Raw genomic sequence first — 114,020 nt, 5'->3', positions numbered from 1 at the left:
CGCCGTCGCCGGGTTTTCCGGGGCGGACGGGGCAGGATGGGCGCATGGAGCGTTCGCGAATCGCGGTGGCCGGCGCGTCCGGTCTGATCGGCAGTGCCCTGGTGCGGTCCCTGGCCGCGGACGGGCACGAGGTGGTGCGGCTGGTGCGCCGTGCGGCCCGTGGCGAGGACGAGGTCCGCTGGGACCCCGAGCGGCAGTACGTGGACACGGCGGGGCTGGTCGGCTGCGACGCGGTGGTGAACCTGGCCGGGGCCGGGGTGGGCGACCACCGCTGGACGGAGGAGTACAAGCGGACGCTGCGCGACAGCCGGGTGCTGGGCACGGTGGCGCTCGCGGAGGCCGTCGCCGCCCTCGACACCCCACCGCGGGTCTTCGTCGGCGGCAGCGCGACCGGCTTCTACGGCGACACCGGCGACCGGGCGGTGGACGAGGACGCGCCGCCCGGGGACGGCTTCCTGGCGCGGCTGTGCGGGGAGTGGGAGGAGGCCGCCGCTCCGGCGCAGGAGGCGGGGGTGCGGACGGTGTTCGCGCGCACCGGGCTGGTGGTGGCGCGCGGGGGCGGCGCCTGGGCTCGGCTGTTCCCGCTGTTCAAGGCGGGGCTGGGCGGGCGGATGGGCGACGGCCGGCAGTACTGGTCGTTCATCGCGCTGCACGACGAGGTGGCGGCGCTGCGCCATCTCATCGACACCGAGACCCTGCACGGGCCGGTGAACCTGACCGCGCCGCAGCCGCTGACCAACCGTGAGATCACCGCCGCGATGGGCCGGGTGCTGCACCGGCCGGCGCTGCTGCCGGTCCCGGCGGCGGCGCTGCGGGCCGCGCTCGGGGAGATGGCGGGCGATGTGCTGGGCAGCGCGCGGGTGGTGCCGGCGCGGCTGCTGGAGTCGGGGTTCTCGTTCGCCTTCCCGGGCATCGAGGACGCGGTGCGGGCGGCGCTCTGACGCCTCGACTCCTTCCGTACGCACGGAGCGACTTCGCGCCCGTATGCGACCGCTGTGCGACCGTGCCCTGTCGATGCGCGACTGTTCTTGACCGAATAGGCCCCTAACCTCGTCCCGAACTCGGGTATTCCTCAAGCCGGTCGCGGGCATCACAGCTCCACCGGTCGCGCAACCCGTAGGAGGGGCACGTGCTTGAGCCCGCGTACCAGGTGGATGTCGTCGTGGTGGGGGCCGGGGTCGCCGGCCTGTCCGCGGCCCATCGGCTCACCAGCGCAGGAGTAACGACCGCAGTCCTGGAAGCCGCCCCTTACGTGGGCGGCCGCATGTCGACGGAGAAGATCGACGGTTTCCGGCTGGACCGGATCGGACAGCTGCTGTTCACGTCCTATCCGCAACTGCTGCGCGGCCCCGGTCTGGACGCGCTGGTGCTGCGTTCCTTCGCGCCGGGGGTCCTGCTGCACAGCGACGGACGCCACCACCGCGCGGGCGCCCCGGCGGCCCAGGGGAGCGGGCGGAGCGCACGGAGCGCACTGCATGCGGTGCGCGCCCTCGCAAGCGCCCCCCGGGCTCCCCTGCCGCTCCCCAAGGGCCGTGGCAGGGCCCTGCGTTCGGTGCCGCCCACCGGGTCCCGGCCGGCCGCCGAGGCCGGCCCCGCCGCCCGGCCCGGCACCGCGCTCGCCCTCGACGCCCCGCCTCCGGGGCGTCCCGTCCGTTCGCCGCGGACGGACCTCTCCCAGCCGTTCGGCATCGGCGCGCCGCTCAGGCTGCGCGCCGCGCTCACCCGGATCGCCGCCACCCCCGTCGACCGGCTGCTGTCCCGGCCGGAACTGACCGCCGGCCAGGCGCTGGCGGCCCGCGGGCTGCCCGCCCGGACCGTCGACGGCTTCCTGCGCCCGCTGCTGGCCGCGCTGCTGTGCGATCCGGACCTCACCACCTCCAGCCGGTGCGCGGACCTGGCGCTGCGCGCCTTCGCCGGCGGCCGGCTGTGCCTGCCGGAGGGCGGCGCGGAGGTCCTGCCGGAACTGCTCGCGCGTACGCTGCCGCCCGGCACCGTGCACACCGGCGTCCGGGTCACCTCCGTCGCCACCAACGCGGTGACCACCGCCGAGCACGGCGAGATCCGCTGCCGCGCGGTCCTGGTCGCCACCGACGCGCGCACCGCCGCCGAGCTGCTGCCCGGGCTGCGGGTGCCGGACTTCCACCCGGTGACGGTGGTGCACCACACCACGGACGAGCCGCCGGCCACCGGCGCGTACCTGCTCCTCGACGCCGACCGCGGCGGCCCGGTCGCGCACACGTCCGTGGTCAGCCGCGTCGATCCGGCCCGCTCCCCCGCCGGCCGGACGCTGGTCTCCTCGACGGTCCTGGGCGATCCCCCGGCCGACGTCGACACCGCCGTACGCCGCCATCTGTCCCGCCTCTACGGCACCTCGACCACCCGCTGGGAGACCCTCGCCGTCCACCACACCCACGAGGCCGTCCCGGCCATGCGCCCCCCGCACGACCTGCGCCGCCCCGTCCGCCTCCTGGCCGGCCTGTACGTCTGCGGCGACCACCGCGACACCAGCACCCTCCAGGGCGCCCTCCACTCGGCCCACCGCGCCGCGGCGGCCGTCCTGACCGACCTGGGCACCGGCCGCCCGATGCACACCGCCGACCCCCTCCCGACGGCCCCACGAGCAGCGGCAGCCTGAACACCGCCCCGGCACCCGCCCCGGTCGGGGGTGGGGCGGGCGCCGGGTCGGGCGAGCACGGGGCCGGGCGCCGGGTCGGGCGGGGGCACCTGGCCCGGCGAGCGCCGGGCCGGGCGCCCGCCCCGGCCAGGTGCGAGCCGCCGACCGGGCACGGACACCGGCCGCCGGGCCGGGGGCGGCCCCGGCGGGGGTGCCAGACCGGAGCCGGGCCCCGGACCCGGCGAGGCGGCAGGCGGACACAGGCGCCGGGCGCCGAGCCCGGGCAGGCGCGGGATGGCGAACCGAGACAGGGCCAACGGAAGTGCCAGACCGGAGCCGAGCCCGGACCCGGCGGGGCGTCAGGCCGGACACAGACGCCGAGCCCGGGTGGGGTGCGGGACGGCGGGACGGGGCGGCCCGGCGGGGCAGGCGGAGGTGCCAGACCGGAGCCGGGCCCCGGACCCGGCGAGGCGTCAGGCGGACACAGGCGCCGGGCGCCGGGCCGAGTGTGAGCCGCCGGGCCGGGCTCCGCCCTGTACTCGGCCCATCGGGCCGCAGTGGCCGACCCGGCGGCCGGCGGCCGACGCACCGACGGCCCTACGGGCAGCAGGTCAGCCTCAGCCCTGGCCCGGCGCCCGCCCCGGACCAGGGCGGGGCAGCCGCCGAGCCGGACCCGAGCGCCGGGCCGGGCAGGAACCGGACCGGGCGCGGGCCGCCCGGCCAGGCGCGAGCCGCCGACCGGGCACGGATGCCACGTGCCGGGCATCCGTGGGCGAGCCACCGGCCGGGCGGGGGCACCGCATGCCGGGTCGGGCGTGGGTCGCCGGACCGGGCACGGACGCCCGACCAGACGCGGGCCATCGGGCCGGACACCGGCCGGGCGCGCAGGGTGCCCGGCCGGGTCGCGGCCGTCGTGTGGTCAGCCCAGGGCCGTCACCTTGTCGCGGTAGGTGCGGACCGGGGCCGCGTCCTTGTACGGCTCCAGGCGGCGTTCGAAGTCGCGGACGTACTCGTGGGCGCGGACCGAGCGCATGTCGGCGGCCTGGGCCGCCGCCTCCGCGCCGAGCCGGCAGGCCTGGTCCAGGTCGCCCAGGCCCAGGCGGGCGCCGGCGAGGACGACGCGGCAGAACAGGCGGCTGCGGGCGTACGCCGGGGCGCGCAGCTGGAGCGAGCGCTCGGCGTACTGGGCGGCGGCCCGGTGCTGCTGGAGGTCCCGGTGGCAGTGCGCCAGTTCGTGGGCGAGCTGCGCCTCGTCGAAGGAGCGCGCCCAGAACGGCACCTCGTCGCCGGGCCGGGCGGCCTCCAGGGCGCGTTCGGCGCGGGCGACGGAGGCGGTGCAGGCGCGCACCTCGCCGAGCACCCCGTGCCCGCGCGCCTCGGCGGCGTGCAGCAGTGCCTGCACGGCGGGCGGCGCGGTGGTGCCCAGCCCCTGCTGGGCGACCCGGGCCAGCTGGACCGCCTCGCGTCCGTGCGCCAGGTAGACGGCCTGCCGGCTCATGGTGACCAGGACGTAGGCGCCGTAGGGCCGGTCCCCGGCGGCCTGGGCGAGCCGGAGCGCCTGCACGAAGTAGCGCTGGGCGAGTCCGTGCGCGGCGATGTCGTACGACGTCCAGCCGGCCAGCCGGGTGAGGTCGGCGGCGGCCGCGAACAGCCGGCGGCCGGTCTGCTCACCGTAGGTGCCGCGCAGCATCGGCTCGCACTCGTGCTCCAGGTAGCGCACGAGGGCCTGGCGGGCGTGGCCGCCGCCGTACATGTCGTCCAGGGTGCGGAACAGCTCGCCGACCGAGCGCAGCGCGGCGATGTCCCCGGCGGTGACCCGCTGCCCGCTCTCGCGCTCGGGCCGGGAACGGTCGGCCCGGCCGCGCTGCCGGGGCACGCCAGGCACCCCGGCAGCGGGGCCGGGCGCCCCAGGCACCGCAAGCGGCGCGCCTGGAGCCGCCGCCGACGCCGAAGACGGCCCCGGCGGGGGCGCGGCTCCCGGGCGGCCCTGTGCCGGGACGCGGGCGGCGGCGGCCGCCGCCTCGCCGGTGCGGGCCACCCGGTCGTCGGCGCGCCCGATCAGCCAGTCCCGGCTGGGGACCACGAGTCCGGCCGGGGTGAAGGCGATCTTGCGCAGTTCGGCGTGGCTGCCGGAGTCCTTGCGCCACAGCCCGCTGACGATGTCGACGGCCTCCTCGGGCGCGGCGGCGAACTCCAGCCCCGCGTAGACCGGCGCGCAGGCGTCCAGGCCCAGGTCCTGGGCGCTGAGCCGGCGGCCGAGGCGCCGGGTGAAGACCTCCGCGATCAGGGCGGGGGTGGTGCCGCGGGGCTGCTGGCCGCGGAGCCAGCGGGTGACCGACGTCTTGTCGTATCTGAGGTCCAGCCCGTGTTCGAGGCCCAGCTGGTCCACGCGGCGGGCCAGACCTGCGTTGGAGAACCCCGCTTCTGCGATGAGCGCGGCGAGCTGGCGGTTGGGAGTGCGCTGCGCGGGTCGTTCCGTCATCTGCGGTGCGGTCTCCTGCCTTTCGGGCCCGCACGCGCTCGCGTGCTGCCCGGATTGCCTGTGAGCAGCCCTTATGGCCTCATGAACGGCGCGAATGTAGCGGAGAGTGAGCAGCCGACCGCGCTCTTCCGACCGCATTCATCCGATCGTGTGAGGATTGCCCGCGGGGCTGACGCGCGCCGGCCGGACGTACAGTGGCGTGGGCACGTTACGTGCCTTACGACCTTCCAGGGAGGCGCTTGCCGTGAGTGAGCTGCGGTTCGTCCGCATGGGATTCGGTGCCGAGGCCGTCGACTACCGGGCGGCCTGGGACGAGCAGCGCCGGGTGCACGCCGCCCGGTTCGCGGACGAGGTCCCCGACACCGTGCTGCTCCTGGAGCACCCGCCGGTCTACACGGCCGGCCGGCGCACCCAGGACAACGAGCGCCCGCTCGACGGCACGCCCGTCATCGACGTGGACCGCGGCGGCAAGATCACCTGGCACGGCCCGGGCCAGCTGGTGGGCTACCCCATCCAGAAGCTGCCCCGCCCGGTGGACGTGGTCGCACACGTGCGCCGCCTGGAGGAGGCGCTGATCCGCACCTGCGCCGAGTTCGGCCTGGAGACCACCCGGGTCGAGGGCCGCAGCGGCGTGTGGGTGCTCGGCGACCCGGTCGAGCGGCGGCCCGCGCTCGGCGGCCTCTCGCTCGACTTCGACCCGCGCCTGGCCGACGAGGAGTTCGACCCGCGCCTCGACGGCCCGGAGTACGCCCCCTCCAACGCCGGCCAGCGCCGCGAGGACCGCAAGATCGCCGCGATCGGCATCCGGGTGGCCAAGGGCGTCACCATGCACGGCTTCGCGCTCAACGTGAACCCGGACAACAAGTGGTTCGACCGGATCATCCCGTGCGGCATCCGGGACGCCGGCGTCGCCTCGCTCGCCGCCGAGCTGGGCCGCGACGTCCCGATCGAGGAGGTGCTGCCGGTCATCGAGCGGCACCTGCGCGGCGTACTGGAGAACGCCGACCTCAGGCCGCGCGAGATCGAGAAGGCCACCGCCTGACCGCCACGCCCGGCCAGGCCACCGGGCGGGCCGCGCGGGCCCGGCGGCGGGAATGATCGCCGCGGGCCGGGCGTTGGCCTCACCGGCAGGCAGGGCGCAATGAACACGGGCGTACGCTGGGTACGCCGAAGAATCGAAGCTACAGGGAGCCGACGTGTCCGCAGTCGCACCCGACGGACGCAAGATGCTGCGCCTGGAGGTCCGCAACAGCCAGACCCCCATCGAGCGCAAGCCCGAGTGGATCAAGACCCGGGCGAAAATGGGTCCCGAGTACACGAAGATGCAGAACCTCGTGAAGAGCGAGGGCCTGCACACGGTCTGCCAGGAAGCCGGCTGCCCGAACATCTACGAGTGCTGGGAGGACCGCGAGGCGACCTTCCTCATCGGCGGCGACCAGTGCACCCGGCGCTGCGACTTCTGCCAGATCGACACCGGCAAGCCCGAGGCGCTCGACCGTGACGAGCCCCGCCGCGTCGGTGAGTCCGTGGTCACCATGGACCTGAACTACGCCACCATCACCGGCGTCGCCCGCGACGACCTGGAGGACGGCGGCGCCTGGCTGTACGCGGAGACCGTGCGCCAGATCCACGCGCAGACCGCCGGGCGCGAGGGCGGCCGTACCAAGGTCGAGCTGCTCGCCCCCGACTTCAACGCGGTCCCCGAGCAGCTCGCCGAGGTCTTCGAGTCCCGCCCCGAGGTCTTCGCGCACAACGTCGAGACGGTGCCGCGGATCTTCAAGCGCATCCGCCCCGGCTTCCGCTACGAGCGCTCCCTGAAGGTCATCACCGAGGCCCGCGACTTCGGCCTGGTCACCAAGTCCAACCTGATCCTCGGCATGGGCGAGACCCGCGAGGAGATCAGCGAGGCGCTCCAGCAGCTGCACGGCGCGGGCTGCGAGCTGGTCACCATCACCCAGTACCTGCGCCCGAGCGTGCGCCACCACCCGGTGGAGCGCTGGGTCAAGCCGCAGGAGTTCGTGGAGCTGAAGGAGGAGGCCGAGGAGATCGGCTTCTCGGGCGTGATGTCCGGACCGCTGGTACGGTCCTCCTACCGCGCGGGCCGGCTGTACCAGATGGCCGTGGAGAAGCGCGGCGCCTTCGTCGCCTCGCAGGCCGTCTGATTCCGTCTGACCACCCGTCAGGTTCCGCTTCCGGTACGGCGGCCGCACCGTACGGCGAGCGTGTGAATTTGCGCACAAGAACCTACTGATGAGTAGTGGCCGATACGACGCGGCCCCGGCCGTCGCCGCAGTTGAGGGCGCCGGCCGGGGCCGCGTCAGCCTTCCGGCCCCCGCGGCCGGGCCTTCACCGGCGTTTGACCGGCCGGTCACGCCCTGGTAACACCAATCAGTGACCCTGGACTCACACCACGTACACCCGGAGCCTTTTGAGGGGGGCACTCCGTCATGCAGGCCGCGCCCGTTCGCGCCACACCCATCCCGTCCTTCACGGACGCACTCCGTGCGGTCGAGTCGCTGCTGATGAGCGGCGGCCAGCGCACCGCCCGCCGCAACGCCTGGACCTCCGTCCTGGAGGACCGCCGCCGCGCCAAGGACCGGGTCGAGGCGCAGCGCGTCCTCGACCGGTTCCCCGCCGTCCGTCCCTGAACCGGCTGCGTCGTCGGTCACTCCCGGGGCCACGTAGACTTCGTGGCATGGCGAGGAAGGAAACCGCAGCCGAGGCTGCCAACCCGGGGCGACTGAAGCAGATCGCCCTGACGTACAAGATGACCCGCAAGGCCGACCCGAAGCTCGGTCTTGTGCTCGCGGCTGTCGGCATCGTCGTTCTCGGTGTCCTCGTCGGGATCGGCTTCTTGCTCGGACACCCCATCTACCTGGGCATCCTGGGCCTCCTGCTCGCCTTCCTCGCGATGGCGATCGTCTTCGGACGCCGGGCCGAGCGGGCCGCCTTCGGGCAGATGGAGGGGCAGCCGGGCGCCGCGGCGGCGGTGCTGGACAACATCGGCCGGGGCTGGACGACCACCCCGGCGGTGGCCATGAACCGCAGCCAGGACGTGGTGCACCGCGCGGTCGGCAAGGCCGGCATCGTGCTGGTCGCCGAGGGCAACCCGAACCGGGTGAAGTCCCTGCTGGCCGCCGAGAAGAAGAAGATGAACCGGATCGTGGCGGACGTCCCGGTGCACGACGTGATCGTGGGCACCGGCGAGGACCAGGTCGAGCTGAAGAAGCTGCGCACGACCATGCTCAAGTTCCCGCGCGTGCTGACCGGCCCGCAGGTCACCACCACCAACGACCGGCTGCGCGCGCTGGGCGACCTGATGAGCAACATGCCGTTGCCCAAGGGCCCGATGCCCAAGGGCATGCGGATGCCGAGGGGCGGCCCGAAGACCCGCTGACTTCCCGCGTACGACGAGGGGCGCCCGGATCACTCCGGGCGCCCCTCGTCGTACGCGTGCGGAGGGCCGTACACCGCCGCGCGGGCGCTACATGCGGACCTCGACCGTGCCCGCCAGCCGGTCGTGCAGGCCGCGGCCGTCGCGGTCCCAGACCAGGGCCGGGATCGCCACGCACAGCAGGACCGTGCGCAGCAGGGCGCGCAGGGGCCGCACGCCGCCGCTGCCCAGGGCGACCACGCGCAGGCCGAACAGACGCTTGCCGGGGGTGCAGCCGACGGTGCCGACGGTGAGGACGCCGAGGGCGAAGAAGATGAGCAGCGCCCAGTTGCCGGTGGCCTGCCGGTAGCCGTGGGTGATCAGGCCGTATGCGATCAGCATGCACAGCGCCCAGTCGACGGCGACGGCGCCGAGCCGCCGTCCCGGGCGGGCGATCGAGCCGGGCCCTTCCTCCGGCAGCCCCAGTCGTTCGCCCCGGTAGCCGAGGTCGGCACCGGCGTCTTCCATGGCCGCGCGCGGCCCGGAGAGCCACGATCCCACTGCTTGCCTGTTGTCCACCCGTCCACGGTACTGCGAGGCCGGCAGCGGGCAGGCCGCCGGGGTGTCCGCGGACGTGACCCCGCCCCGGTCGGTTAACTTCTGCGAAACAAACGGGTCACGCCCGGGAAATCACCCGTCCCTAGGGTCGAGGCATCGTGTGCCACCCGCACTGGCCGCACCAACGATCTACCACCCCGGCGGGACGGTCGGGAGTAGGAGGAGCTGGATGTTCCAGAACGCCGACGACGCAAAGAAGTTCATCGCGGACGAGGACGTCAAGTTCGTCGACGTCCGGTTCTGCGACCTGCCGGGCGTCATGCAGCACTTCACGTTGCCCGCCGCGGCGTTCGACCCCGACGACGAGCAGGCGTTCGACGGGTCCTCGATCCGCGGCTTCCAGGCCATCCACGAGTCGGACATGGCCCTGCGGCCCGACCTGTCCACCGCGCGGATCGACCCGTTCCGCCGGGACAAGACCCTCAACATCAACTTCTTCATCCACGACCCGATCACGGGCGAGCAGTACTCCCGTGACCCGCGCAACGTGGCGAAGAAGGCCGAGGCCTACCTCGCCTCCACCGGGATCGCCGACACCGCGTACTTCGGTCCCGAGGCCGAGTTCTACGTCTTCGACTCCGTGCGCTTCCGCACCGCCGAGAACGAGTCCTTCTACCACATCGACTCCGAGGCGGGCGCCTGGAACACCGGAGCGCTGGAGGACAACCGCGGGTACAAGGTCCGTTACAAGGGCGGCTACTTCCCGGTCCCGCCGGTCGACCACTTCGCCGACCTGCGTGCGGAGATCTCCCTGGAGCTGGAGCGGTCCGGCCTCCAGGTCGAGCGCCAGCACCACGAGGTGGGCACCGCCGGCCAGGCGGAGATCAACTACAAGTTCAACACGCTGCTGGCCGCCGCCGACGACCTCCAGCTCTTCAAGTACATCGTGAAGAACGTCGCCTGGCGCAACGGCAAGACGGCGACCTTCATGCCGAAGCCGATCTTCGGTGACAACGGCTCGGGCATGCACGTGCACCAGTCGCTGTGGAGCAACGGCGACCCGCTCTTCTACGACGAGGCCGGTTACGCGGGCCTGTCGGACACCGCCCGCTACTACATCGGCGGCATCCTCAAGCACGCCCCGTCGCTGCTGGCCTTCACCAACCCGACGGTGAACTCCTACCACCGCCTGGTGCCGGGCTTCGAGGCGCCGGTCAACCTGGTGTACTCGCAGCGCAACCGCTCGGCCGCGATGCGTATCCCGATCACCGGTTCGAACCCGAAGGCCAAGCGCGTCGAGTTCCGCGCCCCGGACGCCTCCGGCAACCCGTACCTGGCCTTCTCGGCGCTGCTGCTCGCCGGCCTGGACGGCATCAAGAACAAGATCGAGCCGGCCGAGCCGATCGACAAGGACCTCTACGAGCTGGCTCCCGAGGAGCACGCGAACGTGGCCCAGGTCCCGACCTCCCTCGGCGCGGTCCTGGACCGCCTGGAGGCCGACCACGAGTTCCTCCTCCAGGGCGACGTGTTCACGCCGGACCTGATCGAGACGTGGGTCGACTACAAGCGCGCCAACGAGATCGCCCCGCTGCAGCTGCGTCCGCACCCGCACGAGTTCGAGCTGTACTTCGACGTGTGATCCCCGACGTGTGACGGAAAGGCCGCCCCCCGTGTCCCGCACGGGGGGCGGCCTTCGCTTCCGTTGGACCTCGGGCCCGGCGCCGGTGTCAGACCACGATCACGACGACGCTGCTCGGATAGGCGCCGAAGCCGTAACCGTAGCCGTAGCCCGGCCCGTAGTAGGCGCCGCCGCGGTGGCCGTAGCCGCAGTTGCCGTACCAGCCGCCGCAGCCGTGGCTCGCGGCGGTCTTCACCGTGGCCGGTGCGGCGGCCGAGGCCGTGCCGGCCGTGCCGATCGCCGCGCCGCCCGCCAGCAGGAGGCCGGCGACGGACAGTGCGGTGAGACGCCTCGCGCGTGGTGCTTTCATGGAAAACCTTCCCTTCCACCCACTCGCTCGTTCGCTTGCTCGGGGGACGTGACGGAAGGCCGCGGCCGCGGCGCGATCACTCCCCACCGAGGCTAACCGGCGCCCGGCCACTCGGCATCTTGGGCCGAACGAGGGAGATCCGCCCCGGACGGGGCAACGGGGCGCGCGCCGGGGCGTCCCCCGTGCCGTGCAACCTTCCGGCCCCTCACGGGTCTCCTACAGACGGGACACGGTCCCTTGCCGGTGTCGAGGAGCGAAGAGGTGACGGGGATGACCGAACAGGACGACTTCCAGCGGGAGTTCGATCACAGCTGGGTGGCGGCCGCCGAGCACAAGGAGCCCTCCGCGCGGGCCCGGATGCTCGCCGCCCGCTGGAAGGACAACCCGCCCGGCCCGGTCCCCTTCCGCGGCGACCCCGGCCCGGCCGCCCCCCGCCGCTCCTCCTGGATATCCACGACCGTGGTCGTCGCCGGCGTGGCCGCCCTGATCCTCCTCATCGGCTACGCGCAGACGCGTTCCATGTACTGAGCCGCCATGGAAACGGAAGAGATCGCCGACCGGGACACCCCCGACCCCGCCGCCTGGCCGGCGCTGGACGCCTCCGTACGGCAGCACAGCCTGTACCGGCTGCCGCCCGGCGCGCCGGCTCTTCTGCTCCCCGGCGCCCTGTCCGCCGCTCCCGCCACGCCCGGCGAGGAGCGGCTCGCCCTGGAGCTGTGCCATCGCGACGGGCGGCGCCGGGAGCGTGCCGTGCGCCGCGCGGCGGCGTATCCGGCCCTGCTGCCGCTGGTCGTGATCCGCGCCACCGACTGGGCCGCCCCGGTGCGCGAGGCCGCCCGGGCCCTGCTGGACGAGGTGCTCGACGGCGACACGGCCGTGGCCCTGGCCCCGCTGATCCTGCTCATGGGCCGCCGCGAGCGCGGTGGCGCCGCCGTCGAACTGCTGGACCGCGCCCTGCGCCGGGCACCAGCCGGACGGCTCGGTGTCCTCCTCGGCCATCCCGAGCGGACCGTACGCCGCTTCGCCCACCGCGTCGCCCTGGCGGAGGGCCGGCTGTCTCCCGTGGAGCTGGCCGCCACCGCCGCCCGCGACGCGGATGTCGTCGTCCAGACCCTGTGCGGCGAGGCGGCCGTGGCCGCCCTGGCGGACGGAGATGCCACCCCGGCCTGCGACGACGTCCTCGCGCACCTGCTCGGCGCCCGCTCCCCGCAGGTGCGCGCGATCGGTGTCACGGCGCTGCGGCGGACCGGGCGGGCCGCACGCGCGACACGGTTCCTGGCCGACCGTTCGGCGCTGGTGCGGGCCTGCGCACGCTATGTCGTACGCCAGGACGGCGCGGACCCGCCGCCCTGGTACCGGGAGCGGTGCGCGCGCGCCGGCGACCGGGCACTGCCGCCCGGCGCGGTGACCGGGCTGGCGGAGTGCGGGGAGCGCGCCGACGCCGCCCTGCTGCTGCCGCTGCTGGCCCATCCGGCGCCCGCGGTACGGGCGCGGGCGGTGGCCGGGCTGCGCGCGCTGGACGCGACGGACACGGCCGCGCTGACGCCGTTGCTCGACGACCCGGCGCCCGCCGTCGTCCGCGAGACGACGACGGCCCTGCTGCCCTCGGCGCGCTCCCTGGACGCCGGTGCGCTGACCGCGCGCCTGGCGCCGGACCGGCCCTGGTACCTGCGCGTGGCCGCGTTCCGGCTGCTCGACGCGTGCGGCGGGCTGGTGCGGCTGCGGGCCGCGGTCGCGCTCCTGGAGGACCCGGACGAGCGGCTGCGGCAGTGGGCCGAGCAGTCCGTGCGGAGCTGGTACCCCACGGCCGACGTGCCGCGCGGGGCGGTGGAGGCCGGCGAACTGCTGGCACGGTGCCGTCATCTCCTCGGCGATCACGCGATCCGGCGGCGGCTGTGGGAGGCCGGTCTCGACGGGTGAGGCCCCACGGCCCGGGTCTGCCCTCTTCCCCCCGGTCCCGGCCCTCCACCTCCCCGGCCCTCCCGCCCCACCCGCACGTTTTGCCGCTCCCAGAGTTGATCGGGACCCCTTCATGGGGGCCGGCAGGTGCACACTGGAGGGCGGGACGAGTGCCTGACTGCGGGGTGATGCAAGATGCAGAGCCGCTTCCGGAGCGACCGGCGGCTGACCGTGCGCATGGGGGTCACGCTGTTCCTGCTCGGGTTGCTGTACGTGGCCTTCGTGGCCGCGCTGATCGTGCTGCTGAAGTCGTGGGTCCTGGTCGTGGTGGTGGCCGCCGGAGTGCTGGCCGCCCAGTACTGGTTCTCCGACCGGATCGCGCTGTTCGCGATGCACGGCCGGGTGGTGGAGCGCGAGGAGTATCCGGAGCTGCACGCGGTGATCGACCGGCTGTGCGCCATCGCGGACATGCCCCGGCCCACCGTCGCCGTGTCCAACATGGACATGCCGAACGCGTTCGCGACCGGCCGGAACCCGGACAACGCCGTGGTGTGCGTGACCACCGGGCTGCTGCGCCGGCTGGAGCCCGCGGAGCTGGAGGGCGTCCTCGCGCACGAGCTGTCGCACGTGGCGCACAAGGACGTCGCCGTGATCACGGTCGCCTCGTTCCTCGGCGTGGTCGCGGGACTGGTCGTGCGGTTCGCCTTCTACTCGGAGCTGTTCGGCGGGCGGGGCCGCAAGGACCAGAACACCCTGGCCGTGTTCGCGGTCGTGATGGGCGTGTCCGCGGCCGTGTACGCGATCAGCTTCCTGCTGATCAGGGCCCTGTCGCGGTATCGCGAGCTGGCCGCGGACCGGGCGGCGGCCCTGCTCACCGGGCGGCCCTCCGCGCTGGCCTCGGCCCTCACCAAGGTCACCGGTGACATCGGCCGCATCCCCTCGGAGGACCTGCGCACCGCCCAGGCGTTCAACGCCTTCTACTTCACCCCGGCGCTGGGCTCCGAGCCCGGTCTCTCCCGGTTCTTCTCCACCCACCCGAGCCTGGAGCAGCGGCTGGCGCAGCTGGGGCGGATCTCCGCCGAGCTGGGCGAGGCCGCGGCGCCGGGGAAGGCGGGCTGAGGATGGGGTTCCTTGACATCCTGCTCGGCCGTACCAGACCCGCCCCGCCCGATCTCGACCAGCTGTTCGGGCTGCCGTCGGCGGCGGTCACGCTGCAGGCGGCGGCCGGTCTCACCCCGACCGGGCAGGGCGCGGTGTGCTTCGCCAGCGTCGAGGGCGGGGCCTTCGAGCAGACCCACCGCGAGGTGCAGGCCCTCCTCGACGCGGACGCCGACCGCACCGGCCCGCCGGTGGAACTGTCCCAGGACTCCTACGGCTACTCCTGGCTGCTCTCCCGCCGCTCCCCCGACCAGCTGCCCGAACTCGTCAACGACCTGCACGCGGTCAACAGCGCCATGGAGGTCAACGGCTTCGGACCCCAGCTGCTGTGCTCCCTGGCCGGCTTCCACGACGGCGACGGCACGGGCCGCCGGCTCGCCCTGGTGTACCTGTACAAGCGGGGCACCTTCTACCCGTTCGCCCCGCTGCCCGGCCAGGACCGGCGCCGCGACAACGCCCTGGAACTCCAGGTGAAGGCCGCCCTCGCCGACGACCTGCGCGTCGAGCAGGACCTCGGCCGCTGGTTCCCGGTGTGGGGCGCGCCGGGTCTGTGAGCGGCCGGGCGCGACCGGCGGGGCGCCGCGTGTCCGTACGGCCGGACCGCCCCCGGCTGTCAGTGGGGTCGGCGAGGATGGCCCCGAGCAGTCTCATGGGCGTACGGGCGGAGGGCACACGCGCATGCACGAGCACACGCACCGGGAGCACCGGCACATCGACGCGGCCGAGCGGCGGGCCAGGCTGGCCCTACGGCACCGGCTGGCCCCGCGGGCGCGGGCGGCGGGCCCCGAGGAGGTCGCGGACTCCCTGGTGGCCCTGCACGGCACGGACCCGGCGACGGTCCACCTGGGGGTGGGCGCCCGCCTGGCCGACCCGGAGAAGACGGTGCCGCGGACCGAGCGGGCGCTGTACGAGGACCGCACGCTGGTGCGGATGCACGGCATGCGGCACACGGTCTTCGTCTTCCCGGCGGACCTGACCGGCGTGGTGCACGCCTCGACGGGCCTCGCCGTCGCCGCCCGCGCCCGGGCCGCCCTGCTCAAGGACATGGCGGCGGCGGGCGCCCCGGACGCGGCCTGGCTGGCCGAGGTCGAGGCGTCCGCGCTCGCGGCGCTGGCCCGGCGCGGCGAGGCCACGGCGACCGAACTCGCCCGGGACGAACCCCGGCTGCGCGAGCAGTTCGCGTACGCCCCCGGGAAGAGCTACGAGGGCGTGCACACCGTCTCCTCGCGGCTGCTGCGCCTGCTGGGGGTGGAGGGCAAGGTGGTGCGGGGCCGGCCGCTGGGCTCCTGGACGTCCTCCCAGTTCCGCTGGGCGCTCGCGCCCGCCCGTCCGGAGCTGGACGTCGCCGCCGCCCAGAGCGAGCTGCTGCGCCGCTGGCTGGCGGCGTGCGGCCCGGCGACGGAGGCGGACCTGAAGTGGTGGACGGGATGGCCGGTGACGCAGGTGCGGCGGGCGCTGACGGCGATCGGCGCGCGGGCGGTGGCCCTCGACGAGGGGGCAGGGTACGTCCTCGCCGACGACCTGGAGCCGGTGGCCGCGCCGGGGCCGTGGGCGGCGCTGCTGCCCGCCCTGGACCCGACGGCGATGGGCTGGCAGCAACGCGACTGGTACCTGGCGCCCGGGCTGCGGCCCGCGCTCTTCGACCGCAGTGGCAATGTGGGCCCGACGGTGTGGTGGGACGGCCGGGTCGTCGGCGGGTGGGCGCAGCGCCCCGACGGCGAGATCGCCTGGCGGCTGCTGGAGACGGAGGGTGCGGGCCGGGAGGCACAGGCGGCGATCGCCGCGCAGGCGGAGGAGCTGTGCGCCCGGCTGGGCCCGACCCGGGTGACCCCGCGCTTCCGCACCCCGCTGGAGAAGGAGCTGGCCGCGTAGGGCGGGGGCTCCCGGCCGTGACGTGCCCGGACCCCGCCCCGCGCGAGGCGGGGCGGGGCGGGGCGTCCGGTGGTCGGTGGCCGGGTCAGCGGGTGTAGCGCAGCAGGGCGCGCACCATGCGGCACGTGGTGTCCGACGGCGGGTGGACGCCGATGAGTTCGGCGGTGCTCCGTATCGTCTCGTCGCGGGCCTGGCCCGGCACATGGACACCGGAGTCGAGCAGGGCGATGGCGAGCCGCATCGCCTTCAGGCGGCGGTTGTGCGAGACGTACCACTCACGCGGCCGCCCGGGCGGCAACGGGCGCTTGGCCACGGGCGCGTAGGGCAGGTCGAGCGGAACGGAACGCTTCGCGGTGGACTGGGTGGGCGACGGCTTCGGCTTCAGTGCGGCAGCGGGCACAGGCATCCTCCTGGCGCGAGGGGGTGCCGCCGCGAGGCAGGACTACGGCGACACCCTCGAACACTGCTTCCATTCTACTGCCGGGCACTGACAATCGGGGGGTCGCCGGCCCTCTCGAATGCCCTGGTGAGGAGGGGATTCGCCGTCGTGTCACGCCCGTTCCGCAAGGTGCCGGCGGGGCGGCAGGAAATCGAACACGGCCTCACTGGGACGGCGGCTGGATGTAGTCCTCAAGGCGGGCCACGGCGAACCCCTGCTCCTGTATGCGCTTGAGCAGGTTGGCGAACATCGTCGTCATCGAGGTGCCCTTGAGTTCACTGGGCCCGCGGAAGTGGGCGAGGATGATGTCGCCGGGACGCAGCTTCTTGTCGCCGGTCTGGTACTGCATGTCGCTGATCTGCATGGACTCCCGCCACCAGACGATCGCCCGGGGTCCGCACTCGTCCACCGCGGTCTTCGTGCCCGCGTTGTAGGCGCCGTAGGGCGGCCGGAACAGCAGCGGCGCGGTGCCGTACTGCCGGGTGAGGATCTTCTGGTCGCCGCACACCTCCTCCTTCTGGCGGGCGAGCGGGACGGTGTTCATGGCGGGGTGGTGCAGAGTGTGGTTCTGGATGTGGTTGCCCATCTGCTGCAAGGGCTTGAAGTACGCGTAGTCGGACTTGATCGCGTCGTTCATCAGGAACATCGTGACCGGCACCTTCAGGTCCCGCATCATCGTGAGGAACCGGGGGTCCTTCTCCTGGCCGTCGTCGAGGGTGACGAAGACGACCTTCTGCGAGGTCGGTATGTGCGCGAAGACCGGCACGGTGCCGTGCGCGGAGAGCTTGACCGGCTTGTCGGCCGGCGGCTCGGGGGCGGCGGGCAGCGGCTTCAGGCCCCATTTGTGCCAGGCCGCCGCGGTGTCCGGGGTGGCCTGGCGGGTGCCGCCCGGGTCGACGGCGGGGCGGGTGGGCGCCCCGGACCCGTCCCGGTCGCCGCCGCCCCCGTCCCCTCCGCCGTCGCCGCCCGTGCCGCAGCCGCCGGCCGCGAGGGCCACCGCGACCGTCCCCGCCAGTGCCCCGTAGAACCTTGTCCGCCCGTAGTGCCGCTTCACCGCGCCGGTCTCCCCTGAACTGCTGTCGTACTGCTGTTTGATGCTGGTCCCGGGAAACGGTACGCGGACGCGCCGGACAGGTGTTCGGTGGCTACCGTGGGCCGCATGGAGATCTGGATCAACCCGGCCTGTTCGAAGTGCCGCAGCGCGGTGAGCCTGCTCGACGCCGAGGGCGCCGAGTACACCGTGCGCCGCTATCTGGAGGACGTGCCGGGCGAGGACGAGATCCGGTCCGTGCTGGACCGGCTCGGGCTGGAGCCGTGGGACATCACCCGCACCCAGGAGGCCGCCGCGAAGGAGCTGGGCCTGGCGGACTGGCCGCGGGAGGCCGGGGCGCGCGACCGCTGGATCGGCGCGCTGGCCGCCCACCCGAAGCTGATCCAGCGTCCGATCATCACGGCCGACGACGGCACGGCGGTGGTGGCGCGGACGGAGGAGGCGGTACGGGACGCGCTCGGCCGGGGCTGAGCCGTACCGGCGCCGGGCGGGCCCCGGCCTCGTGCGGCCCCGGCCTCGTGCAGGCCGGGTCGCGGTCGGGCCGGCCCGCGATCGGGCCGGGTAACACGGGTAACACGGGGTTCACACTCGGGCAACGGACGGGAAACCGCCTGTTGACATGCTCCGGGTACCAACCGCGACCGCGGTGCCCCGGCGCCGCGGCATCCGCGCGCGCACCCCGGTGAGACCCGAAGGAAGTGGCCCGTGAGCTTCAAGGCTGAGTACATCTGGATCGACGGCACCCAGCCGACGGCCAAGCTGCGGTCCAAGACGAAGATCCTCGGGGACGACGCCAAGGGCGCCGCCCTGCCGCTGTGGGGCTTCGACGGGTCCTCCACCAACCAGGCCGTGGGGCACGCCTCCGACCGTGTGCTCCGGCCGGTCTTCAGCTGCCCCGACCCGATCCGCGGCGGTGCCGACATCCTCGTGCTGTGCGAGGTGCTGGACATCGACATGACCCCGCACGAGTCCAACACGCGGGCCGCGCTCGCCGAGGCCGCCGAGCGGTTCGCGGACCAGGAGCCGGTCTTCGGCATCGAGCAGGAGTACACCTTCTTCAAGGGCGCGCGCCCGCTGGGCTTCCCCGAGGGCGGCTTCCCGGCCGCGCAGGGCGGCTACTACTGCGGTGTCGGCTCGGACGAGATCTTCGGCCGTGCCGTCGTCGAGGCCCACCTGGACAACTGCCTCACGGCGGGCCTGGGCATCTCCGGCATCAACGCCGAGGTCATGCCGGGCCAGTGGGAGTTCCAGGTCGGCCCGCTGGCCCCGCTGGAGGTCGCCGACCAGCTGTGGGTGGCCCGCTGGCTGCTCTACCGCACCGCCGAGGACTTCGGCGTCTCCGCCACCCTGGACCCCAAGCCGGTCAAGGGCGACTGGAACGGCGCCGGGGCCCACACCAACTTCTCCACCAGGGCGATGCGCGAGGGCTACGACGCGATCATCACCGCGTGCGAGTCGCTCGGCGAGGGCTCCAAGCCGCTGGACCACGTCAAGAACTACGGCGCCGGCATCGACGACCGCCTCACCGGGCTGCACGAGACCGCCCCGTGGGACCGGTACTGCTACGGCGTCTCCGACCGCGGCGCCTCGGTGCGCATCCCGTGGCAGGTCGAGAAGGACGGCAAGGGCTACATCGAGGACCGCCGCCCGAACGCCAACGTCGACCCGTACGTCGTGACGCGGCTGCTCGTCGACACCTGCTGCACCGCGCTGGAGAAGGCCGGGCAGGTCTGACCCGGCACGGCTCGCCTCGCCTCGGGGGGCGCCCACCGTCAGGTGGGCGCCCCTTTCGCGCGCCCTCGACGGGGGTGTTGTCAGTGCCGGATGCCATCGTGGACGCATGGAGATCGACACGGTGCTCGACGTCAAGGTCGAGGCGGAGACCGGGCGGACGTACCCGCGCGTCACGGCGGGGCGGCTGCGGGAGCTGGTGCGCGGGATCGGCGGGGCCGGGGACCGCTTCCTGGTCCTGCAGCGGATACCGGACCTGCCGGACGTCTTCGCGCAGGTCTGGCACGAGGACGGCGGGGAGTACCGGCTGGAACACCGGTGCGGCGAGGACGAGTTCCGGGGCACCGGCCTCGCGGACCCGGACCGGGTGGCGGACCTGCTGACCGGCTGGGCGCGGCAGGCGGCCGGCTGGGACGCGGGCGCGCACTGGCGGCCGGTGGACATCGGGCCGCGCGTGCCGGTGCCCGAGCTGCCCGACGAGGTCCGCGCGCAGGTCGAGGAGATGGTGCGGCTGCGGCTGCGCTGCGGCTACGACTCCCGGCGGGAGCTGGCCGAACTCGCCGAGGAGTACCTCGTGCGCGGGGACGAGCGGCCGGTCTCCGGGGCGCAGGCGAGTCGCCTGGTGGACCGGCTGTGGCGGGAGCGGCTGGCCGAGCAGGCCGGCTGGGCGGGCGTCACCGACCCCGACCGGGTCGCGCTCGCCTTCGGCGCGCTGGAGGAGACCGGCATCACCGCCCGGGAGCACTTCGCCTGCTGCCGCGGCTGCGGCCTGGCCGAGATAGCCGCCGAGCGGCCGGACGCGCGGGGTTTCGTCTTCTTCCACCGGCAGAACGCCGAGCGCGCCGCGCTGGGGCACGGACTGAGCCTGTACTACGGCGGGTTCGACGACTCCGCCGCGACCACGGCCGCCGTCGGCCGCGAGGTGGTCGCCGCGCTCACCGCCGCCGGTCTGTCCGCGGTGTGGGACGGCGATCCGGAGCGGGCCGTCGCGGTCACCCCGCTGACCTGGCGTAAACGCCTGGTGGGGTGAGGTGGGGCGGGCCGGGTTCCGGGCGGGGAGGCGTCCAAGCAGTGAGAGGAGGGTCCTGTCCTGGCGCGGTGTCTGCTTCAATGGAGCCATGGCCAGCTTCCAGGAGTTCACCGCGACGGGTCGCCATGACCTCGAGCCCTTCTGGCCTTCCCGTCAGCACCATGACTTCGACCGGGTGTGTTGCCGCGCGACGAACGCGCGGGCCCTCTAAAGCCGTACACCCCGGCCTTCGGCCAGCGCGAAACGACGCACGTCCCTCGGCGCGCCCGACCACGAACTCGCGGCCGTCGTCGTCCCTGCCGGCGAACCTCTCGCGCGAAAGAGCTGACCTCTCATGGCGACCACTCGTTCCCTGACCACCGCTCCCCTCCCCGCCCCCTCCGTCCCGTCCGCCCCTTCCGCCGGTGCCGCGCGGCACCGGCTGCGGGCCGTGGACCGGGACGAGGTGGTCCAGGTGGCGGACCTGCTGCCGCCGGGCGCCACCTGGCTGCCGGCTCCGCAGCACACCCTGCCGACCCTGCCGGGCCGGCCGCCGATGATCGGCTATCTGGTGCTCGTCCCCGCCGACCAGCAGCCGCCGTTCGCGCCGGTCGCCGTCCCGGACCAGCCGGTGGCCGCGCCGCAGGAGACCGGCGCGGGGGCCGGTGCCGCAATCGGCGCCGCAGCCGGTGCCGTGGCCGGTGACCCGCTCGTCCGGATCGACCCCGTACGCCGCACCGCCGCGGTGGGCGGACGCGAACTCGACCTCACCTACCTGGAGTTCGAGCTGCTCGCGCATCTGGTCGCGCATCCGCACCGGGTGCACACCCGCGACCAGCTGGTCACCACGGTCTGGGGCTACGGGCACGTGGGCGACGGCCGCACCGTCGACGTCCACATCGCCCGGCTGCGCCGCAAGCTCGGCGCGGACCACCGCAAGACGATCCAGACCGTGCGCAGGGTGGGCTACAAGTACACCCCGCCGACGGGCCGCTGACCGGCGGCGGCCACGAGCGGCCCTCCCACCGCCCATGTCCTCTGCCGAGGGCAGAAACCAGTTCCGTACCGCACCCGCGGCGGGCACAGTCGTCGGTATGAGACTTCTGGTGCTGGGTGGTTCGGATTTCGCTGGACGGGCCGTCGTGGAGGCGGCGGTCGCACGGGGGTGGGAGGTGACGGTCCTGAACCGGGGGCGGCGCCCGGTGCCCGTCCCGGGGGTGCGGGCGCTGCGCGGCGACCGCACCGCGCCCGACGGGCTCGCCGCCCTCGCGGCGCACGACGGCGAGTGGGACGCGGTCGTCGACACCTGGTCGGCGGCGCCCCGCCCGGTCCAGGACGCGGCGCGGCTGCTGCGGGGCCGTGCCGGACGGTACGTGTACGTGTCGACCTGCTCGGTGTACACCTGGGCGCCGCCCGCCGGGTACACCGAGGGGGCGCCGCTGGTGGAGGGCGCGGCGCCGGACGCGGACGCGACCGACTACGCCCGGGACAAGCGGGGCGGCGAGCTGGCCGCGATCGGTGAGTTCGGTGAGGACCGTGCGCTGCTGGTGCGCTCCGGGCTGATCCTCGGGCCGTACGAGAACATCGGCCGGCTGCCGTGGTGGCTGGGCCGGATCGCCCGCGGCGGTCCCGTCCTCGCGCCCGGGCCGCGGGACCTGCCGTTGCAGTACGTCGACGTGCGCGACCTCGCCGAGTGGATCCTCGGCGGGGTGGAGCAGGAGCTGAGCGGGCCGTACAACCTGATGAGCCCGCGGGGGCACGCCACCATGGGCACGCTGCTGGACGCGTGCGTCGAGACCACCGGCACCGGGGCCGACCTGCGCTGGACCGACCCGGAGACCGTGCTCGGCGCGGGTATCGAGCCGTGGACCCAGTTGCCCGTGTGGGTGCCCCCGGGCAGCGACATGCACGACGCCCTGCACGCGGCGGACGTCTCCCGGGCCGTCGCGACCGGCCTGCGCTGCCGTCCCGTCACCGAGACGGTCGCCGACACCTGGCGCTGGCTGACGGCCGTGGGCGGTGTCGTACCGCAGCGCCCGGACCTCCCCACGGTGGGCCTGGACCCGGCGGTGGAGGCGAAGGTGCTGGGGGTCGACCGGATCTAGGACTCGGGCCTCTCCGGGCGGGGGGTGGTGCCGGCACCACCCCCCGCCCGGGGGCCCGGCCCCGTGACGTGCCGGTGCGGGGCGGGACAGACTGACCGCATGGACACGAAGAGCGCGGGCGACGGCACCGTCCCGGCGGCGGGGAACGCGGCGGCGCGCACGACGGGGGCGGCGGGGGCCACGGGGGCGGCAGGCGCGGCGGGGTCGGTAGGAGCGGCGGGGTCGGTAGGAGCGGCGGGGGCAGCAGGGGCAACGGAGTCGGCGGGCGCGGCGGGGGCAGCGGGACCGGCAGGCGCGGCGGGGAGCGCAGGCGCTGCGAGAGCCGCAGGAGCAACGGAGCCGGCGGGGAGCGCAGGGACGGCCGGGACGGCAGGCGCGGCAGGAGCAACGGGCGCAGCCGGAGCGGCGGGGAGCACAGGCCCGGCGAGAGCCGCAGGAGCAACAGAGTCGGCGGGGAGCGCAGGGACGGCCGGGACGGCAGGCGCGGCAGGAGCGGCGGGCGCAGCCGGAGCGGCGGGGAGCACAGGCCCGGCGAGAGCCGCAGGAGCAACAGAGCCGGCGGGGAGCGCAGGGACGGCCGGGACGGCAGGCGCGGCAGGCGCGGCGGGAACGGCAGGAGCAACGGGAACGGCCGGAGCGGCGGGGAGCACAGGCGCGGCGGGAGCCGCAGGCGCAACGGAGCCGGCGGGGAGCGCAGGGACGGCAGGGACGGCAGGGACGGCGGGAGCCGCAGGGGCGGCGGGGCCGACCGGAGCGGCGGGGAGCGCAAGGGCAGAGGGAACGGCAGGGGCAGCGGGCGCGGCAAAGGCGGCGGGGAGCATGGCCGATCGGGCGCGAGCGGTGGGGACCGCCGGGCTGCGGGCGCTGGGGCTGGCCGCCGTCTCGCTCGCCGGATCGCTCACCCTGTTCGTGGCGTCCGTCCTGTCGATCGTGTTCGTCCCGCTCGGCGTCGGCATCGTCACGACCCCGCTGGTGCTCGCCGCGGTGCGGGCGTTCGCCGACTGGCGGCGGATCGTGGCCGCCGAGTGGGGCGGCGTGCGCATCCCGCCCACGTACCGGCCGCTGCCGCCGGACGCCGGTTCCTGGCGGCGCACCCTGATCCTGCTCGGTGACCGGGCGGTCTGGCGGGACCTGGGCTGGCTGCCGGTGGACATGACGGCCGGGTTCGTGACCACGCTGCTCCCGGCCGCGCTGCTCCTCTACCCGCTGGAGGGTTTCGCGCTGGCGGCCGGCGTGTGGCGGGTGGTCACCGACGGCACGCACATCGGCTACTGGTACGCCTTCGTGCCGATCTCCGGCCAGGGCACCGCGCTGGCCGCCGCCGCGCTGGGCGCGGTGCTCCTGGTGGCGGCCTGGTTCCTGATCCCGCTGCTGCTGCACGCCCACTTCCGGCTCACCCGGGCGGTGCTCGGCCCGGACCGGGGCGAACTGGCGGAGCGGGTGCGGGTGCTGACCGAGACGCGCCGCGACGCGGTGGACACCTCCGCCGCCGAGCTGCGGCGCATCGAACGCGACCTGCACGACGGGGCGCAGGCCCGGCTGGTCGCGATGGGCATGGACCTGGGCACCGTGGAGGCGCTCATGGACCGCGACCCGCGGCGGGCCAGGCAACTGCTCGCCCAGGCCCGGCAGAACTCCGCCGACGCCCTGGTCGAACTGCGCGATCTGGTGCGCGGCATCCATCCTCCGGTGCTCGCCGAACGCGGACTGGGCGACGCCGTACGGGCGTTGGCGCTGCGGCTGCCGGTCGACAGCGAGGTCACCGTGGATCTCGGCGGCCGGCCCGACGCGCCGGTGGAGTCGGCGGCGTACTTCGCGATCAGCGAGGTGCTCACCAACGCCGTCAAGCACGCCGAGGCCGAGCGCGTCTGGATCGACCTGCACCACGCCGACGGCATGCTGCGCGCCGCGGTCACCGACAACGGCAGGGGCGGCGCGGTGATCGGGGCCGGTTCGGGGCTGGCCGGGGTGGAACGCCGACTGGGTACATTCGACGGCGTCCTGGCCGTCAGCAGCCCCGCGGGCGGCCCCACCATGGTCACCATGGAGATCCCGTGCGCGTTGTCCTAGCCGAAGACCTGTTCCTGCTGCGGGACGGACTGGTCCGGCTGCTCGAAGCCCACGGCTTCGAGATAGCCGCGGCCGTCGGGTCCGGCCCCGAGCTGGCCCGGGCGCTGGCCGAGCTGGAACCGGACGTCGCCGTGGTCGACGTACGCCTGCCGCCGACCCAGACCGACGAGGGCCTGCAGTGCGCGCTGCGGGCGCGGCGGGACCGGCCGGGGCTGCCGGTGCTGGTCCTCTCCCAGCACGTGGAGCAGCTGTACGCGCGCGAGCTGCTGGCCGACGGCAGCGGGGCGGTGGGGTACCTGCTCAAGGACCGGGTGTTCGACGCGGCGCAGTTCGTGGACGCGGTGCGGCGGGTCGCGGCGGGCGGTACGGCGATGGACCCGCAGGTCATCCAGCAGTTGCTGGCCCGGCGGGCGGGTCCCGGGCGGTCGCTGTCCCGGCTGACGCCCCGCGAGCTGGAGGTGCTGGAGCTGATGGCGCAGGGCCGGTCGAACACGGCGATCGCCGCCCAGCTCGTCGTCACCGAGCGGGCGATCGCCAAGCACACCTCGAACATCTTCGCCAAGCTCGGTCTGGAGGTCTCCGACGACGACAACCGGCGGGTGCTGGCGGTCCTCGCCCACCTCGACCGCGACCGCTGACGACCGCGACGACCGCTGACTACATCTGACGACCACTGATGACTACTGATCACTACTGAGGTACGGCAACTCGGCTGTGCCGTACGGCGGTTCGTGTGCCGTGTGAACACCTCCGGGGCGGCGTCCGTATGCAAGGGCGCCGCTTCACTCCTGTCGGGCGCCCCGATGCCGCCCCGCACGGAAGTCAGAGGAGTTCCATGGGACGCAACACACGAAAACGCCGTACGTCTCCGGCCGCCAGGGCCGTCGCCGCGGCGGCGGCGCTGGCGCTCGGCGGGGGCGGCCTGGTCTGGGCGAACTTCTACGCCTCCGCGCACGAGTCGGACGACGGCGTCCGGGGCGCCCGGACGGAGGCGGCGAGGGCGCAGGTGGCGACGATCTCCTGCCCGGACATCGGGCAGCGGCTCAGCAGCGTGCCGCGGCAGGCCCGTACCGAGGTCGACGGCGAACTGGCCACCCTGGACCGGCAGATCACCGACGCCTACCAGCGGCTGGCGACCACCCGGGACGCCCAGGCCAGGGACGCGGACTTCGTCCAGAACAGCATCCTGGGGCCGCTGGGGGACCGGCGGAAGGTGATCGTCGACCGGATCGTGCTGGAGGTCGGCCGGGCCGGCGGCACCACCCCGGCCGGCCTGGACACCCTCACCACCTGCACCGGCACCCCCGCCGCCCCCGCCACCCCGGACAGCACGGACTCCGGCGGACAGGGCGACGGGCCCCAGGGGAACCAGGGGGCCCAGGGCACCGGGACCCAGGGCACCACGGGCGACGACGGCCGGCAGACAGGCGCCGGGCAGTCCGGCAACGGCCCCTCCGCCGCCGACTTCGTCGACATCACCCGGGTCCGGTCCGACGTCCCGGCCAAGCCCCGCCGGACGCGCGACGCCTCCACCGGCACCTTCACCACCCGCTGCGGGGTGAACGCGAACAAGAACCACAACACCGACAACGTGATCGTGGCGCCCGGCGTGACCAACGGCGCGCACCACCTGCACGACTACGTCGGCAACCAGAAGGTGAACGCGTTCTCCTCGAACGGCACGTTCCTGCGGGGCGGCACGAGCTGCCGCGACGCGGAGGACCTGTCGGCGTACTACTGGCCGGTGCTGCGGGTGCAGGACGGCACCCGGGACTTCGACCAGAACGCCGACGGCGGCGGCAAGGAGGGCAACGCCGGACGGGTCCTGGTCGCCAGGCAGGCGCAGATCACCTACGTCGGCAGCCCGGTCGGCAAGGTGGTGGCGATGCCGCAGTTCCTGCGGATCATCACCGGTGACGCCAAGGCCTTCACCAACGGCACGGCGAACGCCAACGCGCACTGGAGCTGCACCGGCTTCGAGAGCAAGGTGCAGCTGACCGACAAGTACCCGATCTGCCCGCGCGGCAGCGACGTGGTGCGCACGTTCGCCTTCCAGAGCTGCTGGGACGGGCAGAACACCGACAGCGCCAATCACCGCACGCACGTGGCCTTCGCCGGTGCCGGCGGCCGCTGCCCCGGCGGTTTCGAGGCGATCCCGCAGCTGACCATGCGGCTGGTGTACAGCGTGCCGCGGCCGACGGTGCGGGGCGGCCGGGTGATGAACGCCTACGCGGTCGACGGCTTCCCCGAGCAGTTGCACAAGCCGGTCACCGACCACGACGACTTCATCTCCGTGACGAAGGGCGGCCTGGCGGGCCGGATCGCCGGGTGCCTCAACCAGGGACGGTCGTGCCAGTGACCCGCGTGACCCGATGACGCGGGCCGGCGGCGGACATCCCGTCCGCCGCCGGCCCGCGCCCTCCGGTCCCCCGCGCCCCGCCGTGCTCAGCCGCCGTGCCCGGCGTGCGCCCGGTGGTCGGTCCCGGCCTCCACGTCGCCGCCGAGGGTGGCGCGCAGCGCGGTGACCACGCCGTCGTCCCCGACGGCGACCCATTTGCGGCCCACGAGGTAGTACCCGCCGTAGTCCTCGGCCTGGTCGATCCACTCGCGCTGGCCGCGGTCGGTGGCGAAGGTGGCGAGGACGAACCGTCCGGTCCGGCCGGCGCAGATCGCCTGGCGGATCGTGTCGGCGTCGGTCTGGATGTCGGGCCTGCACCGCACCGCGGCGGCCAGGCTCTCCAGGCTGCCGGTCGCCACCGGCGGCGCCTCCCGCTCCGTACCACCGCCACCCTCCGCCCCACTGCCCGCACCACCGGCCACCCCACTGCCCGCACCACCGGCCGCCCCACTGCCCGCGCCACCGCCCGAGCAGCCGGCCAGCGCCAGCGCCGCCGCGGCCGCCGCCGCCGCGAGTCCCGGTCGGGTCACCCTCATCTGGTCCTCCGGTCGCTGGAGCATGCCGTGGCCGCCCCGGCAGGGGGCCGCGCCCTTCGATACGGCCGCGCGGCCCGCGCTGCTCAATTCCCTGGCAGCTCCCGGACGTACGTGCGAAAGTGGGCCGGTGGATCAGCACTGGGAAGACCGCGTGGCCGCCGCCTGGGCCCGTTTCGAGGAGTTCGCCGGCTCGGCGCCCGCGGAGGACGACTTCGCCGCGCGCGGGGCCGGGTTCCGGGCGGAGATCGACGCGCTCGTCGCCGAGCTGCCCGACGACAGCCCCCTCGGACCGTTCGAACAGGGCTGCGCCTGGGACTCCACCGGCCACTCGGACCGGGCCGTCCCGCGCTACCGGGAGGCCCTGGCCCGCGGGCTGAGCGGCTACCGGGGCCGCCGCGCCAGGATCCAGCTGGCCAGCTCGCTGCGGAACACCGGGCACGCGCGGGAGGGCGTCGAGCTGCTCACGCCCGAACTCGACGGCCCCTCCGACGAACTGGACGACGCGGTACGCGCCTGCCTGGCCCTGTGCCTGTCGAGCCTGGGCCGCGACCGCGAGGGCCTGTCCCTCGTCCTGGGCGCCCTCGCCCCCCACCTGCCGCGCTACCGGCGTTCCATGGCCGACTACGCCCGCGCGCTGACCGGTTCGGCCGACTGACCGCACCGGTCCGACCGCGCCGGGCCGACTCCACCGGGCGACGTGACCAACCACCGGTTTCGCTCGTTCTGCTGAACGTGCAGTCACAGGATGTCGCCCCGCGCCCCTCGTCCTCCTCCGAGCCGGTCGTCGACGCCGAGCAGGCCGAGGCCGCGCTCGTCGAGCACTACCCGCGGCTCGTCAAGCTCGCCTACCTGGTGCTGCCACCGGACCTCGGGCGCAGCCGCCGCGTCCTGACCGCACACTCCCTCGTGCAGCGCGCGCTGCCCCGGGGCCGCGCCACGGCGTCCCCGGTCCCGGCCCCGGCGCGGGGGTACGACAGCGCGGGGCCGGGCTACGCGCTGCTCCGCCTCCAGGTGCTGCGCACCGCGCTGGCGGCCGACCGGCCGCGCGGACGCGGCCGGTGGCCCCGTCCCTCCCGGCTGCCCCCGCTGCTCCCCCAGGTGTGGGGGCTGCGGCTGTTCCCGCGCTCGGGCGGAGCCGACGAACTCGCCCTCGACCAGCAGTTGGCGTCCCTGTCCGCGGCGGCCCGCGCGGCCTACGTCCTGCGGGTCCTGGAACGGCTCCCGGACACCGCCGTGCGCCAGGTGCTGTCGGCGGTGGGCCTGTCCGACCCGGGGACCGCGCAGCGCGCCGCCGACCGGCTGCCCGCCCAGTACGCGCTGCTGGAGTCCCCCGAGTTCGACCCGTGCTCGCTCCAGGCCCGGCCCACCGATCTGGTGCGGCGCAGGCAGCACACCAAGGCCGCGCTCGCCGCCGCGGCGGCGCTGGCCGTGTGCGGGGTGCTGGTCGCGCTGCCCGGCGACGGCTGGGGCCCGGACGGCGCCGCCGCCCCCGCCTACGCGCGGAACCCGTCCGCCGAGGCCGCCCTGGACCCGGCCCGGCTGACCCGGATCGCCCCCGCCGCCTGGCGGACCGCCACGCGCCAGGACTTCTCCGCCTGGCCCGCGCGCGGCGACCTCACCGGCGACGCGGACCTGCTGCGCCGGGCGCTGGCCGTCTGGGCCCGGCCCGGCGGTTCCGTGCACGTCTCGGCCACCACCGGCACCCCCTCCGGCGGCCCCGCCGGACCGCCGCAACTGCTGTACGCCGGTGAGGTGGACGCCTCCCGGATCGTCCTCCTCTACGACGGCCTGCGCCTGGTCCGCTACGCCGAACCGAAGGACTCCACGGCCGGGGCCGCCCTGGACTTCGCCCGTGCCGACGGGGCGAGCGGCGCGGAGGCGGCCGCGGTGGTCCTCGACCGCTCCGACGGCAACGTCCGCTACCTGACGGCGCCCTGGGTGACCAAGGCCGCCGAGCGGGACCTCATGAGGGCCGCGTCCGCGCCGCTGGACCTGGCGCTGCACGACGGCGTCACCGGACCGCTGGCCAGCCAGGCCCAGCAGACCGGCGCCTGCACCTCGTGGCAGGTGCTCCAGCTGACCGACGGGTCCGGCGCGCACCTGCTCAGCGACCTCGGCGAGCTGGTGCCCGCGCGCCTCACCACCGGGCGCCCGGCGGCCCCGCGCGACGCGTCGGGCGCGGCGGGGCTGCGCGCCTGGGCGCCGTTCGCGTGCTCGCTGGGCGCGGTGCGCGGGCAGGGCGTGCGGTCGGTGAACGCCTGGCAGTTCGCCGAGCAGCCGCTGCCCGGGGCGAGCGGCACGGCGGCGTGGGTGTGCACCCGGGCGGAGACCTGGCGCGGCCAGGACGCCCAGGCGCTGGCCCAGTTCCGCGCGCCCGGCGGGAAGTACGGGGCGGTCGCGGCGAAGGCCGAGGACGGGCCGGCCTGCGGGGTGCGCGATCCGCATGTGCTGGCCGGGGTGCTGTGGAAGTCGCAGCGGGGCCACTGGTACCTGCTCGCGGCCGGTGACGCGCACACCGCGTCGATCACCGCGACGGGCGGGGCCGCCGCGCAGGCCCACGGGCAACTGCTGGCGGTACGGGCCGAGCAGGGCGTCCAGGCCCAGCTGACGGGCAAGCTGGACGACGGCCGCTCGCTGGGCGTCCTGCACTAGCCGCCCCGCCCGGGGACCGGGAGTTCTGCTGACGTCGGCGTCAACAGGCCCCCGCCAGGGGGTTCCCGCCCGCGCTACCCGCCAGTACATTGACGCCATGTCTAACACGCAGGACCGGGCACCGCAGGACCGGGTAGCGCAGGACCGGGTGCCGCTCAAGGCGCGGAAGGTCTCCTTCTCCTGGGACGGCACTCCGCTGCACTGGGTGCCCGGCGACCCGTTCACCTCGCACACCATCAACGTGCTGCACCTGCTGCTGCCGGCCGGTGAACGCTGGTTCGTGCACGTCTACAAGCAGGTGCTGCCGTACATCCGTGACGAGCGGCTGCGCGAGGACGTGCTCGGGTTCATCGGGCAGGAGGCGATGCACTCGCAGGCCCATGACGAGGTGCTGCCGCATCTGAAGGAACTCGGGCTCGACCCGGCCCCCTACACCGCCCAGGTGGACTGGCTGTTCGAGAAGCTGCTCGGCGACCGCACCCTGCCGCCGGGCGCGGCGCGCCGCTGGTGGCTGATGGAACGGGTGGCGCTGATCGCGGCGATCGAGCACTACACCGCCTTCCTCGGCGACTGGATCCTCAACGCCGACGCGCTCGACCGGCGCGGCGCCGACCCCACCATGCTGGACCTGCTGCGCTGGCACGGCGCCGAGGAGGTCGAGCACCGCTCGGTCGCCTTCGACCTGTTCACGCACGTGGACGGCGGGTACCGGCGGCGGGCGCGGACCTGGGCGACGGCGTTCACCGCGCTGGTCTTCCTGTGGCAGCGCGGCGCCCGCTTCTTCATGGCGAACGACCCGACGCTGCTGGACGGCAGGGCGAGCTTCCGCGACTTCCACCGCAGCGGCCGCCAGGGCACCCTGCCCGCCACCGGCGCGATGCTGAAGTCCATCCCGACCTACCTCAGCCGCTCCTACCACCCCTCGCAGGAGGGTTCCACCGAGCAGGCCGTCGCCTATCTCGCCACCTCCCCGGCGGCCCTGGCGGCCGAGAGAGCACAGCACGAGACGGCACCGAAGGAGACCCGGTGATCCCGAAGTCGCGGGCCGTCGTGGTGGTGGCGGGCGCCGCCCTGCTGGCCCGGCGGGCGCTGCGCCGCCGTATCCAGGTCTCGCCGCTGTGGCCGCTGCCCGCCCTGGCGGAGCCCGTCTCCGGGCGGCCCCGCTCGCGGGCGCTGCGGCTCTCGGTCGCCTCCCGCGAGACGGTCGCCGAGGGGGTCGTACGGCTGCGTCTGGCAGGCCGCGGCCTGCCCCGCTGGGAGCCGGGCGCGCATCTGGATCTGGTGCTGCCGTCCGGCCTGGTGCGGCAGTACTCGCTGTGCGGCGACCCGGCGGACGACTCCTCGTACACCGTGGCCACCCGGCTGGTCGAGGACGGGCGGGGCGGCTCGCGCGAGATGCACGAGCGGGTGCGGCCGGGCACGGAGCTGGAGGTGCGCGGCCCGCGCAACCGCTTCCCGCTGGCCGAGGCCCCTTCGTACGTCTTCGTCGCGGGCGGTATCGGCATCACCCCGATCCTGCCCATGCTGCGGGCGCTGCCCGAGGGCGCCGAGTGGCGGCTGCTGTACGGCGGCCGGAGCCGGGCGTCCATGCCGTTCCTGGAGGAGATCGCCGAGCTGGACGCGGACGGCTCGCGGGTACGGGTGGTCGCCGAGGACGAGGACGGCCGCCCCCCGCTCGACGCGCTGCTGGCGGGCCTCCCCGAGGGCACCGCGGTCTACTGCTGCGGGCCGGAGGGGCTGATGGCCGCGGTCGAGGAGCGGCTGCCCGAGGGGACCGCGCTGCACCTGGAACGGTTCGCGCCACCGGCCGCGACGGAGGGCGACGCCGCCTTCGAGGTCGAACTGCGGCGCAGCGGACGGACGGTGACGGTCCCGGCGGGCACCACCGTGCTGGCCGCCGTCCGCGCCGAGCTGCCCGCCATCGCGTACTCCTGCGAGCAGGGTTTCTGCGGGACCTGCCGGCAACGGGTGGTCGAGGGTGAGGTGGACCACCGGGACGAGCTGCTGACGGACGCCGAGCGGGACGACTCGATGCTGATCTGCGTGTCCCGGGCCCGGGGCGAGCGGCTGGTCCTGGACATGTGAGGCGGGTCCGCGCACCGCACGCCGGTCCGGACCCGTCGCGGCCGGAACCGATCGGTAAAGTGTTCGTATGACTACCGGGGTTCGCCGCAGGATGGGAGTCGAGGAGCGCCGCCGGCAGTTGATCGGCGTCGCCCTCGAACTGTTCAGCCGCCGCTCGCCCGACGATGTCTCCATCGACGAGATAGCGTCGGCCGCGGGCATCTCCCGCCCGCTGGTGTACCACTACTTCCCCGGCAAACTCAGCCTGTACGAGGCCGCGTTGCAGCGTGCCTCGGACGATCTGGCGGGCCGGTTCGTGGAGCCGCGCGAAGGCCCGCTGGGGGCCCGGCTGCTGCGGGTGATGGGCCGGTACTTCGACTTCGTGGACGAACACGGGCCCGGTTTCTCGGCGCTGATGCGCGGCGGCCCGGCGGTCGGCTCGTCCCGGACCAACGCGCTCGTCGACTCGGTGCGGCAGGCCGCCTACGAGCAGATCGTCGCGCACCTCGGCGTCCGCGAGCCGTCCGCGCGGCTGGAGCTGGTGGTCCGCTCGTGGATCTCGCTGGCCGAGTCGACGGCGCTGCTCTGGCTGGACGGCCGGCGCATCCCGCGCGCCGAGCTGGAGGTCCAGCTCGTGCACGACTTCGCCGCGCTCGCGGCGGTCAGCGCCGCCCACGACGAGGAACTGGGCGCCCTGCTGCGCGAGATCTTCCGCCAGGAGCCGGCCGACGGCCCCTTCGGGGACCTGCTCGGCCGGCTCCTGCGGCTCGCCTCCTAGGGCGTTCCCGCGTTCTCAGGCGTCGTACTTCCGGTAGGACGCCTCCAGGTCGCGTACCTCGGCGGAGGCGTGCAGCGCCGTTCCGTCGGCCGGCTTCAGGTGCGCGCGCAGCGCGTCCAGGACCGCTTCGGCCAACCGTGCCTTGGTCTCCTCGGTGCGCCCGGCCAGCAGGCCGATGCCGATATGCACGATCGCGTGCCCCTCGGTGTCCGGGCCGACGACGGTGTCCTCGGTCCGGCGGAACTGCGTCGTGCACGCCTGCGGCCGCGCCTCGGCGATCTCCACCGTCCGGGCGTGCACCTCGCGGGCGAAGGCAGCGCGGTCGAAGACGTCGGCCAACTGCCCGGAGTAGTCGACGGTGATCTGCGGCATGGGCTCTCCTGATGCGTGTTGCGGCGGTTCGGGCGGCGGTGACGGGGTCACCCTATTTCGTGAACACCGCGACCGTCCGGGCCGGTACCGTGAACGTGCCGGTCGTGGGCCGGTACGCCGAGGTCTTCACCACCGGGTCCGCGCCCGCCGCCTGTGCCGGGTGCAGCCGGTAGGGGGCGTGGGCGAGGGCGGTGACGCGCTGGCGCTGCCGCTGCGGGGTGGCGTTGAACACCACGACGAGGTCACCGAGCCGCATGGTGATCACGCCGGGGGTCTCGTCCTTGCCGGACAGCGGGAAGGACAGCTCGCTCTGCACCCGGCCCGCCGTGCCGAGCGAGAACGCCTGCTCCGTCGTACGGATCTTCAGCAGGTCCCGGTAGGCGGCCGAGGTGCCGTCGATCTGCGGGCAGCCGACCTTGACCGAGGCGAGCAGCGGGGCGGCGTAGCGCCACTTGTCCTGGTTGCCGGCCGCCCTGGGCAGGCCCCGGCCGAAGCCGTTGCCGTCGGCGCAGTTCCAGTGGATGGCGTTGAACCAGTCGCCGCTGTCGAAGGAGTCGCGGTCCAGCGACTTCGAGCGCAGCCGGTCGGTGCCCGCCTGCGACAGGGACGGGCCCTGCGAGAGGGTGGCCGTGGCCATCGCCAGGATCTGCATCCGGGCCCGGTCGGCGGCGGAGGTGTCCTGGGGCAGCTTGTAGGCGAGCGCGTCGAACAGGGACTCGTTGTCGTGCGCGTCCGCGTAGGCGAGGGCGTCGCCGGGCGCGGCCGCGTATCCGGCGGGCGAGCCGTTGTAGTCGACCCCGGCGCCGGTGACCTCCTTGCCGCCGGTGTCCGTGAAGCGGTACGCGGCGAGGTTGCCGGTCAGCCCGACCTTGATCAGGTCCTGGTAGTGCAGCAGCCGGGCCCTCTGCTCGGCGGGAGTGCCGTTGGCGGGCGAGGAGTTCGGGTCGGTGTAGAGGCCGGAGGCGAAGCCCTGGACGCCGGGGTCGGAGTCGAAGGGGCTGCCGCCGCGCACCGCGTCGCGGGCCCGGTCGGAGAAGGTGGCGATGCCGGTGCCGGCCATGTTCCGCTGGGTGGCCTGCACGAACCGGGCGTCGTCGGCGACCTCCCCGAAGTTCCAGCCCTCGCCGTACAGGATGATCTTCTTGCCGTCGACGCCGTCCTTCCGCGGGGTGAGCGCGTCGAGGGCCTTGCGGACCGCGAGGATGTTGGCCTTCGGGTGGTGGCCCATGAGGTCGAAGCGGAACCCGTCGACCTTGTACTCCCTGGCCCAGGTGACGACCGAGTCGACGACCAGCTTGCCCATCATCGCGTTCTCGGGCGCGGTGTTGGCGCAGCAGGTGCTGTTCGCCACCGAGCCGTCGGCGAGCAGCCGCTGGTAGTAGCCCGGTACGACCTGGTCCAGGACGGAGGTGTCCGCCTGGCCACTGGCCGCCGTGTGGTTGTAGACGACGTCCATGACGACCCGCAGGCCGTCCTGGTTGAGTGCCTGCACCATCTGCCGGAACTGGCCGGTGCGGGCGGTGCCGTCCGGGTCGGTGGCGTAGGAGCCCTCGGGGACCGTGTAGTGGTACGGGTCGTAGCCCCAGTTGTAGGCGTCCTTCGCGGCGGTCCTCGCCACGCACGCCTGCTGCCGGTCGGAGTCGGCCGGGTAGGAGGCGAGGTCGCAGTCGGGTTCGGCCTGGCCGGCCTTCTTCTCGGGGACGGTGGCGAAGTCGAAGGCGGGCAGCAGGTGGACGTAGGACGTGCCCGCCCGCGCCAGCTCCCGCAGGTGCCTGGAGCCGTCGCTGTCCTTGTCGGTGAAGGCGAGGTAGGTGCCCCGGTGCTTCGCCGGGACGGTGCGGTCCGCGACCGAGAAATCCCGGATGTGCAGTTCCTGGATCTGCGCGTCGCGCGGCGGTACGGCCCGGGGCTTGGCCAGGTGCGACCAGCCGTCCGGGGCGAGCGCCGGGTCGGCCAGGTCGGTGACGAGGCTGCGTTCGCTGTCGGCGGTCAGGGCCACCGAGTAGGGGTCGGTGACCTTGTTGGTGACGATCTCGCGGACGGAGGGCGCCCAGACCTTGACCACGTACCGGTAGGGCTTGCCCTTCCAGGAGGCGGGGCCGGTGACCGACCAGACGCCGGTGGTGTCGTCGCGGCGCATGGCGGCCGACCTGCCGTCCAGTTCCAGGGCCACGCTCTGCGCGGTGGGCGCCCATACGCTCAGCGTGGGCCGGCCGTGGTGGAAGACCGGGCCGAGCGCGGCCTGCGCCGCGCCGGGGTAGAGGTCGTCGAGCGCGCCGGCGATCTGCACACCGGTCGCGGCCAGCACGGCGCCGTTCGCGGCGCGCTGGGAGGCGACGAGCTGGCCCCGCAGTGCCTGGCGCACCCGGCTCCGGTCGCGCGGGTCGACGGTCCAGGCGGTGGAGTCCTTCAGGTGCGGGAACTTCGCCTTCTGAGCGTCGGTGAGCGTGGTCTTCGTCAGTCGCAGCCACCGCTCGTCGTCGCCGGTCAGGGCCCCGTCCTTGACGGTGATGGAGCCGTCGTGGGAGGAGAGCAGCTGGGTGGAGGCGGCGCCGGCCACGCCGTCCCAGGCCACGGTGGAGCGGTCGATCCAGACCGCCTTGGACGTGGTCAGGTCGAGGGCGGCGGCGCTGCCCGCCGACTGCGGCAGCAGGGGCTCGTCCCGGCCGCTCAACAGCCACACCTCGTGCCCGTCGTCGGCCTTGAGGTCGAGGGACTGGTCGGTGGGCAGGTCCTTCTCGTCGCCCTTGTGGAGGATGTAGCCGAGGCTGGTGGCACCCGCGGCGAGCGGGACCTCGAAGACGGCGCCATAGGGGTCAGTCTTCACCGGCTTCAGCGGCGCCGACCAGTCGGTGGGGTGCGCGGCGCCCGTCCACACGTGCAGGCCCCAGCCGTCGTAGTCGCCGTCGGCGCGGTGGTAGTGGACGACCGCCCTGGTGGTGTCCGGCGCGGGGTACGACGACGGCCGCTGGGTCTGGACGTCGGCCTGGCCCTGCTGGACCCAGACCTCGCCCGTCCGGGTGACGTCGATGTTCCGGTCGGCGCCGACGTCCTTGTTCCCGTTCTTGTCCACGACCAGGAAGCCCACGTTCGAGGCGCCCGGCCTGAGCTTGACGTAGGCGAAGGCGCCCCAGGCGTCCCGGCCGGTGAAGGGGTGCCCGGCCGGCCAGGTGGTGGCCTCGCCGTCCGCGAGGTCGCCCCAGGCGTACAGGTTCCAGTCGGTGTAGTCGCCGTCGGCGCGCCGGTAGTGGACGACCGCGTGGTCCCGTGCGGACGCGGTGGGCGGCGCGGGGGTGGGCGGGGTGCCGCTGGTGCCGCTCGCCGTGGCGCTCGCGGTGTGCCCGGCCGGGTCGACGACGACGGCCTTCCAGCGCAGCGCCGTACCGGCCGGGACCTGCGCGCCGAGAGTCTGGGTGACCCGGTAGGGGGCGTGGTCGGCGGAGCCCAGCACCTGCCACTTCGCATCGCCGGCCTGGGCGGCGAAGACGACCCGGTCCAGCTGTCCGCCTCCCCCGACGTCGGCGCCGACGGTCACCGTGCCGGTGGCTCCGGCGGCCGGGGCGGTCAGGGTCAGCGACGGTTCCGCGGTGGGCGCGGCGAGCGGGCCGGCCGCCTTGTAGACGACGGCGGACTCGGCCGGGACGGTGACGGTGACCCGGCGGTCGCTGCCGGAGGCCAGGGTGCCGCCGGCGCCGTAGATCCCCCGGTACGCCATCGCCGCCGACCCGGTGGTGAAGGCGGCCGTCCGCGGCCCTTCCGCGTTGTTGAGGGCGACCACGTACTCCTGGCCGGTGCGCGCGTCCGTCCGGGTGAAGGCGTAGATCCCGGGCCCGTCGGCGGCGTACCGCTCGCTCTGCACGCCGTCGGCCAGGGCCGGTTCGGCCCTGCGGAGGCGGGAGAGGGCGGCGATGTCCCGGTAGAGCGGCGCGCCGGGGTCGTAGGAGTCGTCGGCGTGGGTGCGGCCGGTGCCGATCTCGTCGTCGTCGAGGTAGTCGGCGACCTTGGAGGCGAACATGGTCTGGCGGGCGTCCTTGTCGCCGCCGGAGCCGGTGAAGCCCTGTTCGTCGCCGTAGTAGACGACCGGGTTGCCGCGGCTGAGGAACATCACCTCGTTGGCGAGCCGGTCCTTCTTGAGGATCTCGGCGTCGGTCGCCTTCGGGTTGTCCTGCTTGAGGAAGTACCCGATGCGGCCCATGTCGTGGTTGCCGAGGAAGGTGACCTGCTCGTAGGCGTTGGCCTTGTCGGTCGTGTACTTGTAGTCGTCGCCGAGGACGCCCGCGAGCTTTCGCGCGCTCGCGCCCTGGGAGGCGTAGGCGCGGGCGGCGTCCTGGAAGGGGAAGTCGAGGGTGGCGTCGAGGCGGCCCCGGGTGACGTAGGGGGCGGTGACCGAGGTGTCGGTGTCGTAGGTCTCGCCGAACAGGAAGAAGTCCTTGCGGCCGTGCGCCGCCGCGTACGCGTCCAGGGCGGTCGCCCACTGGGTCCAGAACGCCATGTCCACGTTCTTGACGGTGTCGATGCGGAACCCGTCGACGGCGAAGTCCCGCACCCACCGCTCGTAGATCTGCTCCATGCCGCGCACGACCTCGGGGCGCTCGGTCCACAGGTCGTCCAGGCCCGCGAAGTCGCCGTAGGTCGCGGACTCGCCGGCGAAGGTGGAGTCGCCCCGGTTGTGGTACATCGTCGGGTCGTTGAGCCAGGCCGGGACCTTGCTGCCGCCGGTGACCGTCGAGGTGTACGGGAAGGAGGCGGCGGAGACGGCGGGGAAGCCGCGCGTGCCGTCCGCGTAGGCGGCGTCGTCGAAGGGCCTGCCGTCCTTCGTCAGGTAGGGGAAGGCGCCCTTGGCGCGGTAGCCGGAGGACGCCTCCCGGTGGCCGACCACGTCGGCGGTGTGGTTGGTGATGACGTCGAAGAAGACCTTCATGCCCTTGGCGTGCGCGGCCGAGATGAGGGTCCTGAGGTCCTGGTTGGTGCCGAAGTGCGGGTCGACCTGGGTGAAGTCGGTGATCCAGTAGCCGTGGTAGCCGGCCGAGGCGTCCGTGCCGCTGCCCTGCACGGGCCGGTTCTTGAAGATCGGCGCCAGCCAGATCGCGGTGGTGCCCAGGCCCTTGATGTAGTCCAGCCTGCCGGTCAGGCCCTTGAGGTCGCCGCCCTGGTAGAAGCCCTTGTCGGTGGGGTCGTAGCCGGTGCTGAGCCGGGAGCCGGTGAGGCCGCCCCGGTCGTTGGACGCGTCGCCGTCGGCGAAGCGGTCCGGCATGACGAAGTAGAACTGCTCGCGGGTGTCGCCGTGCCGGGCCGGCTGGGCGGCGAGGGCCGCGTCGGACGGGGGCGCGGGCGGGGCGGCGGCCCGGGCGGGCGGGGCGGCGAGGGGCTGGACGAGGGCGGCGGCGAGCGCGAGGGCGGCGAGGGCGGCGACGCGTCCCGCTCGCCCGCCGCGCCTGCCCCGGCCGCCCTGTCGGCGGCTGAGGAAGCGGCGCCCGCCGGGCGCCGGCCAGGTGGCTGTCACAGGGGTCAACTCCTTGCGGTCTCGGCTGAGTCGGGCCCGGCCGGCGCCGCGGTACGGCGGGCGGCCGACGCCGGCGCGAACGTACCGTCGCTGGAAGGCTTGCAGCAAGAGGTCTGCAAGGCGCGGCAAGCATTTGCAACGACAGCCCGGCCGGACCGCCGTCCGGCCGCTCCCGACCAGTCCCGGACATCTGCTGGTCACGAGAACGTCACGCTTACCGGATCTTGCGGAAAATTTCTTGCACCGTCTTTCGCAAGGGATTGCAGGCTTGCTACGTTCCTCCCGCGCCCGGCGGCCGTCGGTCCGGGACAGACGGCACCCGCGGTCCTCCCAAGGGAAGATCCGGGCACCCACACCTAGGAGTTCATATGCGACGTGGCATATCGCTCGCCGCCGCGGTCACCGTGATCGCCCTGTCCGCCACGGCCTGCGGGGGGTCGGACAACGACTCGTCGGGCAAGCCGAAGGACCCCAAGGACGTCTCCGGGACGATCACGTACTGGGACACCTCCGACGCGGCGACCGAAGCCCCGACGTACCAGGCGCTGGTCAAGCAGTTCGAGGCCAAGTACCCGAAGATCAAGGTGAACTACCAGAGCGTCCCGTTCACCGACGTCGAGCAGAAGTTCAAGTCGGCCGCCAAGAGCGGCAAGGGCGCGCCCGACGTGGTCCGCACCGATGTGGGCCTGATGGCCGAGTACGCCTCGCTGGGCTACATCGCCCCGCTCGACGGCACCGCGGCCCTCACCGACACCTCCGACTTCAACGCGACGCCGCTGAACACCGCCAAGTACAACGGCAAGACGTACGGCGTCCCCTCGGTCACCGACACCCTGGGCCTGCTCTACAACAAGAAGCTGCTCCAGCAGGCGGGCATCGCCAAGCCGCCGGCCACCTGGGACGAGTTCCTCGCCGACGCGAAGACCATCAAGCAGAAGACCGGGGCGTACGGCACCTACGTCAACCCCGACTCCTACTTCCTGCTCCCGCTGCTCTACAGCAACGGCGCGGACCTGGCCGACCCGTCCGCCAAGAAGATCACCATCAGCGACGCCGCCGCCGTCACCGCGCTCACCACCGCGAAGAAGATCAACGACGAGGCGTCGATGAAGGTCGACTTCGCCAACGCCTACCAGAACATGCAGACCGCCTTCAAGAACGGCAAGGTCGCCATGCTCATCCAGGGCCCCTGGTCGGTCACCGACGACCTGACCGGACCGGCCTTCAAGGGCGACGCGGCCAACCTCGGCTACGCGCCGGTCCCGGCCGGCGCCGGCGGCAAGGCGCAGGCCCCGACCGGCGGCCACAACCTCGCGGTCTACCAGGGCTCCGGCCACCTGGACGCCAGCTACCTGTTCACGCAGTTCATGACGTCCACGCAGAGCCAGATCACCATCGCCAAGGCGACCGGCACCCTGCCGACGCGCAAGTCGGCGTACACCGCCGACGTCACCGCGAACGCCGAGATCGCCGGCTTCAAGCCGATCCTGGAGCAGACCGCCCGCCCGCGCGTGGCCCTGCCGCAGGTCGGTTCGCTCTTCACCCCGCTCCAGCAGAACTACGTGAAGATCCTCCAGGGCGACGAGTCGGTCAAGGGCGGCCTGGACGCCACCTCCAAGGAGTTCCAGCAGCTCCTGCCCGGCTACTCCGCCGGCTGACCGGGGCCCCGCGCCCCAGCCGAACGGCAGCCGAAGGACCCGCGGCCCCGGGGAAGGGCCTCCCCGCCGCCGCCCCGACCCGGGGCCCCCGGGGCCGCGGAACCACCCCGCCCGAGCCCGCGAAAGAGCCGATGAGGATGACGACCGCAGCGAGCACCGGACCGACCGACACGACAGCGCGCGACGAGCAGGCCCGGCGCCCGCGCCCCGCCCGCGCCTCGGCGCTGAGGCGGTCCTGGGACACGTACTGGTACGCCTGGGCCATGGTGACCCCGGTCGCCCTCGTCATCGCCGTCCTGGTCCTGTATCCGCTGGGATACGGCCTCTACCAGTCGCTGACCGACGCCAACGAGTCCAACGTCGCCACCACCATCGGCGCCTTCCACCGCCCGGCGACCTACCGCTTCGTCGGCCTGGACAACTACTGGCACGTGCTCTCGGGCGCGGACGGCGACTTCTACCCGCGCCTGGTGTGGACGGTCGTGTGGACCGTGTGCTGCGTGGTGCTCCAGGTGGGCCTCGGCATGGCGCTCGCCGTGCTGCTCAACCGCGAGATGCGGGCGCGCGGCTTCTACCGGGCGATGCTGGTCCTGCCCTGGGCGGTGCCGTCGTTCATCGGCGTCTTCGCCTGGCGGCTGATGCTCAACTCCCAGTACGGCGTCTTCAACGACGTCATCACCGCCTTCGGGCTGCCCGCGCAGAACTGGCTGGGCACCCCGCTGGCGCAGAAGGCCGCCGTCATCATGGTCAACGTCTGGATCGGCGTCCCGTTCAACATGGTCGCCCTGCTCGGCGGGCTCCAGTCCATCCCCAGGGAGCTGTACGAGGCGGCCGAGATGGACGGCGCCTCCCCCTGGCAGCGGTTCGTGAACGTCACCCTGCCCGGCCTCAAGCCGGTGTCGAACACCGTGATCCTGCTGGGCTGCATCTGGACGTTCAACATGTTCAACGTCATCTACCTGCTGCTGGGCAACAACACCACCGGCGACACCGACATCCTCGTCACCTTCGCCTTCCACAAGGCGTTCAACGGGATCTCGGACTACGCGGGAGCGGCCACCTACGGCATCATCATCCTCGCTCTCCTGCTGGCCTTCTCGACCTTCTACCGCCGCAGCACCCTGAAGTCCGAGCAGGCGTAAGGAGCCCTCGTCATGACCGCAGCACCGCACGAGCCCGGCCCCGCCACGCCCGCGCGCCCCCTGCCCGCCGCCGCGCGCCCCCGCAGGGTACGCGGCCGCCAGGAGCGCGGCCCCTGGGCCTCCGCGGCCCTGCACGGCACGCTGATCCTGGCCACGGTGATCGCGGCCTTCCCCGTGGTGTGGGTCCTGTTCATCTCGCTGGGCCCGAAGAACGCCTGGCAGGAGCCGGGCCAGGTGCTCTCCCACCTGAGCCTGCGCAACTACAGCGACGTACTGGCCCATTCGGACCTGGCGAAGTGGTTCCTGAACACCGTGATCGTGGCGGGCGGCACCACGCTGCTCGGCGTGTTCCTGGCCTCGACCGCCGGGTACGCCGTCTCCCGGATGCGGTTCCCGGGCAGCCGGCAGCTGATGTGGACGTTCCTGGTCACCCAGATGTTCCCCAGTATCGTACTGATCGTGCCGCTGTACCTGCTGATGTCCGAGTTGCACCTGCTCGACAACTACCTCGGGCTGATCCTGGCGTACGCGACCACGGCGGTGCCGTTCTGCGCCTGGATGATGAAGGGCTACTTCGACACCATCCCCAAGGAGATAGACGAGGCGGGCCGGGTGGACGGGCTCACCCCGATCGGCACGTTCTGGCGGCTGATCCTGCCGCTGGCCCGGCCGGGCCTGGCGGTGACCGCCTTCTACAGCTTCCTCACCGCCTGGGGCGAGGTCGCCTACGCGACCCAGTTCATGCAGTCCGACCACTACACGCTCGCCGTCGGCATCCGCACCTTCGCCCAGGACCAGCGGCCCGACTGGGCGTGGACCTCGGCCACCGCGATCATCATCACCATCCCGGCGGCCCTCGTGTTCATGCTGGTGCAGCGCAGCCTGGTCTCCGGGCTGACGGCCGGCGGCACCAAGTCCTGAGCGCCGCGCGCCCCACCGCACCCGCCTCGCCGGCGCCTTCGTCGTTCCCCTCGCACCCTTAAGGGAATCCATGACCCAGCACGTCACCGACACCGTCCCCGCCGAAGCCCCCGCGACCGCCCCCGGGCGCCGGGAGTGGTGGCGCGAGGCGGTCATCTACCAGGTCTACCCGCGCAGTTTCGCCGACGGGAACGGCGACGGCATGGGCGACCTGCCCGGCATCCGCGCCCGCCTGCCGTACCTGCGCGACCTGGGTGTCGACGCCGTCTGGCTCTCCCCGTTCTACGCCTCCCCGCAGGCCGACGCGGGCTACGACGTGGCCGACTACCGGGCCGTCGACCCGATGTTCGGCACCCTCACCGACGCCGACGACCTGGTCCGCGACGCGCACGCGCTGGGCCTGCGGGTCATCGTGGACGTCGTCCCCAACCACTGCTCGGACCAGCACGAGTGGTTCAAGCAGGCGCTGCGCGAGGGCCCCGGCTCACCGCTGCGCGAGCGCTTCCACTTCCGCCCCGGCAAGGGCACCGGCGGTGAACTTCCGCCCAACGACTGGGAGTCCATCTTCGGCGGCCCGGCCTGGACCCGGGTGGCCGACGGCGAGTGGTACCTGCACCTGTTCGCGCCCGAGCAGCCCGACTTCAACTGGGACCACCCGGCCGTGCACGACGAGTTCCGCTCCATCCTGCGGTTCTGGCTGGACCTGGGCATCGACGGCTTCCGCATCGACGTGGCGCACGGCCTGGTCAAGGCGGCCGGACTGCCCGACATCGGCCACGACGAGCAGGTCAAGCTGCTGGGCACGCAGTCGGTGCCGTACTTCGACCAGGACGGCGTGCACGAGATCTACCGGAGCTGGCGGCGCATCCTGGAGGAGTACGCGGGTGACCGCATCGCGGTCGCGGAAGCCTGGACACCGACGGTGGAGCGCAGCGCCCTGTACCTGCGCCCCGACGAGCTGCACCAGGCGTTCAACTTCTCGTACCTGACCACCGGCTGGGACGCGGCCGGGCTGCGCGAGGTCATCGACCGCTCGCTGCGCGCCATGAACGCCGTGCACGCGCCGGCCACCTGGGTGCTCTCCAACCACGACGTCGTACGGCACTCCACGCGTCTGGCGGACGGCGACGGGGCGCGGGGGCCGCGCCGGGCGCGCGCGGCGACCCTGCTGATGCTGGCGCTGCCCGGCTCGGCCTACCTCTACCAGGGCGAGGAGCTGGGCCTGCCCGAGGTGGTGGACCTGCCCGACGAGGTGCGCCAGGACCCGGCGTTCTTCCGCAACGCGGGCCAGGACGGCACCCGCGACGGCTGCCGGGTGCCGATCCCGTGGTCGGGGCAGGCGCCGCCGTTCGGCTTCGGCCCGGCCGAGGGCGGCCCGAGCTGGCTGCCGCAGCCGCCCGGCTGGAAGGACCTGACCGTCGAGGCGCAGGACGGCGACCCGACCTCGACGCTGGAGTTCTACCGCAGCGCGCTCGCCGTCCGCCGCGACCACCCGGCGCTCGGCGCCGGCCGCCAGATCACCTGGCTGGACACCCCCGAGGGCGTGCTCGCCTTCCGCCGCGACACCGCCGAGGGCTCCTTCGTCTGCACGGTCAACCTCACCGCCGACCCGGTCCCGCTGGCCACCCCCGGCAGGGTGCTGCTGGCCAGCGCCGACGTCGAGCCGGGCGCCGGGCGGACCGTGCTGCCCGGCGACTGCGCCGTCTGGTGGGCAGTCTGAGATGCACCCGGTACAGTCCACTCCTGTGACCACACGGCTTGCCGACATCGCTGCCCAGGCGGGGGTGAGCGAAGCGACCGTCAGCCGCGTCCTGAACGGGAAGCCGGGCGTCGCCGCGACCACCCGCCAGACCGTGCTGGCCGCCCTCGACGTCCTGGGCTACGAGCGTCCGGTCCGGCTGCGGCAGCGCAGCGAGGGCCTGGTCGGCCTGATCACCCCGGAGCTGGAGAACCCCATCTTCCCGGCGCTCGCCCAGGTCATCGGCCAGGCGCTGACCCGGCAGGGCTACACCCCGGTGCTCGCCACCCAGACCCCCGGCGGGTCCACGGAGGACGAGCTGACCGAGATGCTGGTGGACCGGGGGGTCGCGGGCATCATCTACGTCTCCGGGCTGCACGCCGACACCACCGCCGACATGGAGCGCTACGACCGCCTGCGCGCCCAGGGCGTGCCGTACGTGCTGGTGGACGGCTTCTCGCCGAAGGTGCAGGCGCCGTTCATCTCCCCCGACGACCGCGCGGCCATGACGCTGGCCGTCACCCACCTCGTCTCGCTGGGCCACACCCGCGTCGGCCTGGCCCTCGGCCCGAAGCGGTTCGTGCCGGTGCAGCGCAAGATCGAGGGGTTCGTGCGCGCGGTGCAGGACCAGCTGGGCCTGGCCCCGGACACCATCGAGAAAGAGCTGGTCCAGCACTCCCTGTACACGCTGGAGGGCGGTCAGGCGGCCGCCGCCGCGCTCATCGCGCGCGACTGCACGGCGGTGGTCTGCGCCAGCGACATGATGGCGCTCGGCGCGATACGGGCGGCCCGCGAGCGCGGCCTGGAGGTCCCCCGGGACTTCTCCGTGGTCGGCTTCGACGACTCCCCGCTGATCGCCTTCACCGACCCGCCGCTGACCACCATCCGCAAGCCGGTCCCGGCGATGGGCCAGGCCGCGGTGCGCACCCTGCTGGAGGAGATCGGCGGCACCCCGGCCCCGCACAGCGAGTTCGTGTTCATGCCGGAACTGGTGGTCCGCGGCTCGACGGCATCGGCCCCGAAACCCACCGCCTGAACCCCTCGCGATCACGGGCGGACCACGCCTTTTCTGGCAGACTCTCCCACCATGGGCGATACGACCGTGACGCGACCGGAAGGTCCCGGAGCCGTCACGGACGACGGCCGCCGCACCCTGGCCCGGCGGCTGCGCACCCCCCGCCGGCCCCGCCTGTGGTTCGAGATCCTGCTGATCGCGGTGAGCTACTGGACGTACTCGCTGATCCGCAACGCGGTACCGGAACAGAAGGCGGCGGCCCTGCGCAACGCCGCGCAGGTCTGGCACACCGAACACGTCCTGGGCATCGCCGTCGAGCAGTCGCTCAACCACGCCGCGAACGCGACGACTTGGCTGATCATCGGCATGAACTACTACTACGCGACGCTGCACTTCGTGATCACGATCGGCGTCCTGGTCTGGCTGTACCACGCCCACCCGGGCCGCTACGCGGCGGCCCGCCTCGCCCTCTTCGCGACCACGGGCGTGGCCCTGCTCGGCTACTACCTCTACCCGCTGGCACCCCCGCGCCTGACCGCCACCGGCTTCGTGGACACCGTCCAGGTCCACCACACCTGGGGCTCCATGGCCTCCGGCGACCTGAAGCACATGTCCAACCAGTACGCGGCGATGCCCTCGATGCACATCGGCTGGTCCCTGTGGTGCGGCCTGACCATCTTCGCCCTGACCACCCTCCCCTGGGCCCGCGTCCTGGCCGCCCTCTACCCGGCGACCACCCTGATCGTCATCATCGCCACCGCCAACCACTTCTGGCTGGACGCCCTGGGCGGCACAACATGCCTGGCCATCGGCATCACCACGGCAAAAGCCTGGTACGGCGCCCTCCCGCACACCCTCCCGAGAACCCCCCTCCAGCCGACCGCCTGAGCCACGAGCGACCACCACGACGGCGGGAGGGCGGCAACGGCGAAGAGGGGCCGCGGGGGTGCGCCCAAGGCCCGCCGCTTACAGCGCCCCTCACCACCCTCACCGATGACACTCACGGCCGTACGTCAAGGGCGGCGGGCCGGGCGCACCCCCGCGGCCCCGACCCCCCACGGACACCAGGCCCCTCGGAGGGACACCTCACCCCCCGTAGAACAGCGCCTCAGCAACCCCCCGAGCCCGCCGGGCAGTCCGCCGGTAAGCGTCGAGCATGTCCCCCACATGCCCCGGCCCGTACCCCAGATACCGCCCCACCGCCGCCAGCTCCCGAGGCTCCGAGGGAAACGTGTCCCCCGCCCGCCCCCGCACCAGCATCACCGCGTTCCGCACCCGCGTGGCCAGCACCCACGCCTCGTCCAGCACCGCCGCGTCCTCCTCCCCCACCAGCCCCGCCGCCAGCGCGGCCCCCAGCGCGGCCCGCGTCCGCGTGGTCCGCAGCGCGGCGACCTGCGCCCCGTGCCGCAATTGCAGAAGCTGCACGGTCCACTCCACGTCGGACAGCCCGCCCGGCCCGAGCTTGGTGTGCAGCTTGGGATCGGCGCCGCGCGGCAGCCGCTCGGCCTCCATCCGCGCCTTCAGCCGCCGGATCTCGCGCACCGCGTCCTCCCCGAGCCCGCCCGCCGGGTACCGCAGCGGATCGGCCAGCTCGGTGAACCGCCGCCCCAGCTCCGCGTCCCCGGCCACCGGCTCGGCCCGCAGCAGCGCCTGCGACTCCCACACCAGCGACCACCGCCGGTAGTACGCCTCGTACGACTTCAGCGTCCGCACCAGCGGCCCGGACTTCCCCTCGGGCCGCAGCCCGGCGTCGACGAGCAGCGGCGGGTCCGCGCTCGGCACCTGCAGCAGCCGGCGCAGCTCGGAGACGACGCGGTTGGCGGCCTCGGCGGCCTCGCGTTCGTCCACCCCGTCCTGGGGTTCGTGCACGAACAGGACGTCCGCGTCGGACCCGTAGCCCAGCTCGTGCCCGCCGAACCGCCCCATGCCGATGATGGCGAACCGGGTGGGCAGCATGTCCCCCCACCCCTCGCGCACCACGGCCCGCAGCGTGCCCGCCAGCGTCGCCGCCGTCAGATCGGACACGGCACCGCCCACTTGGTCGACCAGCGGCCCTGGATCGGTCTCGGCGGGCTGCGCCTCGGTGCCGTAGGAGCCGACGATGTCGGCGGCGGCGGTACGGAACAGTTCGCGCCGGCGCACGCCGCGCGCCGCGGTGACGCCCTGCTCGGCGCTGTCGGCGCGGCCGACCGCGGCCAGCACCTCCTGCTCCAGCTGGGCACATCCGCGCGGCAGGAGCCCGCCGCCCTCCCCGCCGCCGTCCCCGAGCAGCGCGACCGCCTCGGGGGCCCGCATCAGCAGGTCGGGGGCGAGCCGCCCGGCCGACAGCACCCGGGCGAGGTTCTCGGCGGCGGCCCCCTCGTCGCGCAGCAGCCGCAGGTACCAGGGGGTCTTGCCGAGCGCGTCGGAGACCTTGCGGAAGTTGAGCAGCCCGGCGTCCGGGTCGGCGGAGTCGGCGAACCAGCCGAGCAGCACGGGCAGCAGGGTCCGCTGGATCGCGGCCTTGCGGGTGACCCCGGAGGCCAGTGCCTCCAGGTGCCGCAGCGCGGCGGCGGGGTCGGCGTACCCCAGCGCGACAAGCCGCTCCCGGGCCGCCTCGGCGCTCAACCGCGTCTCACCGGAGGCGAGTTGGGCGACGGCGTCGAGCAGCGGCCGGTAGAACAGCTTCTCGTGCAGCCGCCGTACGACGCCGGTGTGCCGTTTCCACTCGCGGGTCAGCTCGGCGGCGGAGTCGCCGCGCAGCCCCAGGGAGCGCCCGAGGCGGCGCAGGCCGGCCTCGTCGTCGGGCAGCAGGTGGGTGCGGCGCAGCTGGTGGAGCTGGATGTGGTGTTCGACGAAGCGCAGGAAGCGGTAGGCCTCGTCGAGCTGCACGGCGTCGGCGCGGCCGACGTAGCCGCCCTCGGCGAGGGCCTGGAGCGCGTCCAGGGTGGTCCCGCTGCGCAGCGTGGCGTCCGCGCGCCCGTGCACGAGCTGGAGCAGCTGCACGGCGAACTCGACGTCCCGGAGCCCCCCGGGCCCGAGTTTGAGTTCGCGTTCGACCTCGGCGACGGGGATGTTCTCGACGACGCGGCGGCGCATCTTCTGCACGTCGGCGACGAAGTTCTCCCGCTCGGCGGCCTGCCAGACCAGCGGGGCGAGCGCGGCGGTGTACTCGGCGCCGAGCCGTTCGTCCCCGGCGACCGGGCGGGCCTTGAGCAGCGCCTGGAACTCCCAGGTCTTGGCCCACCGCTGGTAGTAGGCGAGGTGGCTGCTCAGGGTCCGCACGAGCGGCCCGTTGCGCCCCTCGGGCCGCAGGTTGGCGTCGACGGGCCAGATGCTGCCCTCGACGGTGGTCTCGGAGCAGATCCGCATCAGGTGGGAGGCGAGCCGGGTGGCGGCGCGCAGGGCGGCGGTCTCGTCACCCGCCGCACCACCGGCACCACCGGCACTCCCCTCGCCGCCAGTGCTCTCGGCGGCCTCGGCGGCCTCGGCCACGAAGACGACGTCCACGTCGGAGACGTAGTTCAGCTCGTGGCCGCCGCACTTGCCCATGGCGATCACGGCGAGCCGGCACCGCGCGGCGTCCTCGGGCGCGGCGGCGCTCGCGATGCGCAGGGCGGCGCGCAGCGTGGCGGTGGCGAGGTCGGCCAGCTCGGCGGCGGTCTCGGCGACGCCGATGGTGCCGCACACGTCCCGGGCGGCGATGGCCAGCAGGCAGCGGCGGTAGGCGACGCGCAGCGCGAGCGGGTCGCCGGCCTCCGCGAGGCCGCGCTCGAACTCCTCCACCCCCGGGTGCAGGTCGCGGGGCTCGTAGGTGACCAGGACGCGCCAGTCACCGGCGTGCCGGGCGAGGTGGTCGCCGAGCGCGGCGGAGGCGCCGAGCACGCCGAGCAGCCGGTCGCGCAGCGGTTTGGCCGCTATCAGCGTGTCGAGCAGTTCACGCCGGGCGGTCGGGTCGGGCTGCGCCTCCAGCAGCCGTACCAGCCCGCGCAGGGCGAGGTCCGGGTCGGCGGTGCCGCCCAGCGCCTCCAGCAGCACCGGGTCGTTGCGCACGGGGGCCAGCTCCGGGCCGTCCAGCAGCCGCTCGGCGGCGGAGGCGTCCGTGAAGCCGTGCCGCAGCAGCCGAGTGAAGGTACTGCTCCTGCGCCCCGGCGCCGTCATCCCGGCCTCCTGTCGGATCGAGGTGGTCCTGGCCAGAGCGTAGCGGGAGACGCCTGCGGCGGCTGCGGGGCGGCCTGGTCTCCCGCAGTGTCCCCGAGGGTGTCCCCGGCCGCCGGACCGGGCACACCGGGCCGGGGATGCCGCCCGACCGGGCACACCGGGCCGGGGATGCCGCCGGGGACGCGCGGCAGCAGTTCACCTGCTCTTCACCCGCTGGGCCGGGCCCGGCGGCACGGCGCCACTTTGGCGTGTGCATGCTCTCCCCGCCATCCCCGCCCGCCGTGTCTCTTCACTCCCCGGAGGTAACCGTGTCCGACAGTCCCCGGACGTCCGGCAGTCCCCAGGCGTCCGACAGCCGTTGCGGCAGTCCCGAAACCCCTGACGGCCCCGTCCGTCCCGGCAGGCCCGGCGGGCGGGCGTCGCGCCGCGGCCGCGCCACCCTGGCGTCCGCCGTGGCCCTGGCGGCCGCCGCGGCCGGCCTGTGGACCGGCCTGGGCGGCGGCGCCCCGTCCGCGCAGGCCGCGACCGCGGTACCGGCCCCGGACCACGTGGTCGTCGTGGTCTTCGAGAACCACGCCTACAGCCAGGTGATCGGCTCCTCCGGTGCCCCGTACCTGAACTCGCTCAAGTCCGGCGGCGCGAGCCTCACCCAGTCCTACGCCGAGACCCACCCGAGCCAGCCCAACTACTTCGCCCTGTTCTCCGGCTCCACCCAGGGTGTCACCGACGACAGCTGCTACACGCCCGCCTTCTCCTCGGCCCCGAACCTGGCCTCCGAGCAGCTCGCCGCAGGCCGCAGCTGGGCCAGCTACAACGAGACGCTGCCCAGCCAGGGCTCGACGGCGTGCAGCAGCGGCAAGTACGCCCGCAAGCACAACCCGTGGTTCGGCTTCAGCAACGTACCGACGTCGTCGGCGAAGACGTTCGCGCAGTTCCCGACGGACTACGCGACGCTCCCCCAGCTGTCCTTCGTCACCCCGAACCTGTGCAGCGACATGCACGACTGCTCGGTGTCCACGGGTGACACCTGGCTGAAGAACAACCTCGGCGCGTACGCCACCTGGGCGAAGACGCACAACAGCCTGCTCGTCGTCACCTTCGACGAGGACGACAAGCTCAGCGGCAACCGCATCCCCACCGTCCTGTACGGCCAGCCGGTCGCGGCCGGCTCGACCAGCGCCACCACCTACAACCACTACGACCTGCTGCGCACCCTGGAGGACACGCAGCGCCTGAGCACGCACGCGGGCAACGCGGCCGGCGCCCACGACATCACCGGCGTCTGGGCGTCCTGACATGTACGTAGCGGACAGCCGCGCGGGCACCCCGGGTGCCGCGCACGCACCGGCGTCCGCGGAAGGCGCCGCCCGGCCGGGTCCCGGGCGGCGCCGCGCCGCGATCGCCCCCACGGTCCTCGCCCTGGGCACGGTCAGCCTGATCACCGACGTGTCCTCGGAGATGGTGACGGCGGTACTGCCGCTGTACCTGGTCACGGGCCTCGGGCTCTCCCCGCTGGGCTTCGGCCTCCTCGACGGCGTCTACAACGGCTTCTCGGCCCTGGTCCGCCTGGCCGGGGGCCACCTGGCCGACCGAGGCAGGGGCGGTCACAAGTGGGTGGCCGGGCTGGGCTACGGCATCTCGGCGCTGTGCAAACCGCTGCTCCTGCTCGCGCACGGCCTCACCCCCATCGGCCTGGTCCTGGCCGCCGACCGCACCGGCAAGGGCCTGCGCACCGCCCCGCGCGACGCGCTGATCTCCCTGTCCAGCACCCCCGCGACCAGGGGCCGCGCCTTCGGCGTCCACCGCGCGATGGACACGGCGGGCGCGCTGCTCGGCCCGCTGGCGGCGTTCTGGATCCTGCGGGCGACGGTGGACGGCTACGACGCGGTCTTCACGGTGAGCTTCTGCGTGGCGGCGGTGGGAGTACTGGTCCTGATCCTGTTCGTCCCGTCCGGCAGGGACGGGCACCCCCCGACGAAGCCCCCGCACAAGACACCCACCCTCTCCCGCCCCACCCTCCCTCGCCCCACCCCCTCCCGGCCCCCCACCCTGCGCGCGGCCCTGGCCCTGCTCCACCACCGTGACCTGCGCCGGATCACCCTCTGCGCCCTCCTCCTGGGCCTGGCCACGGTCAGCGACTCCTTCGTCTACCTCCTGCTGCAACGCCGCCTGGGCGTCCCCGACCGCTGGTTCGCGCTGCTCCCGCTGGGCACGGCGGCGGCGTTCCTGCTGCTGGCGGTCCCGCTGGGCCGGCTGGCGGACCGGGTGGGCCGCTGGACGGTCTTCGTGGCGGGCCACGGCGCCCTGCTCCTCGCGTACGCCCTGCTGCTCACCTCCTGGCACGGCACGGCGCTGCCGTACGCGGTCCTGCTCCTGCACGGCACGTTCTACGCGGCGACGGACGGCGTCCTGATGGCGGCGGCCTCCGAGGGCGTACCCCCGGAACTGCGCTCCTCGGGCCTGGCCCTGGTCCAGACGGGCCAGGCCACCACCCGCTTCGTCTGCTCGCTGGCCTTCGGGGCGGCGTGGACCCTGTGGGGCGACCGCACGGCACTGACGGCATCGGCACTGACCCTGGCGGCATGCGCCGTGCTCTCCTTCTCCCTCCGCCCGAAAGGCACGGCACCGGCATGACGGCACGCGCCCGCATCCTGACCCTGCTCGCGGCGGTACTCGCCCTGGCGGCGGTGGCGGTGACCTCCGTGCTGCACGCGTCGGCGCGCGCGGACCGCCGCGACCAGCCGCAGGCGGGCGGCCCCCGGGTGTCCCCGGGCGAGGTGACCCTGACGGCCCCGGGCCGCATGGTCTTCCGCAACATGGCGTGGGGCCCGCACCGCGACGAACTGACGACGGTCCCGTCCACCGACCCGGCCGCCCCGCGCACCGCCTCGGGCGTGAAGTGCCTGCGCTTCTACGCCGCCGCGGGCACCGGAGTATGCCTCCAGTCAGTGCACGGCCCGGTCTCGGACACCTACCGCGCCCTGATCCTGGACGCCCACCTGACAGAGCGCGCGCGATACGACGTCCCCGGCATCCCGTCCCGCGCCCGCGTCTCCCCCAGCGGCCACTTCGCGGCATGGACGGCGTTCGTGGGCGGAGACTCGTACGCGGGCACGGACTTCTCGACCCGCGCGGCGATAGTGGACGTCCGCACGGGGAAACTGACCCCCACTCTGGAGACCTTCCACATCATCAAGGACGGCCACCCGTACACGTCCCCCGACGTGAACTTCTGGGGCATCACCTTCGCACCGGACGACCGCACCTTCTACGCCACACTGGCGACCAAGGGCAAGCCCTACTTGGTGAGAGGCGACCTGACCGCGAACACCCTCACCACGATCCACCAGAACGTCGAATGCCCCTCCCTGTCCCCGGACGGCACGCGCATCGCCTACAAAAAACGAGTGCCCGGTGCACCGAAGGACGCCCCCTGGCACCTGTACGTCCTGAACCTCCGCACGATGCGCGAAACCCCCCTGGCAGAACCCAGAAGCGTCGACGACCAGGCGGTCTGGCAGAACACCAGCACCCTCGTCTACGCCCTGCCCGGCGACTACGGCGCGGACCTGTATTCGGTCCCCGCCGACGGCACAGGGCGGGCTCATCGCATCAACACGGCAGCCGCGTCACCAGCTTATCTGGCCTGAGCCGAATCTGCGGCGATCTCCATGCCGTTCGCACACTAACGAGTGAACATCCGACTTCGACTCGTTCGGCACCCAAGGCAGCCTTTACGATCGGCCGGCAACGCTCAACGCGACATATCTCAGCTTGCCTTGGGCACATCGACGAACCTGTACGGGAATCCTCATATGCACATTGAAGTATGCATGGTCACCCCTGAGCTGGCACGGGACTGGCTTCGCAGGAACATCAGCAACCGCCCCTTGAGCAGGCAGACAGTCACTCAGCTGGCCAAGGCGATCGAGCGGCGCGAATGGAAACTTACTCATCAAGGCATCGCATTCGACGAGAACGGCAATCTCGTGGATGGCCAGCACAGGCTCCAAGCAGTAGTCAAGGCCGGTATTCCTGTGGAGATCCTCGTAGTGCATGGCGTGCCTCGGTCGGCTTTCACAGTCATGGACACAGGACGCAAGCGCACTGGGCGAGATGCTCTCTCTTTGGCAGGAGAGGTGAACAGCAACCACCTTGCGGCAGCACTCCGTGGCCTTCAGATGTACTATGCCTCGCCTGACGCCAACTGGTCGGGAAGCTCGGCAACAGTTTCGAATGATCAACTGCTCACTATCTTGGAGCAGCACCCGGACATGCGGGAGTCCATCAATCGCGGAATGGCTCTGCACAAGGCGACCAGGCTTACGGTGACAGCCGCTGCGGTCGGGTGGTACATCACTACGAAGGAACGCCCTGACGTGGATCAGACACCCTGGACCGAGGGCCTGGTCAGCGGAGCGGGCTTGACCGAGTCGGATCCTAGGCTGATTCTGCGCAACACCATGCTGGGCATGGCAACCGGCCAGCGTCACCGCAGGAAGGACGACTCTCGTGAACACCTGCTGTATTACCTCAAGTCGTGGAACGCCTGGGTCGAGGGCCGCCCTCTGAGGCTTCTGCGCAGGTCACCCGGCGAGAAAATGCCGAAAATCACCAGGCGGTCCTGCACCGAACAGACCCTGTACAGCGACGTGTCCTGAATACGACATGCCTCTACGCTCAAGACTACGAGCGCAGGGACGGCGAGCGGCGTGGACAGTACAGGATGTCAATAGTGCGACGAGGGTGCCAGCAGGTCATGTCGGGTGGTCAGAGCAACAGCTTCATGTCTCGTCGAGAGGAATAACGAGTGAGCGGTTACGAAGAGGTCCTGAAGGTCGCACGCGGCCGCAAGTCGGATTACCTGCGCGTGCGCGACGAAAAGCCGATGCGTGGCGGCCAGGCCGACGTGTTCAAGGCCGTGCACAAGCCGACCGGTGTCGTGGTGGCCCTGAAACAATTACGTGCACCGGGTAGGCATCAAATCGAGCGAATGGCACGAGAGATCGAGGTAGGTCGACTGCTCGACGGCCACCCCCACGTCATGCCCATCCTGGACGCGGATCCCGGCAACAGGTGGTTCGTGATGCCCTACGCCGAGCTGACCGCGGAGGGTTTGACCCCTGACGAGCGGAGCGAAGACGCTCTGTATCCCTTGGTACGAGCCGTGTGCTCGGCACTCGCCGAAGCGCACGCGCGAGGTTGGGTCCATCGTGACCTCAAACCCTCCAACATCCTGCTGCTCAACGGAGTGTGGGTCATTGCCGACTGGGGAATCGCCCGTGGGCCACGGGGGCATACTCCGGCCCATCAGCTCACCCGTATGGGCGTGTCCATCGGCTCCGAAGGATTCGCTCCTCCGGAGCTGTCCGTTGATGCGCACAGCGCCGGCCCACAGGCTGATTTATACAGCCTTGGTCAGTTCATCGGCTGGTGGTTCACGGGGAGGAACCCACGGGCCAACCGCGCGCTCCTTCCCGACTGGGGCCCATGGCGGGCCATCGTACGCGGTGCGACTCGGGAGGATCCTGGCAAACGTCCGCCGTCCGTCGAGGCGTTCCTCGCGTTGATCGCACGGGAGGTCAGTGCCTTTGCCACATCCGACCACAAGATTCTGCTGTCGCTGCGGCGAGATGTGGACCACGGCTCGCCTGACGCCGTCGAAAAGCTCGTCTCACTGGCTGATACCCATATCGACGATGCCGACTTCTACTGTGACTTCCTCGTACACGTCGATCAGGAAAAGCTTCTTCCCGCACTTCTCGCGGATCCCTCGCGGGCCACGGGGATCATGCGTGCCATGGCCTCCCTGACGTGCAACCGAAGGCCGCAGACGATGTCTGTGGTCGAGACCACCGTACTCTGGTTGTTCACGACTGCTCAGGCGGCGGCCGAGGTTGGTCAGCTACCACTGTTCGAGGAGTGCCTGGACGGCATGTTCCATCTGGACGCGCAGTGGAATGCCTCCCTCGCCCAGCAGCGAATCCTTTCTTGGCTCTCCACTGTCTCCGGAGACGTAGCGAGTTCCACCGCGGACATACTCAAGAATCACCCGGGGTCTGCGATCCACTTCGCCGGCTTGACCGAAAACGTTCGTGCTGATCGCCGCGTTGCCTCCGTAGTACACGACGTGATTGCGGCAAGCTCACTCGGCGGGTTCTCCACGCACGCTGCGCACTGCAACGGGTGACGCCCGTTGGCTGCATTCACCACTGCAATACCCGAAAAAGTCGTCGTGCACTGCTGTCGGAGCCGGTGGGGGGACGGTCGCGGACCGTCCCCCCACCGGTTCGGCGTTGAGTCGCCCCTGCCTGCTCTACAGCACCGGCAAATGCTTCCGCAGCTCAAAAGCCGTGACCTCGCTCCGGTACTCCTCCCACTCCTGCTTCTTGTTGCGCAGGAAGAAGTCGAAGACGTGTTCGCCCAGGGTTTCGGCGACGAGGTCGCTGTTCTCCATGAGGGTGAGGGCCTCGCCGAGGTTTTGCGGGAGGGGTTCGATGCCCATGGCTCGGCGTTCCGCGTTGGAGAGGGCCCAGACGTCGTCCTCGGCGCCCGGGGGGAGTTCGTAGCCCTCCTCGATGCCCTTGAGGCCCGCCGCCAGGAGGACCGCGTAGGTCAGGTACGGGTTCGCGCCGGAGTCGATGGAGCGGACCTCGACGCGGGCCGAGCCGGTCTTGCCGGGCTTGTACATGGGGACGCGGACCAGGGCGCTGCGGTTGTTGTGGCCCCAGCAGATGTAGGAGGGGGCCTCGCCGCCGGCGCCCGCCGTGCGCTCCGAGCCACCCCAGATGCGCTTGTAGGAGTTGACCCACTGGTTGGTGACCGCGCTGATCTCGGCCGCGTGGCGGAGCAGGCCCGCGATGAAGGAGCGGCCGACCTTGGAGAGCTGGTACTCCGCGCCGGACTCGTAGAACGCGTTCCGGTCGCCCTCGAAGAGGGACAGGTGCGAGTGCATGCCGGAGCCGGGGAACTCCGAGAACGGCTTCGGCATGAAGGTCGCCTGGAGGCCCTGCTCCAGCGCCACCTGCTTCATGACCAGGCGGAACGTCATGATGTTGTCCGCGGTGGAGAGCGCGTCGGCGTAGCGCAGGTCGATCTCCTGCTGGCCGGGCGCCCCCTCGTGGTGGGAGAACTCCACCGAGATGCCCATCGACTCCAGCATGGTGATCGCCTGGCGGCGGAAGTCCATGCCGATGGCCTGGGGGGTGTGGTCGAAGTAGCCGGAGTTGTCGGCGGGGGTGGGGCGGGAGCCGTCCAGCGGGCGGTTCTTCAGCAGGAAGAACTCGATCTCCGGGTGGGTGTAGAAGGTGAAGCCCAGGTCGGAGGTGCGGGCCAGGGCCCGCTTGAGGACGTAGCGCGGGTCGGCGAAGGACGGTGAGCCGTCCGGCATCAGGATGTCGCAGAACATCCGGGCCGTGCCGGGGGCCTCCGCGCGCCAGGGCAGGATCTGGAAGGTGGACGGGTCGGGCTTGGCGATCATGTCGGACTCGTAGACCCGCGCGAAGCCCTCGATGGCGGAGCCGTCGAAGCCGATCCCCTCGTCGAACGCCTGTTCAAGCTCGGCGGGGGCCACGGCCACGGACTTCAGGAAGCCCAGCACGTCCGTGAACCACAGGCGTACGAACCGGATGTCGCGCTCTTCCAAGGTCCGGAGCACGAACTCCTGCTGCTTGTCCATCTTCCGCTTCCCCATCCTTGCTGGTCAGGCCGCCTGTGTCCGTATGTCGTCCCGGGAGGCGGTCGGGCACCCGAGCATCACACCACATCCCCGTTTCGCGCGCGTTGCGGACCTTGATCGCGCCGCTCCGCCGTCGACCGCCCTGACGCCCATCTTGCCCTCTTCGGTGCTTCCTGGGCCCCCGGTTTAATTTGCATCTCAGATGCAAGTTTTAATGGCCTCTGGAACAGTCGAGCGACCGAGTCACCGAGGAGTCCACCATGCTGTCCGAGCAGTCAGCAGCCACCGTCCGCGCCACCCTGCCCGCCGTCGGCGCGGCCATCGGCGAGATCACCGAGCGTTTCTACGCCCGCCTGTTCGACGCCCACCCGGACCTCCTGCGCGATCTCTTCAACCGCGGCAACCAGGCCTCCGGCGCGCAGAAGCAGGCCCTCGCCGGGTCCATCGCCGCCTTCGCCACCCAGCTGGTGGCCCACCCCGGCCGGCGCCCCGACCTCATGCTGGAGCGCGTCGCCCACAAGCACGCCTCGCTGGGCGTCCTGCCGGAGCAGTACCCGGTCGTCCACGAACACCTGTTCGCGGCCATCGCGGAGGTGCTGGGCGACGCGGTCACCCCCGAGGTCGCCGCCGCCTGGACCGAGGTCTACTGGCTGATGGCCAACGCCCTCATGGCCATCGAGAAGCGGCTGTACGCGCGGAGCGGGCAGACCGGCTGGCGCACCTGGACGGTGGTCGAGCGGATCGAGGAGACCGCCGACGTGGCCACCTTCCGGCTGCGCCCCGCCGACGGCGGTCCCGTCCCCGGTCACCGCGCCGGCCAGTACGTCTCGGTCGGCGTCACCCTCCCCGACGGCGCCCGGCAGATCCGCCAGTACAGCCTGACCGCCGCGCCCGGCTCGGCCGTACGGCAGTTCGCCGTCAAGCGGGTGGACGGCGACGCCACCGCCCCCGGCGGCGAGGTCTCCGGTCACCTGCACGCGCACGTGCGGGTGGGTGACGTGCTCCAGCTCTCCGCCCCCTACGGCGATCTCGTCCTGGAGGACCTGACGGGCCTGACGGGCCTGACGGACACCGGCGTGCCGCTGCTGCTCGCCTCCGCCGGTATCGGCGTCACCCCGATGGTCGCCCTGCTGGAGCAGCTCGTCCGCGACGGCCACCGCGCCCCGGTGACCGTGGTGCACGCCGACCGCTCCCCCGCCGCGCACGCCCTGCGCTCCGACCAGGAGGCGTACACGGCCGAGCTGGCCGACGCCGAGACCGTCTTCTTCTACGAGCGGGACGCCGAGGGCGCCGGGCGGCCCGGCCTGGTGGATCTCACCGGCCTCGCGATACCGGCCGGCACGCGCGCCTACCTGTGCGGTCCGCTGCCCTTCATGCGGGCGGTGCGCGCGCAGCTCCTCGCCCGGGGCGTGGCCCCGGCCGACATCCACTACGAGGTGTTCGGGCCGGACCTGTGGCTGGCCAAGGACGCCGGCTGACGCCCGCCGGCTTGCCCGCCGGCCGCCGGAAGCGGCCTGCCGCTCAGGCGCCCGGGGTCTGCCGGGCGCTGGGCAGGCCCAGCAGCAGCGGTCCCGTGGGCGCGGCGACCATGTCGGCGACGGTGAGCGGGTCGAGGGCGGCGTAGAACGCCTCCTGGGCTCGCCGCAGGGCGCCGCGCAGCCGGCAGCCGGCGTTCAGCGGGCAGGGGGTGGCGCCCTCGCAGTCGACGACGTCGCCCTCGCCCTCCAGGGCCCGGACGAGCGCGCCGACCGAGGCGCCCCGGCCCGCCCCGGTGAGGGCCAGGCCGCCGCCCCGGCCGCGGCGGGCGGCGAGCAGGCCGCGGTGCTGGAGTTCGGCGACGACCTTCGCGGCGTGCGTGTACGGCACGTTCATGTCCGCCGCGACCTCCCGGGTCGTCGGGCTGGACTCGCCCGCGACCGCGAGCCGCATCAGAACGCGCAGCGCCATGTCCGTGGAGCGCAACAACCGCATGCGGCCAGCGTAGAAAATACGCATCCACCGTTCAACTTATCGCCGCTCCCCGGTCCCGCCCGCGCCTCCCCCGGCCCCGCGCACGCGGCGACCGGGCAGGCGCCACCGCGGCGGCCGTGGTCGTCGCGCGGTGGGCGTGGCCGTCGCGGCGGGCGTGGTCGTCGCGGCGGGCGTGGTCGCCGGGGGTGGGTGCGGTGCCGGTCGGGTCCCGCTCGGGCGACGGCGCCGCCGCCACTCCCCCGGCGGTACCGGCCACTCCCGCCGCTGACTCCGGGGGCCGCCGCGGACTCCGCAGACACCGCAGACACCGCAGACACCGCAGACACCGGCGGACTCCGCGGACACCGCAGACTTCGCGGACACCGGCTCCGCCCGCGACATGGCGGTCCGTCACCAGGCACGGGGCACGGGCACGGGGCGCGGAGCGCGGCGCCCGGTTCCTGACACCCGGCCACCGGTATCCGGGGAACGAAGAGCGCAATTCCCCTGCAAAGCACCGCACCTGACGGTTCCTTGGGTTTCTCTTGGCCTGCCCATTCCCCTGGCATGCACGGTTCATCAGGAAGAGTGGCACTCGATCGTGTGATCCATTCACGGGCCACACCGCCGCGGCCATTTCGCGGGTCATACGAGAACCAACCACTCATTGCGTCGTATGCGATCCGCATCGCAGGGGGTTCTATGAGATCCAACCGCGCCACCGTGCGCACCGGTGTGAGCCTGGCAGCGACACTGCCGATGGTCGCCGGTGCGCTGGTGCTCGGCATACCCGCGGCCCACGCCGCGGGCCACCCGGGCCGGGACGCCCTCACGGGCACCAAGCCCGCGTGGGCGACGGCCAAGGCGGACAAGGGCGCCACCGCGAACAGCGCCCCGGTCAACGCCCGGGTGTACCTGGCCGGCCGCGACGCCGCCGGTCTCGCCGCGTACGCCAAGGCGGTCGCCGACCCGTCGTCGCCGTCCTACGGCAAGTACCTGAGCGCCGAGCAGGCACAGGCGCGTTACGGCGCGACCGGCGCCCAGGTGAGCGCCGTGTCGTCGTGGCTGAAGTCGGCGGGCCTGAAGGTCACCTCCGTCACCCCGCACTACATCGCGGTCTCCGGTGACGTCGCGGCGGCCGAGAAGGCGTTCGGCACCCAGCTGCACAACTTCGCCAAGGGCGCCGGCACCTACCGCGCGCCGGCCCAGGCCGCCTCGGTGCCCGAGGGCCTCAAGGGCGCGGTGCTGACCGTCACCGGCCTGGACAACGCTCCGCACAAGGCGGACCACAAGGACCAGCTGCCGCCGCCGGACGCGGTGTTCAGGAACTCCGGGCCGTTCTCGTCGTACTACGGCTCGAACATCGCCACGACGCTGCCGTCCGCCTACGGCCAGAAGATCCCGTACGCCGTCAAGGGCTACACGGGCAAGCAGCTGCGTGCGGCCTACGGCGCCGGCAAGTACACCGGCAAGGGTGTGCGGATCGCCATCACCGACGCCTACGCCTCGCCGACCATCGCCTTCGACGCGGCCTCGTACGCGAAGAAGAACGGTGACGGGGGCTGGAAGACCGGCCAGCTGCACCAGTCGCTGCCGGCCCAGTACACCCGCACCACCGAGTGCAAGGCGGCCGGCTGGTACGGCGAGGAGACCCTCGACGTCGAGGCCGTGCACGCGGTCGCGCCGGACGCGGACGTCACCTACGTGGGCGCCGCCTCCTGCTACGACGACGACCTGCTCGACTCGCTCAGCCGAGTGGTCGACAACCACCTGGCCGACATCGTCTCCAACTCCTGGGGCGACGTCGAGGCCAGCCAGACGCCGGACCTGGCCGCCGCCTACGACCAGGTGTTCCAGTTCGGCGCGGTGGAGGGCATCGGCTTCTACTTCTCCTCCGGTGACAACGGCGACGAGGTCGCCAACACCGGTACGAAGCAGGTCGACACCCCGGCCAACTCGGCGTGGGTGACCGCGGTCGGCGGTACCTCGCTGGCGGTCGGCAAGAACGACAAGTACCTGTGGGAGACCGGCTGGGGCACCGACAAGGCGACCCTGTCCGCCGACGGCAAGAGCTGGACCGGCTTCCCCGGCGCCTACACCTCGGGCGCGGGCGGCGGCACCAGCAAGAACGTGCCGCAGCCGTACTACCAGAAGGGCGTCGTGCCCAGCGCGCTGGCCACGGCCAACAGCGCGGCCGGCAACCGCGTCGTCCCGGACATCTCGGCGATCGCCGACCCGAACACCGGCTTCCTGGTCGGCCAGACGCAGACCTTCCCGGACGGGTCGCAGCAGTACGCCGAGTACCGCATCGGCGGCACCTCGCTGGCCGCTCCGGTGATCGCGGCCGTCCAGGCCCTCGCCCAGCAGGCCGGTGGCGGCCAGGCGATCGGCTTCGCCAACCCGTCCATCTACGCGAAGTACGGCTCGAAGCTGTACCACGACGTGGTGGACCAGCCGACCGGCAAGGAACTCGCGGTCGCCCGGGTGGACTTCGTCAACGGCATCGACGCCTCCGGCGGCCTGGCCTACTCCGTGCGCAGTCTCGGCAAGGACAGTTCCCTGAAGGCCGTCAAGGGCTACGACGACGTCACCGGCGTGGGCTCGCCCGCGAAGGGCTACGTCGACTCCTACCGTCGCCACTGACCCGCGCTCCCCTCACGCTCCACCGTCGTGCGCCCGTCCCTCCTCCCCGAGGGGCGGGCGCACCCGCGTGCGCGGCCCGCACGGCGCCGCACACCGCGCCCCCCCTCCCCTCGCATCGCGCCGCCCCGCCCCCCCATTGCGTCGCTCTGACGATTACACTGGGGCGCGTGCCTCGACTACGTCTCGCCCTGAACCAGATCGACTCGCGCGTCGGCGACCTCGCCGCGAACGCCGAGGCGGTCGTCCGCCGGACCCGGCACTGCGCCGAGCGCGGAGCGCACCTCGTGGCGTTCCCCGAGATGATGCTGACCGGGTATCCCGTGGAGGACCTCGCGCTGCGGTCGTCCTTCGTGGAGGCGTCCCGCGCCGCGCTGCGCGGCCTCGCCGCCCGGCTCGCCGCCGAGGGCCTCGGGCACCTGCCGGTCGTCGTCGGCCACCTCGACCGCTGCGAGAGCGCCCAGCCGAAGTACGGCATGCCGGCCGGCGCCCCGCGCAACGCGGCCGCGGTGCTGCACGGCGGCGAGGTGGTGCTGGCCTTCGCCAAGCACCACCTGCCGAACTACGGCGTCTTCGACGAGTTCCGCTACTTCGTGCCCGGCGACACCATGCCGGTGCTGCGGGTACACGGCGTGGACGTGGCCCTCGCCATCTGCGAGGACCTGTGGCAGGACGGCGGGCGGGTGCCGGCCGCCCGCACCGCGCGCGCGGGACTGCTGCTGTCCGTCAACGCCTCCCCCTACGAGCGGGAGAAGGACGACACCCGCCTCGATCTGGTCCGCAAGCGGGCCGAGGAGGCCGGCTGCACCACCGCCTACCTGGCCATGACCGGCGGGCAGGACGAACTGGTCTTCGACGGCGACTCGATCGTGGTCGGCGCGGACGGCACGGTGCTCGCGCGGGCGCCGCAGTTCACCGAGGAGTGCCTGGTGCTCGACCTGGAGCTGCCGGCCGCCGCGGCCGACGCGCCCGAAGGGGTGGTGGACGACGGGCTGCGCATCGAGCGCGTGGTGCTGTCCGAGGAGCCGCCGCCGGCCGGTGAGCCGCTGCCGCCCCGTGAGCGGGCCGAGCCCCTGGACGACGACGAGGAGGTCTACTCGGCGCTGGTCACGGGCCTGCGCGCGTACGTCCGCAAGAACGGCTTCCGGTCGGTGCTGATCGGCCTGTCCGGCGGGATCGACTCCGCGCTGGTCGCGGCGATCGCCTGCGACGCGGTGGGCGCGGAGCAGGTGTACGGCGTCTCGATGCCCTCGAAGTACTCCTCCGGGCACTCCAGGGACGACGCGGCGGAGCTGGCCCGGCGCACCGGCCTGAACTTCCGTACCGTGTCGATCGCGCCCATGTTCGACGCGTACATGGAGTCGCTGGGCCTGACCGGGCTCGCGGAGGAGAACCTCCAGTCCCGGCTGCGCGGCACGCTGCTGATGGCCCTCTCCAACCAGGAGGGGCACCTCGTGCTCGCCCCGGGCAACAAGTCGGAGCTGGCGGTGGGTTACTCGACGCTGTACGGCGACTCGGTGGGCGCGTACGGGCCGATCAAGGACCTCTACAAGACGTGGGTGTTCCGGCTGGCCCGCTGGCGCAACCGGGCCGCGGCCGGGCGGGGCCAGGTGCCGCCGATCCCGGAGAACTCCCTCAGCAAGCCGCCGAGCGCGGAGCTGCGCCCGGGGCAGGTCGACACGGACTCGCTGCCGGACTACCCGGTCCTCGACGGCATCCTCGACCTGTACGTGGACCACGACAAGGGCGCCGACGAGATCGTCGCGGCCGGCTACGAACCGGAGCTGGTGGCGCGCACACTGCGGATGGTCGACACGGCCGAGTACAAGCGCCGCCAGTACCCGCCGGGCACCAAGATCTCCGCCAAGGGCTTCGGCAAGGACCGCCGGCTGCCGATCACCAACGGCTGGCGCGAGCGGGCGTAGCCCGGGTCCCGCCCGGAGCGGGAACGAGAGCGAGCGCAGCCCCGCCGACGGGGGAGGATCGGCGGGGCTGCTCCCGTGTTACCGCGGTGGTCCGGTGGGCCGGGCGGGCGTCAGTGGACGGAGTGCTCCTCCAGCGGGAACGTCCCGCCGACGACGTCCTCGGCGAACGCCCTGGCCGCGTCGCCCATGACGGCGCGCAGGTCGGCGTACTTCTTCACGAACTTCGGGACGCGTCCCGGGGTCAGGCCGAGCATGTCGGTCCACACCAGGACCTGCGCGTCGGTGTCCGGTCCCGCGCCGATGCCGACGGTCGGGATCTGCAGGGACCGGGTGGCCTCGGCCGCCAGCTCGGCGGGGACCAGCTCCATGACGACGGCGAAGGCGCCCGCGTCCTGCACGGACTTCGCGTCCCGCAGCAATTGCTGGGCCGCCTCCTCGCCGCGGCCCTGGACGCGGTAGCCCATGGCGTTGACGGACTGCGGGGTCAGGCCGATGTGGGCCATGACCGGGATGCCGGCCTCCACCAGGAGGCGGATCTGCTCGTGCGAGCGCTCGCCGCCCTCCAGCTTGACCGCGCCGACGCCCGCCTCCTTCACCAGCCGGGTGGCCGAGCGCAGCGCCTGCACCGGGCCCTCCTGGTAGCTGCCGAAGGGGAGGTCGGCGACGATCAGGGCGCGCTGCGTGCCGCGTACGACGGCGGCGGACAGCACGGTCATCTCGTCGAGGGTGACGGGCACCGTGGTCTCGTACCCGAGGTGGCAGTTGCCCGCGGAGTCGCCGACCAGCATCACGGGGATGCCGGCCTCGTCGAAGACGGAGGCGGTCATGGCGTCGTAGGCGGTGAGCATGGGCCACCGCTCGCCGCGTTCCTTGGCGAGGGCGATGTCGCGGACGGTGATGCGGCGCGTGCCCTTGCCCCCGTACAGCGCCTTGCTGCCGTCGGAGGGCGTGTTCCGGGCAGCCGAAAGCTGCGTCATTGCAACGGCTCCTTCAGTCATCTCGAGGCGCCCTGACGGCGTCCCCGGACTCCCCTCCATGGTGGCACCTCGCGCGCGGGGCGGCCAGAGGGGGCCTTTGTGCGGCACGTCTCGGTGCGGTTCGGTGAGGTTCGGTGCCGCCGGGTCCCGGTCGCTCCCCTCGATCGGCTGCCGTCCACAGGTCCGAACGTAAGGTATGAGTAAATCATTTCCGATACGAGACGGTCTCGTATCGCAAGTACCCTAGGCTCGTCGGCATGACTACTCCTGCCGACCGGGCCGCCCCGGGGCACCACGTTCCGGAGGCGGTGCACCGCCGCCGCTGGGCGATCCTCGGCGTCCTGATGCTGAGCCTGCTGATAGTGGTGCTCGACAACTCGATCCTGAACGTCGCCATCAAGACCATCTCCACCCCGGCCCCCACCGGCCTGGGCGCCACGCAGAGCGAGCTGGAGTGGGCGATCAACGCCTACACGCTCGTCTTCGCCGGCCTGCTCTTCACCGCCGGCCTCATCGGTGACCGGGTGGGCCGCAAGAAGGTGCTGCTCGGCGGTCTCGTCGTGTTCGGCGTCGGCTCCGCGCTGGCCGCCGAGTCCGGCTCCCCGGGCCAGCTGATCGCCTTCCGCGCGCTGATGGCCCTGGGTGCCGCCTTCGTCATGCCGGCCACCCTCGCCGTCCTCATGAACGTCTTCGAGCGCGAGGAGCAGCCCAAGGCCATCGGCATCTGGGCCGGCGGGGTCGGCCTGGCCATCGCCATCGGCCCGATCACCGGCGGTCTGCTCCTGGACCACTTCTGGTGGGGCTCGGTCTTCCTGATCAACGTGCCGATCGTGATCGTCGCGCTCGCGCTGATGGTGTGGCTGGTGCCCGACTCCCGCGACCCGCGCCCGGGCCGCCTCGACCCGATCGGCGTCGTGCTGTCCGTGGTCGGCCTGGTGCTGCTCGTCTACGGCATCATCAAGGGCGGCGAACTGGCCGACTTCACCAACGGGACCGTGCTGGCCACCATCATCGCCGGTGTCGTGGTCCTCGCCGCCTTCATCGTCTTCGAGAAGCGCAGCAACCACCCGTCGCTGGACGTGACGTACTTCAAGAACAAGGTCTTCTCGGCCGCCATGGCCGCCATCGCGCTGGTCTTCTTCGCGCTGATGGGCGTGACGTTCTTCGCGGTGTTCTACACCCAGAGCGTGCGCGGCTACTCCCCGCTGGAGTCCGGCCTGCTGATGATCCCGCTGGCCGCCGCGCAGATGATCTTCGCGCCGCGGGCCCGGCTGGTCGTCGACCGCTTCGGCTACAAGGTCACCACCACGGCCGGCCTGGTGGTGCTGGCCGGCATGCTGGCCGCCTTCGCCGGGTTCGAGACCGGCACGCCGATCTGGGTGCTGGAGGTCGTCTTCTTCCTCATGGGCACCGGCATGGCGCACATCATGACGCCGACCAGCGTGGTCATCATGCAGGCCCTGCCCCGGGAGAAGGCCGGCTCGGCCTCCGCGCTGAGCAACACCTTCCGCCAGGTCGGCGGCGCGCTCGGCATCGCCGTGCTCGGCTCGGTCCTGTCCACGGCCTACCGCAACAGCATCGAGGGCCACCTCGGGCCGGTCCCGGCCGGCCTGCGCGACACCGCGGGCGAGTCCATCGAGGCCACCCTCGGCATCGCCCAGAAGCTCGGCCCGGCCGGGCACTTCCTGGTGGACCCGGCCAACGCCGCCTTCCTGCACGCCATGCACGTCACCGCTCTGTGCGGCACCGTGGTCGCGCTGGCCGGCGCGGTGGTCACCGCCGTCTTCCTGCCGGGCCGGCCGCCGGCCCGCACCGAGGGCGAGGAGGAGCCGGAGCTGGTGGCCGCGATGGAGTAGCGGCCGCGGGGAGCACCCGGCGGAGCAGTCGGAGAAGCACGGGGCGGAGCAGTCAACGGGGGGACGGCCGGCCGGCGGCGGGGGACCACCGCCGGCCGCGGCCACCGGAGGACAATATTCCGGTACGACCTTCCGGTACGACGAGAGGACGTCTCAAGTGAGCCTTGCCGACAGCCCCACCGCCCCCGGGGCCCCCGCGCGCGGGCGCCCCCGGAGCGAGGCGGCCGAGCGCGCCATCATCGAGGGCGTGATGAAGCTGCTGGAGGACGGCGTACCGCTCGCCGAACTCTCCATCGAGCGCATCGCCCGCACCGCGGGCGTCGGCAAGGCCACCATCTACCGCCGCTGGAGCGGCAAGGAGGAACTCTTCGTCGACGTCCTGCGGGCCGCCGAGCCGCCCGAACCGGAACTGCCCGGCACCTGCCTGCGCGACGATCTGGTGGCCCTGCTGGAACAACTGCGCCAGCGCGGGCTGATGAGCCGCTCCTCCGCGATCCTGCACAACGTGTACGCGCAGATGAAGTCCAGCCCGAGGATCTGGTGCGCGTACCACGCCACCGTGGTGGAGCCGCGGCGCCGGCTCCAGATGGAGGTCCTGCGCCGGGGGCAGCAGCGCGGTGAGCTGCGCGCGGACCTCGATGTGGACGTGCTCAACGACCTCTTCGTCGGCCCCATGCTGGTGCGCACGATCATGCGCCCCGACGCCGATCTGCCCGAGGGCCTGTCGGAGCAGATCGTGGACATGGTGCTCGCGGGGCTGCGGCCCGCCGGTCCGGCGGCGTGAGGTGCGCGAGTTCGGCGGCGTGATGGGGCGCGAGGTCGGCGGCGTCATGTGCGCGTTTCGTCACAGATCCTGCTGAGGGCGCCGTGACCGGAACTGCGCACCGCGACTTGTTCGTCCTCGTGCCCGTACGGCCGTCGTGGACGGCGGGAACGGAACCGATCATCCCCTAGGGTCGTAGACCACGGGGGGATCGGTGTGCACGGCGGGCAGTGAGGCAACGGTATGGCGCAGCAGGCGTACTTGACGGAGACGGACGACGGCGGCTCGGGACCCGAGCGTCCGGGAGACCGGCTCCGGCGCCTGGCACAGCGCCTGTTCGGCGGCTGGCGCGGCGACCCGAGGATCTGGCGCCGGGGCATCGTGCCGGCGGTCCTCGCGGTGCTGCTCGCGCTGGTGATGCTGGTGCACTCGCACATCCCCAACCGGATCGGCAACCTCGGCAGCCTCACCGAGACGTTCCTGCCCTGGCTCGGGCTGCTGGTGCCGGTGCTGCTGGTCGCCGCGCTGGTGCGCAGGTCGGCGACCGCGCTGATCGCGCTGGTGCTGCCGGTGACGGTGTGGCTGAACCTGTTCGGCGGGCTGCTCACCGACAAGGCCGGCGGCCAGGGCGATCTGACGGTGGCCACGCACAACGTCAACGCGGACAACCCGGACCCGACCGGCACCGCCCGCGCGCTGACCGCCTCCGGCGCGGACCTGCTCGCGCTGGAGGAGGTGAAGGCGTCGGCGGTCCCGGTGTACAAGGACGCGCTGGCACCGGCGTACAAGTACCACGCGGTGGAGGGCACCGTCGGGCTGTGGAGCAAGTACCCGCTGAGCGGGGTGCGGCCGGTGGACATCAGGCTGGGCTGGACGCGGGCGCTGCGGGCCACGGTGGCCACGCCCGAGGGGCCCCTCGCGGTGTACGTCGCCCACATGCCCTCCGTGCGGGTGAAGGTGAACGCCGGGTTCACCGCGCAGCAGCGGGACCAGAGCGCGGACGCGCTCGGCACGGCGATCGCGCACGAGCCGCTGCCCCGGGTGGTGCTCCTCGGGGACCTGAACGGCACCATGAACGACCGCTCGCTCAACGCCGTCACCGCGCAGATGCGCTCCACGCAGGGCGCGGCGGGCAGCGGTTTCGGGTTCAGCTGGCCGGCGTCGTTCCCGATGGCGCGGATCGACCAGATCATGGTCAGGGGTGTGGAGCCGGTAAGCTCCTGGACGCTGCCGCGCACCGGCAGCGATCACCTTCCGGTCGCGGCGCGTGTGAAGGTCACCACATCGGCAACCGGCTCGTAACCTGCCGGAATACCGGGCCTGAGAGACTTTGTTTCGTAGCTGAACATAGCAAGCAGTTCACTGTACGGAACCCACCTCGAAAGGTCCCTCATGCCCCTGGCCCTGCTCGCCCTCGCCGTGGGCGCCTTCGGCATCGGCACCACCGAGTTCGTGATGATGGGGCTGCTGCCCGACGTCGCGGACGACCTGCACATCTCGATCCCCGCCGCCGGGCATCTGGTCTCGGCGTACGCGCTCGGCGTGGTCATCGGCGCCCCGCTGCTGGCCGCGCTCACCGCGAAACTGTCCCGCCGCACCGTCCTGATCGGCCTGATGGCCCTGTTCGTCGTCGGCAACGCGCTCTCCGCGCTCGCCCCCGGCAACGGCTCCCTGCTGGCCGCCCGGTTCCTGAGCGGGCTGCCGCACGGCGCCTTCTTCGGGGTGGGCGCGGTCGTCGCCACCGGCATGGTGCCGCCCGAGCGCAAGGCCCGCTCGGTGTCCCTGATGTTCCTCGGGCTGACCGTCGCCAACATCGCCGGTGTCCCGGTCGCCACCCTCATGGGCCAGCACCTGGGGTGGCGGGCGACCTTCCTCGGGGTGAGCGCGATCGGGGTGGCGGCGATCGCCGCGCTCGCGCTGCTGATCCCCCGCGACCACGCGCACGCCGCCCCGGCCTCCGGGCTGCGCGGCGAGCTGGCCGCGCTGCGCTCGCTGCCGGTCTGGCTGGCGCTGGCGACCACCGTGGCGGGCTTCGGCGCGCTGTTCGCCGCCTACAGCTACGTCACCCCGATGCTCACCGGCTCCGCCGGGTACGCCGAGTCCAGCGTGACGCTGCTGCTCGCCCTGTTCGGCGTCGGCGCGACCGCCGGGAACCTGCTCGGCGGCCGGCTCGCCGACCACTCGATGCGCGGCGCCCTGTTCGGCGGGCTGGCCTCCCTCGCGGTGGTCCTCGGGCTCTTCCCGGTGCTGATGCGGGCCGAGTGGAGCGCCGCGCTGGGGGTGGCCCTGCTCGGCATGGCCGCCTTCGTCACCGGCTCGCCGCTCCAGCTCATGGTCATGGAGAAGGCGTCCGCCGCCCCGTCCCTGGCGTCCTCCGCCAACCAGGCCGCCTTCAACCTCGCCAACGCCGGCGGCGCCTGGATCGGCGGCCTCGCCCTCGCCGCCGGCCTCGGCCTCACCTCCCCGGCCCTGGCCGGCGCCGCCCTGGCCGTCCTCGGCCTCGCCGTGGCCGGCGCGGCCCATCTGGTCGACCAGCGCCGCACGCCCCCTGCGGCGACGGGCCGCATCGTGGCGAGCCACGTCCTGCCGGAGGACACGGGGGCACTGCGACGCTGAGTCGCCGTCGCCGTCGCCGTCGCCGGGACGCGCCTACCGGGCCTGTCGGTGGGGGCGGCGGCACGGGGCCGGCTGTGCCTCCCCGGCGCCGACTGGTTCCGTGCGGGCCGCCGCCGTGGGCCCGGCGGAGGCCGGCAGGGCCCACGGTTCGCCGCCGCCGGGCGGCCCCACCGGAGGGCGGCCCCACCGGAGGGCGGCCCCACCGGGGGGCGAGCCCCGTCCTCCCCGAGGACACGGAGGCCCTGCGACGCTGAGCCGCCCTCGCCGCGGGGCGCGCCGACGGGACCTCGCCAGCAGAGGACGGCAGCGCCAGGCTCGGCCCCCTCCCCTGCGCCGGCCGGCCCTCGCTCCGGCGGACCTCACCGGCGTGTCGGTGAGGTGTCGGGCGCCGCGTCGGCGGGATGTCGGTGGTTTGTCGGTGCGGGGTGAGAACTTCTCGGCATGACGCGAATCGACAAGAACCCCGGCGGCGCCGGCCACGCCGTGACGGTACGGGGGCTGGTCAAGCACTACGGCGAGACCAAGGCCCTGGACGGTGTGGACCTGGACGTGCGCGAGGGCACCGTGATGGGTGTGCTCGGGCCGAACGGGGCCGGGAAGACCACCCTCGTCCGCATCCTGTCCACCCTGATCACCCCCGACGCCGGGCAGGCCACGGTGGCCGGCTACGACGTCGTACGCCAGCCCCGGCAGCTGCGCCGGGTGATCGGGCTCACCGGCCAGTACGCCTCCGTCGACGAGAAGCTGCCCGGCTGGGAGAACCTCTACCTGATCGGGCGGCTGCTCGACCTGTCCCGCAAGGACGCCCGCGCCCGCGCCGACGAGCTGCTGGAGCGCTTCTCGCTCACCGAGGCCGCCCGGCGCCCGGCGAGCACGTACTCGGGCGGCATGCGGCGGCGGCTGGACCTGGCCGCCTCGATGATCGGCCGGCCCGCCGTCCTCTACCTGGACGAGCCGACCACCGGCCTGGACCCGCGCACCCGCAACGAGGTCTGGGACGAGGTCAAGGCGATGGTCGGGGACGGGGTCACCGTCCTGCTGACCACCCAGTACATGGAGGAGGCCGAGCAGCTCGCCACCGAGCTGACCGTGGTCGACCGCGGCAAGGTCATCGCGAACGGCGGCATCGAGGACCTGAAGGCCAGGGTCGGCGGCCGCACCCTGCGCGTGAAGCCGGCCGACGCGGGCGAGCTGCGCCCGCTCGCCGGGATGCTCGACGAACTGGGCATCACCGGACTGGCCTCCACCACCGTCGACGCCGAGGCCGGTTCCCTGCTGGTGCCGATCCTCTCCGACGAGCAGCTGACCGCCGTGGTCGGCGCGGTCACCGCGCGGGGCATCACGATCAGCTCCATCACCACCGAACTGCCCAGCCTGGACGAGGTGTTCCTGTCCCTCACCGGCCACCGCGCCAGTGCCCCGCAGGACCCCGCCCCCGCCGACGCCCGCGAAGAGGTCGCCGTATGAGTGCCGTCACCACCGCCCCCGCCCTCCAGGGCGACGCCCGGATCCCGCTGCGCGGGCACCTGCGGCACACCGGCGCCCTGATCCGCCGCAACCTGCTGTGGATCCGCCAGGACCCGGAGTCGATGTTCGACGCGATCCTCTTCCCGGTGATCTTCACCCTGCTGTTCGTGTACGTCTTCGGCGGCTCGATCGGCCAGTCGCTGGGCGGCGGCCAGCAGCAGTACGTGCAGTACGTCGTCCCCGGCCTGATGGCCATGATGGGCATGAACATGGCCCAGGGCGTGGGCACCGGCTTCAACCAGGACTTCAACACCGGTGTCATGGACCGTTTCCGGTCCCTGCCGATCGGCCGCGGCTCCGTGCTGTTCGCCAAGATCTCGGTGGAACTGCTGCGCATGCTGTTCGCGACCACGGTCCTGATGATCGTGGGCGTGCTGGTCGGCTTCGACATCACCCACTGGCCCGGCCTGTTCGCCGCGGTGGGCCTGTCCACCGTGTTCGGCTCGGCGCTGATGTGGGTGTTCATCACGCTCGGCGTGACGATGAAGAGCGCCCAGTCGGTGCAGGCCATGGGCTTCCTGGTGCTGATGCCGCTGCAGTTCGGCTCGTCCATCTTCGCGCCGACCGCCTCGATGCCGGGCTGGCTGCGCTCCTTCACCCACTACAACCCGCTCTCCGCGCTCGCGGACGCGGCCCGCGGCCTCATGGTCGGCGGCCCGGTCGCGCACGGCCTGTGGGTGACGCTGGCCTGGTCGGTCGGGCTCACCGCGGTGATGGCCCCGGTCGCCATCCACAAGTTCCGCACCAAGAGCTGACCATACGGCGGCTGCGGTCCGCGTCAGACCAGGGCGGTGGCCTCCGCGCGAGAGAGGCCGCCGCCCTCGTCGTACGCGGCCCGGTACTCCCGCTCGCCGAGCGCGGCCCGGGTCCGCTGCTCGGCCTGCTCGCGGACATGGCGTTCGGGGGCCGAGGGGTTGTGGCCGGGCGGCAGCAGGGCGTCGGAGGCGCCCAGGCAGCGGGCGGCGTCCCGGGCCCTGGCGCCGCCGTCCACCCCGGCCAGGGCCAGGGCGCCGACGGCCAGGTAGTGCGAGCGCATGTAGGGGGAGATGGCCTCGGCCAGCGGGTCCCCGGCCCGGGCCAGCGCCTGGCGCGCATGGACCAGGGCCTCCTCGTCATGGCCCTCCGCCACGTCCAGCCAGGCCTCCAGGCCCAGGATGAAGCCGTCGAAGACGACGAAGTAGGACAGGGCGAAGTCCTCGCGCAGCCGCCGCACCAGCTCGCGCGCCTCGGGCGCCCGGCCGGTGATGGCGAGCCAGCTGGCCAGGAACAGCCGGGCGGCCGGCATCGCCTCGTGGTGGCCGGCGGCGATGGGCTGGTCCAGCACCCCGCGCAGGATCCGCTCGCCGCGCTCGGCCTCGCTCGTCTCCAGCAGGGCGCTGCCGAACCGGGCGGTCAGCATCGCCGCCTGGGCGGGGGCGCCGATGCGTTCGGCGTGCTCCACGGCCGCCTCGTAGTCGGCGGCGGCCTCAAGGTGGTGGCCGGCCCGCTCGCGGGCCTCGCCGCGCGCGGAGAGCGCCTCGGCGGTGCCCCACGCGTCCCCGAGGCGGCGGTAGATCTCCAGCGCCTCGTCGGCGTCGCGCTCCGCGTCGCCCGCCCAGTCGGCACGGTTGGCCAGGAGGTTCGCGCGCATCTGGAGCGCCCCGGCCAGTTCCCACTCGAAGCCGGGGGTGGTGCGGCAGGTCTGCACGGCGGCCTCGATGATCTCCCGCACCCGCTCCACCTCGCCGGTCATCAGCACCGCGAAGAACCACAGCATGCCCGGGGCCCGGCAGGTCTGGGGCATGCCGGGCTCGTACACGTCGGTGATGGCGCGCAGCTTGCGCTGCGCCTCCGGGGTCTCCCAGGCGTCCAGTTCCGTGTCCATGCAGGCCATGTGGGCCAGGTGCAGGCCGCGCCGGGCCTCGTGGAGGATCTCGCCGGTCATCGGGGGCGGGGCGTCCGTGCACCGCCGCCACACCGGGACGGCGGGGCGCAGCGGCTCGGCGAAGGGGTCGGGGCCGAGCGCCATGACCTCCTGGCACCAGTTGCGGGCCTCGATGCGCGCGTCCCGCATCTGCCAGTACCAGCTGAGCGAGAGGACCAGGCACAGGCCCTCCTGCTCGTCGCGGGCGGCGACGGCGTGCCGCAGCGCGGTGCGCAGGTTCTCGTACTCCAGTTCAAGCCGGGCGATGGCGGCCCGCTGGCCCGGCCCGCGCAGCAACGAGTCGGTGGTGCGGGCGAGTTCGCGGTAGTACGTCAGATGGGCCCGCTCGGCGCTGTTCCGGCCGCCGGACTGGGCCAGCCGTTCGGCGGCGTACTCGGCGACGGTCTCCAGGAGGTGGTAGCGCATCGCGCCGTCGGGGGCGTGGGCGGCCACCACCAGCGACTTGTCGACGAGCGAGCCGAGGGCGTCGAAGGCGGCCGGGCCGCAGACGGCCTCGGCGGCGGCGAGGTCGCAGCCGCCGGCGAAGACGGCCAGCCGGCTCAGCACCTCCCGCTCCTCCTCGTCCAGCAGGTCCCAGGACCAGTCGACGACGGCCCGCAGGGTCTGCTGGCGGGGCAGGACGGTGCGGCTGCCGGAGGTGAGCAGCCGGAAGCGGTCGTCGAGCCGGGCGGCGATCTGGGCCGGGGTGAGCATGCGCAATCGGGCGGCGGCGAGTTCGATGGCGAGCGGCAGGCCGTCCAGGCGCCGGCAGATCTCGGCGCAGGCCGCCGCGGTCTGCTCGTCGGCGTCGACGCGGAAGCCGGGCGAGGCGGCCGCCCCCCGGTCGGCGAGCAGCCGCAGCGCGACCGGTTCGGGCAGCGGCTCCACCGGGCGCAGCAACTCCCCCGGTACGCCGAGGGGTTCGCGGCTGGTGGCGAGGACGGTCAGGTGCGGGCAGCGGGCGAGCAGTTCCTCGGCGAGGCGGGCGGCGGCCTCCACGACGTGTTCGCAGTTGTCGAGGAGGAGCAGCATGCGGCGCCGGGCGCAGTGTTCGACCAGTCGCTCGACGGGGTCGTCGTGGCGGTCGGCGACGGCGGCCCGTATCTCCTCCGCGCCGGCCCCGTAGAGCACGGTCTCGCGGGCGCCCACGGCCGTCAGGACGGCCTCGGGCACCGACTCCGGGTCGTCCACGGGGGCCAGTTCGGCCAGCCACACCCCGTCGCGCAGCGCGGGCCGCAGGGCCTCGCCGGCCTCCTGCGACAGCCGGGTCTTGCCGGCCCCGCCGGGCCCGAGCAGGGTGACGAGACGGGCGGAGGCGAGGTCGGCGCGGATCGCCTCGATGTCGGCCTCACGGCCCACGAAGGAGGTGAGCCGGGCGCGCAGGTTGCTGGGGGGCGCGGGGGCGGGGGGCGCGGCGGTCCGGTCGGGCCGGGCGGGCCCGCCGGGGGGTGCGGCGGGGTCGCCGGGCGGCGCGGCCCGGGTGTCACCGCGGCTTCCGGTGACGCGGTCGCGGGCGCCCGCGGATCCGCTGCGGGCGCCGGGGGCACGGTCGCGATTGCCGGGGGCGCGGTGGCCGTCCGCGGCGGCGTCCGGCTCCCCCGCGGCCAGCAGTTCGCCGTGCAGGGCGCGCAGTTCCGGCCCCGGGTCGGAGCCGAGCCGGTCGGCCAGCAGGCGGCGTACGTCCTCGTAGGCGGCGAGCGCCTGGGCCGGGCGGCCCGCCTCGCGCAGCGCGCGCAGCCGCAGCGCCTGGAGGGGCTCGTCCAGGGGGTGGGTGTCGCACAGGGCGGTCAGCTCGGGCAGGACCCGCCCGGCGTGGCCGAGGGCGAGGGCGGCGGCGAGGCGGGCCCGGCGCGCGTCCAGGTGGCGGGTCTCCCAGCGGGCCGCCTCGGCGGTGCGGTCGGGCAGGTCGGCGAGGGCGGGGCCGTGCCACAGGGCGAGGGCGTCGTCGAGGACGGCGGCGGCCTTCGCCGGGTCGCCGTCGCCCAGCGCGGCCAGGCCCTCCCCGGCCAGCCGCTCGAACCGGTGCAGGTCGATGTCGTCGGCGGCGGCGGCCAGCCGGTACCCGCCGTCGTCGGAGGCGACCGCGCCCGCGCCGAGCGCCCGGCGCAGCCGCCCCACGAGCGCCTGCAGCGCGCCCGTGGCGTCGGCGGGCGGGTCGTCCTCCCACACCTCGTCGACCAGGACGGACACCGGGACCGTCCGTCCGGGCCGCAGGGCGAGCACGGTCAGCAGGGCACGCAGCCGCGCCCCGCCGACCGGGACGGCGGTGCCGTCGGGGCGGAGTGCCTGGGTGGTGCCGAGAATGCGGTAGCGCACGGGGTCCATTGTCACCGGGGACGCGGGGACACCGCTCGGGGGTTTCAGCGGCGCGTCCCGGCCCCGGGCGAAACGGGAGGAACCGGAGAAACGGGAGGTCAGGGCGGTGACCACCAGGAACCGCACCGGCGCGCGGGACGTTCCCCCGGTGTCACCGGTACGGTCGTCCCCTACCGTCCGAACACCGCCCGGGCATCCGCCCGGCCCGCAGCGACCCCAGGAGCGCCTTCCCGATGAGCACCGCCGCCACCCGTCACAGCGACCGGAGGATCTCCCCGGTCTTCGTCGGGATCCTGGCCGTCACCGCCGTCACGGGCTGGGCCACCTGGACCGGGTTCGCCGAGCAGCCGGGGGTGGCGGTGTTCCTGTTCGTGACGGCGGCGTGGGTCGTCTCGCTGTGCCTGCACGAGTACGCGCACGCGCGCACCGCCCTGCACAGCGGCGACATCACGGTCGGCGCGAAGGGCTACCTGACGCTGAACCCGCTGAAGTACACGCACGCCCTGCTGAGCATCGTGCTGCCGGTGATCTTCGTGATCATGGGCGGGATCGGGCTGCCCGGCGGCGCGGTGTTCATCGAGCGGGGCCGGATCAAGGGCCGCTGGCGGCACAGCCTGATCTCGGCCGCCGGGCCGCTGACGAACGTGCTCTTCGCGGTGGTGTGCACGGCCCCGTTCTGGCTCGGCGCGCTGGACGGCGTGCCCACCGACTTCCGCTTCGCCCTCGCCTTCCTGGCGCTGCTCCAGGTGACGGCCGCGATCCTGAACTTCCTGCCGGTCCCGGGCCTGGACGGCTACGGCGTGATCGAGCCCTGGCTGCCGTACGGCGTCAAGCGGCAGGTGGAGCCCTTCGCGCCGTTCGGCCTGCTGTTCGTCTTCGCGCTGCTGTGGCTGCCGTCGGTCAACAGCGTGTTCTTCGACGTGATCGACGCGCTCCTGGGCCACCTGGGGATCGGCGGCCTGGACCGGTACTGCGGTCAGGAGCTGTACCGGTTCTGGCAGGGCGGCGACGACTTCTGCCAGGTCATCCGGTGACCCGGCCGCCGCGCGCGGCCCGGCCGCGGCGCACGTAGTACCAGGCCATGTTGGACGAGAGCCCCGCCAGCAGGACCCACACGACGCCCAGCCAGCTGCCCTGGACGAAGGAGACGACGGCCGCGGCGACGGCGAGGACGCAGACGGCGAGGGCGTACAGGGCGAGGCGGGGCATGGCGGGTGGCTCCTGTCGGGGGCACTGCTCAGGGGGACACTGCTCGGGGACACTTCGCCGACCAGTGTCCCCCATCGGCTCACAGGACCGTGCTCACAGGACCGTGCTCACAGGTCCCTGCTCACAGAATCGCGCTCACAGGTCCGTGACGCGCAGCCCCGCGTGTGCCTTGTACCGGCGGTTGACGGAGATCAGGTTGGCGACCAGCGACTCCACCTGATGGGCGTTGCGCAGCCGCCCGGCGAACACGCCCCGCATCCCGGCGATGCGGCCGGCCAGCGCCTGGACGGTCTCCACGTCGGCGCGCTCCTCGCCGAGCACCATGACGTCGGTGTCGATCTCGTCGATCCCGGGGTCCTGGAGCAGCACGGCGGACAGATGGTGGAAGGCGGCGGTCACCCGCGAGTCCGGGAGCAGCGCGGCGGCCTGTTCGGCGGCGCTGCCCTCCTCGGGCTTGAGCGCGTAGGCGCCCTTCTTGTCGAAGCCGAGCGGGTTGACGCAGTCCACGACGAGCTTGCCGGCCAGTTCCGCGCGCAGCGAGGTGAGGGTCTCGCCGTGGCCCTCCCAGGGCACGGCGACGATCACGACGTCGCTGCGGCGGGCGGTCTCGGCGTTGTCGGCGCCCTCGACGCCGTGGCCGGTCTCCTCCGCCGCGGCCCGGGCGCGCTCGGCGGCCCGGGAGCCGATGATCACCTTCTGGCCGGCCCGGGCGAGCCGGTAGGCCAGGCCCTTGCCCTGCGGGCCGGTCCCGCCGAGCACGCCGACGACAAGCCCGGAGACGTCGGGCAGGTCCCAGGGGTCCTTGGCGGGGGCCTTGTGTGCACTGTCGCTAGAGGTCATGGCCCGACTCTACGTCCGCGCCCCGCGCCCCACCCGCCCAGGTGCGGCCGGTCCGGCGGGCGGGGCCGCTGTCGCCGGTGCGGGCGAATCCGGGCCGAACTCGGCTTCCCCGGCCGCCGTTTGGGGCAGGATGCGCCCGTATGGACGCCGTACGGGTCGCGTTGCTGCGCGAAGTGCTCGCCGGGACCGAGTGGTTGAGTGCCACCCGGCGGTTCGCGGGGGCGCTGCGCGGGTCCGTGGTGGCGCACGGGGGCGGGCTGCTGCTGGTGGGCACGCCGGCGTACGAGCCCTGGCACCTGGCGGCCCATCTGGTGGACGAGGCCGCCTGGTCGGGCACGCCGGAGCTGGCCCCCACCCTGGTACGGCACGACGCGCGCCCGGGCGGCCCGGCGCACCTCGCGGTCGGTCTCGGCCGCCTGGAGGCGGCGCGGCGCGGCGAGACGCTGCTCGTGGTGGCCCCCGAGGAGCCCGTACCGCTGCTGAGCCGGGTGAGCGAGGCGCGGCGGGCCGGGGCGACGGTGCTGGCGCTGGGGGCGGGCGGCGGCGAGCTGGCCGCGCTGGCGCACGAGACGCTGGCGGTGCCGCCGGGCGCCGAGCTGGACCTGGACACGGTGCAGCATCTGGTGAGCGCGGCGGCCGGCGAGAACCCGCTGCCGGGGCCGCGGCGACGGGGCCGGCTGCGGGACCGGCTGGCCCGGCTGGCGGAGTCACTGACGGCACCGCCGCCCCCGGGCTGGTAGCGGGCGGCGGGAAGCGGCCGGGAAATCGATTTGCCCGCGATGCCGTCCGCCGCAGAACATGACTCTTCGTGACCGACGACGCCGCCCCGCCCTCCCCCGACGCCGCTCCGCCCACCGGGCTGCGGGCCCTGCTGCCCGATCTGGCCCCGTGGCGGGCCTCGCGGGACTTCCGCCGGCTGTGGGTGTCGGGCCTGATCTCGAACTTCGGCAGCTTCCTCACGTTCGTGGCGCTGCCGGTGCAGATCAAGGACCTGACCGGCTCGGCCGCGGCGGTGGGCGCCATCGGTGCCGTGGAGCTGGTGCCGCTGATCGTGTTCGGGCTGTACGGGGGTGCGCTGGCCGACGCGCTGGACAAGCGGCGGCTGATCGTGTGGACCGAGGCCGGGCTGGCCGTGCTGAGCGCGGGGCTGCTGGTCAACGCGGGGCTGCCGCACCCGGCGGTGTGGCCGCTGTATGTGGTGGCGGCGCTGTCCTCGGCGCTGACCGCCGTGCAGCGGCCCGCGCTGGACGCGCTGTGGCCGCGGATCGTGGCCCACGACCACCTGCCGGCCGCGACCGCGCTGAACTCGCTGCGCTGGACGGTGGGCGGGGTGGCCGGCCCGGCGGTGGCCGGGGTGATCGTGGCGTACGCGGGGCTCGCCCCGGCCTACGCGGCCGACCTGGCCACCTTCGTGGTCTCCCTGGTGCTGGTGGCCAAGATCGCCGCCCAGCCCGCCGCCCGCGAGGCCGCGAAGCCCTCGCTGCGGGCGATCGCCGAGGGCGCCCGGTACGCGTGGGGCCGCAAGGAGCTGCTGGGCACGTACGCGGTCGACCTGGCCGCGATGTTCCTGGCGATGCCGCTGGCCGTGCTGCCGTTCCTCGCGGACGAGCTGCACGCCCGCTGGGCGCTGGGCCTGATGTACGCGGCGGTGCCGCTCGGCTCGCTGCTGGTGAGCGTGACCAGCGGCTGGACCTCGCGGGTGCACCGGCACGGGCGGACGGTGGTCCTCGCGGCGCTGCTGTGGGGCCTGGCGGTGGCGGCGGCCGGGGTGGTCGGGAACGTCTGGCTGGTGCTGCTGTTCCTGACCGTGGCCGGCGGCTGCGACATGGTCAGCGGCATCTTCCGCGGGGCCATGTGGAACCAGACCATCCCGGACGCGCTGCGCGGCCGGCTCGCCGGTATCGAACTGCTGTCGTACTCGGTGGGGCCGCAGCTGGGCCAGGTCCGCTCGGGCGGGTTCGCCGCCTGGTGGGGGGTGCGGGCCTCGGTGTGGTCGGGCGGGGTGCTGTGCGCGGGCGCGGTGGGGCTGCTGGCGCTGTGCCTGCCGGGCCTGATGACGTACGACGCCCGGACCAACGAGCACGCGGTGCGGCTGCGCGAGAAGCGCGCGACCGAGGTCCGCGCGGCGGCCTGAGCGGGTTCCGCGCGGCGAGCGCCCTGGCCGCCGCGCGGAGCCCGGTCACTCCTCGTCGGTGCCGCTCGCGGGCGTGTCGTGCCAGCGCGGGTCGGTCTCCCACTGGAGGTTGCGCTCGCGGGCGGTGTCCATCGCGTGCTGGGCCTCCTCGCGGGAGGCGTACGGACCGAACCGGTCCTTGGCGGGGCACTCGGGCCCCTCCTCGACCTTCTGGTGCTCCAGGCAGTAGAACCACTCGCCCGGCTTTCCCGCGGTCCGCTTCTTGAACAGCGCCATGACCAGCTCCTCTCGCCACCGACATGTTCCCCCATCGCCGCTGGATAGACTCACCGGCATGTCCGCCCAGTCGCTGCTCGTCCCCGGGGAGATCTCCCCCACCCGTTCCGTGCCCGGAAACATCCGCCGCCCCGAGTACGTCGGCAAGCCCGCGCCGAAGCCGTACACCGGGCCGGAGGCGCAGACACCGGAGACCGTCGAGGCGATGCGGATCGCCGGGCGGATCGCCGCGCGGGCCATGGAGGAGGCCGCCCGGCACATCGCGCCGGGCGTCACCACGGACGAGCTGGACCGGGTGGCGCACGCGTACATGTGCGACCACGGCGCCTACCCGTCCACGCTCGGCTACCGCGGCTTCCCCAAGTCGCTGTGCACCTCGGTCAACGAGGTGATCTGCCACGGCATCCCGGACTCGACGGTGCTGCGGGACGGCGACATCGTCAACCTCGACGTGACGGCGTACATCGGCGGCGTGCACGGCGACAACAACGCCACCTATCTCGTCGGCGACGTGGACGAGGAGAGCCGCCTGTTGGTCGAGCGCACCCGCGAGGCCCTGAACCGGGCGATCAAGGCGGTCCGGCCGGGCCGGCAGCTCAACATCATCGGCCGGGTCATCGAGTCCTACGCCAAGCGCTTCGGCTACGGCGTCGTCCGCGACTTCACCGGCCACGGCATCAGCACGGCCTTCCACTCCGGCCTGGTCGTCCCGCACTACGACAGCCCGCACGCCACCACGGTCATCCAGCCCGGCATGACCTTCACGATCGAGCCGATGCTCACGCTCGGCACCATCGAGTACGACGTCTGGGAGGACGGCTGGACCGTCGTCACCAGGGACCGCCGGCGCACCGCCCAGTTCGAGCACACGCTGGTGGTCACGGACGCGGGCGCGGAGATCCTGACGCTGCCGTAGGGCCTGACCGGGCGGTCACCGAGGGGGCGTGACGGTGATGTCCCCGTTGCCGGTGGCCAGGTCGAGCCGGCGGGTGCCCGGCCCCCACGAGGCCGTCGGCGTCGGCGCGTTCCCGCTGAGCGGGGCCGCGCGGCCGGACGGAGGAGGGCTCCGGCTGCCGGGCGGGGCGCTCAGCGTTCCAGTACGACCCGGCCGCCGATCTCCACCCAGCCGTCCGGCTGCGGTGCCGTGAGGATCTGGGAGCCCGCCCCCTGGGTGATGTTGAGGGCGCGGCCGAGCCGGGCCGTCAGCAGCAGGGCCGCGGCGCCCGTCGCCTCGTCCTCCTCGATGCCGTCGCCGCGGCCCGGGAAGGCGCGGGCCCGGACCCGCCCGGCCGGTTCGTCCTCCCAGGCCCAGGCGTAGATCCACTCGCCCGGCGCGGGGACGGCGAGGTCGTCGATCTCGGCGGCGCCGGCGTACTGGCGCAGGGTGCGCGGCGGGGCCCACTCCGGGCGGGCCTCGATCCAGGTGAACTCGCCGTCCATGCGGGTGCCGACCGGGCCGGCCGGGGTGAGGAGTTCGGGGACGTCCAGGAGCCAGGCCGCGCCCACGCAGGGGTGCCCGGCGAAGGGCAGGCGCAGGGTGGGCGTGTAGATGTCGAGGACACCGCGCTCGGGGTCGTCGACGAACACCGTCTCGCTGAAACCGAGTTTGGCGGCCAGCGCCTGGCGGTCGTCCCGGCCGGGGACCGTCTCGCCGTCCCGGACGACGCCCAGTTCGTTGCCGTAGCCGCCGAGCGGCCCGCAGAAGACGCGCAGCACGTCGTAGTCAGTCACCAGGGCATTGAAGCACCACCCCGGCGGCCACCGCGTCCCCTGCGGCCGGGCCGCGGGACAGGGCCGGCGGGCGGTGCGGATGAGAGCTGAATCACGAACACCGCGGGTATGGGTGAGGTTAGCCTCATGTAAGTTAGGGCAGCCTCACCGACTTGTCCTCATGGAGCCAGCATGCGAGCCGTCCGACTCTCCGTCGTCACCGCCGCCGCCACCGCGGCCGCTCTGACCGCCCTGACGGCGTGCACCGCGAAGAGCGACGCCAAGGACGGTGACGCCATCCAGGTCACCGCCGCCGACTCGACGTGCGACACCTCCGCCACGACCGCGCCGGCCGGTCAGGTCACCCTGAAGATAGAGAACAAGGGCTCCCGGGCGACCGAGGTGGAGATCCTCTTCCCGGACGACCGGATCGTCTCCGAGAAGGAGAACATCGGCCCGGGCACCAAGTACACGCTGACCGCCGAGATCAAGGCGGGCTCCTACGAGATCGCCTGCCGGCCCGGCATGAAGGGCCACGGTGTGCGGCAGAAGCTCACCGTCACCGGCGCGGGCGCCTCCGCCAAGCGCAACCCGGAGCTGGACAAGGCGGTCGCCGAGTACCGCCAGTACGCCCAGGACCAGGCCGACGCGACCGTGCCGCTCGCCCAGAAGTTCGCCGACGCCATCAAGGCCGGCGACCTGGAGGCCGCCAAGAAGGCGTACGCGCCCTCGCGCGTCGGCTGGGAGCGCACCGAGCCGGTCGCCGAGTCCTTCGGTGACATCGACCCGAAGACCGACACCCGCGCCGACGGCCTGGAGCAGGGCCAGAAGTGGACCGGCTGGCACCGCCTGGAGAAGGCGCTGTGGCAGGACAAGAAGATCGGCACGGAGGAGAAGTCCCTCGCCGACCAGCTGGTGAGCGACCTGAAGAACTGGCAGCAGCGGGTCGGCAAGGCGGAGATCACCCCCACCTCCATGGCCAACGGTGCCAAGGAACTCCTCGACGAGGTCGCCACCGGCAAGGTCACCGGCGAGGAGGACCGCTACTCGCACACCGACCTCGTCGACTTCAAGGCCAACGTGGAGGGCGCGCAGAAGGCGTACGAACTCCTCAAGCCGGTCGCGCAGAAGAACGACCCCGCGCTGACCAAGGACCTGGACAAGCAGTTCACCTCGCTGAACGCCGTCCTGGACAAGTACCGCACGGACAAGACGTCCTACGATTTCGTCTCCTACGACAAGGTCGGCAAGGACCAGCGCAAGGAGCTGTCGGACGCGGTGAACGCGCTCGCCGAGCCGCTGTCCAAGCTCGCCGCCGCGGTCGTGAAGTAACAGCGGGAGAAGCAGGGGTCGGAGCATGGCAGACGAGCAGCAGGACCGGGCCGCCGCGCCCTCCCGCCGCGCGCTGATCGGCTGGGGCGGGGCCGGGCTGGCGCTCGGCGCCGTCGCGGCCGGCGGCGCGGTGGCGGTGGCCGAGAGCGACGGCGGGAGCGCGGCGGACGCCGACTCCGGCGGGGCGGTGGCGTTCCACGGCGCCCACCAGGCGGGCATCGCCACCCCCGTGCAGGACCGGCTGCACTTCGCCGCGTTCGACGTGAAGACCGACGACCGCGCCGAGTTCGTCCAGCTCCTCAAGGACTGGACGGCCGCCGCGCGCCGGATGACCGCCGGGCAGCCGGTGGGCGAGGGCGCGTACGGCGGGCTGGCCGAGGCGCCGCCCGACGACACCGGCGAGGCGCTGGGCCTCAAGCCGTCCCGGCTGACCCTCACCCTCGGCTTCGGGCCCACCCTGTTCGACAGGTTCGGCCTGAAGGACCGGCGGCCGGCCGCCCTGGTGGACCTGCCGCCGTTCCCCGGCGACAACCTGGACCGCTCCCGCACCGGCGGCGACCTGTGCGTCCAGGCGTGCGCGGACGACCCGCAGGTGGCCGTGCACGCCATCCGCAACCTGGCCCGCATCGGCTTCGGCACGGTCGCCGTGCGCTGGTCGCAGCTCGGCTTCGGCAAGACCTCCTCGACCACCCCGGGCGCCCAGACCCCGCGCAACCTCATGGGGTTCAAGGACGGCACCCGCAACATCGCGGGCACCGAGCCGGACCGGCTGGCGAAGTACGTGTGGGCCGGCGCCGGCGACGGCGGCGCGAAGGACGCCTGGATGGCCGGGGGTTCCTACCTCGTCGCGCGGCGCATCCGGATGAACATCGAGACCTGGGACCGCACCTCGCTCCAGGAGCAGGAGGACGTCTTCGGCCGGGACAAGGGCGAGGGCGCGCCGGTCGGCAAGGCCAAGGAACGCGACGAACCGTTCCTGCCCGCCATGAAGCCCGACGCGCATGTGCGCCTGGCACACCCCGACTCCAACGGCGGGATCACGATCCTGCGCCGCGGCTACTCCTTCACCGACGGCACGGACGGCCTGGGCCGGCTGGACGCGGGCCTGTTCTTCCTGGCCTACCAGCGCGATGTGCGCAAGGGGTTCGTGCCGTTGCAGCGCAGCCTGTCGGCGCACGACGCGCTCAACGAGTACATCCAGCACGTGGGTTCGGCGGTCTTCGCGGTACCGCCCGGCGTACGTGACGCGCACGACTGGTGGGGCCGCACCCTGCTGTCCGAGGAGGCGTAGGTCCGTGTTCTCCAACTACCTGATCGGTCTGCGCGAGGGGCTGGAGGCCAGCCTCGTCGTGTGCATCCTCATCGCCTATCTGGTCAAGACCGGCCGCCGGGACGCCCTGCGGCCGATCTGGACGGGCATCGCGATCGCCATCGTGCTCGCCCTGGGCTTCGGCTGTGTGCTGGAGTTCGGCTCGCAGGAGATGACGTTCCAGGCGCAGGAGGCGCTCGGCGGTTCGCTGTCGGTCGTCGCGGTGGGCCTGGTGACCTGGATGGTCTTCTGGATGCGGCGCACCGCCCGGCACCTGAAGGCCGAGCTGCACGGCAAGCTGGACCAGGCGCTGGCCATGGGCACCGGCGCGCTGGTCGCCACCGCGTTCCTCGCGGTGGGCCGGGAGGGCCTGGAGACCGCGCTGTTCGTGTGGGCGTCCGTGCACGCCGCCTCCGACGGCACCCCGCGCCCGGTGATCGGCGTCGCGCTCGGCCTGGCCACCGCCGTGCTCCTCGGCTGGCTGTTCTACCGGGGCGCGGTGCGGATCAACCTCGCCAAGTTCTTCACCTGGACCGGCGCCATGCTGGTCGTGGTCGCGGCGGGCGTGCTCGCCTACGGCTTCCACGACCTCCAGGAGGCCGGCTGGCTGCCCGGGCTGACGCACCTGGCCTTCGACATCAGCAACACGATCGAGCCGGACAGCTGGTACGGCACCCTGCTCAAGGGCGTGTTCAACTTCCAGCCCGACCCGACGGTCCTTCAGGTCACGGTGTGGCTGCTGTACCTGATCCCGGCGCTCGCGCTGTTCTTCGCCCCGGTAGGGTTCGCCTCCGGGAAGGGGAAGGTGAAGGGTGCTGATGAGCAGGGTTCGCGGCCCTCGGAGGCTTCGCAGGCTTGAGCGGGGGGCGCTGCTCGCAGCCGCGGTGACCGCGCTGTCGCTGACGGCGAGCGGGTGCGTGGTGGTGCACGGGGAGCGCGAGGTGCTCCCGGCGGCCACCCGCGCGGAGGCCGCCACGGCGCTCAGGCAGTTCACCGACGCGTACAACAAGGCCGACAAGGCGTACGACAGTTCGCTGGACGCGGGACACGTCACCGGCGCGCTCGGCGCGATCGACGCGGCGCGGCTGAAGGCGGGCCACGCCAACCACCCGGGCGGCAACCCGGCGCACACGGATCTCACGCTGACGGACGTGACGTACACGATCCCGAAGAAGGCCGGCTGGCCGCGCTGGTTCCTCGCCGACGCGAAGGGCAACAAGGGCGGCACCGCGCGCTGGCTGCTGGTGTTCACCCGGACCGGACCCGGCGCGAGCTGGCAGGTGGCGTATCTGACGCTGGTCGCGCCCGGCACCGTACCGAGGTTCACGCGGGACCAGGACGGCTGGGCGCAGGCCGTGCCCGCCGGCTCCGCGGACCTGGCCGCCGCGCCCGGCGGGCTGAGCCAGGAGTACGCGGCCTACCTGAAGAGCGGCGGGAAGACGTTCGCGGACGGGCCGCACACCAGCGACTGGCGGGCCCAGCGCGCGCACGACGGGTCGCGGCCGGGCCTGGCCACGCAGTACATCGACGAGCCGCTGGCCGGCGGGGCCTACCCGCCGGTGGCGCTGCGCACCGAGGACGGCGGCGCGCTGGTGTTCTTCGCCACCCACCACTACCAGAAGCAGACGGCCGCCGAGGGCACCTCGGTGCCCGCCCCGAACGCGGATGTGCGGGCGCTGACCAAGGGCGAGATCAAGCAGTCGCTGACGATGGAGTTCGTCTCCACCGAGGTGGCCCTCGACCCGGTGCGGGGCGCGTCCGGGGGCAGGGTGTCGGTGCTGGGACGGGTGCAGGGGCTGACGTCGGCGCAGGGCGGCTAGAGGTCCGGTCACCGCTGTTCCGGCGCCGCGCCGGTCAGTGGCTGAGGGGCCAGGCAGCGGTCGCGTGGCCGGGCTCGCGGCCCGCGTGGCGGGCGCAGGCGTCGGTGAGGGACTCCAGGAGGGTGAGCGGGTCGGGCAGCGGATGCTCGGGGCCGTGCACCCAGCGCACCGCGCGGCCGTCGTCGCCGGGCAGCCGGGCCGGCGGCACCAGCACGTAGGAGCCGCGGCAGTGCCAGCGCAGCCCCGGGTGCTCGTCCATGGTCTCCGGGTGGCAGTCCAGCTCGCAGGGCCACCACTCGTCCTCGTCCTCGGGGGTGCCGCGGGTGAGGGTGAAGAACAGCATGCGGCCGTCGTCGCTCTCGGCGACCGGGCCGACCTCGACACCGGTGGCGAGCAGCCGCTCCAGGGCCTCCCGGCCGGCCTCCAGCGGCACGTCCAGCACGTCGTGGGTCATGCCGGTCGCGGTGATGAAGTTCGCCTGCGGCTGGTGCCGGGCCCAGCGCTCGACCTGCGCGCGGTCGGTGGTGGACTGCGTCTGCCAGGCGAAGGACACCGGGTGCCGGGCGGGTGTGGGACAGCCGACGCGATCGCAGGAACAGCCGTAGCCGGCCGCCGGGTGCGCGGCGGGCGCCAGCGGCAGTCCCGCGGCGGCGGCGGCGACCAGCAGGGCCTCGCGGCCGCCGTCCCCGGCGGTCTCCTTCGGGCGGCGTCCGCGCAGCCACTGGGAGATTTTGCCCTGCCGGCCGGTACGGCCGCCGAACTCCGCGCTCATCTATCCCCTCGCCTCGCTGGTGTGGACAGCATGCTCCATGGTCCCACCATCCTGCGCCTTCGGTGACCGGAGCCCGCATCCGGGGTCACCGGCGGGGGCGCGGCGGGCGCACGGCCGCCTTCCGTGCGCGGGCTCAGCGCGGGCCCGGGACGGGGGCGCGGCAGGGGGGGCACCAGGGGTTCAGGGGGGGCTCAGCGGGGCGCGAGGCCGTGCAGGGCGTAGTCCACGAGGGTGTCGGTGTACTCGTACGTGAGGGGTCCGGTGTATTGCAGCCAGCGCTGGGCGATCGGGGAGACGAAGAGTTCCAGGGCGATGCGCGGGTCCGCGTCGGGGCGTACGGCGCCGGCGTCCTGGGCGGCGCGCAGCCGGTGCACGTACAGCTGGAGCTGCGGCTCCAGCAGCTCGGCCACGAGCTGCCGGCCGAGCTGCTCGTTGACCAGGCCCTCGGCGGCCAGCGCCCGGGCCGGCGCGGTGAACCTCGGGTCGGACATCTGGTCGACGGTCAGGCGCAGCACGGCCTTGAGGTCGGCGGCGAGGTCACCGGTGTCGGGGATCTCGTACGGGACCTGCCCGGCGTCCCGGGCGGCCTGTTCGGCCAGGTCGAGGAAGGCTTCCAGGAGGACGTCCGCCTTGGAGGGCCACCAGCGGTAGATGGTCTGCTTGCCGACGCCGGCGCGGGCGGCGATCGCCTCGATCGTGGTCCTCGGGTAGCCGGTCTCGGCGACGAGGGCGAGGGCGGCGTCGTAGATCGCGCGGCGGGACCGCTCGCTGCGGCGGGCGGCGTCGGGGGCGGGCTTCTTGACCATGGGCCGACGGTAGCAGGGGGGTGAGACGGGGCGTCTCGCCGTCGGGCGCCGCTGCCCGCGGGCCCTGCCCGCCACTCCGGCGGGCGACGCCGGGGCCGCCGTCCGCGCGCGCGACGGCCGCGGGCGACGCACCATGGCAGCAAGCGACCCCCGGCTGTCCGAGGAGCCCGCCTTGGCCGTGTCCCGCAGCGCCACACCCCGGCGCTACCTGATGTGCCCGCCCGCGCACTTCACCGTCGCCTGCTCCGACAACCCCTGGACGGACCCGGCCAAGCCGGTCGACCGGGCGCTGGCCGTCGCCCAGTGGGAGCAGTTGCGCACGGTGTACCGGACCCTGGGGCACACCGTCGAGGAACTCGCCCCGGAGCCGGAGCTGCCTGACATGGTGTTCACGGCGAACGGCGCCACCGTCGTCGACGGCCGGGTGTTCGGCGCCCGCTTCGCCCATCCGCGGCGCGAGCCGGAGGCCGAGGCCCACCTGCGGTGGTTCGCCGAGCACGGATTCGGGCGGCTGCACATGCCCGTCCACATCAACGAGGGCGAGGGCGAGTTCGCCGTCACCTCCTCGGTCCTGCTGGCCGGGCAGGGCTTCCGGACGAATCCGCTCGCGCACGGCGAGGCGCAGGAGTTCTTCGGGCGCCCGGTGATCGGCCTTGAGCTGACCGACGCCCGCTTCTACCACCTCGGCCTGGCGCTGGCCGTCCTGGACGACACGGCGGGCGAGGTGGCCTACCACCCGCCGGCCTTCTCCCCCGGCAGCCGGGAGGTGCTGCGCCGGCTGTTCCCGGACGCGCTGCTGGCGAGCGAGGAGGACGCGGCCGCCTTCGGGCTGAGCGCGGTCAGCGACGGCCTGCACGTGGTGCTGCCGCAGGCGGCCGCCGGGCTGTTCGGGCCGCTGCGGGAGCGCGGCTTCGAACCGGTCGGCGTGGACCTGAGCGAGCTGCACAAGAGCGGCGGCGGGGTGAAGGGCTGCACGCTGGAGCTACGGAGCTGAGTCCGCCGGAGGGGAGCCGTGTCCTCCGGAGGGGCTACGGGGCTGTGTCCTCCGGAGGCGGCCAGGGGTCGCCCCAGTCGGTGTCGCGGGCCGCCTTGTACAGCTCGCCGTGGCGTTTGGTGACCGTACGGCGGCGCAGTCGCTCGTCCGGCTCGCACAGGTCAAGCAGCACCTGGCCCTTGCGGATCTGCGGGCGCCGCACGACCCGGGCGGGCGCGGGGGCGGCCGGCAGGCGGGTGGCGGCCACGTAGCCGAACTTCTCGTCCTCGTAGGCGAGGGAGCCGCCCTTGACCTGCCGGTGCAGGGAGGACCGGCTGACCCGGGCCGAGAAGTGGCACCAGTCGGTGCCGGGCACGATGGGACAGGCGGCGCTGTGCGGGCAGGGCGCGGCGATGCGGAGACCGGCCGCGATCAGCCGGTCGCGGGCCTCCATCAGCCGCGCGTACCCGGCCGGGGTGCCGGCCTCGACGATCACGACGGTCCGCGCGGCGGCAGCGGCGGCGTCGACGACGTGGGCGCGGTCGTCCTCGGTCAGCTCGTTCAGGACGTAGGAGACGGTGACGAGGTCGGTCTCGCCGAGGGTGAGGCCGGCGCCGATCCGGGCCCGCTGCCAGCGGGTTCCGCCGAGCGCGGGGTGGGCGGCGGCGATCTCCCGGCCGAGGGCGAGCGCGGGTTCCGCCCAGTCGAGCACCGTCACCGGGCGGGTGCCGTCCCAAGTGGCGGCGACGGCCCAGGTCGCGGCGCCCGTGCCGCCGCCGACGTCGACATGGCTGCCGGGTGCCCAGCCGGGCACGGTCGCGGCGAACGCGGTCAGCGCGGCGCGCACCGCCTCGAAGGTGGCCGGCATCCGGTACGCGGCGTACGCGGCCACGTCGGCGCGGTCGCGCAGGATGGGTGCGTCGGTCGGGGTGCTGCCCCGGTAGTTCGCGATCAGCCGCTCCACGGCTCCTGCGGCCTGGCGCGGCGGAAGGCCGTCCAGCAGGCCGGAGAGCGCGGCACGGAGGGTCTCCGACGGGGGTACGGCGTCGTTCACCGCACGATTCTCTCAGGTTGGGGGTGGGGGACGGACCGCGTGGGGTGGGGTGGGTGGGGTCGCGTGGGCGGGTGCGGGTGGGTGGGGGCTGGTCGCGCAGTTCCCCGCGCCCCTGGGGGGGGGCGGGGGCCGGATGGCCGGGTGCCGGTCGGTGGGGTTGAGCGCGCGGTTCCCCGCGCCCCTGGTGGGGCGCGAGCGCCCGCGGCGGCCGCAGCCGCCCCCCTACTTTCCCCGTACCGCCCTGGCCAGGCAGGTTGCCGCTGCGGCTCGGGGCTTGCTGTTCGGGGGGCGGCGGCGGGGGTGGACCGTGTTGGCCAGCAGGACGAGGAAGGTGTCGGTCACCGGGTCCAGGACCACCGAGGTGCCGGTGAACCCCGCGTGCCCGGCCGCGCCGCGCCCCGCCAGTTCGCCCATGAAGTAGGGCTGGTCCACCGCGAAGCCGAGTCCGGGCGGCGCCAGCAGCAGTTCGACGAAGTCGGGGCCGAGGATGCGGGCGGGACCGTAGGAGCCGCCCGCGAGCAGGGTGCGGCAGAAGATCGCCAGGTCGGGTGCCGTGGAGAACAGTCCGGCGTGCCCCGCGACGCCGCCCAGTGCCCAGGCGTTCTCGTCGTGCACCTCGCCCCGCAGCATCCCGCGCTCCGCCTTGGCCCACGGCCGCCGCTGGTCCTCGGTGGCCGCCGCGCCGGGGCACGGCCCGAAGCCGGTGGCCGCCATGCCCAGCGGGCGGGTGATCCCCTCGTGGACGAGGACGTCCAGCGGGCGGCCGGTGACGCGTTCCAGGACGTGCTGGAGCAGGAGCATGTTCAGGTCGGAGTACGTGTAGGTGCCGGGCACGCCCACCGGCGGCTCGGCCCGCAGCATCGCCAGCCGGGAGGCCGGGTCCGGGCGGTCGTACAGCGGCAGCTCGGGGCGCAGCCCGGAGGTGTGGGTGAGCAGCTGCCGTACGGTGATGCCGTGCACGGCGGCGGCGTGGAACTCCGGCAGGTACGCCCCCACCAGCGCGTCGATGCCCAGAGTTCCCCGCTCGATCTGCTGCACCGCCGCGACCGCCGTGAACAGCTTGGTGACGGAGGCCAGGTCGAAGGGGGTGTCGACGGTCGCCGGTACGCGTTCCTCGGGCGCCAGTTCGATGCCGTGGTCGGTGCCGGGGTCGTAGGACGCGTACCGCACGGCCCAGCCCGCCGCCTCGGACACGGCGACGACCGGGCCGCGTCCGGCGACCACGACGGCGCCCGCCGCCCAGGGGCGCTCCCCGGCGGTGAGGGCGTGCACCTCGTGGACGAGGTGGCGCAGTTCGGCGGGATCGAGTCCGGCTCTCTCCGGTGTGTCCCGGCGCAGTCTCGGTGCGCTCAGTTCTCCGCTCCCTCTCCCTGCCCGCCCGCGGGCGCGTGCCGCCAGGGACGGCACATTCCCACGAAGCAGGCGAGCGCCACCAGGGACGCGGCCAACTGGACGATCGCCATGGGCACGGCGGTGTGCTCCCCGGCGATCCCGACGAGCGGGGAAGCGACGGCGCCGATGAGGAAGGAGGACGTGCCGAGCAGCGCGGAGGCGGACCCGGCGTGCTGTTTGGTCCGCATCAGGGCGAGGGCCTGGGTGTTGGGCAGGGTGACGCCCATCGCGGACATCAGCACGAACAGCGCGGTGGCCACCGGAGCGAGGCCGACCTCGCCGAACGCCCCGGCCGCCATCAGCAGCAGCGCGGCCGCCGCCACGATGACCACCACGAGTCCGGCGCCCAGCACCCGGTCCAGGCGGACCCGGCCCACCAGCACCTTGCCGTTGATCTGGCCGACGACGACCAGCCCGACGGAGTTGAGCCCGAACAGCAGGCTGAACGTCTGCGGGGAGGCGCCGTAGATCTCCTGGATCACGAACGGCGAGGCGGATATGTAGGCGAACAGCGAGGCGAAGGCGAAGCCGCCCGCGATCATGTAGCCGGTGAAGGCGCGGTCCGCGAGCAGCCCGCGCATCGAGCCCAGCGCCTGCCCGACTCCCCCTTCGTGCCGCCGTTCGGGCGCCAGCGTCTCCGGGAGCCTGGTCCACACGACCGCCATGAGCAGCACGCCCACCGCCGTGAGGACCACGAACACACCCCGCCAGTCCGTCACCCGCAGGATCTGCCCGCCGATCAGCGGCGCCACGATCGGGGCGACCCCGGAGATCAGCATGAGGGTGGAGAAGAAGCGGGCCATGGCCACACCGTCGTACAGATCGCGTACGACCGCGCGGGCGATGACGATGCCGGCCGCGCCCGCCAGGCCCTGCGCCAGCCGGAAGGCGACCAGCACCTCGACGTTCGGCGCGAGGGCGCACAGGGCGGTGGCGAGGACGTAGACCGCGAGACCGGCGAGGAGCGGGCGGCGGCGGCCCCACCGGTCACTCATCGGGCCGACCACGAGCTGCCCGAGCGCCATGCCGGCCAGGCAGGCGGTGAGCGTGAGCTGCACGGTCGCGGCGGGGGCGTGCAGCGACCGGGTGACCTCCGGGAGCGAGGGGAGGTACATGTCCATCGCCAGCGGGGGCGTGGCGGTGAGGCCGCCGAGGATCAGGGTCACCAGCGCGCCGGTGCGGCGGACCGCGGCGGCGGGTGGCGACGGGGGCGACGGCGGGGCCGCGGACGGGGGTGACGGTGGTGACGCGGACGGGGGCGACGGTGGTGACGCGGACGGGGGTGTGGGCGGTGGCGTGGGTCCCGTGTGCGCGGCGACCGCTTCCGGTACGGCCGCCCGCGGCGTGCGCGGTGCCGGCCCCCCACCCTCGGACATGCGTTCCTCCCTCTCCGACTGGACCGCGACCCATGCTCTCAGCTCGTACACGGTGCCGGGGAACGCTTGACCGAGGGCGGGGCACCGGACACCCGGGATGTCCGGCATGTCTGGTATGCCGGTGACCGGTACGGCACGGGGAGAACAGGAGAAGGTGCCCTGACCGACCCCTTCCGTTTCCGTCACCCCCCTGACATCCGGATGGCGGACCCGGGATTCCGTATGGCGGACTTCCCTCGTACGCTGCGGTGCCATGACTGACACACCCTCGAAGATCGCCGTGGTGACCGGCGCCGGCTCGGGCATCGGGCGGGCCGTCGCCGTGGAGCTGCTGCGCGCGGGCTGGTCCGTGACGCTGGCGGGGCGGCGCTCCGAGCCCCTGGAGGAGACGGCGGCACTGGTGCCCGGGGCCGCCTCCCTCGCCGTCCGCACGGACGTGGCGCGGCCGCAGGACGTGGCCGCGCTGTTCGCCGCGACCGTGGACCGGTTCGGGCGGCTGGGCCTGCTGTTCAACAACGCGGGTACCTTCGGGCCGGGCGGGGTGCCCGTGGAGGAGCTGTCCTTCGACGCCTGGCGGCACGTGGTGGACACCAACCTCAACGGGGCGTTCCTGTGCGCGCAGGCGGCGTACCGGCAGATGAAGGAGCAGGACCCGCAGGGCGGCCGGATCATCAACAACGGCTCGATCTCGGCGCACACGCCCCGGCCGCACTCGGCGCCCTACACCGCCACCAAGCACGCGCTGACCGGCCTGACCAAGGCACTGTCGCTGGACGGGCGGCCGTACCGCATCGCGGTCGGGCAGATCGACATCGGCAACGCGGCCACCGACATGACGGCCCGGATGCGGACCGGCGCCCTCCAGGCGAGCGGCGAGGTGGCGCCGGAGCCGGTGATGGACGTGGCCGATGTGGCGCGCACGGTACGGCACATGGCCGAACTGCCGCTGGAGGCGAACGTGCAGTTCGCGACGGTGCTGGCGACGACGATGCCGTACGTGGGGCGGGGCTGAGCCGGGCCCGGGGCCGGGCGGGGCCCGTGTTCCGCGGCGGCCGTGCCACGCACCGGTGCGCACCCCGCGTGCCCGCGAGGTCCACCCCCAGCCGGTGCCGTGGCACGGCCGCCGCGCCCCTCCCCTCGGATGTGGTCGGTGGGAGCCGATCGCTCCAACTGTGAAGCTCAAGTGAAGGAGGTGTCGAGCATAGGCCGTTCATCGGCCCGTATGACACGGAATATCAGATTCCTTTTGTGCAGATCGCGTTGCGCGGATCGCATTGTGCGGATCGCGCTGTGCGGATCGCGCTGATGGCCGGGCCGGGCCGAGCCGGGGCCGCTCGGCTCGTCCGACCGGCGCGGCGCGGGGCGGGGCAGGGGCAGGGCGGAGCGGGGGCGGGGGCGGACCGCTCAGCGGCGGTGGCGGCCCCCGGTGTCGCGGCCCGGCGCAGCGTCACGCCCCGGCCCGGCGTCACGACCCGGCCCGGCGTCACGACCCGCCGCGGCGTCCCGGGCCGCCGCGCGGCGCCGGCGCAGTGCCCACACCCCGCCGGCGACCAGTGCGGCCGTGCCGCCCGCACCCTCCAGCAGCTGCCAGCCCGAGGGCCCGCCGTCCCCCGCCGCCCCGGGCGCGGCCCCGGTGGCGGCCGCCTTCCGCCCGGGCGACCCGCCCGCCTTCGCCCCGCCCTCGCTCAGCGGCTCCACCAGCGTGCCCACGGCCCGCGCCGCCCGCGCCTGGGTGAAACCCCAGTCGAGCAGGGCGGCGGTCTCCTCGTACACGGCGTTGCTGCCGGCCGCCGGGTGCATCACGGTGACCAGCAGGGTGCGGCCGCCGCGGACGGCGGCGCCGGTGAAGGTGTTCCCGGCGGCGGAGGTGTAACCGTTCTTCACGCCGATCATGCCGTCGTACGTCCTCAGCCCCCACGATCCGGTCAGCAGGCGGTCGGTGTTCTGGATCTGGAAGGTCTTCTTCCCGCCCGCGGGGAAGTCGGCGACGCGGGTGCCGCAGTAGCCGCGGAAGTCGGCGTTCTTCAGCCCGTGCCGGGCGAACAGGGTCAGGTCGTACGCCGAGGAGATCTGCCCCGGGTGGTCGAACCCGTCCGGGCTGACCACATGCGTGTCCAGGGCCTGGAGGTCCTCGGCCTTGGCCTGCATCTCGGCGACGGTCCTGGCGACCCCGCCGTTCATGTGGGCGAGGACGTGCACGGCGTCGTTGCCCGAGCGCAGGAACACGCCCTGCCACAGCTGCTCGACGGTGTAGGTGGTGCCGGCCTGGATGCCGACGAGACTGGAACCGGAGGGGATGTCGGCCAGCTCGGCGGCGGTGACCGTGTGCCGCTCGGTACGGCCGAACTTCGTCAGCACGGTGTCGGCGAACAGCATCTTCAGCGTGGACGCGGGCGCGAGACGGTCGTGCGCGCGGTAGGCGGCGAGCACCTCCCCGGTCTCCCAGTCGGCGAGCAGCCAGGCGCGGGCGGAGAGCTTGGCGGGCAGCCGGGCGGCGCTGCCCGTCTGCGCCTCGGGGCGGGCGAGCCGCTCACCGCCGATCACCGTACCGGCGGCCGCGGCGGCGGGACCCGCGGCGGCCGCGGTGCCGACGCCCGCGGTACCGGCCGCGGCGGCTAGGGCGAACAGGGAGCGCCGGGAGAGGGGGGCGGAGGTACTGGGACTGAGACTGGGACCGCGGTGGGCGGACGAGGTGGAGCTGGGGGACGACGATGCGGAGCGGGGGGACCGGGAGAAGGAATCGCGCACCCGGGGACCGTACAAAGCGAGTGGGGGCGCGCGCACGACGGGTCCTCAAAGGCTGATCAAAAGATCACCAAAGGAGGGACACCGCGTGGCGCATCTCACTCACTCGGCCGCGACGCGATGCCGGACGGTGTGACGCCGCCCACCCGAACGGCGCTCCGGACGGGCCGGGAGCGTGCGCCCGGTGCGACGGTGGAGAGGCGAGTGGAGAGGCGGGGCGAGCGGAGACGCGAAGGTGTGCCGCGCTCCACCGTTCCGACGCCCACGCCCACGCCCATATCCGCATCTATGCCCATCCCCATCTCCATCCCCATATCCCCATGTCCATGTCCTTGCCTCACGGGAGTCAACGTGACCTGTTTCGACCGGCGTGATCTGGGCCTGCTGCTGCTCCGGCTGGGCACCGGCGGGGTGCTGGCGGCGCACGGCGCGCAGAAGCTGCTCGGCTGGTTCGGCGGGGCCGGCCTGGAGGGGACCGGCCGGTTCATGGAGTCCGTGGGCTACCGGCCGGGCAAGGCGAGCGCCATGGCGGCCGGGGTGGCCGAGGCGGGCGGCGGCCTGCTGCTGGCCCTGGGCCTGGCGACCCCGGCGGCGGGCGCGGCGGCGGCCGGTGCGATGGCGGGGGCGGCGGCGGTGCACACGCCGCACGGCTTCTTCGCCCAGAGCGGCGGTTACGAGTACGCCGCCTCCCTGGGCCTGACGACCTGCGGCCTCGCGGTGTCCGGCCCCGGCCGCCTCTCCCTGGACCACGCCCTGGGCCACGCGGTGAACCGCGGCTGGATGGTCCCGGCGGCCTTCGCGGCGACGGCCGCCGGCACGGCCGTGATCCTGGGCGCCCGGGTCAGGTACCTGCGGCGCGAGAAGGAGGGACGGCAGGAGGCGTTGTTCGAAGGGTAGTTCGAGGGATCGTTCGATAGGTGCTCGAAGGGGGGTGGGGCGGCACCACCGTGGCAGGCTGCGCAGCATGAGCGACCAGCACACGCCCGACCCGCCGGCCCCGCACCCCACTCTCGATCTCTGGACCTCCATCGACGAACTGTGGGCGTGGCTGGACGGCCACCGCGCGCAGGACGAGGGCCAGGCCCTCCTGCTGGGCATGCTGAAACTCTCCGAGGAGGTCGGTGAGGCCGCCCAGGCGGTGATCGGCGTGACGGGCCAGAATCCGCGCAAGGGCACCACCCACACCTGGGACGACGTCGAGGCGGAACTCTGCGACGTGGTGATCACGGCCCTGATGGCCCTGCGCACCCTCACCCCGGACGCCCGCGAGGTCTTCACCCGCCACCTGGCGAGGGTCAGGACGCGTTCACTGGGGACGCGGGGCCCGGCTCAACGCTGACGAGCCGGACCGGGGAGCGCGTCGGGGGCGACGGGCCCGGGGACATCGACACGCGCCGCTTGCGGACGCGCGCCCGCACCGGATCACTCCACCTCGGCGAACGACCTGATGTCGCCCAAAGCGTCCTCCGCGATTCCCCCCAGTACGGGATCGCCCAGAAGGCTTTCCAGGCGGGCGACCACGCGAGCGCCGACGATCTTGCGCATCCTCCCCAGATGCCCCACGCACGTCACCGCCAGTGAGCGCAGCTGAGGACATCGTCGCAGGCCACGACGATACCGACGTCGTCAGCGCACTCACCCTGCTCCGCGACCAGCTCAGGCAATGGGGCATCAAGGTCATCTTCACCACCCCGACCGTCGGCTACGCCGACGCCGAATCGGCCGTCGCCGTCACCGACGCCGCGAGCACCTCGGATCCCGCGCCTCTGATGCTCAACGCCGGCGCCGCCCCGAACGACTACGACTCCGGCGACCACGTCAACCTCACCGCCGACGGCTACAGCGCCGTCACCGACGCCATCGACCTGACCGCGCTCGGCCCCGACAGCTGAACAGCACCCAGCACCCCGTATGCCCGGCGGCAGCGGCACCTCCCGAGCCGGACGCTGCCGCCGGGTACCTCACACGCCCGCGTCAAGAACTCCTGAGCGCGCCCACCGCCCCCTGGGCCTCCACCACGAAGTCCGTCTTCGCGCGGTGCAGGTCGTCCAGCGTCTCGTGGCGTCGCAGGCTCTCCAGGAACGCGGTCGCGGCAGCCGCTGCTTCCGGGGGGCCTTCGAGGACGACTCCGGCGTAGGCCCGCTGCAGCGGCAGCTCCTGGTCACCGCTGGCCCGGCCCGTCCGCTCGGCCAGGATCCTGGCTTCCGCGGCGCCGAGGAACTCGGCGTAGACCTGCTGCCGCAGAGCGATCGCACGCTGGACCTCCGCGCCCCGGAGCGTCATCCGGACCGACTCCAGCAACGCCGCCGCCTGCCGGTCGCCCGCGTGGCGGGCCGCCTCGGCCTGCCGTACGCCGGCGCTCCTGCTGTACCAGCCCGTGACCACACTGCCCACGATCGCCGCGCCCGCGGCGATCAGCGCGATACCCCATTCACCCATGCCGCCATCCTCGCGCCCGCGCACGGCACCGTGGTGTACTCCGGCCACATGTGCGTCAGGTATCACTCGCAGTCGCCGAAGACGGTGACCGGTACGATCGGGCCATGTCTCCGGAGGACGCCCACAAACCAGCGCCGACCTGCGCAAACAACACCTCTGGGCGAACATCTTCGGATAGAATCGACAATTGGGGCGACGGGCGACGGGCGACGGGCGACGGGCGACGGGCGACGGGCGACGGGCGACGGGCGACGGGCGACGGGCGACGGGCGACGGGCGACGGGCGACGGTGCTGCTCGCCGCTCGTTCGACGGTGGCCCTCTACCGCCTGCTGGACACGCTGCCCGCGCTGTCGGGCGATGACCGGATCACCCGGCTGTTCACCCTGGTACCCGGCTCCGACTTCGCCGTCGACGTGCTCTCCGCCGTCGAGGGCGTCGACGGGAGGCTGGTGCCCTGGAGCGAGGCCTGCTCCCGTTCGTACGACCTGGTCCTCGCGGCCAGTCCGAAAGGCGACCTGCGGCTGCTCCGCGGCCGGCACGTGCTGCTGCCGCACGGCGCGGGGTACAACAAGTCGATCCCCGGCGAGGGTTCGGACTCGGCGTCCGGACTCGACCCCGCCTACCTCCTGCGCGAGGACGACGACGGCGCACCCGTAGCCCTCCACGCGGTCGCCCACCCCGATCAGGTGGCACGGATCGCCGCGGTCGACCGGCGAGCCGCCGGCCGGGCCAAGGTCGTCGGTGACCCCACCCTGGAACGCGTCCTCGCCTCCCGCCCGTCGCGGGAGCGCTACCGCGCCGCGCTGGGCACGGGAGCGCGCAGGCTTGTCGTGCTGGCCTCCACCTGGGGACCGGAGTCGCTGCTGCGCCGCCACCCCGATCTGCCGGCCCGGCTGGCCGCCCGGCTCCCCCAGGACGAGTACCAACTGGCACTGGTGGTCCACCCCAACGAGCACAGCCTGCTCGGCTCCTACGAACTGACCGAGCGCCTCGCGCCCGCCCTCGACGCCGGCATGGTCCTCGCGCGGCCCCACGAGGAGTGGGCGTCCGTCCTGATCGCCGCCGACGCGCTGGTCACCGACCACGGGTCCGCGGCGCTGTACTACTGCGCCGCGCAGGACCGGCCCGCCGTGAGCGTCTACCAGGACGGCGTCGAACTGATACCCGGCAGCCCCATGCACGAACTCCTGCGCCGGATACCGCGGCTGGACTCCGCCGGGAACCTGGAAGCGGCCCTGCGCGCCTACCGGCCGGGAACAGGCCGGGAGGTCGCCCAGGCGGCCTTCGCGCACCAGGGAAGAGCGCTGGCGCTGCTGCGCGCCGAGTTGTACGCCCTGCTCGGCCTGACTCCCCTGGCCCTCGCCGGCCCGCCCCGTGTCCTGCCCCCGCCCACCCCCGCCGACCGCACCCCCGCGGCCTTCGACGTGGACGCGGAGGTGGACACGGGGGTGGACCCGGAGCCGGACACGGGAGTGGACGCGGTGGGGGCCGGCGGCAGGGTCCGCGTCGCCCGCCGTCCCGTGGGGATCGGTCCGCCCGGCCATCATCTGGCCGTGGAGCACGGGCTCGCGAGCGAAGCCCTCGTCCGCTCGGCGGGACTGCTGTACCGGCGCCCGCTGCCCACCTCCGACGCCGCGTCAGGAGTGTCCTGGACGTCCGACGGCTGGGCCCGCGACGCGCTGTCCGCGTATCCGGGCTGCCGTTCGGCCGCGGCGATCCTGCCCTCCGGCCTCGTCCTGTTCCGGACCCGCGGTCACGCCGACGCGTACGCCGTCCGGGCCGAGCCCCGCGGCGAGGGCGGCCGGGTGGCGCGCGTCGACCCGGCCGCCGTGGCGTCGGCGGTCCACGCCTGGTTCCTGCGCCGCCGTCCCGCCGCCCCGGTCGCTCCGAGCCGGCTGAGCTGCGTCATCGGCGACCGCGCCTTCGCCCTCGCCCTGCGTCCGGCCACGAGCGCGGAGGCCACGGAGGCCTTCTGAGACGGTACTCCAACGGTCGTACGGCCCTATCGCGGCAAGGCCGCCCTATGGCCGTAAGACCCTATCGCCGTAAGAAGCCATCGCCGTGCGGCGCCATCGCCGTACGGCGCTACGCGTCCAGACCGTTGTGCCGCCGGATGTCGTGGGCGGCGGCACGGTGTTCCGCCGCCTCGGCGCCGCGCCCCTCGGTCTGGGCCAGCCCGGCCAGCGCGTCGTGGACGCGGGCCTGGTCGAAGCCGGACCGCCGCCGGCGCGCCGCTCGCAGTGACTCCTCGTACAGGGGGCGGGCCCGGTCCGTACGGCCCATCCGGGCCAGCACCCCGGCGAGCGCGAAGCCCGTACGGCGGGACATCCTCTCGCGGCCCTGCGCCACGGCCAGCTCGTGCGCCTCGGCGAGCAGTTCGTGCGCCGCCTCCAGCTCACCGAGCTTCGCCCGGGCCTCGCCCAGCCGGTACGTCTGGAGCATGGCTCCGTAGGGATTGGGGATCGCCAGGTGCATCCGGTGCGACCGCGCGAACCCGGCCGCGGCAGAGCCCCATTCGCCCCGGGCGCCGTCGAGCATGCCGCGGAACTCGACCAGTGACGCGGCGAGCTTGCGGTCCCGCTCGCTGTCGCCGAGTCCCCCGAGCGCCGCTTCGGCGTGGTCGAGCTGGTCCTGCGCCTCGTCCACCGCACCCGCCTCCCACAGCTGGCGGGCGAGCTGGCACCGTGTGCGCACCAGCCAGGCTGGCCGCCCGCCGTCGCGGACCGCGGAGGTGACGGCGAGTCGCAGGGCGCCGATGACGTCGGACTGGTGCGGGTGGTCCAGCGCGTACGTCCACACCGGCTCGGACAGAGCCACCACCTCGGCGTCCATCCCGCGCTCGTGGGCCAGGCGCAGGGACGCGAAGAGCACATGGCGGTGCCCGTACAGCCAGGCGGACGCACGGTCGGCACGAGCGGCCGCCTCCAGGGGGTCGGCGGTCGCCTTCGGGTCCTCCAGCGCGACGTCCGGCGCCTCGGCCAGGGCGGTGAACGCGTCACCGACGAGGAGCCGGGGACCGGCGGCGAACCGGTCGGCCCGCTGGAACTGCCGGACGAGCCAGCGCAGAAGCCTTCCGAGGCTCTCTTCCACCTCCCCTTCCCGGGCGTCCTGGCGTGAGCGGCGCAGGGCGTGGGCGCGCAGGGGGCCGGGCAGGCGCATCCGGCCGTCCGCCGAGGACAGCAGCTCGCTCAGGTCCAGCAGACCTGTCCTGTCCAGTTCCTCAAGGGCTCCTTCGCACTCCTCGGGCCCCCGCCCCAGCAGTGTCGTGGCGGAATCCAGCGTGAAGGTCGCCGCGGGGTGGTGCGGAAGGAGACGGTAGAGCCGGGCCGCGGTGGGGGACAGGCCCTCGTACACGGTGTCCCAGAACCGCTCCACGCCGGGAACGCCCTTCTCCTCCCATGCGTTCCGCAATTGCGGAACGAGACGGGACAGAGGCCGCAGCCGGTGCTCGCGCATCCACCCGCCGGCGACGTGGAGTGCCGCCGGCATCCCCTCGCACAGCCGCACCAGCGCCCGTACGGACTCGGGGTCGGCCGCCAGCCTGGGGTCCCGTACGACCAGTTCCAGCAGCTCGGTCGCCGCCCACTCCTCCAGCGGCGGCACCGGCACGCCGAGCGCGGCTCCGTCCTCCAGGTCACGCAGAGGGCTGTGGCTGGTGACGATCACCAGGCTCTTCCCCGACGCCGGCAGCAGCGGGACGATCTCCGACGCGTACCGGGCGTTGTCCACGATCAGGATCAGCCGTACGTCGGCGGTCTTGCTCCAGTACTGGCTGCACCGCGCCTTGAACTGCGCCGAGACAAAGGCCGGCTCCACGTCGAAGGATTCCAGTAACTGCGCGAGCACGTCGCCCGGGTCGGCCGCACCGCCCATCCGGAAGTCGTCGAGGTCCACGGACAGGATCCCGTCGGGATACTCGTCGCGGAGCACCCGGGCGATCAGCCGAGCCAGCTCCGTCTTGCCCATGCCCTGGGGCCCGCTGAGCGTGACGAGCAGCGGCCGGGAACGCCCGGTCCACTCCCGCACCGCACGGAGCACGCTCTCCCGCTGCTCGTCACGGTCGACGAAACACGCAGGTTCAGGAGGAAGCTGTACTCTCACGGACCCGTCCCCACCTTCATGACCTTCATGTCTCGGCGCCCCGGCGATCGGGCAACACCAGACTCTAGCGGCCAAGTTGGAGACAGGCGGCGGGGACACACGAGCGGGGGCAGGCGGGGCGGGGCCCCGGGGGGGGGGGAGCGGGACGCGGTCGCGGAGCACGGGCGTCGCGTTGCACAAGAAGCCGCTTCGAGAAAGCCGCACCGAAGAAGCCGCTTCGGGAAAGCCGCTCCGGAAAGCCGCTTCGAAGGGGCAGACGAGTCGGGCTGTACGCCGGGTTCTGTACCGGGGACCCTCGCGGGTCGTCCGGTGACGGCCATCCATCTAGGGCCGGCGTTGCCGCCGGTCTCGTGCGGTCCACCCGCGGACTCGGGCGGGCAGCCCTCGAACGTCCGCGCAGAAACACCGGGGTGTTTCCTTTTGACCTTGCTCCGGGTGGGGTTTACCTAGCTGCCCAGGTCGCCCTGGGCACTGGTGGTCTCTTACACCACCGTTTCACCCTTACCGGGGGCCGAAGCTCCCGGCGGTCTGTTTTCTGTGGCACTGTCCCGCGGGTCACCCCGGGTGGCCGTTAGCCATCACCCTGCCCTGTGGAGCCCGGACGTTCCTCGGGAAGCCCCTCGCGGGAACTTCACGCGGCCGTCCGCCCGGCTCGTCTGCCGTGCCGACCATGATACCGCCCGGTGGGACGGCCCCCGGCATCAGCTCGGCCCCGCCGGGAAGGCCCGCTCCAGCGCGTCGAATGCCTCGGTCAGCCGCCGCCGGTGGTCCTCGCCGATCGCGTCGGCCCGCTCCCCCGCCAGGAGGCGGCCCGCGGAGGTGACGTAGACCGTGCGGTACGCCGCCACGGCCAGGGCGGCGAGGAGGCGGGGGTCGTGGACCTCCGGCGCGCTCTCGGCGAGGGCCGCGGCCAGCGCGTCCTCCAGTTCCCCGACCCCTTCGCGGGCCCGGTCGCGCAGGGTCGGCGAGTCGAGGACGATCCGCCAGAAGCCCGCATAGCGGTCGCCCACGCCGGACAACGGGTGGCCGCTGTCGAGCAGTTCGAGGGCGAGGCGGCGCAGGGCGGTGAGCGGGTGCTCCCCGGCCGCGCGGCCGCGCACCGCCCGCGCGCACAGGTCGGCCGCCTCGGGGATGCGGTCGAGGAACAGGTCCTCCTTGCGCGGGAAGTAGTTGAAGACCGTCATCGCGGAGACCCCGGCGGCCCGGGCGATCTCCGCCACGGTCACCCGGTCGAAGCCGCGCTCCCTGAAGAGCACGGTCGCCACGTCCGAGAGCCGCCGCCTGGTCTCGCGCTTCTTGCGTTCCCGCAGGGACGGCTCCGACGACTCTGACGGGTTCGACGCGGGTGACGGGGGTGGCGGGGGTGACGGGGGTGACGGGGTCGGTGTCTGTGACGTCTGCGGGGGCTCCGGGGGGCGCGGGGCGGCTGTTCCGTGATCGGTCATGAAAAAAATTGTAGCGGACATAAAGTTTTAGTGGCTATAGTGTTGTCATGACCAATTACGACGTGGTGGTGGCCGGAGCCGGCCCGGTGGGACTGTTCCTCGCGTGCGAGCTGAGGCTCGGCGGAGCGCGGGTGCTGGTGATCGAGCGGCTGACCGAGGTGGACGAGACGATCAAGGCGGGCGCGATCAACACGCCGAGCGCCGTGACGCTGTACCGGCGGGGTCTGCTGCCCGAGCTGGCGGCGGTCTGGGAGCAGGCACGGAGCCGGATGCGCGCGTTCCGGCCCGGGGGCGGGGACGGCGCGGGTGCCGGGCAGCGGATGCCGCCCAAGTTCGCCGGGCACTTCGCCGGGATCATGATGGACGCGGAGCTGTTCGACGACTCCGATCCCGCGTTCGCGGACGTCGGCCCCGCCGACCGGACCGGCCTCGGCGTCCCGCAGGCGGAACTGGAACGCATCCTCGCCGCGCGCGCCGAACGGCTCGGCGTCGAGATCCGCCGGGGCGTCGCGCTGACCGGCTTCGAGGAGAAGTTCGAGGAGAGGTTCGAGGACGACGGCAACGGGACCGAGGGCGGTGACCGGCGGGAGGGCGTGATCGTGCACCTCGCCCCCGCCCCTGCCGCCGCCGGCGGCTCCGGCTCCGGCGCCCCCGCGCCCGAGTACGTCCGCGCCTCCTGGCTCGTCGGCTGCGACGGCGGCCGCAGCACCGTCCGCAAGCTCGCCGGGTTCGACTTCCCCGGTACGTCGCCGGAGATCACCGGCTACCAGGCGATCGCCGACCTGACCGGCGCCGAGAAGCTGGGCACCGGCTGGAACACGACCGAGGCCGGTACGTACGCCCACGGGCCGTTCCCGGGCCGGGTGCTCACCGTGGAGTTCGACGGGCCGCCGGCCGACCGGTCGGCGCCGGTCACGGCGGAGGAGCTGCAGGCCAGCCTGCGCCGGGTCTCCGGCGTCCCGGACGTGACGGTGACGAAGATGCGGTCGGTGACCCGCTTCACCGACAACGCCCGCCAAGCCTCCACCTACCGCAAGGGCCGGGTGCTGCTCGCCGGTGACGCCGCCCATGTGCACTCGCCGTTCGGCGGGCAGGGGCTGAACCTCGGCATCGGCGACGCCATGAACCTGGGCTGGAAGCTGGCCGCCGTGGTGCGCGGGTCGGCGCCCGAGGCGCTGCTGGACACCTACACCGCCGAGCGGCATCCGATCGGCGCCTGGGTGCTGGACTGGACCCGCGCGCAGATCGCCCTGATGCGGCCGGACCGGCACGCCCGCGCGCTGCGCCGCGTGGTGACCGACCTGGCGCTGACGACGACCGGCACCACGTATCTGGTCAAGCAGATATCCGGCATCTGGCAGCGCTACGACCTGCCCGGCGACCACCCGCTCGTCGGCGCGAGCGCGCCCGACCTGGAGCTGTCCGACGGCGACCGCCTCGGCGACCGCCTGCACCAGGGCCGGGGCCTCCTGCTCGACCTCACCGGCGACCCCGCCGTCCGGGCGTACGCCGACGGATACGCCGACCGCGTCGACGTCATCACCACCCGCTGCCCCACCCGCCCCGGCCTGGCCGCCCTGCTGGTCCGCCCGGACGGCTTCGTCGCCTGGGCCAAGGACACGGAACCGGCCGCGCCGAGCACCAGCACCAGCACCAGCACCGACCCCCTGCCCGCCGCCCTGGAGCGCTGGTTCGGCACACCGGTCGCCGTCCCCCTCCCTTGAGGGCGGCCGTAAGCCGTGCCGTGCCGTGCCGTGAGCTTGACCTTGACGCGGCGTCAACGTCTGTACTGGTCCCATGCGGATCGGAGAACTCGCGGCGGCCGTCGGCGTCACCACGCGGACCGTGCGGCACTACCACCACCTGGGCCTGCTGCCGGAACCCGAGCGGCGCTCCAACGGCTACCGCGACTACACCCTGCGCCACGCCGTCGCCCTCGCCCGGATCCGGCGGCTGACCGAACTGGGCCTGGGCCTCGGTGAGGTGCGGGACGCGCTGGCCGATGACGCCGGGCGCGACCTGACCGAGGTACTGGAGGAACTGGACGCCGATCTCGCGCGCCAGGAGGCGGCGGTGCGCGAGCGGCGGGCCCGGTTGCGCGCCCTGCTGGACGGGGGCGGGCCGCCCGCCGAGGGGCCCGTCTCCCCCGAGCTGGCCGCGCTGTTCGCCGGGACGGCCGCGCACGCGCCGGACTCCCCGATGGCCGCCAAGGACCGGGAGCTGCTCGCCCTGCTGGACACCTCGGCGGCCCCGGAGGACCGGGAGCGCCTGCTGGCCGGGCTGCGCGAGATCCTGGGCTCGCCGGTGGCCGTGCGGCGGATGCGGGAGGCGTACGCGCTGCTCGACGCGCTCGCGGACGCCTCCCCCGACGATCCGCGCGTGGCCCGGGCGGCCCGGGCGCTGGCCGGGCTGGTGCCCGCCGGGCTGGTCCCGGCCGGGGCGGCGCCGGGCGCCGGGTTCGGCCACGACCAGGGGTTCCTGCGCGCGCTGTACGCGGACTTCGCGCCGGCCCAGGCGGCGGCGTTCCGGCACGCGCTGGAGCTGATCGACCGGAATCGGCCCTGAACACCACCTGCGCCGCACGGCATCGGGGAACGGAGGAGACAGACATGGTGCGGATCGCGTACGTCCTGATACGGCACGAGCTGCGGCTGCTGGGGAGCCTGGGGCTGTGGGTGGGGCGGCGGACCCATGGCGGTGGCGAGGGGGAGGTGTTCGGGCATGCCAGGGGGCAGGGGATCATGCTGTTCGGGCTGGGGTTCGTGGGCGTGATCGAGCTGCTGGGGATGTCGGTGCTGCTGCGGGGCCGGCCGGCGCTGGAGCGGGTCGTGCTCGTGGTGGACGTGTACACGGTCGTCCTGGTGGTCGCCCTGTACGCCGCCTCCGTCGTCCGGCCGCACGTGCTCACGCGGGACGCCCTGCGCGTCCGCCGGGGCGCCCATGTCGACCTGCGGGTCCCGCTGGAGCGGATCGCCGCCGTCCGCCGGGAGACGCGCTCGCCGCAGTCGCGGCGGGCCGAGGGCGAACTCGAACTCGCCGCGAACGGGCAGACCACCGTCACCCTGGAACTCACCGAGCCGGTGGAGCACACCACCTTCCTGGGCCGGCGGCGCCCGGTGCGGGTGGTCCGCTTCCACGCGGACGAGCCGGACCGGCTGGTGGCCGCCCTCCGCCAGGACTGACCCTCCACCGGGACCGGCCCGCCGCCGGGGCTGACCCGGAACCTATCGGACCGGCCCCGCCCAGGACCGACCGACCGGCCCCCGCCGGGCACCGCTCACGGTGCCCGTACGCTGGCCCGGAGCCCTACCCGAAGGAGAACCCGTGCTCGTCCTGCTGCCGCCCTCCGAAGGCAAGGCCGCGCCCGGCCGTGGTGCCCCGCTGGAGCTGGAGTCGCTGTCGCTGCCGGGGCTCACCGAGGCCCGGCGGGCCGTGCTCGGTGAGCTGGTCGAGCTGTGCTGCGGGGACGAGGAGAAGGCGCGCGAGGTGCTCGGGCTGAGCGAGGGGCTGCGCGGCGAGGTCGGCAAGAACGCCGCGCTGCGCACGGCCGGGACCCGGCCCGCCGGGGAGATCTACACCGGTGTGCTCTACGACGCCCTCGGCCTCGCCACCCTCGACCCGGCCGCCCGGGAGCGTGCCGCGCGCTCGCTGCTGGTCTTCTCGGGGCTGTGGGGGGCGGTCCGGGTGACCGACCGGATCCCCTCCTATCGCTGCTCGATGGGGGTGAAGCTGCCCGCGCTCGGCGCGCTCGGCGCGTACTGGCGCGCGCCGATGGCCGCCGCGCTGCCGGCGGCGGCCGGGGACGGGCCGGTCCTCGACCTGCGCTCCGCCGCGTACGCGACCGCCTGGAAGCCCAAGGGCGAGGTCGCCGAGCGGACGGCGACCGTGCGGGTGCTGCACGCGCCCACCCGCAAGGTGGTCAGCCACTTCAACAAGGCGACCAAGGGCCGGATCGTACGGAGCCTGCTGTCGGCCGGGGCCGCGCCCGAGGGTCCCGCCGAGCTGGTGGAGGTGCTGCGCGGTCTCGGGTACGAGGTGGAGGCGCAGGCGCCCGCCCGGGCGGGCCGGGGCTGGTCGCTGGACGTGCTGGTGAGCGAGGTCCACTGACCACCCCCTGTCCGTCCGCCACCACCCACCCCCCTGATCCGTCCGCCACCACCCCTTCGTGTTGCACCCTGCGCAATGCGCTTTGCGCAGGGTGTTCGGCGTGGGCAGGATGAGGCCATGTCCTCCATGTCCCCCTCCGCGCTGCCCGCCTCCGTGCTGGACCTCGCCCCCGTCGTGCCCGTGGTCGTCCTCGACGACGCCTCGCTCGCGGTACCGCTGGCGCGTGCGCTGGTGGCCGGCGGGCTGCCCGCGATCGAGGTCACCCTGCGCACCCCGGCCGCGCCGGACGTCATCCGGGCGATGGCCGGCGAGGTGCGGGAAGCGGTCGTGGGCGCCGGTACGGTCGTCACGCCCGCGCAGGTGACGCAGTGCGTGGCGGCGGGGGCCCGGTTCCTGGTCAGCCCCGGCTGGACGGACGCGCTGCTGTCGGCCATGGAGGCGTCCGGGGTGCCGTTCCTGCCGGGGGTCTCCACCGCCTCCGAGGTGGTGGCGCTGCTGGAGCGCGGGGTGCGGGAGATGAAGTTCTTCCCGGCCGAGGCGGCCGGCGGCACCGCCTACCTCGCCTCGCTCGCCGGTCCGCTCCCCCAGGCCCGCTTCTGCCCCACCGGCGGCATCGGGGCCGCCACCGCGCCCGACTACCTGGCGCTGCCCAACGTCGGCTGCGTCGGCGGGAGCTGGATGGTCCCGGCGGACGCGGTGGCCGCCCGCGACTGGCCGCGGATCGAGCACCTGGCCCGCGAGGCGGCGGCGCTCAGCGCAGGTGGGACGTGTCGTTGAGGAGCCGGACGCTGGCGTTGCCGTCCGTGTAGTACGCCACCGCCGACAGCGAGGCCGCCGACAGCTCCATCCGGAACAAGGACTCCGGCGGGGCGCCGAGGGCCAGGCGCACCAACGTCTTGATCGGCGTGACGTGGGTGACGAGCAGGACCGTGCGGCCCGTGTACGCCGCGAGCAGCTCGTCCCGGGCGGCGGCGATCCGGACGGCGGTGGCCGCGAAGCTCTCGCCGCCGCCGGTGGGTTCGGCGTCCGGGGAGGCCAGCCAGGCGTTCAGGTCGTCCGGGTGGCGCTCGCCCACCTCGGCGAAGGTGAGCCCCTCCCACGCGCCGAAGTCGGTCTCGCGCAGCCCGTCCTCCACCGTCACGTCCAGGCCGAGGCGGGCGGCGACCACGGCGGCGGTCTCGCGGGTGCGGGCGAGCGGGGAGGACACCACGGCCTGGACCGTGCCGCGCCGGGCGAGCGCCGCCGCGGCCCTCGCCGCCTGCTCCCGGCCCGCGTCGGACAGCGACGGATCGCTGCCGCCGCTCCCGGAGAACCGCTTCTGCGGGGTCAGCGGCGTCTCCCCGTGCCGCAGCAGCACGAACACGGCGGGCGCGCCGAGATCGGCGGGGGCCCAGCCGGGGGCGGTGGTCGCCGGGGTGGCCTCGGGGGCGGGGGCCGGGGTGGTCTCGGCGGCGATGAGTGACGTACCGGCGGCGGGCGCGCCCGCCGCCACCGAGGCAGCGGCCCGCACGTCACCGGCGCCCTCCGCGCCCTCCGCCGCGCCGCGCGTCCCCGCGTCCGGTTCCGCCGTCGACGCCGACGGCGACCACGGCTCGCCGCGCGCGCCCGCGTCCATCGCCTCGTTGGCCAGGCGGTCGGCGTGCTTGTTGCGGGCGCGGGGGATCCACTCGTAGGTGACGCGGCCGGGCGGGAAGACGCGGGCCGCCTCGGTGGCGAGGGGCTTGAGATCGGGGTGCTTGATCTTCCAGCGGCCCGACAGCTGCTCGACGACGAGCTTGGAGTCCATCCGGACGTGCACCGAGGCCGCCGGGTCCAGGGCGTGCGCGGCGCGCAGGCCGGCCAGCAGGCCCCGGTACTCGGCGACGTTGTTGGTGGCGGTGCCCAGGTACTCGGCGGCCTCCGCCAGCGTCTGCCCGGTCGCCGCGTCGAGCACCACCGCGCCGTAGCCCGCGGGCCCCGGGTTGCCCCGCGACCCGCCGTCCGCCTCGATGATGAACTCCCGCACCCCGGACGCTCCCCTACAGGCCGGACTCGGCGGTGCGCACCAGGATGCGGCGGCAGTTCTCGCAGCGTACGACCGTGTCGGGGGCGGCCGCGCGGATCTCGCTCAGCTCGGTGATGGCCAGCTCCTGGCGGCAGCCCTGGCAGGTGCGCTGGTAGAGCTTGGCCGCGCCGATGCCGCCCTGCTGCTCGCGCAGCTTGTCGTAGAGCCCCAGCAGGTCGGCGGGGACGGCGGCGGCCACGACCTCGCGCTCCTTGGTCACGGAGGCGGCCTCGCCGTCCAGTTCCTGGAAGGCGGTGTCCCGGCGGGCGGCGGCGTCGTCGGCCTTGGCCTGCACGGAGGCGACCCGCTCGGTCAGCTCGGCGACCCGCTCCTGCGCGGACTCGCGGCGCTCCATGACCTCCAGGACGACGTCCTCCAGGTCACCCTGGCGCTTGGCGAGGGAGGCGATCTCGTGCTGGAGGCCCGCGAGGTCCTTGGGGGAGGTGACCGCGCCGGAGTCCAGGCGCTGCTGGTCGCGGGTGGCGCGGGTGCGCACCTGGTCCACGTCCTGCTCGGCCTTGGTCTGCTCGCGGGCGCAGTCGCTCTCCTCGGTCTGCGCGGCCACGAGCAGGTCGCGCAGTTGCGTGAGGTCCTTGGTCAGCGACTCGATCTCGGCGTGCTCGGGCAGCGACCTGCGCTTGTGCGCGAGCTGCTGGAGGCGGACGTCGAGGGCCTGGACGTCCAGGAGTCGGATCTGGTCGGCGGGCGCGGCGTTCAGTTGGGGGCTCCCAAGGGGTTGTCGGTGCTTGCGGTGGACGCCGCGTGGGCGGTCCAGGGGTCGGTGACCGTCCTGGAGACGTGGACCCGCAGGTCCCATCCGTGCCGGTCGGAGATCTCGTCGAGCTGGGCGGCGGCCAGCTCGCACCAGGGCCACTCGGTGGCCCAGTGCGCCGCGTCGAGCAGCGCGAGGGGACTGTGGGCGCGGGCCTCGGAGGCCGGGTGGTGGCGCAGGTCCGCGGTGAGGAACGCGTCGACGCCGGCGGCCCGTACGGCGTCGAAGAGGCTGTCGCCGGAGCCGCCGCTGACGGCGACCGTGCGCACGGGGGCCTCCGGGTCGCCGGCGACGCGGATGCCCTGCGCGGTGGCGGGCAGCCGCTCGGCGGCGCGGGCGGCGAGTTCGCGCACGGTCAGCGGGTGGTCGAGCACGCAGACCCGGCCCAGGCCCCGGCGGCCCTCCGGGTCGGTGCGGTCGGGCACGAGGGGCCGTACGACCCGGAGATCCAGGGCACCGGCGAGGGCGTCGCTGACGCCCGGGTCGGCGGTGTCCGCGTTGGTGTGGGCGACGTGCAGGGCGATGTCGTTCTTGATCAGCGCGTGCACGGTGCGGCCCTTGGCGGTGGAGGCCGCCACCGTGGTCGTACCGCGCAGGTAGAGCGGGTGATGGGTGACGAGCAGGTCGGCGCCGAGCTTCACCGCCTCGTCGACGGTCTCCTGGACCGGGTCGACGGCGAACAGGACCCGGCCGACCTCCTGGTCCGGATCGCCCACGACGGTGCCGACCGCGTCCCAGGACTCGGCCCGCTCGGCGGGCCACAGGTCCTCCAGCGCGGCGATGACTTCAGACAGACGGGGCACGAGTGCAAGGCTACCTGGGTGTTCGGCGCCGCTGAACCGGTGCCGCCGCGCCGGCCGGGCCCGTACCGCCGGCCCGGCGGGGGCGTGTCCGTCTCGCGCAGACGTTCTGGGTTTCTCCAGCACAAACGTTCCGCTTTTCTCAGCGGAATCGTTCCTCGGCCACCCGTATGGGTGAAGCGTCCGCCCGCCGGTCCCCCGCCTGTGCGTACGAAAACTAGCGTCCTCACAGGAGGTGACCGAGCAATGACAGTCTGTGCCTCTCCGGGGCTCTCGGCAGCACGCGAACAGGAGGGCGCCCCACCGCCGCCGGCGGCCGACGAGGACGGCGGCCTGCCGCGGGCGGGCTGCGCCATCACGGCGGACGGCGCCTACGCCGCCCGGCTCGTCCGCGGCGGCGGCTCCTGGTACCCGGAGCGCTGGACGCTGGACGGCCCCGAGCCGTACGCGGTGCCGCTGCCCGGCAACCAGCCCGAGGAGCCCGGCACCGAGGTGCAGCCGATGGGCGACGGCCGGGTCCTCATCCGGCGCCTGGTGGCCGGCCGGCACGCCTTCTCCCTGCTGTACCCGACCGGTCCCGGCACCGGGGAGCTGCTGCTGGGCGCCGTCGAGTGCCCCGACCGCACCCGGCTGCGGCTGCTGCCGTGCGCGCCCGGCGGGCAGCGGGCGTACGCGCTCGCCGTGGGCCCGCGCACTTCGGCGGTGTGGCTGGTGGCGGGCGGCGCCTTCGGGCCGGAGCTGCTGGCCGAGGTGCCGGGCCAGTGCTCGGGCGGGGTCTGGCTGGACCGCGCCGGGCGGCTGCTCGCGCTGGACCGGCACATCGGCGGGCGCACCAAGACGGTGGTGGTGGACCTGGGGCGGGGCGGTGAGATGTCGCCGCTGCTGCAGATCGCGCCGGACAGCGACGACCGGCTGCTGCTCGCCGACCCCGACAGCGGGCTGCTGCTGATCCGCTCGGACGCGCCGTCGCCCGGGCGGCCGCGGCTGGGCTGGGGCGTGGTCGGCAGCACCCTTCCGGTGCGGTTCCCGGAGAGCCTGCGGCTGCCGGACTGCGTGGTGACGCCGTTCGCCGTCCAGCCGGGGCAGGTGCTGACCCCGGAGCAGTGCGGGGTGGCGCTGCGCTGCGACGGTCCGTTCGGCAGCTGGGTCGGGGTGTGGCGGCCCGCCGAGCGCCGGGTACGCCACCTCCCCGCGCCCGAGGGCTGGCTGTCCGGCGCCGGACTGTGGACGGACGAGGGGGCGCTGCTGCTGCCGTACAGCACGGGGGCGGTGCCCTGCGGGCTGGCGCGGTGGGCACCGCCGGGCACCCGGGAGACGGCGGACACCCCGCCCGTGGCCCCGCCGCCCCGCCCGGGACCGGCACCGCGTCCGGCCCGCCGGGGCCGCTGGGTACCGGTACGGCCTCCGACGCTGTACGCCGCGGCGGGCGCCCGGGGTGAGGGAGGGGAGGCCGGTCCCTCCGACGACCGACGGCCGGAACCGGGCCGCGCGCCGGACTCCGCGCCGGGCGGACAGCCCGGGGGGACGCCGGGGCGCGGCGCGAGCGAGGGGGTGGGCGGCGGCGGCCCGGGCGACGGGGCAGGCAGTGGAGCGGGGGCCCGCACGGGCGGCGGGACGATGGCGAGACCGGGAGCAGCCGTGGACCGGGTCCTGGGCGGCGGGGGGCCGGCGGGGAAGCCGGGCGAACCCGTGCGGCGCACGCTGGGCGAGGGCTCGGACCGGATGGGCGAGAGCCCGATCGGGGCGCCGGCCGGTGCGACAACCGCCGCGCACACCGCCGCCGTACCGCCCTCCGCTCACACCGCCGTACCGATCCCCGAACCCGCCACTCCCCTCTCCACCCCCGTCCTCGCCCCCCTCACACCCCCACCCCCCGACCCGGAATCAGAGCTTCCGTCGCCCTTTGTTCCTCGGCCCGTCACCCTGCAGCAAGCGGCGTCGACCGGGCGGATGACAGGGCGGGTCACGGGGCAGATGGAGAGCCGGTAACAAAGTCGTGCCGGTTGGCGTGGCCGCCTGGATTTCGCCCGAGGTGTGCCGGTTACACTCGCCCGGCTGTACGAAAGATGATGTTGACGGGGTGAGTTCTTCCGATGAGCGACGCCAGCACGACCCAGCCGTTTCCGGCCGAGGACCTGGAGGACCAGGGACACGGCAAGCACCGCGGTCCGGTCTCCGCCCACGAGGGCGGGACGGTCCCCAGCGGCCGGCACCGCAAGCCGGCCGAGGCACAGGCCGAAGCGGCGGCCTGACGGCAGGTACGGAGAGAGCGTGCGCAGCGGCCCCGCCCCCGGGGAGGACTCGGGGGCGGGGCCGCTCCGGGTCCCGGCTCCGGTCAGCGGGATGCGGTCAGCGGGGCGCGTCGACGTCGACGGTGCCGTCCAGCACCGGGGCGTCCTCCCGCTCGACGGCGGACACGGACACCTGGACGGCCGCGTGCCGCCGCCACATGCGGACCCGCAGGGTCTCCCCCGGGTACACCACTGCGGCGAAGCGCGCGTCGCAGGACCGTACGCGGGTCACCTCGCCGTCGAGGAGGGTGTCGACGACCGCCTTGAGGGTGATCCCGTAGGTGCACAGCCCGTGCAGGACGGGCCGGTCGAAGCCGGCGGCGCGGGCGAAGGCGGGGTCGGCGTGCAGCGGGTTGGTGTCGCCGCTCAGCCGGTACAGGAGGGCCTGGTCCGGGCGGACCGGCCGCCGTACCGTGCGGTCCGGGGGTCCGGTGGGCGGCCCGGGGCGGGCGGAGGGGCCGCGCTCGCCGCCCCAGCCGCCCTCGCCGCGGACGAAGACGCGGGCCTCCTCCGTCCACAGCGGGCCGTCCGCGTCGGCGGTCTCGGTGCGCAGCACGAGGAGGGCCGCGCCGCCCTTGTCGTACACGCCGGTGAGGCGTTCGGTGCGGGTCGCGGTGCCCTCGGCGGGCAGCGGCCGGTGCACGGTCAGCGCCTGGCCGCCGTGCAGCACGCGGGCGAGGTCGACGTCGACGCCGGGCAGGGACAGCGCCCTGATGACGCCCGGCGCGCCGCCCCCGGCGACGGTGGCGAAACCCGGCAGCACGCGCGGCCCGCGCTCCAGGGCGTAGCGCAGCTCGCCGGGGTCGTCCGGCGGTACGCCCGCGCCGATGCCGAGGTGGTACAGCTGGACGTCC

General features: G+C 73.7%; 97 protein-coding genes and 1 other RNA gene (1 of these 98 running past the window's edge). 66 read left to right on the top strand and 32 right to left on the bottom strand.

What is annotated here, in order from left to right:
• Positions 1 to 44: 44 nt before the first annotated feature.
• A complete protein-coding gene (locus ABZ858_RS01625) occupies positions 45 to 941 on the top strand; it encodes a TIGR01777 family oxidoreductase (protein WP_361370975.1) in 897 nt (298 codons plus the stop codon).
• A 188-nt stretch (positions 942 to 1,129) separates the two neighbouring features.
• Positions 1,130 to 2,635 (top strand): NAD(P)/FAD-dependent oxidoreductase, encoded by a 1,506-nt coding sequence (locus ABZ858_RS01620; protein WP_361370972.1) that lies wholly within the window; start codon positions 1,130 to 1,132, stop codon positions 2,633 to 2,635.
• Between the two features lie 898 nt (positions 2,636 to 3,533).
• Here ABZ858_RS01620 and ABZ858_RS01615 read toward each other — a convergent pair.
• Positions 3,534 to 5,096, bottom strand: a complete 1,563-nt coding sequence (locus ABZ858_RS01615) for a regulator (RefSeq protein WP_361370969.1) — start codon at positions 5,094 to 5,096, stop codon at positions 3,534 to 3,536.
• 244 nt (positions 5,097 to 5,340) lie between these two features.
• On the opposite strand from ABZ858_RS01615, the gene lipB reads away from it, so the two are divergent.
• From lipB to ABZ858_RS01595, 4 genes are all read left to right on the top strand, one after another.
• Positions 5,341 to 6,138: a lipoyl(octanoyl) transferase LipB gene (gene lipB, locus ABZ858_RS01610; protein WP_361370966.1), complete on the top strand. Its 798-nt coding sequence runs from the start codon at positions 5,341 to 5,343 to the stop codon at positions 6,136 to 6,138.
• A 154-nt stretch (positions 6,139 to 6,292) separates the two neighbouring features.
• Complete coding sequence (gene lipA / locus ABZ858_RS01605; RefSeq protein WP_361370964.1) at positions 6,293 to 7,258, top strand: lipoyl synthase; 966 nt, start codon at positions 6,293 to 6,295, stop codon at positions 7,256 to 7,258.
• A 285-nt stretch (positions 7,259 to 7,543) separates the two neighbouring features.
• Positions 7,544 to 7,744 carry a hypothetical protein gene (locus tag ABZ858_RS01600; protein ID WP_361370962.1) on the top strand — a complete coding sequence of 67 codons (201 nt, stop codon included), beginning with the start codon at positions 7,544 to 7,546 and terminating at the stop codon, positions 7,742 to 7,744.
• A gap of 47 nt (positions 7,745 to 7,791) precedes the next feature.
• Positions 7,792 to 8,493, top strand: coding sequence for a DUF4191 domain-containing protein (locus ABZ858_RS01595; protein WP_361370959.1), 702 nt, complete (start codon positions 7,792 to 7,794; stop codon positions 8,491 to 8,493).
• 87 nt (positions 8,494 to 8,580) lie between these two features.
• Here ABZ858_RS01595 and ABZ858_RS01590 read toward each other — a convergent pair whose 3' ends face one another.
• Positions 8,581 to 9,048: an RDD family protein gene (locus ABZ858_RS01590; protein ID WP_361370957.1), complete on the bottom strand. Its 468-nt coding sequence runs from the start codon at positions 9,046 to 9,048 to the stop codon at positions 8,581 to 8,583.
• A 208-nt stretch (positions 9,049 to 9,256) separates the two neighbouring features.
• Between ABZ858_RS01590 and glnA (ABZ858_RS01585) the strand changes: the two genes are divergently transcribed.
• The gene (gene glnA, locus ABZ858_RS01585) at positions 9,257 to 10,666 is read left to right on the top strand and encodes a type I glutamate--ammonia ligase (protein WP_361370954.1); all 1,410 of its coding nucleotides are present in this window, start codon (positions 9,257 to 9,259) and stop codon (positions 10,664 to 10,666) included.
• An 88-nt stretch (positions 10,667 to 10,754) separates the two neighbouring features.
• On the opposite strand, the gene ABZ858_RS01580 is transcribed toward glnA (ABZ858_RS01585), so the two are convergent.
• Positions 10,755 to 11,015: a hypothetical protein gene (locus ABZ858_RS01580; RefSeq protein WP_361370951.1), complete on the bottom strand. Its 261-nt coding sequence runs from the start codon at positions 11,013 to 11,015 to the stop codon at positions 10,755 to 10,757.
• Positions 11,016 to 11,285: 270 nt separating this feature from the next.
• On the opposite strand from ABZ858_RS01580, the gene ABZ858_RS01575 reads away from it, so the two are divergent.
• The 5 genes from ABZ858_RS01575 (at position 11,286) to ABZ858_RS01555 (ending at position 15,944) form a co-directional block, all read left to right on the top strand.
• Positions 11,286 to 11,543 carry a hypothetical protein gene (locus ABZ858_RS01575; RefSeq protein ID WP_361370949.1) on the top strand — a complete coding sequence of 86 codons (258 nt, stop codon included), beginning with the start codon at positions 11,286 to 11,288 and terminating at the stop codon, positions 11,541 to 11,543.
• Positions 11,544 to 11,549: 6 nt separating this feature from the next.
• Positions 11,550 to 12,935, top strand: coding sequence for a hypothetical protein (locus tag ABZ858_RS01570; RefSeq protein ID WP_361370946.1), 1,386 nt, complete (start codon positions 11,550 to 11,552; stop codon positions 12,933 to 12,935).
• A 174-nt stretch (positions 12,936 to 13,109) separates the two neighbouring features.
• Complete coding sequence (htpX, locus tag ABZ858_RS01565) at positions 13,110 to 14,033, top strand: zinc metalloprotease HtpX (protein ID WP_361370943.1); 924 nt, start codon at positions 13,110 to 13,112, stop codon at positions 14,031 to 14,033.
• A 2-nt stretch (positions 14,034 to 14,035) separates the two neighbouring features.
• Positions 14,036 to 14,626, top strand: a complete 591-nt coding sequence (locus ABZ858_RS01560; protein ID WP_361370940.1) for a hypothetical protein — start codon at positions 14,036 to 14,038, stop codon at positions 14,624 to 14,626.
• A gap of 124 nt (positions 14,627 to 14,750) precedes the next feature.
• Positions 14,751 to 15,944 (top strand): winged helix DNA-binding domain-containing protein, encoded by a 1,194-nt coding sequence (locus ABZ858_RS01555; protein WP_361370938.1) that lies wholly within the window; start codon positions 14,751 to 14,753, stop codon positions 15,942 to 15,944.
• Between the two features lie 85 nt (positions 15,945 to 16,029).
• Here the strand turns inward: ABZ858_RS01555 and ABZ858_RS01550 are convergent, their stop codons facing one another.
• On the bottom strand, positions 16,030 to 16,344 hold the full coding sequence (locus tag ABZ858_RS01550; protein ID WP_361370935.1) for a hypothetical protein: 315 nt from the start codon (positions 16,342 to 16,344) through the stop codon (positions 16,030 to 16,032).
• 202 nt (positions 16,345 to 16,546) lie between these two features.
• Positions 16,547 to 17,437, bottom strand: a complete 891-nt coding sequence (locus tag ABZ858_RS01545; protein ID WP_361370932.1) for a polysaccharide deacetylase family protein — start codon at positions 17,435 to 17,437, stop codon at positions 16,547 to 16,549.
• Between the two features lie 105 nt (positions 17,438 to 17,542).
• Here ABZ858_RS01545 and ABZ858_RS01540 point away from each other — a divergent pair, with 105 nt between their 5' ends.
• The 8 genes from ABZ858_RS01540 to ABZ858_RS01505 all read left to right on the top strand — a co-directional run bounded on the left by ABZ858_RS01540 (position 17,543) and on the right by ABZ858_RS01505 (position 26,708).
• A complete protein-coding gene (locus tag ABZ858_RS01540) occupies positions 17,543 to 17,905 on the top strand; it encodes an arsenate reductase family protein (protein ID WP_361370929.1) in 363 nt (120 codons plus the stop codon).
• A 234-nt stretch (positions 17,906 to 18,139) separates the two neighbouring features.
• On the top strand, positions 18,140 to 19,168 hold the full coding sequence (gene glnII, locus ABZ858_RS01535; protein WP_361370926.1) for a glutamine synthetase: 1,029 nt from the start codon (positions 18,140 to 18,142) through the stop codon (positions 19,166 to 19,168).
• Between the two features lie 106 nt (positions 19,169 to 19,274).
• A complete protein-coding gene (locus ABZ858_RS01530; RefSeq protein ID WP_361370923.1) occupies positions 19,275 to 20,195 on the top strand; it encodes a hypothetical protein in 921 nt (306 codons plus the stop codon).
• Positions 20,196 to 20,529: 334 nt separating this feature from the next.
• The gene (locus ABZ858_RS01525; protein ID WP_361370920.1) at positions 20,530 to 21,171 is read left to right on the top strand and encodes a winged helix-turn-helix domain-containing protein; all 642 of its coding nucleotides are present in this window, start codon (positions 20,530 to 20,532) and stop codon (positions 21,169 to 21,171) included.
• 97 nt (positions 21,172 to 21,268) lie between these two features.
• Positions 21,269 to 22,279: an NAD-dependent epimerase/dehydratase family protein gene (locus ABZ858_RS01520; RefSeq protein ID WP_361370916.1), complete on the top strand. Its 1,011-nt coding sequence runs from the start codon at positions 21,269 to 21,271 to the stop codon at positions 22,277 to 22,279.
• A gap of 819 nt (positions 22,280 to 23,098) precedes the next feature.
• Positions 23,099 to 24,349 carry a sensor domain-containing protein gene (locus tag ABZ858_RS01515; protein ID WP_361370913.1) on the top strand — a complete coding sequence of 417 codons (1,251 nt, stop codon included), beginning with the start codon at positions 23,099 to 23,101 and terminating at the stop codon, positions 24,347 to 24,349.
• Positions 24,334 to 24,987 carry a response regulator transcription factor gene (locus ABZ858_RS01510; protein ID WP_361370910.1) on the top strand — a complete coding sequence of 218 codons (654 nt, stop codon included), beginning with the start codon at positions 24,334 to 24,336 and terminating at the stop codon, positions 24,985 to 24,987. The genes ABZ858_RS01515 and ABZ858_RS01510 overlap by 16 nt, the downstream gene beginning before the upstream one ends.
• Before the next feature lie 197 nt (positions 24,988 to 25,184).
• Positions 25,185 to 26,708, top strand: coding sequence for a DUF1996 domain-containing protein (locus tag ABZ858_RS01505; RefSeq protein WP_361370907.1), 1,524 nt, complete (start codon positions 25,185 to 25,187; stop codon positions 26,706 to 26,708).
• Positions 26,709 to 26,794: 86 nt separating this feature from the next.
• Here ABZ858_RS01505 and ABZ858_RS01500 read toward each other — a convergent pair whose 3' ends face one another.
• Positions 26,795 to 27,283: a hypothetical protein gene (locus ABZ858_RS01500; protein WP_361370904.1), complete on the bottom strand. Its 489-nt coding sequence runs from the start codon at positions 27,281 to 27,283 to the stop codon at positions 26,795 to 26,797.
• Between the two features lie 127 nt (positions 27,284 to 27,410).
• On the opposite strand from ABZ858_RS01500, the gene ABZ858_RS01495 reads away from it, so the two are divergent.
• The 5 genes from ABZ858_RS01495 (at position 27,411) to ABZ858_RS01475 (ending at position 32,777) form a co-directional block, all read left to right on the top strand.
• Entirely contained in the window at positions 27,411 to 27,938 is a 528-nt protein-coding gene (locus tag ABZ858_RS01495; RefSeq protein WP_361370902.1) for a tetratricopeptide repeat protein, read from the top strand.
• Positions 27,939 to 28,015: 77 nt separating this feature from the next.
• Positions 28,016 to 29,935: a hypothetical protein gene (locus ABZ858_RS01490; RefSeq protein ID WP_361370899.1), complete on the top strand. Its 1,920-nt coding sequence runs from the start codon at positions 28,016 to 28,018 to the stop codon at positions 29,933 to 29,935.
• A 97-nt stretch (positions 29,936 to 30,032) separates the two neighbouring features.
• Positions 30,033 to 30,965 carry a metal-dependent hydrolase gene (locus tag ABZ858_RS01485; RefSeq protein WP_361370896.1) on the top strand — a complete coding sequence of 311 codons (933 nt, stop codon included), beginning with the start codon at positions 30,033 to 30,035 and terminating at the stop codon, positions 30,963 to 30,965.
• Positions 30,965 to 32,020: a PDR/VanB family oxidoreductase gene (locus ABZ858_RS01480; RefSeq protein ID WP_361371917.1), complete on the top strand. Its 1,056-nt coding sequence runs from the start codon at positions 30,965 to 30,967 to the stop codon at positions 32,018 to 32,020. The genes ABZ858_RS01485 and ABZ858_RS01480 overlap by 1 nt, the downstream gene beginning before the upstream one ends.
• Before the next feature lie 67 nt (positions 32,021 to 32,087).
• Positions 32,088 to 32,777 (top strand): TetR/AcrR family transcriptional regulator, encoded by a 690-nt coding sequence (locus tag ABZ858_RS01475; RefSeq protein ID WP_361370893.1) that lies wholly within the window; start codon positions 32,088 to 32,090, stop codon positions 32,775 to 32,777.
• A 15-nt stretch (positions 32,778 to 32,792) separates the two neighbouring features.
• Here the strand turns inward: ABZ858_RS01475 and ABZ858_RS01470 are convergent, their stop codons facing one another.
• Together ABZ858_RS01470 and pulA are read right to left on the bottom strand one after the other, a co-directional pair.
• Complete coding sequence (locus ABZ858_RS01470) at positions 32,793 to 33,149, bottom strand: isomerase (protein ID WP_361370890.1); 357 nt, start codon at positions 33,147 to 33,149, stop codon at positions 32,793 to 32,795.
• 52 nt (positions 33,150 to 33,201) lie between these two features.
• Positions 33,202 to 38,652 (bottom strand): pullulanase-type alpha-1,6-glucosidase, encoded by a 5,451-nt coding sequence (gene pulA / locus ABZ858_RS01465; protein WP_361370887.1) that lies wholly within the window; start codon positions 38,650 to 38,652, stop codon positions 33,202 to 33,204.
• Positions 38,653 to 39,020: 368 nt separating this feature from the next.
• Here pulA and ABZ858_RS01460 point away from each other — a divergent pair, with 368 nt between their 5' ends.
• From ABZ858_RS01460 to ABZ858_RS01435, 6 genes are all read left to right on the top strand, one after another.
• Positions 39,021 to 40,310, top strand: coding sequence for an extracellular solute-binding protein (locus ABZ858_RS01460; protein ID WP_361370884.1), 1,290 nt, complete (start codon positions 39,021 to 39,023; stop codon positions 40,308 to 40,310).
• A 137-nt stretch (positions 40,311 to 40,447) separates the two neighbouring features.
• Positions 40,448 to 41,452, top strand: a complete 1,005-nt coding sequence (locus tag ABZ858_RS01455) for a sugar ABC transporter permease (RefSeq protein WP_361370881.1) — start codon at positions 40,448 to 40,450, stop codon at positions 41,450 to 41,452.
• A 12-nt stretch (positions 41,453 to 41,464) separates the two neighbouring features.
• Positions 41,465 to 42,373 (top strand): carbohydrate ABC transporter permease, encoded by a 909-nt coding sequence (locus ABZ858_RS01450; RefSeq protein WP_361370878.1) that lies wholly within the window; start codon positions 41,465 to 41,467, stop codon positions 42,371 to 42,373.
• Positions 42,374 to 42,443: 70 nt separating this feature from the next.
• The gene (locus ABZ858_RS01445) at positions 42,444 to 44,093 is read left to right on the top strand and encodes a glycoside hydrolase family 13 protein (RefSeq protein WP_361370875.1); all 1,650 of its coding nucleotides are present in this window, start codon (positions 42,444 to 42,446) and stop codon (positions 44,091 to 44,093) included.
• Between the two features lie 25 nt (positions 44,094 to 44,118).
• On the top strand, positions 44,119 to 45,147 hold the full coding sequence (locus ABZ858_RS01440; protein WP_361370872.1) for a LacI family DNA-binding transcriptional regulator: 1,029 nt from the start codon (positions 44,119 to 44,121) through the stop codon (positions 45,145 to 45,147).
• 51 nt (positions 45,148 to 45,198) lie between these two features.
• Positions 45,199 to 46,014, top strand: coding sequence for a phosphatase PAP2 family protein (locus tag ABZ858_RS01435; RefSeq protein ID WP_361370869.1), 816 nt, complete (start codon positions 45,199 to 45,201; stop codon positions 46,012 to 46,014).
• A gap of 198 nt (positions 46,015 to 46,212) precedes the next feature.
• Here the strand turns inward: ABZ858_RS01435 and ABZ858_RS01430 are convergent, their stop codons facing one another.
• Positions 46,213 to 49,266 carry a bifunctional [glutamine synthetase] adenylyltransferase/[glutamine synthetase]-adenylyl-L-tyrosine phosphorylase gene (locus tag ABZ858_RS01430; RefSeq protein WP_361370867.1) on the bottom strand — a complete coding sequence of 1,018 codons (3,054 nt, stop codon included), beginning with the start codon at positions 49,264 to 49,266 and terminating at the stop codon, positions 46,213 to 46,215.
• 452 nt (positions 49,267 to 49,718) lie between these two features.
• Here ABZ858_RS01430 and ABZ858_RS01425 point away from each other — a divergent pair, with 452 nt between their 5' ends.
• The 5 genes from ABZ858_RS01425 to ABZ858_RS01405 all read left to right on the top strand — a co-directional run bounded on the left by ABZ858_RS01425 (position 49,719) and on the right by ABZ858_RS01405 (position 55,456).
• Positions 49,719 to 50,561, top strand: a complete 843-nt coding sequence (locus ABZ858_RS01425) for an alkaline phosphatase family protein (RefSeq protein ID WP_361370864.1) — start codon at positions 49,719 to 49,721, stop codon at positions 50,559 to 50,561.
• Between the two features lies 1 nt (position 50,562).
• Complete coding sequence (locus ABZ858_RS01420) at positions 50,563 to 51,900, top strand: MFS transporter (protein WP_361370861.1); 1,338 nt, start codon at positions 50,563 to 50,565, stop codon at positions 51,898 to 51,900.
• Positions 51,897 to 52,916 (top strand): TolB-like translocation protein, encoded by a 1,020-nt coding sequence (locus tag ABZ858_RS01415; protein WP_361370858.1) that lies wholly within the window; start codon positions 51,897 to 51,899, stop codon positions 52,914 to 52,916. The genes ABZ858_RS01420 and ABZ858_RS01415 overlap by 4 nt, the downstream gene beginning before the upstream one ends.
• A gap of 165 nt (positions 52,917 to 53,081) precedes the next feature.
• Positions 53,082 to 53,927, top strand: a complete 846-nt coding sequence (locus ABZ858_RS01410; RefSeq protein ID WP_361370855.1) for a hypothetical protein — start codon at positions 53,082 to 53,084, stop codon at positions 53,925 to 53,927.
• A gap of 149 nt (positions 53,928 to 54,076) precedes the next feature.
• The gene (locus ABZ858_RS01405) at positions 54,077 to 55,456 is read left to right on the top strand and encodes a serine/threonine-protein kinase (protein ID WP_361370852.1); all 1,380 of its coding nucleotides are present in this window, start codon (positions 54,077 to 54,079) and stop codon (positions 55,454 to 55,456) included.
• Positions 55,457 to 55,582: 126 nt separating this feature from the next.
• On the opposite strand, the gene glnA (ABZ858_RS01400) is transcribed toward ABZ858_RS01405, so the two are convergent.
• Entirely contained in the window at positions 55,583 to 56,944 is a 1,362-nt protein-coding gene (gene glnA / locus ABZ858_RS01400) for a type I glutamate--ammonia ligase (protein ID WP_361370849.1), read from the bottom strand.
• Between the two features lie 260 nt (positions 56,945 to 57,204).
• Here glnA (ABZ858_RS01400) and ABZ858_RS01395 point away from each other — a divergent pair, with 260 nt between their 5' ends.
• Positions 57,205 to 58,422: a globin domain-containing protein gene (locus tag ABZ858_RS01395; RefSeq protein WP_361370846.1), complete on the top strand. Its 1,218-nt coding sequence runs from the start codon at positions 57,205 to 57,207 to the stop codon at positions 58,420 to 58,422.
• A gap of 43 nt (positions 58,423 to 58,465) precedes the next feature.
• Here ABZ858_RS01395 and ABZ858_RS01390 read toward each other — a convergent pair whose 3' ends face one another.
• Entirely contained in the window at positions 58,466 to 58,915 is a 450-nt protein-coding gene (locus ABZ858_RS01390; protein WP_361370843.1) for an Rrf2 family transcriptional regulator, read from the bottom strand.
• A gap of 681 nt (positions 58,916 to 59,596) precedes the next feature.
• Here ABZ858_RS01390 and ABZ858_RS01385 point away from each other — a divergent pair.
• The gene (locus ABZ858_RS01385; RefSeq protein WP_361370841.1) at positions 59,597 to 61,537 is read left to right on the top strand and encodes a S53 family peptidase; all 1,941 of its coding nucleotides are present in this window, start codon (positions 59,597 to 59,599) and stop codon (positions 61,535 to 61,537) included.
• 167 nt (positions 61,538 to 61,704) lie between these two features.
• A complete protein-coding gene (locus ABZ858_RS01380) occupies positions 61,705 to 63,459 on the top strand; it encodes an NAD+ synthase (protein ID WP_361370838.1) in 1,755 nt (584 codons plus the stop codon).
• A 110-nt stretch (positions 63,460 to 63,569) separates the two neighbouring features.
• Here the strand turns inward: ABZ858_RS01380 and panB are convergent, their stop codons facing one another.
• Positions 63,570 to 64,436, bottom strand: coding sequence for a 3-methyl-2-oxobutanoate hydroxymethyltransferase (panB, locus tag ABZ858_RS01375; protein WP_361370835.1), 867 nt, complete (start codon positions 64,434 to 64,436; stop codon positions 63,570 to 63,572).
• A 257-nt stretch (positions 64,437 to 64,693) separates the two neighbouring features.
• Here panB and ABZ858_RS01370 point away from each other — a divergent pair, with 257 nt between their 5' ends.
• The 6 genes from ABZ858_RS01370 to ABZ858_RS01345 all read left to right on the top strand — a co-directional run bounded on the left by ABZ858_RS01370 (position 64,694) and on the right by ABZ858_RS01345 (position 71,953).
• Positions 64,694 to 66,292, top strand: coding sequence for an MFS transporter (locus ABZ858_RS01370; RefSeq protein WP_361370832.1), 1,599 nt, complete (start codon positions 64,694 to 64,696; stop codon positions 66,290 to 66,292).
• 157 nt (positions 66,293 to 66,449) lie between these two features.
• Positions 66,450 to 67,076 carry a TetR/AcrR family transcriptional regulator gene (locus tag ABZ858_RS01365; RefSeq protein ID WP_361370829.1) on the top strand — a complete coding sequence of 209 codons (627 nt, stop codon included), beginning with the start codon at positions 66,450 to 66,452 and terminating at the stop codon, positions 67,074 to 67,076.
• A gap of 222 nt (positions 67,077 to 67,298) precedes the next feature.
• Positions 67,299 to 68,357 carry an endonuclease/exonuclease/phosphatase family protein gene (locus tag ABZ858_RS01360; RefSeq protein ID WP_361370826.1) on the top strand — a complete coding sequence of 353 codons (1,059 nt, stop codon included), beginning with the start codon at positions 67,299 to 67,301 and terminating at the stop codon, positions 68,355 to 68,357.
• 90 nt (positions 68,358 to 68,447) lie between these two features.
• On the top strand, positions 68,448 to 69,671 hold the full coding sequence (locus ABZ858_RS01355; protein WP_361370823.1) for an MFS transporter: 1,224 nt from the start codon (positions 68,448 to 68,450) through the stop codon (positions 69,669 to 69,671).
• Between the two features lie 441 nt (positions 69,672 to 70,112).
• Positions 70,113 to 71,138, top strand: coding sequence for an ATP-binding cassette domain-containing protein (locus ABZ858_RS01350; protein ID WP_361370820.1), 1,026 nt, complete (start codon positions 70,113 to 70,115; stop codon positions 71,136 to 71,138).
• Complete coding sequence (locus ABZ858_RS01345) at positions 71,135 to 71,953, top strand: ABC transporter permease (RefSeq protein ID WP_361370817.1); 819 nt, start codon at positions 71,135 to 71,137, stop codon at positions 71,951 to 71,953. The genes ABZ858_RS01350 and ABZ858_RS01345 overlap by 4 nt, the downstream gene beginning before the upstream one ends.
• Before the next feature lie 23 nt (positions 71,954 to 71,976).
• Here ABZ858_RS01345 and ABZ858_RS01340 read toward each other — a convergent pair whose 3' ends face one another.
• Positions 71,977 to 75,426 (bottom strand): BTAD domain-containing putative transcriptional regulator, encoded by a 3,450-nt coding sequence (locus ABZ858_RS01340; protein ID WP_361371914.1) that lies wholly within the window; start codon positions 75,424 to 75,426, stop codon positions 71,977 to 71,979.
• A gap of 224 nt (positions 75,427 to 75,650) precedes the next feature.
• On the opposite strand from ABZ858_RS01340, the gene ABZ858_RS01335 reads away from it, so the two are divergent.
• Complete coding sequence (locus ABZ858_RS01335) at positions 75,651 to 76,451, top strand: site-2 protease family protein (RefSeq protein ID WP_361370814.1); 801 nt, start codon at positions 75,651 to 75,653, stop codon at positions 76,449 to 76,451.
• On the opposite strand, the gene ABZ858_RS01330 is transcribed toward ABZ858_RS01335, so the two are convergent.
• On the bottom strand, positions 76,441 to 76,701 hold the full coding sequence (locus ABZ858_RS01330) for a hypothetical protein (RefSeq protein ID WP_361370811.1): 261 nt from the start codon (positions 76,699 to 76,701) through the stop codon (positions 76,441 to 76,443). The two genes, ABZ858_RS01335 and ABZ858_RS01330, sit on opposite strands and share 11 nt — an antisense overlap.
• A gap of 60 nt (positions 76,702 to 76,761) precedes the next feature.
• Positions 76,762 to 77,466, bottom strand: a complete 705-nt coding sequence (gene npdG / locus ABZ858_RS01325; protein WP_361370808.1) for an NADPH-dependent F420 reductase — start codon at positions 77,464 to 77,466, stop codon at positions 76,762 to 76,764.
• 140 nt (positions 77,467 to 77,606) lie between these two features.
• Between npdG and ABZ858_RS01320 the strand changes: the two genes are divergently transcribed.
• Positions 77,607 to 78,206 (top strand): hypothetical protein, encoded by a 600-nt coding sequence (locus ABZ858_RS01320; RefSeq protein WP_361370804.1) that lies wholly within the window; start codon positions 77,607 to 77,609, stop codon positions 78,204 to 78,206.
• 68 nt (positions 78,207 to 78,274) lie between these two features.
• Positions 78,275 to 79,600 carry an MFS transporter gene (locus tag ABZ858_RS01315; protein ID WP_361370801.1) on the top strand — a complete coding sequence of 442 codons (1,326 nt, stop codon included), beginning with the start codon at positions 78,275 to 78,277 and terminating at the stop codon, positions 79,598 to 79,600.
• Positions 79,601 to 79,645: 45 nt separating this feature from the next.
• On the opposite strand, the gene ABZ858_RS01310 is transcribed toward ABZ858_RS01315, so the two are convergent.
• The gene (locus ABZ858_RS01310) at positions 79,646 to 79,876 is read right to left on the bottom strand and encodes a hypothetical protein (RefSeq protein ID WP_361370798.1); all 231 of its coding nucleotides are present in this window, start codon (positions 79,874 to 79,876) and stop codon (positions 79,646 to 79,648) included.
• A gap of 58 nt (positions 79,877 to 79,934) precedes the next feature.
• Here ABZ858_RS01310 and map point away from each other — a divergent pair, with 58 nt between their 5' ends.
• The gene (map, locus tag ABZ858_RS01305) at positions 79,935 to 80,792 is read left to right on the top strand and encodes a type I methionyl aminopeptidase (RefSeq protein WP_361370795.1); all 858 of its coding nucleotides are present in this window, start codon (positions 79,935 to 79,937) and stop codon (positions 80,790 to 80,792) included.
• A gap of 170 nt (positions 80,793 to 80,962) precedes the next feature.
• On the opposite strand, the gene ABZ858_RS01300 is transcribed toward map, so the two are convergent.
• A complete protein-coding gene (locus ABZ858_RS01300) occupies positions 80,963 to 81,607 on the bottom strand; it encodes a PhzF family phenazine biosynthesis protein (protein WP_361370793.1) in 645 nt (214 codons plus the stop codon).
• Positions 81,608 to 81,778: 171 nt separating this feature from the next.
• Here ABZ858_RS01300 and efeO point away from each other — a divergent pair, with 171 nt between their 5' ends.
• Genes efeO through ABZ858_RS01280 form a run of 4 tightly spaced genes read left to right on the top strand, consistent with a single transcriptional unit; the run spans position 81,779 to position 86,047 of the window.
• Positions 81,779 to 82,918 (top strand): iron uptake system protein EfeO, encoded by a 1,140-nt coding sequence (gene efeO, locus ABZ858_RS01295; protein WP_361370790.1) that lies wholly within the window; start codon positions 81,779 to 81,781, stop codon positions 82,916 to 82,918.
• A 25-nt stretch (positions 82,919 to 82,943) separates the two neighbouring features.
• A complete protein-coding gene (gene efeB, locus ABZ858_RS01290; protein ID WP_361370787.1) occupies positions 82,944 to 84,209 on the top strand; it encodes an iron uptake transporter deferrochelatase/peroxidase subunit in 1,266 nt (421 codons plus the stop codon).
• Positions 84,210 to 84,213: 4 nt separating this feature from the next.
• Positions 84,214 to 85,086, top strand: coding sequence for an iron uptake transporter permease EfeU (efeU, locus tag ABZ858_RS01285; RefSeq protein ID WP_361370784.1), 873 nt, complete (start codon positions 84,214 to 84,216; stop codon positions 85,084 to 85,086).
• Entirely contained in the window at positions 85,046 to 86,047 is a 1,002-nt protein-coding gene (locus ABZ858_RS01280) for a hypothetical protein (protein WP_361370781.1), read from the top strand. Before efeU ends, ABZ858_RS01280 begins: the two co-directional genes overlap by 41 nt.
• 34 nt (positions 86,048 to 86,081) lie before the next feature.
• On the opposite strand, the gene ABZ858_RS01275 is transcribed toward ABZ858_RS01280, so the two are convergent.
• Together ABZ858_RS01275 and ABZ858_RS01270 are read right to left on the bottom strand one after the other, a co-directional pair.
• Positions 86,082 to 86,819, bottom strand: coding sequence for a bifunctional DNA primase/polymerase (locus ABZ858_RS01275; RefSeq protein WP_361370778.1), 738 nt, complete (start codon positions 86,817 to 86,819; stop codon positions 86,082 to 86,084).
• A 191-nt stretch (positions 86,820 to 87,010) separates the two neighbouring features.
• On the bottom strand, positions 87,011 to 87,625 hold the full coding sequence (locus ABZ858_RS01270; protein ID WP_361370775.1) for a TetR/AcrR family transcriptional regulator: 615 nt from the start codon (positions 87,623 to 87,625) through the stop codon (positions 87,011 to 87,013).
• Between the two features lie 133 nt (positions 87,626 to 87,758).
• On the opposite strand from ABZ858_RS01270, the gene ddaH reads away from it, so the two are divergent.
• On the top strand, positions 87,759 to 88,619 hold the full coding sequence (gene ddaH, locus ABZ858_RS01265) for a dimethylargininase (RefSeq protein ID WP_361370772.1): 861 nt from the start codon (positions 87,759 to 87,761) through the stop codon (positions 88,617 to 88,619).
• Between the two features lie 34 nt (positions 88,620 to 88,653).
• On the opposite strand, the gene ABZ858_RS01260 is transcribed toward ddaH, so the two are convergent.
• The 3 genes from ABZ858_RS01260 to ABZ858_RS01250 all read right to left on the bottom strand — a co-directional run bounded on the left by ABZ858_RS01260 (position 88,654) and on the right by ABZ858_RS01250 (position 92,420).
• A complete protein-coding gene (locus ABZ858_RS01260) occupies positions 88,654 to 89,652 on the bottom strand; it encodes a small ribosomal subunit Rsm22 family protein (RefSeq protein WP_361370769.1) in 999 nt (332 codons plus the stop codon).
• A gap of 222 nt (positions 89,653 to 89,874) precedes the next feature.
• Positions 89,875 to 91,059: a serine hydrolase domain-containing protein gene (locus tag ABZ858_RS01255; RefSeq protein WP_361370766.1), complete on the bottom strand. Its 1,185-nt coding sequence runs from the start codon at positions 91,057 to 91,059 to the stop codon at positions 89,875 to 89,877.
• Positions 91,002 to 92,420: a multidrug effflux MFS transporter gene (locus ABZ858_RS01250; protein ID WP_361370763.1), complete on the bottom strand. Its 1,419-nt coding sequence runs from the start codon at positions 92,418 to 92,420 to the stop codon at positions 91,002 to 91,004. Before ABZ858_RS01250 ends, ABZ858_RS01255 begins: the two co-directional genes overlap by 58 nt.
• Positions 92,421 to 92,673: 253 nt before the next feature.
• On the opposite strand from ABZ858_RS01250, the gene ABZ858_RS01245 reads away from it, so the two are divergent.
• On the top strand, positions 92,674 to 93,432 hold the full coding sequence (locus tag ABZ858_RS01245; RefSeq protein WP_361370760.1) for an SDR family oxidoreductase: 759 nt from the start codon (positions 92,674 to 92,676) through the stop codon (positions 93,430 to 93,432).
• Positions 93,433 to 93,824: 392 nt separating this feature from the next.
• On the opposite strand, the gene ABZ858_RS01240 is transcribed toward ABZ858_RS01245, so the two are convergent.
• Positions 93,825 to 95,048, bottom strand: coding sequence for a D-alanyl-D-alanine carboxypeptidase (locus ABZ858_RS01240; RefSeq protein WP_361371911.1), 1,224 nt, complete (start codon positions 95,046 to 95,048; stop codon positions 93,825 to 93,827).
• Positions 95,049 to 95,516: 468 nt separating this feature from the next.
• Here ABZ858_RS01240 and ABZ858_RS01235 point away from each other — a divergent pair, with 468 nt between their 5' ends.
• Both ABZ858_RS01235 and ABZ858_RS01230 read left to right on the top strand, forming a co-directional pair.
• A complete protein-coding gene (locus ABZ858_RS01235) occupies positions 95,517 to 96,062 on the top strand; it encodes a DoxX family membrane protein (protein WP_361370757.1) in 546 nt (181 codons plus the stop codon).
• Between the two features lie 67 nt (positions 96,063 to 96,129).
• Entirely contained in the window at positions 96,130 to 96,504 is a 375-nt protein-coding gene (locus tag ABZ858_RS01230) for a MazG-like family protein (protein ID WP_361370754.1), read from the top strand.
• Between the two features lie 83 nt (positions 96,505 to 96,587).
• Here the strand turns inward: ABZ858_RS01230 and ABZ858_RS01225 are convergent, their stop codons facing one another.
• Positions 96,588 to 96,710, bottom strand: coding sequence for a hypothetical protein (locus ABZ858_RS01225; protein ID WP_361370751.1), 123 nt, complete (start codon positions 96,708 to 96,710; stop codon positions 96,588 to 96,590).
• A 32-nt stretch (positions 96,711 to 96,742) separates the two neighbouring features.
• Here ABZ858_RS01225 and ABZ858_RS01220 point away from each other — a divergent pair, with 32 nt between their 5' ends.
• The gene (locus ABZ858_RS01220; protein ID WP_361370748.1) at positions 96,743 to 97,057 is read left to right on the top strand and encodes a hypothetical protein; all 315 of its coding nucleotides are present in this window, start codon (positions 96,743 to 96,745) and stop codon (positions 97,055 to 97,057) included.
• An 82-nt stretch (positions 97,058 to 97,139) separates the two neighbouring features.
• Here ABZ858_RS01220 and ABZ858_RS01215 read toward each other — a convergent pair whose 3' ends face one another.
• Positions 97,140 to 97,604, bottom strand: a complete 465-nt coding sequence (locus ABZ858_RS01215; RefSeq protein ID WP_361370746.1) for a hypothetical protein — start codon at positions 97,602 to 97,604, stop codon at positions 97,140 to 97,142.
• Positions 97,605 to 97,917: 313 nt separating this feature from the next.
• Here ABZ858_RS01215 and ABZ858_RS01210 point away from each other — a divergent pair, with 313 nt between their 5' ends.
• Positions 97,918 to 99,582, top strand: a complete 1,665-nt coding sequence (locus tag ABZ858_RS01210; protein WP_361370743.1) for a translation initiation factor 2 — start codon at positions 97,918 to 97,920, stop codon at positions 99,580 to 99,582.
• 109 nt (positions 99,583 to 99,691) lie between these two features.
• Here the strand turns inward: ABZ858_RS01210 and ABZ858_RS01205 are convergent, their stop codons facing one another.
• The 3 genes from ABZ858_RS01205 to ABZ858_RS01195 form a co-directional block, all read right to left on the bottom strand.
• Positions 99,692 to 101,644, bottom strand: a complete 1,953-nt coding sequence (locus ABZ858_RS01205; RefSeq protein WP_361370740.1) for an AAA family ATPase — start codon at positions 101,642 to 101,644, stop codon at positions 99,692 to 99,694.
• Positions 101,645 to 101,960: 316 nt separating this feature from the next.
• Positions 101,961 to 102,362: RNase P RNA component class A (rnpB, locus tag ABZ858_RS01200), an RNA gene on the bottom strand.
• Positions 102,363 to 102,408: 46 nt separating this feature from the next.
• Positions 102,409 to 102,972, bottom strand: a complete 564-nt coding sequence (locus ABZ858_RS01195) for a helix-turn-helix domain-containing protein (RefSeq protein WP_361370738.1) — start codon at positions 102,970 to 102,972, stop codon at positions 102,409 to 102,411.
• Between the two features lie 227 nt (positions 102,973 to 103,199).
• Here ABZ858_RS01195 and ABZ858_RS01190 point away from each other — a divergent pair, with 227 nt between their 5' ends.
• The 5 genes from ABZ858_RS01190 (at position 103,200) to eda (ending at position 108,036) form a co-directional block, all read left to right on the top strand.
• Positions 103,200 to 104,876 carry an FAD-dependent monooxygenase gene (locus tag ABZ858_RS01190; protein ID WP_361370735.1) on the top strand — a complete coding sequence of 559 codons (1,677 nt, stop codon included), beginning with the start codon at positions 103,200 to 103,202 and terminating at the stop codon, positions 104,874 to 104,876.
• 73 nt (positions 104,877 to 104,949) lie between these two features.
• Positions 104,950 to 105,717: a MerR family transcriptional regulator gene (locus tag ABZ858_RS01185; protein ID WP_361370732.1), complete on the top strand. Its 768-nt coding sequence runs from the start codon at positions 104,950 to 104,952 to the stop codon at positions 105,715 to 105,717.
• A gap of 44 nt (positions 105,718 to 105,761) precedes the next feature.
• Positions 105,762 to 106,334, top strand: coding sequence for a hypothetical protein (locus ABZ858_RS01180; protein ID WP_361370730.1), 573 nt, complete (start codon positions 105,762 to 105,764; stop codon positions 106,332 to 106,334).
• Positions 106,335 to 106,476: 142 nt separating this feature from the next.
• Positions 106,477 to 107,259, top strand: coding sequence for a peroxide stress protein YaaA (gene yaaA / locus ABZ858_RS01175; protein WP_361370727.1), 783 nt, complete (start codon positions 106,477 to 106,479; stop codon positions 107,257 to 107,259).
• 117 nt (positions 107,260 to 107,376) lie between these two features.
• The gene (gene eda / locus ABZ858_RS01170) at positions 107,377 to 108,036 is read left to right on the top strand and encodes a bifunctional 4-hydroxy-2-oxoglutarate aldolase/2-dehydro-3-deoxy-phosphogluconate aldolase (protein WP_361370724.1); all 660 of its coding nucleotides are present in this window, start codon (positions 107,377 to 107,379) and stop codon (positions 108,034 to 108,036) included.
• Here the strand turns inward: eda and ABZ858_RS01165 are convergent.
• Genes ABZ858_RS01165 through ABZ858_RS01155 form a run of 3 tightly spaced genes read right to left on the bottom strand, consistent with a single transcriptional unit; the run spans position 108,011 to position 110,878 of the window.
• Complete coding sequence (locus ABZ858_RS01165; RefSeq protein WP_361370721.1) at positions 108,011 to 109,264, bottom strand: bifunctional RNase H/acid phosphatase; 1,254 nt, start codon at positions 109,262 to 109,264, stop codon at positions 108,011 to 108,013. The genes eda and ABZ858_RS01165 overlap by 26 nt on opposite strands.
• Positions 109,265 to 109,277: 13 nt before the next feature.
• Positions 109,278 to 110,021, bottom strand: a complete 744-nt coding sequence (locus ABZ858_RS01160; RefSeq protein WP_361371908.1) for a C4-type zinc ribbon domain-containing protein — start codon at positions 110,019 to 110,021, stop codon at positions 109,278 to 109,280.
• Entirely contained in the window at positions 110,018 to 110,878 is an 861-nt protein-coding gene (locus ABZ858_RS01155; RefSeq protein WP_361370718.1) for a Nif3-like dinuclear metal center hexameric protein, read from the bottom strand. The genes ABZ858_RS01160 and ABZ858_RS01155 overlap by 4 nt, the downstream gene beginning before the upstream one ends.
• Positions 110,879 to 111,121: 243 nt before the next feature.
• On the opposite strand from ABZ858_RS01155, the gene ABZ858_RS01150 reads away from it, so the two are divergent.
• Both ABZ858_RS01150 and ABZ858_RS01145 read left to right on the top strand, forming a co-directional pair.
• Positions 111,122 to 112,864, top strand: coding sequence for a hypothetical protein (locus ABZ858_RS01150; protein WP_361370716.1), 1,743 nt, complete (start codon positions 111,122 to 111,124; stop codon positions 112,862 to 112,864).
• Positions 112,865 to 112,968: 104 nt separating this feature from the next.
• Positions 112,969 to 113,127 (top strand): hypothetical protein, encoded by a 159-nt coding sequence (locus tag ABZ858_RS01145; RefSeq protein WP_361370713.1) that lies wholly within the window; start codon positions 112,969 to 112,971, stop codon positions 113,125 to 113,127.
• 97 nt (positions 113,128 to 113,224) lie between these two features.
• Here the strand turns inward: ABZ858_RS01145 and ABZ858_RS01140 are convergent, their stop codons facing one another.
• On the bottom strand, positions 113,225 to 114,020 hold the 3' portion of the coding sequence (locus tag ABZ858_RS01140; protein ID WP_361370710.1) for a MaoC/PaaZ C-terminal domain-containing protein. It continues 68 nt past the right edge of the window; only the last 796 of its 864 coding nucleotides appear in the window; its start codon lies off the right edge, out of view — the gene reads right to left on this strand; its stop codon occupies positions 113,225 to 113,227.

It is taken from the genome of Streptomyces sp. NPDC047017 (assembly GCF_040644175.1).
Classification (GTDB): domain Bacteria; phylum Actinomycetota; class Actinomycetes; order Streptomycetales; family Streptomycetaceae; genus Streptomyces.
This window is presented reverse-complemented; position numbering and strand designations above follow the sequence as displayed.

Bases quoted from the DNA above. Each gene is read 5' to 3' on its own strand.
- ABZ858_RS01460 (WP_361370884.1), top strand. From the start codon at position 39,021: ATGCGACGTGGCATATCGCTCGCCGCCGCGGTCACCGTGATCGCCCTG.
- ABZ858_RS01385 (WP_361370841.1), top strand. From the start codon at position 59,597: ATGAGATCCAACCGCGCCACCGTGCGCACCGGTGTGAGCCTGGCAGCG.
- ABZ858_RS01420 (WP_361370861.1), top strand. From the start codon at position 50,563: ATGTACGTAGCGGACAGCCGCGCGGGCACCCCGGGTGCCGCGCACGCA.
- ABZ858_RS01450 (WP_361370878.1), top strand. From the start codon at position 41,465: ATGACCGCAGCACCGCACGAGCCCGGCCCCGCCACGCCCGCGCGCCCC.
- ABZ858_RS01250 (WP_361370763.1), bottom strand. From the start codon at position 92,420: ATGTCCGAGGGTGGGGGGCCGGCACCGCGCACGCCGCGGGCGGCCGTA.
- ABZ858_RS01525 (WP_361370920.1), top strand. From the start codon at position 20,530: ATGGCGACCACTCGTTCCCTGACCACCGCTCCCCTCCCCGCCCCCTCC.
- ABZ858_RS01455 (WP_361370881.1), top strand. From the start codon at position 40,448: ATGACGACCGCAGCGAGCACCGGACCGACCGACACGACAGCGCGCGAC.
- ABZ858_RS01530 (WP_361370923.1), top strand. From the start codon at position 19,275: ATGGAGATCGACACGGTGCTCGACGTCAAGGTCGAGGCGGAGACCGGG.
- ABZ858_RS01475 (WP_361370893.1), top strand. From the start codon at position 32,088: ATGACTACCGGGGTTCGCCGCAGGATGGGAGTCGAGGAGCGCCGCCGG.
- ABZ858_RS01340 (WP_361371914.1), bottom strand. From the start codon at position 75,426: ATGGACCCCGTGCGCTACCGCATTCTCGGCACCACCCAGGCACTCCGC.
- ABZ858_RS01600 (WP_361370962.1), top strand. From the start codon at position 7,544: ATGCAGGCCGCGCCCGTTCGCGCCACACCCATCCCGTCCTTCACGGAC.
- glnA (WP_361370849.1), bottom strand. From the start codon at position 56,944: ATGGACAAGCAGCAGGAGTTCGTGCTCCGGACCTTGGAAGAGCGCGAC.
- ABZ858_RS01215 (WP_361370746.1), bottom strand. From the start codon at position 97,604: ATGGGTGAATGGGGTATCGCGCTGATCGCCGCGGGCGCGGCGATCGTG.
- efeO (WP_361370790.1), top strand. From the start codon at position 81,779: ATGCGAGCCGTCCGACTCTCCGTCGTCACCGCCGCCGCCACCGCGGCC.
- ABZ858_RS01190 (WP_361370735.1), top strand. From the start codon at position 103,200: ATGACCAATTACGACGTGGTGGTGGCCGGAGCCGGCCCGGTGGGACTG.
- ABZ858_RS01320 (WP_361370804.1), top strand. From the start codon at position 77,607: ATGGACGCCGTACGGGTCGCGTTGCTGCGCGAAGTGCTCGCCGGGACC.
- ABZ858_RS01395 (WP_361370846.1), top strand. From the start codon at position 57,205: ATGCTGTCCGAGCAGTCAGCAGCCACCGTCCGCGCCACCCTGCCCGCC.
- panB (WP_361370835.1), bottom strand. From the start codon at position 64,436: ATGACGCAGCTTTCGGCTGCCCGGAACACGCCCTCCGACGGCAGCAAG.
- ABZ858_RS01310 (WP_361370798.1), bottom strand. From the start codon at position 79,876: ATGGCGCTGTTCAAGAAGCGGACCGCGGGAAAGCCGGGCGAGTGGTTC.
- ABZ858_RS01430 (WP_361370867.1), bottom strand. From the start codon at position 49,266: ATGACGGCGCCGGGGCGCAGGAGCAGTACCTTCACTCGGCTGCTGCGG.
- ABZ858_RS01270 (WP_361370775.1), bottom strand. From the start codon at position 87,625: ATGGTCAAGAAGCCCGCCCCCGACGCCGCCCGCCGCAGCGAGCGGTCC.
- ABZ858_RS01470 (WP_361370890.1), bottom strand. From the start codon at position 33,149: ATGCCGCAGATCACCGTCGACTACTCCGGGCAGTTGGCCGACGTCTTC.
- ABZ858_RS01185 (WP_361370732.1), top strand. From the start codon at position 104,950: ATGCGGATCGGAGAACTCGCGGCGGCCGTCGGCGTCACCACGCGGACC.
- ABZ858_RS01245 (WP_361370760.1), top strand. From the start codon at position 92,674: ATGACTGACACACCCTCGAAGATCGCCGTGGTGACCGGCGCCGGCTCG.
- ABZ858_RS01230 (WP_361370754.1), top strand. From the start codon at position 96,130: ATGAGCGACCAGCACACGCCCGACCCGCCGGCCCCGCACCCCACTCTC.
- ddaH (WP_361370772.1), top strand. From the start codon at position 87,759: ATGGCAGCAAGCGACCCCCGGCTGTCCGAGGAGCCCGCCTTGGCCGTG.
- ABZ858_RS01540 (WP_361370929.1), top strand. From the start codon at position 17,543: ATGGAGATCTGGATCAACCCGGCCTGTTCGAAGTGCCGCAGCGCGGTG.
- ABZ858_RS01280 (WP_361370781.1), top strand. From the start codon at position 85,046: ATGAGCAGGGTTCGCGGCCCTCGGAGGCTTCGCAGGCTTGAGCGGGGG.
- ABZ858_RS01615 (WP_361370969.1), bottom strand. From the start codon at position 5,096: ATGACGGAACGACCCGCGCAGCGCACTCCCAACCGCCAGCTCGCCGCG.
- efeB (WP_361370787.1), top strand. From the start codon at position 82,944: ATGGCAGACGAGCAGCAGGACCGGGCCGCCGCGCCCTCCCGCCGCGCG.
- ABZ858_RS01435 (WP_361370869.1), top strand. From the start codon at position 45,199: ATGGGCGATACGACCGTGACGCGACCGGAAGGTCCCGGAGCCGTCACG.
- ABZ858_RS01180 (WP_361370730.1), top strand. From the start codon at position 105,762: ATGGTGCGGATCGCGTACGTCCTGATACGGCACGAGCTGCGGCTGCTG.
- ABZ858_RS01505 (WP_361370907.1), top strand. From the start codon at position 25,185: ATGGGACGCAACACACGAAAACGCCGTACGTCTCCGGCCGCCAGGGCC.
- ABZ858_RS01390 (WP_361370843.1), bottom strand. From the start codon at position 58,915: ATGCGGTTGTTGCGCTCCACGGACATGGCGCTGCGCGTTCTGATGCGG.
- ABZ858_RS01410 (WP_361370855.1), top strand. From the start codon at position 53,082: ATGCACATTGAAGTATGCATGGTCACCCCTGAGCTGGCACGGGACTGG.
- ABZ858_RS01595 (WP_361370959.1), top strand. From the start codon at position 7,792: ATGGCGAGGAAGGAAACCGCAGCCGAGGCTGCCAACCCGGGGCGACTG.
- ABZ858_RS01560 (WP_361370940.1), top strand. From the start codon at position 14,036: ATGGGGTTCCTTGACATCCTGCTCGGCCGTACCAGACCCGCCCCGCCC.
- ABZ858_RS01330 (WP_361370811.1), bottom strand. From the start codon at position 76,701: ATGGGGGACACTGGTCGGCGAAGTGTCCCCGAGCAGTGTCCCCCTGAG.
- ABZ858_RS01370 (WP_361370832.1), top strand. From the start codon at position 64,694: ATGACTACTCCTGCCGACCGGGCCGCCCCGGGGCACCACGTTCCGGAG.
- ABZ858_RS01520 (WP_361370916.1), top strand. From the start codon at position 21,269: ATGAGACTTCTGGTGCTGGGTGGTTCGGATTTCGCTGGACGGGCCGTC.
- npdG (WP_361370808.1), bottom strand. From the start codon at position 77,466: ATGACCTCTAGCGACAGTGCACACAAGGCCCCCGCCAAGGACCCCTGG.
- ABZ858_RS01500 (WP_361370904.1), bottom strand. From the start codon at position 27,283: ATGAGGGTGACCCGACCGGGACTCGCGGCGGCGGCGGCCGCGGCGGCG.
- ABZ858_RS01415 (WP_361370858.1), top strand. From the start codon at position 51,897: ATGACGGCACGCGCCCGCATCCTGACCCTGCTCGCGGCGGTACTCGCC.
- ABZ858_RS01345 (WP_361370817.1), top strand. From the start codon at position 71,135: ATGAGTGCCGTCACCACCGCCCCCGCCCTCCAGGGCGACGCCCGGATC.
- ABZ858_RS01575 (WP_361370949.1), top strand. From the start codon at position 11,286: ATGACCGAACAGGACGACTTCCAGCGGGAGTTCGATCACAGCTGGGTG.
- ABZ858_RS01580 (WP_361370951.1), bottom strand. From the start codon at position 11,015: ATGAAAGCACCACGCGCGAGGCGTCTCACCGCACTGTCCGTCGCCGGC.
- eda (WP_361370724.1), top strand. From the start codon at position 107,377: ATGTCCTCCATGTCCCCCTCCGCGCTGCCCGCCTCCGTGCTGGACCTC.
- ABZ858_RS01360 (WP_361370826.1), top strand. From the start codon at position 67,299: ATGGCGCAGCAGGCGTACTTGACGGAGACGGACGACGGCGGCTCGGGA.
- ABZ858_RS01515 (WP_361370913.1), top strand. From the start codon at position 23,099: ATGGCCGATCGGGCGCGAGCGGTGGGGACCGCCGGGCTGCGGGCGCTG.
- ABZ858_RS01150 (WP_361370716.1), top strand. From the start codon at position 111,122: ATGACAGTCTGTGCCTCTCCGGGGCTCTCGGCAGCACGCGAACAGGAG.
- ABZ858_RS01555 (WP_361370938.1), top strand. From the start codon at position 14,751: ATGCACGAGCACACGCACCGGGAGCACCGGCACATCGACGCGGCCGAG.
- map (WP_361370795.1), top strand. From the start codon at position 79,935: ATGTCCGCCCAGTCGCTGCTCGTCCCCGGGGAGATCTCCCCCACCCGT.
- ABZ858_RS01225 (WP_361370751.1), bottom strand. From the start codon at position 96,710: ATGCGCAAGATCGTCGGCGCTCGCGTGGTCGCCCGCCTGGAAAGCCTT.
- ABZ858_RS01275 (WP_361370778.1), bottom strand. From the start codon at position 86,819: ATGAGCGCGGAGTTCGGCGGCCGTACCGGCCGGCAGGGCAAAATCTCC.
- htpX (WP_361370943.1), top strand. From the start codon at position 13,110: ATGCAGAGCCGCTTCCGGAGCGACCGGCGGCTGACCGTGCGCATGGGG.
- ABZ858_RS01625 (WP_361370975.1), top strand. From the start codon at position 45: ATGGAGCGTTCGCGAATCGCGGTGGCCGGCGCGTCCGGTCTGATCGGC.
- ABZ858_RS01350 (WP_361370820.1), top strand. From the start codon at position 70,113: ATGACGCGAATCGACAAGAACCCCGGCGGCGCCGGCCACGCCGTGACG.
- glnA (WP_361370954.1), top strand. From the start codon at position 9,257: ATGTTCCAGAACGCCGACGACGCAAAGAAGTTCATCGCGGACGAGGAC.
- ABZ858_RS01335 (WP_361370814.1), top strand. From the start codon at position 75,651: ATGAGCACCGCCGCCACCCGTCACAGCGACCGGAGGATCTCCCCGGTC.
- ABZ858_RS01570 (WP_361370946.1), top strand. From the start codon at position 11,550: ATGGAAACGGAAGAGATCGCCGACCGGGACACCCCCGACCCCGCCGCC.
- ABZ858_RS01485 (WP_361370896.1), top strand. From the start codon at position 30,033: ATGTCTAACACGCAGGACCGGGCACCGCAGGACCGGGTAGCGCAGGAC.
- ABZ858_RS01355 (WP_361370823.1), top strand. From the start codon at position 68,448: ATGCCCCTGGCCCTGCTCGCCCTCGCCGTGGGCGCCTTCGGCATCGGC.
- ABZ858_RS01145 (WP_361370713.1), top strand. From the start codon at position 112,969: ATGAGCGACGCCAGCACGACCCAGCCGTTTCCGGCCGAGGACCTGGAG.
- ABZ858_RS01445 (WP_361370875.1), top strand. From the start codon at position 42,444: ATGACCCAGCACGTCACCGACACCGTCCCCGCCGAAGCCCCCGCGACC.